104 protein-coding genes, 1 tRNA gene and 2 pseudogenes (1 of these 107 only partly in view) are annotated in these 94,850 nt (G+C 69.2%); 43 read left to right on the top strand and 64 right to left on the bottom strand.

Features of this window, described 5'->3' with window-relative positions; translation table 11 throughout:
- Nucleotides 1–91, bottom strand: the 5' end (the start) of a protein-coding gene (gene purS, locus M1L36_RS15040; protein WP_250874558.1) for a phosphoribosylformylglycinamidine synthase subunit PurS. 161 nt of this gene lie to the left of the window's left edge; 91 of the gene's 252 nt are visible here — the first part of the coding sequence; the start codon lies at nt 89–91; the stop codon falls past the left edge of the window.
- 182 nt (nt 92–273) lie between these two features.
- Between purS and M1L36_RS15045 the strand changes: the two are divergent.
- Nucleotides 274–1,233 (top strand): annotated as a pseudogene (locus M1L36_RS15045) (formyltetrahydrofolate deformylase).
- Here M1L36_RS15045 and M1L36_RS15050 read toward each other — a convergent pair.
- Together M1L36_RS15050 and M1L36_RS15055 are read right to left on the bottom strand one after the other, a co-directional pair.
- Nucleotides 1,230–2,492 carry an outer membrane protein assembly factor BamB family protein gene (locus M1L36_RS15050; RefSeq protein WP_250874559.1) on the bottom strand — a complete coding sequence of 421 codons (1,263 nt, stop codon included), beginning with the start codon at nt 2,490–2,492 and terminating at the stop codon, nt 1,230–1,232. The pseudogene M1L36_RS15045 and the gene M1L36_RS15050 overlap by 4 nt on opposite strands.
- Before the next feature lie 40 nt (nt 2,493–2,532).
- Complete coding sequence (locus M1L36_RS15055; protein ID WP_250874560.1) at nt 2,533–3,558, bottom strand: phosphoribosylaminoimidazolesuccinocarboxamide synthase; 1,026 nt, start codon at nt 3,556–3,558, stop codon at nt 2,533–2,535.
- A gap of 166 nt (nt 3,559–3,724) precedes the next feature.
- Between M1L36_RS15055 and cofH the strand changes: the two genes are divergently transcribed.
- Entirely contained in the window at nt 3,725–5,107 is a 1,383-nt protein-coding gene (gene cofH, locus M1L36_RS15060) for a 7,8-didemethyl-8-hydroxy-5-deazariboflavin synthase subunit CofH (protein WP_250874561.1), read from the top strand.
- Nucleotides 5,108–5,138: 31 nt separating this feature from the next.
- Here the strand turns inward: cofH and M1L36_RS15065 are convergent, their stop codons facing one another.
- The 9 genes from M1L36_RS15065 to M1L36_RS15105 form a co-directional block, all read right to left on the bottom strand.
- Nucleotides 5,139–6,209 (bottom strand): WD40/YVTN/BNR-like repeat-containing protein, encoded by a 1,071-nt coding sequence (locus M1L36_RS15065; RefSeq protein WP_250874562.1) that lies wholly within the window; start codon nt 6,207–6,209, stop codon nt 5,139–5,141.
- Nucleotides 6,210–6,440: 231 nt separating this feature from the next.
- Nucleotides 6,441–7,538 (bottom strand): CNNM domain-containing protein, encoded by a 1,098-nt coding sequence (locus tag M1L36_RS15070; RefSeq protein ID WP_250874563.1) that lies wholly within the window; start codon nt 7,536–7,538, stop codon nt 6,441–6,443.
- 97 nt (nt 7,539–7,635) lie between these two features.
- Nucleotides 7,636–8,739 carry a 7,8-didemethyl-8-hydroxy-5-deazariboflavin synthase subunit CofG gene (gene cofG, locus M1L36_RS15075; RefSeq protein WP_250874564.1) on the bottom strand — a complete coding sequence of 368 codons (1,104 nt, stop codon included), beginning with the start codon at nt 8,737–8,739 and terminating at the stop codon, nt 7,636–7,638.
- A gap of 85 nt (nt 8,740–8,824) precedes the next feature.
- Nucleotides 8,825–9,463 carry a 2-phospho-L-lactate guanylyltransferase gene (cofC, locus tag M1L36_RS15080; RefSeq protein WP_250874565.1) on the bottom strand — a complete coding sequence of 213 codons (639 nt, stop codon included), beginning with the start codon at nt 9,461–9,463 and terminating at the stop codon, nt 8,825–8,827.
- A gap of 51 nt (nt 9,464–9,514) precedes the next feature.
- Entirely contained in the window at nt 9,515–10,300 is a 786-nt protein-coding gene (locus M1L36_RS15085) for a GNAT family N-acetyltransferase (protein WP_250874566.1), read from the bottom strand.
- Between the two features lie 85 nt (nt 10,301–10,385).
- On the bottom strand, nt 10,386–11,564 hold the full coding sequence (locus tag M1L36_RS15090) for a tubulin/FtsZ family protein (RefSeq protein WP_250874567.1): 1,179 nt from the start codon (nt 11,562–11,564) through the stop codon (nt 10,386–10,388).
- Between the two features lie 161 nt (nt 11,565–11,725).
- Nucleotides 11,726–12,631, bottom strand: coding sequence for a complex I NDUFA9 subunit family protein (locus tag M1L36_RS15095; protein WP_250874568.1), 906 nt, complete (start codon nt 12,629–12,631; stop codon nt 11,726–11,728).
- 135 nt (nt 12,632–12,766) lie between these two features.
- Nucleotides 12,767–12,973, bottom strand: coding sequence for a hypothetical protein (locus tag M1L36_RS15100; RefSeq protein ID WP_250874569.1), 207 nt, complete (start codon nt 12,971–12,973; stop codon nt 12,767–12,769).
- An 81-nt stretch (nt 12,974–13,054) separates the two neighbouring features.
- Complete coding sequence (locus M1L36_RS15105; RefSeq protein ID WP_250874570.1) at nt 13,055–13,510, bottom strand: DUF7979 domain-containing protein; 456 nt, start codon at nt 13,508–13,510, stop codon at nt 13,055–13,057.
- A 118-nt stretch (nt 13,511–13,628) separates the two neighbouring features.
- Between M1L36_RS15105 and tmk the strand changes: the two genes are divergently transcribed.
- Nucleotides 13,629–14,222: a dTMP kinase gene (gene tmk / locus M1L36_RS15110; protein WP_250874571.1), complete on the top strand. Its 594-nt coding sequence runs from the start codon at nt 13,629–13,631 to the stop codon at nt 14,220–14,222.
- A 28-nt stretch (nt 14,223–14,250) separates the two neighbouring features.
- Here the strand turns inward: tmk and M1L36_RS15115 are convergent, their stop codons facing one another.
- Nucleotides 14,251–14,589 carry a DUF7991 family protein gene (locus tag M1L36_RS15115; RefSeq protein ID WP_250874572.1) on the bottom strand — a complete coding sequence of 113 codons (339 nt, stop codon included), beginning with the start codon at nt 14,587–14,589 and terminating at the stop codon, nt 14,251–14,253.
- A gap of 137 nt (nt 14,590–14,726) precedes the next feature.
- On the opposite strand from M1L36_RS15115, the gene pdhA reads away from it, so the two are divergent.
- Nucleotides 14,727–15,743: a pyruvate dehydrogenase (acetyl-transferring) E1 component subunit alpha gene (gene pdhA, locus M1L36_RS15120; RefSeq protein ID WP_250874573.1), complete on the top strand. Its 1,017-nt coding sequence runs from the start codon at nt 14,727–14,729 to the stop codon at nt 15,741–15,743.
- 40 nt (nt 15,744–15,783) lie between these two features.
- Here pdhA and M1L36_RS15125 read toward each other — a convergent pair whose 3' ends face one another.
- The gene (locus M1L36_RS15125; RefSeq protein ID WP_250874574.1) at nt 15,784–16,101 is read right to left on the bottom strand and encodes a DUF7967 family protein; all 318 of its coding nucleotides are present in this window, start codon (nt 16,099–16,101) and stop codon (nt 15,784–15,786) included.
- A 77-nt stretch (nt 16,102–16,178) separates the two neighbouring features.
- On the opposite strand from M1L36_RS15125, the gene M1L36_RS15130 reads away from it, so the two are divergent.
- Nucleotides 16,179–16,856, top strand: coding sequence for a potassium channel family protein (locus M1L36_RS15130; RefSeq protein WP_250874575.1), 678 nt, complete (start codon nt 16,179–16,181; stop codon nt 16,854–16,856).
- Nucleotides 16,857–16,910: 54 nt separating this feature from the next.
- Here the strand turns inward: M1L36_RS15130 and M1L36_RS15135 are convergent, their stop codons facing one another.
- Together M1L36_RS15135 and M1L36_RS15140 are read right to left on the bottom strand one after the other, a co-directional pair.
- Nucleotides 16,911–17,048 (bottom strand): hypothetical protein, encoded by a 138-nt coding sequence (locus tag M1L36_RS15135; RefSeq protein ID WP_250874576.1) that lies wholly within the window; start codon nt 17,046–17,048, stop codon nt 16,911–16,913.
- Nucleotides 17,049–17,120: 72 nt separating this feature from the next.
- Entirely contained in the window at nt 17,121–17,630 is a 510-nt protein-coding gene (locus M1L36_RS15140) for a DUF5813 family protein (protein WP_250874577.1), read from the bottom strand.
- A gap of 215 nt (nt 17,631–17,845) precedes the next feature.
- On the opposite strand from M1L36_RS15140, the gene M1L36_RS15145 reads away from it, so the two are divergent.
- From M1L36_RS15145 to M1L36_RS15160, 4 genes are all read left to right on the top strand, one after another.
- On the top strand, nt 17,846–18,886 hold the full coding sequence (locus M1L36_RS15145; protein ID WP_250874578.1) for a hypothetical protein: 1,041 nt from the start codon (nt 17,846–17,848) through the stop codon (nt 18,884–18,886).
- Nucleotides 18,883–19,161, top strand: coding sequence for a hypothetical protein (locus M1L36_RS15150; protein ID WP_250874579.1), 279 nt, complete (start codon nt 18,883–18,885; stop codon nt 19,159–19,161). The genes M1L36_RS15145 and M1L36_RS15150 overlap by 4 nt, the downstream gene beginning before the upstream one ends.
- Nucleotides 19,162–19,378: 217 nt before the next feature.
- Complete coding sequence (locus tag M1L36_RS15155; protein WP_250874580.1) at nt 19,379–19,783, top strand: carboxymuconolactone decarboxylase family protein; 405 nt, start codon at nt 19,379–19,381, stop codon at nt 19,781–19,783.
- 180 nt (nt 19,784–19,963) lie between these two features.
- Complete coding sequence (locus tag M1L36_RS15160) at nt 19,964–20,203, top strand: hypothetical protein (RefSeq protein WP_250874581.1); 240 nt, start codon at nt 19,964–19,966, stop codon at nt 20,201–20,203.
- A 227-nt stretch (nt 20,204–20,430) separates the two neighbouring features.
- Here M1L36_RS15160 and M1L36_RS15165 read toward each other — a convergent pair.
- Both M1L36_RS15165 and M1L36_RS15170 read right to left on the bottom strand, forming a co-directional pair.
- Nucleotides 20,431–20,515: transfer RNA gene (locus tag M1L36_RS15165), tRNA-Leu, on the bottom strand.
- 40 nt (nt 20,516–20,555) lie between these two features.
- Nucleotides 20,556–20,906 (bottom strand): ferredoxin, encoded by a 351-nt coding sequence (locus M1L36_RS15170; protein WP_250874582.1) that lies wholly within the window; start codon nt 20,904–20,906, stop codon nt 20,556–20,558.
- 81 nt (nt 20,907–20,987) lie between these two features.
- Between M1L36_RS15170 and M1L36_RS15175 the strand changes: the two genes are divergently transcribed.
- Nucleotides 20,988–21,194 carry a DUF4177 domain-containing protein gene (locus tag M1L36_RS15175; protein WP_250874583.1) on the top strand — a complete coding sequence of 69 codons (207 nt, stop codon included), beginning with the start codon at nt 20,988–20,990 and terminating at the stop codon, nt 21,192–21,194.
- Nucleotides 21,195–21,200: 6 nt separating this feature from the next.
- Nucleotides 21,201–21,680, top strand: a complete 480-nt coding sequence (locus M1L36_RS15180; RefSeq protein WP_250874584.1) for an SRPBCC family protein — start codon at nt 21,201–21,203, stop codon at nt 21,678–21,680.
- Between the two features lie 5 nt (nt 21,681–21,685).
- Here M1L36_RS15180 and M1L36_RS15185 read toward each other — a convergent pair whose 3' ends face one another.
- Nucleotides 21,686–22,204: a peptidylprolyl isomerase gene (locus M1L36_RS15185; RefSeq protein WP_250874585.1), complete on the bottom strand. Its 519-nt coding sequence runs from the start codon at nt 22,202–22,204 to the stop codon at nt 21,686–21,688.
- A gap of 61 nt (nt 22,205–22,265) precedes the next feature.
- Nucleotides 22,266–22,649: a hypothetical protein gene (locus M1L36_RS15190; protein ID WP_250874586.1), complete on the bottom strand. Its 384-nt coding sequence runs from the start codon at nt 22,647–22,649 to the stop codon at nt 22,266–22,268.
- Nucleotides 22,650–22,750: 101 nt separating this feature from the next.
- On the opposite strand from M1L36_RS15190, the gene M1L36_RS15195 reads away from it, so the two are divergent.
- Nucleotides 22,751–23,707, top strand: coding sequence for a succinylglutamate desuccinylase/aspartoacylase family protein (locus tag M1L36_RS15195; RefSeq protein ID WP_250874587.1), 957 nt, complete (start codon nt 22,751–22,753; stop codon nt 23,705–23,707).
- 28 nt (nt 23,708–23,735) lie between these two features.
- Here the strand turns inward: M1L36_RS15195 and M1L36_RS15200 are convergent, their stop codons facing one another.
- A complete protein-coding gene (locus M1L36_RS15200) occupies nt 23,736–24,800 on the bottom strand; it encodes an anthranilate phosphoribosyltransferase (protein WP_250874588.1) in 1,065 nt (354 codons plus the stop codon).
- 120 nt (nt 24,801–24,920) lie between these two features.
- Nucleotides 24,921–25,211, bottom strand: coding sequence for a hypothetical protein (locus M1L36_RS15205; protein ID WP_250874589.1), 291 nt, complete (start codon nt 25,209–25,211; stop codon nt 24,921–24,923).
- 128 nt (nt 25,212–25,339) lie between these two features.
- On the opposite strand from M1L36_RS15205, the gene M1L36_RS15210 reads away from it, so the two are divergent.
- Nucleotides 25,340–25,912 (top strand): GNAT family N-acetyltransferase, encoded by a 573-nt coding sequence (locus tag M1L36_RS15210; protein WP_250874590.1) that lies wholly within the window; start codon nt 25,340–25,342, stop codon nt 25,910–25,912.
- A gap of 81 nt (nt 25,913–25,993) precedes the next feature.
- Here M1L36_RS15210 and M1L36_RS15215 read toward each other — a convergent pair whose 3' ends face one another.
- Together M1L36_RS15215 and M1L36_RS15220 are read right to left on the bottom strand one after the other, a co-directional pair.
- Nucleotides 25,994–26,497, bottom strand: coding sequence for a PH domain-containing protein (locus M1L36_RS15215; protein ID WP_250874591.1), 504 nt, complete (start codon nt 26,495–26,497; stop codon nt 25,994–25,996).
- A 74-nt stretch (nt 26,498–26,571) separates the two neighbouring features.
- On the bottom strand, nt 26,572–27,447 hold the full coding sequence (locus tag M1L36_RS15220) for an SDR family NAD(P)-dependent oxidoreductase (RefSeq protein WP_250874592.1): 876 nt from the start codon (nt 27,445–27,447) through the stop codon (nt 26,572–26,574).
- A 132-nt stretch (nt 27,448–27,579) separates the two neighbouring features.
- Between M1L36_RS15220 and ahbB (M1L36_RS15225) the strand changes: the two genes are divergently transcribed.
- The gene (gene ahbB / locus M1L36_RS15225; protein WP_250874593.1) at nt 27,580–28,620 is read left to right on the top strand and encodes a siroheme decarboxylase subunit beta; all 1,041 of its coding nucleotides are present in this window, start codon (nt 27,580–27,582) and stop codon (nt 28,618–28,620) included.
- Nucleotides 28,621–28,721: 101 nt separating this feature from the next.
- A complete protein-coding gene (locus M1L36_RS15230; RefSeq protein ID WP_250874594.1) occupies nt 28,722–29,057 on the top strand; it encodes a DUF8070 family membrane protein in 336 nt (111 codons plus the stop codon).
- Nucleotides 29,058–29,295: 238 nt separating this feature from the next.
- Here the strand turns inward: M1L36_RS15230 and M1L36_RS15235 are convergent, their stop codons facing one another.
- The gene (locus M1L36_RS15235) at nt 29,296–29,556 is read right to left on the bottom strand and encodes a DUF8006 family protein (RefSeq protein ID WP_250874595.1); all 261 of its coding nucleotides are present in this window, start codon (nt 29,554–29,556) and stop codon (nt 29,296–29,298) included.
- Between the two features lie 30 nt (nt 29,557–29,586).
- On the bottom strand, nt 29,587–29,862 hold the full coding sequence (locus tag M1L36_RS15240) for a DUF7996 family protein (RefSeq protein ID WP_250874596.1): 276 nt from the start codon (nt 29,860–29,862) through the stop codon (nt 29,587–29,589).
- Nucleotides 29,863–29,987: 125 nt separating this feature from the next.
- Here M1L36_RS15240 and M1L36_RS15245 point away from each other — a divergent pair, with 125 nt between their 5' ends.
- Entirely contained in the window at nt 29,988–30,851 is an 864-nt protein-coding gene (locus tag M1L36_RS15245; RefSeq protein WP_250874597.1) for an EamA family transporter, read from the top strand.
- 1 nt (nt 30,852) lies between these two features.
- On the opposite strand, the gene M1L36_RS15250 is transcribed toward M1L36_RS15245, so the two are convergent.
- The 5 genes from M1L36_RS15250 to M1L36_RS15270 all read right to left on the bottom strand — a co-directional run bounded on the left by M1L36_RS15250 (nt 30,853) and on the right by M1L36_RS15270 (nt 38,358).
- Nucleotides 30,853–33,174, bottom strand: a complete 2,322-nt coding sequence (locus M1L36_RS15250) for a DEAD/DEAH box helicase (protein WP_250874598.1) — start codon at nt 33,172–33,174, stop codon at nt 30,853–30,855.
- Nucleotides 33,175–33,195: 21 nt separating this feature from the next.
- Nucleotides 33,196–34,581, bottom strand: a complete 1,386-nt coding sequence (locus M1L36_RS15255; RefSeq protein WP_250874599.1) for a ribonuclease H-like domain-containing protein — start codon at nt 34,579–34,581, stop codon at nt 33,196–33,198.
- Between the two features lie 91 nt (nt 34,582–34,672).
- Complete coding sequence (locus M1L36_RS15260; protein ID WP_250874600.1) at nt 34,673–35,743, bottom strand: DUF7537 family lipoprotein; 1,071 nt, start codon at nt 35,741–35,743, stop codon at nt 34,673–34,675.
- A gap of 176 nt (nt 35,744–35,919) precedes the next feature.
- Entirely contained in the window at nt 35,920–36,732 is an 813-nt protein-coding gene (locus M1L36_RS15265; RefSeq protein WP_250874601.1) for a DUF7537 family lipoprotein, read from the bottom strand.
- A 69-nt stretch (nt 36,733–36,801) separates the two neighbouring features.
- Nucleotides 36,802–38,358 (bottom strand): succinic semialdehyde dehydrogenase, encoded by a 1,557-nt coding sequence (locus tag M1L36_RS15270; RefSeq protein WP_250874602.1) that lies wholly within the window; start codon nt 38,356–38,358, stop codon nt 36,802–36,804.
- 173 nt (nt 38,359–38,531) lie between these two features.
- On the opposite strand from M1L36_RS15270, the gene M1L36_RS15275 reads away from it, so the two are divergent.
- Complete coding sequence (locus M1L36_RS15275) at nt 38,532–39,149, top strand: cyclase family protein (RefSeq protein ID WP_250874603.1); 618 nt, start codon at nt 38,532–38,534, stop codon at nt 39,147–39,149.
- A gap of 72 nt (nt 39,150–39,221) precedes the next feature.
- On the opposite strand, the gene M1L36_RS15280 is transcribed toward M1L36_RS15275, so the two are convergent.
- Nucleotides 39,222–39,665, bottom strand: coding sequence for an ester cyclase (locus tag M1L36_RS15280; RefSeq protein ID WP_250874604.1), 444 nt, complete (start codon nt 39,663–39,665; stop codon nt 39,222–39,224).
- Nucleotides 39,666–39,958: 293 nt separating this feature from the next.
- Between M1L36_RS15280 and M1L36_RS15285 the strand changes: the two genes are divergently transcribed.
- Together M1L36_RS15285 and M1L36_RS15290 are read left to right on the top strand one after the other, a co-directional pair.
- Nucleotides 39,959–41,218, top strand: coding sequence for a serine hydrolase domain-containing protein (locus M1L36_RS15285; protein WP_250874605.1), 1,260 nt, complete (start codon nt 39,959–39,961; stop codon nt 41,216–41,218).
- Nucleotides 41,219–41,543: 325 nt separating this feature from the next.
- Nucleotides 41,544–44,108: an ATP-dependent DNA helicase gene (locus M1L36_RS15290; RefSeq protein ID WP_250874606.1), complete on the top strand. Its 2,565-nt coding sequence runs from the start codon at nt 41,544–41,546 to the stop codon at nt 44,106–44,108.
- Between the two features lie 51 nt (nt 44,109–44,159).
- Here the strand turns inward: M1L36_RS15290 and M1L36_RS15295 are convergent, their stop codons facing one another.
- Entirely contained in the window at nt 44,160–44,570 is a 411-nt protein-coding gene (locus M1L36_RS15295; RefSeq protein ID WP_250874607.1) for an acyl-CoA thioesterase, read from the bottom strand.
- A 174-nt stretch (nt 44,571–44,744) separates the two neighbouring features.
- On the opposite strand from M1L36_RS15295, the gene M1L36_RS15300 reads away from it, so the two are divergent.
- Both M1L36_RS15300 and M1L36_RS15305 read left to right on the top strand, forming a co-directional pair.
- Nucleotides 44,745–45,524 carry an ABC transporter ATP-binding protein gene (locus tag M1L36_RS15300; protein WP_250874608.1) on the top strand — a complete coding sequence of 260 codons (780 nt, stop codon included), beginning with the start codon at nt 44,745–44,747 and terminating at the stop codon, nt 45,522–45,524.
- A complete protein-coding gene (locus tag M1L36_RS15305; RefSeq protein ID WP_250874609.1) occupies nt 45,521–47,116 on the top strand; it encodes a hypothetical protein in 1,596 nt (531 codons plus the stop codon). Before M1L36_RS15300 ends, M1L36_RS15305 begins: the two co-directional genes overlap by 4 nt.
- Before the next feature lie 21 nt (nt 47,117–47,137).
- Here M1L36_RS15305 and M1L36_RS15310 read toward each other — a convergent pair whose 3' ends face one another.
- The 4 genes from M1L36_RS15310 to M1L36_RS15325 all read right to left on the bottom strand — a co-directional run bounded on the left by M1L36_RS15310 (nt 47,138) and on the right by M1L36_RS15325 (nt 50,858).
- On the bottom strand, nt 47,138–47,698 hold the full coding sequence (locus M1L36_RS15310; protein ID WP_250874610.1) for a 5' nucleotidase, NT5C type: 561 nt from the start codon (nt 47,696–47,698) through the stop codon (nt 47,138–47,140).
- A gap of 76 nt (nt 47,699–47,774) precedes the next feature.
- Nucleotides 47,775–48,656, bottom strand: a complete 882-nt coding sequence (locus M1L36_RS15315; protein ID WP_250874611.1) for a lipase family protein — start codon at nt 48,654–48,656, stop codon at nt 47,775–47,777.
- An 89-nt stretch (nt 48,657–48,745) separates the two neighbouring features.
- Complete coding sequence (locus M1L36_RS15320) at nt 48,746–50,377, bottom strand: FAD-binding oxidoreductase (RefSeq protein ID WP_250874612.1); 1,632 nt, start codon at nt 50,375–50,377, stop codon at nt 48,746–48,748.
- Nucleotides 50,378–50,432: 55 nt separating this feature from the next.
- Nucleotides 50,433–50,858 carry a GIY-YIG nuclease family protein gene (locus tag M1L36_RS15325; RefSeq protein WP_250874613.1) on the bottom strand — a complete coding sequence of 142 codons (426 nt, stop codon included), beginning with the start codon at nt 50,856–50,858 and terminating at the stop codon, nt 50,433–50,435.
- Nucleotides 50,859–50,967: 109 nt separating this feature from the next.
- On the opposite strand from M1L36_RS15325, the gene M1L36_RS21445 reads away from it, so the two are divergent.
- Both M1L36_RS21445 and M1L36_RS15330 read left to right on the top strand, forming a co-directional pair.
- Nucleotides 50,968–51,090, top strand: coding sequence for a hypothetical protein (locus M1L36_RS21445; RefSeq protein WP_305794553.1), 123 nt, complete (start codon nt 50,968–50,970; stop codon nt 51,088–51,090).
- Between the two features lie 77 nt (nt 51,091–51,167).
- Entirely contained in the window at nt 51,168–51,320 is a 153-nt protein-coding gene (locus tag M1L36_RS15330; protein WP_250874614.1) for a DUF7557 family protein, read from the top strand.
- A 60-nt stretch (nt 51,321–51,380) separates the two neighbouring features.
- Here the strand turns inward: M1L36_RS15330 and msrB are convergent, their stop codons facing one another.
- The 4 genes from msrB to M1L36_RS15350 all read right to left on the bottom strand — a co-directional run bounded on the left by msrB (nt 51,381) and on the right by M1L36_RS15350 (nt 54,214).
- Nucleotides 51,381–51,791 (bottom strand): peptide-methionine (R)-S-oxide reductase MsrB, encoded by a 411-nt coding sequence (gene msrB, locus M1L36_RS15335; RefSeq protein WP_250874615.1) that lies wholly within the window; start codon nt 51,789–51,791, stop codon nt 51,381–51,383.
- Between the two features lie 70 nt (nt 51,792–51,861).
- On the bottom strand, nt 51,862–53,283 hold the full coding sequence (locus M1L36_RS15340; RefSeq protein WP_250874616.1) for an RtcB family protein: 1,422 nt from the start codon (nt 53,281–53,283) through the stop codon (nt 51,862–51,864).
- A 77-nt stretch (nt 53,284–53,360) separates the two neighbouring features.
- Nucleotides 53,361–53,768: an archease gene (locus M1L36_RS15345; protein ID WP_250874617.1), complete on the bottom strand. Its 408-nt coding sequence runs from the start codon at nt 53,766–53,768 to the stop codon at nt 53,361–53,363.
- A complete protein-coding gene (locus M1L36_RS15350; protein ID WP_250874618.1) occupies nt 53,768–54,214 on the bottom strand; it encodes a pyridoxamine 5'-phosphate oxidase family protein in 447 nt (148 codons plus the stop codon). The genes M1L36_RS15345 and M1L36_RS15350 overlap by 1 nt, the downstream gene beginning before the upstream one ends.
- A 286-nt stretch (nt 54,215–54,500) precedes the next feature.
- Here M1L36_RS15350 and M1L36_RS15355 point away from each other — a divergent pair, with 286 nt between their 5' ends.
- Complete coding sequence (locus M1L36_RS15355; RefSeq protein WP_250874619.1) at nt 54,501–55,682, top strand: hypothetical protein; 1,182 nt, start codon at nt 54,501–54,503, stop codon at nt 55,680–55,682.
- Between the two features lie 424 nt (nt 55,683–56,106).
- On the opposite strand, the gene M1L36_RS15360 is transcribed toward M1L36_RS15355, so the two are convergent.
- Nucleotides 56,107–56,244, bottom strand: a complete 138-nt coding sequence (locus tag M1L36_RS15360; protein WP_250874620.1) for a hypothetical protein — start codon at nt 56,242–56,244, stop codon at nt 56,107–56,109.
- 242 nt (nt 56,245–56,486) lie between these two features.
- Between M1L36_RS15360 and M1L36_RS15365 the strand changes: the two genes are divergently transcribed.
- Genes M1L36_RS15365 through M1L36_RS15375 form a run of 3 tightly spaced genes read left to right on the top strand, consistent with a single transcriptional unit; the run spans nt 56,487 to nt 59,522 of the window.
- Complete coding sequence (locus M1L36_RS15365; RefSeq protein ID WP_250874621.1) at nt 56,487–57,386, top strand: hypothetical protein; 900 nt, start codon at nt 56,487–56,489, stop codon at nt 57,384–57,386.
- Entirely contained in the window at nt 57,367–57,879 is a 513-nt protein-coding gene (locus M1L36_RS15370; RefSeq protein ID WP_250874622.1) for a gluconate 2-dehydrogenase subunit 3 family protein, read from the top strand. The genes M1L36_RS15365 and M1L36_RS15370 overlap by 20 nt, the downstream gene beginning before the upstream one ends.
- Nucleotides 57,876–59,522, top strand: coding sequence for a GMC family oxidoreductase (locus M1L36_RS15375; RefSeq protein WP_250874623.1), 1,647 nt, complete (start codon nt 57,876–57,878; stop codon nt 59,520–59,522). Before M1L36_RS15370 ends, M1L36_RS15375 begins: the two co-directional genes overlap by 4 nt.
- 45 nt (nt 59,523–59,567) lie before the next feature.
- On the opposite strand, the gene M1L36_RS15380 is transcribed toward M1L36_RS15375, so the two are convergent.
- From M1L36_RS15380 to M1L36_RS15410, 7 genes are all read right to left on the bottom strand, one after another.
- On the bottom strand, nt 59,568–60,674 hold the full coding sequence (locus M1L36_RS15380; protein WP_250874624.1) for a deoxyhypusine synthase: 1,107 nt from the start codon (nt 60,672–60,674) through the stop codon (nt 59,568–59,570).
- A 53-nt stretch (nt 60,675–60,727) separates the two neighbouring features.
- Complete coding sequence (locus M1L36_RS15385) at nt 60,728–61,114, bottom strand: hypothetical protein (RefSeq protein WP_250874625.1); 387 nt, start codon at nt 61,112–61,114, stop codon at nt 60,728–60,730.
- Nucleotides 61,115–61,173: 59 nt separating this feature from the next.
- Complete coding sequence (locus M1L36_RS15390; protein WP_250874626.1) at nt 61,174–61,929, bottom strand: Nif3-like dinuclear metal center hexameric protein; 756 nt, start codon at nt 61,927–61,929, stop codon at nt 61,174–61,176.
- A 236-nt stretch (nt 61,930–62,165) separates the two neighbouring features.
- On the bottom strand, nt 62,166–63,038 hold the full coding sequence (gene speB / locus M1L36_RS15395; RefSeq protein WP_250874627.1) for an agmatinase: 873 nt from the start codon (nt 63,036–63,038) through the stop codon (nt 62,166–62,168).
- Between the two features lie 5 nt (nt 63,039–63,043).
- Nucleotides 63,044–63,418 (bottom strand): translation initiation factor IF-5A, encoded by a 375-nt coding sequence (locus M1L36_RS15400; protein WP_250874628.1) that lies wholly within the window; start codon nt 63,416–63,418, stop codon nt 63,044–63,046.
- Nucleotides 63,419–63,574: 156 nt separating this feature from the next.
- Nucleotides 63,575–63,955 carry a DUF7344 domain-containing protein gene (locus tag M1L36_RS15405; RefSeq protein WP_250874629.1) on the bottom strand — a complete coding sequence of 127 codons (381 nt, stop codon included), beginning with the start codon at nt 63,953–63,955 and terminating at the stop codon, nt 63,575–63,577.
- 153 nt (nt 63,956–64,108) lie between these two features.
- The gene (locus M1L36_RS15410; protein ID WP_250874630.1) at nt 64,109–65,167 is read right to left on the bottom strand and encodes an aminotransferase class I/II-fold pyridoxal phosphate-dependent enzyme; all 1,059 of its coding nucleotides are present in this window, start codon (nt 65,165–65,167) and stop codon (nt 64,109–64,111) included.
- 114 nt (nt 65,168–65,281) lie between these two features.
- Between M1L36_RS15410 and M1L36_RS15415 the strand changes: the two genes are divergently transcribed.
- Nucleotides 65,282–66,148 carry a class I SAM-dependent methyltransferase gene (locus M1L36_RS15415; protein ID WP_250874631.1) on the top strand — a complete coding sequence of 289 codons (867 nt, stop codon included), beginning with the start codon at nt 65,282–65,284 and terminating at the stop codon, nt 66,146–66,148.
- Nucleotides 66,149–66,176: 28 nt separating this feature from the next.
- Here M1L36_RS15415 and M1L36_RS15420 read toward each other — a convergent pair whose 3' ends face one another.
- From M1L36_RS15420 to M1L36_RS15430, 3 genes are all read right to left on the bottom strand, one after another.
- The gene (locus tag M1L36_RS15420) at nt 66,177–67,994 is read right to left on the bottom strand and encodes an ABC1 kinase family protein (RefSeq protein WP_250874632.1); all 1,818 of its coding nucleotides are present in this window, start codon (nt 67,992–67,994) and stop codon (nt 66,177–66,179) included.
- A 104-nt stretch (nt 67,995–68,098) separates the two neighbouring features.
- A complete protein-coding gene (locus M1L36_RS15425; RefSeq protein ID WP_250874633.1) occupies nt 68,099–68,455 on the bottom strand; it encodes an Hsp20/alpha crystallin family protein in 357 nt (118 codons plus the stop codon).
- Between the two features lie 115 nt (nt 68,456–68,570).
- Nucleotides 68,571–70,493, bottom strand: coding sequence for a bifunctional metallophosphatase/5'-nucleotidase (locus M1L36_RS15430; protein WP_250874634.1), 1,923 nt, complete (start codon nt 70,491–70,493; stop codon nt 68,571–68,573).
- Between the two features lie 167 nt (nt 70,494–70,660).
- On the opposite strand from M1L36_RS15430, the gene M1L36_RS15435 reads away from it, so the two are divergent.
- Nucleotides 70,661–71,911 (top strand): molybdopterin molybdotransferase MoeA, encoded by a 1,251-nt coding sequence (locus tag M1L36_RS15435; protein WP_250874635.1) that lies wholly within the window; start codon nt 70,661–70,663, stop codon nt 71,909–71,911.
- Nucleotides 71,908–73,836, top strand: a complete 1,929-nt coding sequence (locus M1L36_RS15440) for a molybdopterin biosynthesis protein (RefSeq protein WP_250874636.1) — start codon at nt 71,908–71,910, stop codon at nt 73,834–73,836. Before M1L36_RS15435 ends, M1L36_RS15440 begins: the two co-directional genes overlap by 4 nt.
- Nucleotides 73,837–73,902: 66 nt before the next feature.
- On the opposite strand, the gene M1L36_RS15445 is transcribed toward M1L36_RS15440, so the two are convergent.
- The 3 genes from M1L36_RS15445 to M1L36_RS15455 are packed head-to-tail and all read right to left on the bottom strand — an operon-like array spanning nt 73,903 to nt 75,295.
- Nucleotides 73,903–74,598: an HAD family hydrolase gene (locus tag M1L36_RS15445; RefSeq protein ID WP_250874637.1), complete on the bottom strand. Its 696-nt coding sequence runs from the start codon at nt 74,596–74,598 to the stop codon at nt 73,903–73,905.
- Nucleotides 74,599–74,626: 28 nt separating this feature from the next.
- A complete protein-coding gene (gene lwrS / locus M1L36_RS15450; RefSeq protein WP_250874638.1) occupies nt 74,627–75,019 on the bottom strand; it encodes an LWR-salt protein in 393 nt (130 codons plus the stop codon).
- The gene (locus M1L36_RS15455; protein WP_250874639.1) at nt 75,020–75,295 is read right to left on the bottom strand and encodes a 4a-hydroxytetrahydrobiopterin dehydratase; all 276 of its coding nucleotides are present in this window, start codon (nt 75,293–75,295) and stop codon (nt 75,020–75,022) included.
- 74 nt (nt 75,296–75,369) lie between these two features.
- Between M1L36_RS15455 and M1L36_RS15460 the strand changes: the two genes are divergently transcribed.
- Nucleotides 75,370–76,071 (top strand): SDR family NAD(P)-dependent oxidoreductase, encoded by a 702-nt coding sequence (locus M1L36_RS15460; protein WP_250874640.1) that lies wholly within the window; start codon nt 75,370–75,372, stop codon nt 76,069–76,071.
- Nucleotides 76,072–76,314: 243 nt separating this feature from the next.
- Here the strand turns inward: M1L36_RS15460 and M1L36_RS15465 are convergent, their stop codons facing one another.
- Nucleotides 76,315–77,898 (bottom strand): sodium:solute symporter family protein, encoded by a 1,584-nt coding sequence (locus M1L36_RS15465; RefSeq protein WP_250874641.1) that lies wholly within the window; start codon nt 77,896–77,898, stop codon nt 76,315–76,317.
- Nucleotides 77,895–78,143 carry a DUF3311 domain-containing protein gene (locus M1L36_RS15470; protein ID WP_379820471.1) on the bottom strand — a complete coding sequence of 83 codons (249 nt, stop codon included), beginning with the start codon at nt 78,141–78,143 and terminating at the stop codon, nt 77,895–77,897. Before M1L36_RS15470 ends, M1L36_RS15465 begins: the two co-directional genes overlap by 4 nt.
- A 260-nt stretch (nt 78,144–78,403) precedes the next feature.
- Here M1L36_RS15470 and dnaG point away from each other — a divergent pair, with 260 nt between their 5' ends.
- Entirely contained in the window at nt 78,404–79,867 is a 1,464-nt protein-coding gene (gene dnaG / locus M1L36_RS15475; protein ID WP_250874643.1) for a DNA primase DnaG, read from the top strand.
- Between the two features lie 68 nt (nt 79,868–79,935).
- Here the strand turns inward: dnaG and M1L36_RS15480 are convergent, their stop codons facing one another.
- Entirely contained in the window at nt 79,936–81,030 is a 1,095-nt protein-coding gene (locus tag M1L36_RS15480; protein ID WP_250874644.1) for an FAD-binding oxidoreductase, read from the bottom strand.
- An 89-nt stretch (nt 81,031–81,119) separates the two neighbouring features.
- Entirely contained in the window at nt 81,120–82,490 is a 1,371-nt protein-coding gene (locus M1L36_RS15485) for a DUF92 domain-containing protein (RefSeq protein ID WP_250874645.1), read from the bottom strand.
- 99 nt (nt 82,491–82,589) lie between these two features.
- On the opposite strand from M1L36_RS15485, the gene M1L36_RS15490 reads away from it, so the two are divergent.
- On the top strand, nt 82,590–83,198 hold the full coding sequence (locus tag M1L36_RS15490) for an undecaprenyl diphosphate synthase family protein (protein ID WP_250874646.1): 609 nt from the start codon (nt 82,590–82,592) through the stop codon (nt 83,196–83,198).
- Between the two features lie 11 nt (nt 83,199–83,209).
- Here M1L36_RS15490 and uppS read toward each other — a convergent pair whose 3' ends face one another.
- Nucleotides 83,210–84,121 carry a polyprenyl diphosphate synthase gene (uppS, locus tag M1L36_RS15495; protein WP_250874647.1) on the bottom strand — a complete coding sequence of 304 codons (912 nt, stop codon included), beginning with the start codon at nt 84,119–84,121 and terminating at the stop codon, nt 83,210–83,212.
- Between the two features lie 97 nt (nt 84,122–84,218).
- On the opposite strand from uppS, the gene M1L36_RS15500 reads away from it, so the two are divergent.
- The 4 genes from M1L36_RS15500 to M1L36_RS15515 all read left to right on the top strand — a co-directional run bounded on the left by M1L36_RS15500 (nt 84,219) and on the right by M1L36_RS15515 (nt 85,586).
- Nucleotides 84,219–84,413, top strand: a complete 195-nt coding sequence (locus M1L36_RS15500) for a cold-shock protein (RefSeq protein ID WP_250874648.1) — start codon at nt 84,219–84,221, stop codon at nt 84,411–84,413.
- 2 nt (nt 84,414–84,415) lie between these two features.
- Nucleotides 84,416–84,610 (top strand): cold-shock protein, encoded by a 195-nt coding sequence (locus M1L36_RS15505; protein WP_250874649.1) that lies wholly within the window; start codon nt 84,416–84,418, stop codon nt 84,608–84,610.
- Between the two features lie 126 nt (nt 84,611–84,736).
- Nucleotides 84,737–85,135: a DUF5778 family protein gene (locus M1L36_RS15510; protein WP_250874650.1), complete on the top strand. Its 399-nt coding sequence runs from the start codon at nt 84,737–84,739 to the stop codon at nt 85,133–85,135.
- Nucleotides 85,136–85,268: 133 nt separating this feature from the next.
- The gene (locus M1L36_RS15515; RefSeq protein ID WP_250874651.1) at nt 85,269–85,586 is read left to right on the top strand and encodes an ArsR/SmtB family transcription factor; all 318 of its coding nucleotides are present in this window, start codon (nt 85,269–85,271) and stop codon (nt 85,584–85,586) included.
- Nucleotides 85,587–85,643: 57 nt separating this feature from the next.
- On the opposite strand, the gene M1L36_RS15520 is transcribed toward M1L36_RS15515, so the two are convergent.
- The gene (locus M1L36_RS15520; protein WP_250874652.1) at nt 85,644–85,802 is read right to left on the bottom strand and encodes a hypothetical protein; all 159 of its coding nucleotides are present in this window, start codon (nt 85,800–85,802) and stop codon (nt 85,644–85,646) included.
- A gap of 126 nt (nt 85,803–85,928) precedes the next feature.
- Here M1L36_RS15520 and ahbB (M1L36_RS15525) point away from each other — a divergent pair, with 126 nt between their 5' ends.
- The 6 genes from ahbB (M1L36_RS15525) to M1L36_RS15550 all read left to right on the top strand — a co-directional run bounded on the left by ahbB (M1L36_RS15525) (nt 85,929) and on the right by M1L36_RS15550 (nt 92,673).
- On the top strand, nt 85,929–86,987 hold the full coding sequence (gene ahbB / locus M1L36_RS15525) for a siroheme decarboxylase subunit beta (protein WP_250874653.1): 1,059 nt from the start codon (nt 85,929–85,931) through the stop codon (nt 86,985–86,987).
- A 3-nt stretch (nt 86,988–86,990) separates the two neighbouring features.
- Entirely contained in the window at nt 86,991–87,629 is a 639-nt protein-coding gene (locus M1L36_RS15530; protein WP_250874654.1) for a precorrin-2 dehydrogenase/sirohydrochlorin ferrochelatase family protein, read from the top strand.
- Nucleotides 87,626–88,975, top strand: a complete 1,350-nt coding sequence (gene hemA, locus M1L36_RS15535) for a glutamyl-tRNA reductase (RefSeq protein WP_250874655.1) — start codon at nt 87,626–87,628, stop codon at nt 88,973–88,975. The genes M1L36_RS15530 and hemA overlap by 4 nt, the downstream gene beginning before the upstream one ends.
- A gap of 171 nt (nt 88,976–89,146) precedes the next feature.
- On the top strand, nt 89,147–90,154 hold the full coding sequence (locus tag M1L36_RS15540; protein ID WP_250874656.1) for a sodium:phosphate symporter: 1,008 nt from the start codon (nt 89,147–89,149) through the stop codon (nt 90,152–90,154).
- Nucleotides 90,155–90,253: 99 nt separating this feature from the next.
- Nucleotides 90,254–91,300 (top strand): methyltransferase, encoded by a 1,047-nt coding sequence (locus M1L36_RS15545; protein ID WP_250874657.1) that lies wholly within the window; start codon nt 90,254–90,256, stop codon nt 91,298–91,300.
- Between the two features lie 107 nt (nt 91,301–91,407).
- On the top strand, nt 91,408–92,673 hold the full coding sequence (locus M1L36_RS15550; protein WP_250874658.1) for a DNA double-strand break repair nuclease NurA: 1,266 nt from the start codon (nt 91,408–91,410) through the stop codon (nt 92,671–92,673).
- Nucleotides 92,674–92,886: 213 nt separating this feature from the next.
- Here the strand turns inward: M1L36_RS15550 and M1L36_RS15555 are convergent, their stop codons facing one another.
- The 3 genes and pseudogenes from M1L36_RS15555 to M1L36_RS15565 form a co-directional block, all read right to left on the bottom strand.
- The gene (locus M1L36_RS15555) at nt 92,887–93,228 is read right to left on the bottom strand and encodes a DUF7113 family protein (RefSeq protein WP_250874659.1); all 342 of its coding nucleotides are present in this window, start codon (nt 93,226–93,228) and stop codon (nt 92,887–92,889) included.
- Between the two features lie 123 nt (nt 93,229–93,351).
- Nucleotides 93,352–94,122 (bottom strand): inositol monophosphatase family protein, encoded by a 771-nt coding sequence (locus M1L36_RS15560; RefSeq protein WP_250874660.1) that lies wholly within the window; start codon nt 94,120–94,122, stop codon nt 93,352–93,354.
- Between the two features lie 78 nt (nt 94,123–94,200).
- Nucleotides 94,201–94,850 (bottom strand): annotated as a pseudogene (locus M1L36_RS15565) (glycosyl hydrolase); the annotation flags it as partial.

Consider the following 94,850-nt stretch of genomic DNA (forward strand, 5'->3'; position numbering starts at 1 on the left):
GGCGTTCGAGCGCGCGCTTGGTCGTCTCGGCCTCCGGGTCGAGGACGCCCTGCTTGAGTCGAACGGTCACCGTGGCCGTGTACGCGGTCATCGGTCGTGTAGGCGTGGTCGTGCACGAAAACGCTTGTGGGTTCGATTGGGTATGCACGGTCGTGGTGGCTCGTCGCGGGGGACCCGACGGCAGCGTTGCACCGAGCGTCGCGCTTTTGCTCGCCGATTGCGAGGGGGTGGCATGGAACGACCCGAGCCACGACGAACCGAGCGGTGGCGACGATGACCGGCCGCCTCGCGCAGGTCACCGTCGTCGGCGACGACAAGAAGGGTATCATCGCCCGCGTCACGACGCTGCTGTTCGAACGCGGCGTCAACGTCGAGGACCTCGACCAGGCGGTCCAGGAGGGCGTCTTCCGGATGACGCTCCACGTCGACACGAGCGACATGGTCGTCAAGGAGGAGACGCTCCGGGAGGCGCTGTCCGACCTCGGCGACGAACTCGGCCAGGACATCTCGGTGCGGTTCCCCGGCGACCGCGAGACCGACCGCATCGCCGTCCTCGTCACGAAGGAGTCACACTGTCTGGAGGCGCTCGTCGAGGCCCGGAAGTCGGGGACGCTCGACGCGGAACTCTCGGTGGTCGTCGGCAACCGCGACCACCTCGCGCCGGTCGCCGAGGACGCCGGCATCCCGTTCTACGACGTCGGTGACGGGTCGGGGACGCCCGACGAGGAGTGGTTGCTGGACATCCTCGACGAGCACGACGTGGACCTCGTCGTGCTCGCGCGCTACATGCGCATCCTCGGCCCGAACGTCGTGTTCCGCTACGAGGACCGCATCATCAACGTCCACCCCTCCCTGCTCCCCGCGTTCCCCGGCGCGGAGGCGTACCGGCAGGCCCGCGAGGAGGGCGTCCGCGTCGCGGGCGTCACCGCCCACTACGTGACGACGGACCTCGACCAGGGACCCATCGTCACCTAGCGCGTGTTCGACGTGCCCGACGGGGCGGCCGTCGAGGACATCGAGGCGCGCGGCCAACCGCTCGAAGCGGAGGCGCTCGTCGAGGCGGTCCGCCTCCACCTCGACGACGCGCTGTCGGTGTACCACGGCCGAACCCACCTCCGCGAGGAGACCGACGACGAGGCGTACCAACTCGGTCTCTCGACGGAGGCGCAGGCGGCGAACCCGACCGAACCGGTCGACCGGGGTGTGCCGGAAACGCCCGAGGCGGACGACTAGCCGAGGACGAACAGGCTGCCGCGGTCGCCGACTTCGTCCGTCCACTGCCCGGCCCAGTACAGTCGGCCGTCGACGGCGGCCAGCGGCGTCTCGACGGTCGAGCGCAGTTCGTGCGACCGACGGTGTTCGCCCGTCGCTCGGTCGAGCGCGTACAGCGTCGCTCCGCGGTGGCCGAAGTGGTCGCCCGTGTACAGCGTGTCGCCGACGACGACGGGCGGGGTGTGACACGGTCGGTCGTCGAAGCGCCACTGGACGTCGCCGCTGCGCGCGTCGAGTGCCACCACCACCTCGTCGTTCGACCCGGTGACGTAGGCCGTCTCCCCGTCGGTCGCGGGTGGAACGTACGACTCGCCACGGAGGTCGTGGTGCCACGCCTGCTCCCCGTCGGGTGTCACGGCGTGCAGTCCCGTCGTCGTCCCGACCGCGAGGACGACACCGTCGGCGACGACCGGTGGCGCGTAGCTCTCGCCGAGGACGTCGTACGTCCACAGCGCCGACCGGTCGGTGCGGTCGAACGCCCGGAGTCGCCCCTCGTCGTTGGCCCCGTACGTCACGTAGAGGCGGTCGTCGGTGACGGCCACCCCGGACGGTGAACTCGCAGCCCCGTCCTCGGCGTGGGCCTCCCAGCGGTGCTCTCCGGTGACGGCGTCGAGGGCGAGGACGCTGTCGTCCCCGAACGGGAGGAACACCGTCTCGTCGACGACGGTCGGAGCCAGCCACCTGCCGCTCGACCCCTCACCGTAGTGCCAGTGGACCTCCCCGCTCTGTCGGTCCAGTGCGTAGGTTCCGCCGTGGTAGCTCACGAACGCCGTCTCGCCGACGATGGTGGCCGGCCCGTGCGCCCGCAGGACGTCCGCCGACCAGACGGGTCCCTGTGGTCTGGAGAACTCGGAGCGATACTCGTAGCCGACGGTCCGGAACTGCTCCTCGCCGCTGGTGGTCTCGCCGGGGTGGCGGTACTGGCCGAAGACGACGGAGCCGTTGGCGACCGCGGGTGCGTCGAACCCGCCGAGGTCGACCCGCCCGAACGAGGCGTCGTGGACGTCGCTCGCGACGGGCGTCCCGTCGAGGGCGGCGCTGGTGTTCCCCGTGTCGGCGGTGACGGTCGGCCACCCGTGGGTCGGGCCGAGCGTCGCGTCGTCGTAGTGGTCGTGCGCGGTGAGCGCGCTGTCGAGTGCGTCGACGGCACAGCCCGCGAGCGCACTCGCGCCGGCCGCGCCGAGCGCACCGAGGACCGCTCTCCTGGAGGGTGGAGACATGTCCGAACGGTCGTCGCCGTCGTGAAAAGCCCTCCGAGACCTACAGGTCGCGGACCGCCGCCACCGCCGCGCTCATCTCGGGGGCGTCGAACAGGTCCCGACCGAGGTACCGGTTCGCGCCGGCGCGGTACAGGTCGCTGGCGACCTGGACGGCGCTCGAATCGAGCGGCTCGGGGTCGCGCTCACAGAGGTCGCGCCAGTCGGCGACGTCCTGCGCTTTGGCCTCGCGCTTGGCCGTCTCGACGGCGGCGACCCACTCCCCCTGGGTCCGCTTGTGGTACTGGCGGACGACCTCCTTCGAGACCTGCTGGCCCTCGAACGCGAAGCGGTTCTCGTCGAAGGTGCCGACCACGTCGGCGACGCGGACCTCCCCCTCGAAGAACAGACACTCTATCTTGCCGTCCTCGTGGGTGAACCCGCGCTCCTCCGCACGCTCGGTGACGACCTCGTTGACCTCGCGAGCGACCGATTCGAGGTCGTCGACGCTCGCCTCGCCCGCGATGGCGTCGGCTTCCTCCCGGTCGAGGTAGCGGTCGGACTCCTCGTACTTCGTCGAGAACTCGACGAGCGGGTCCGGGAGCGCGACGGCGTCGTCGGGCCACTCGCGACCCTCCAGGCCGACCTGTTCGGGCGTGTAGCGCGTCCGGAGGCTGGACCCTTCGGGGACGCTGTTGCGGAAGACGATCTCGAGCGGGACGAGGTAGTTCTCGCCCGCGGCGTCGTGGTAGGCGTCGTAGTCGTAGTCGCGCCCCTCGTGCGGGAGGTCGGGCACCTGCGTCAGGTCGATGGCCATCTCGCGCGGCGGTTCCTCCACCTCGGCGAGCGCGACCGGTTCGTCCCCGTCTTCGGGGACCACGCCGCGGTAGTGCGTCGGGACGCCGGCGTCGGCGAGCAGTTCGAAGTTCTTCGCGCCCATCGCACAGAGCGCCTGGCCCTTCCCCGGTATCGCGTCGGGCATCTGCCCCCAGTCGAACACGGAGTAGGCGTCGGTGAACACGAACGACCCGCGGCCGAGTTCGTCGCTCCTCGCGGTCTCCTCGACCCGGAACTCCTTGACGCTCGTCATGGACGTGGGTGGACGAGCGCGAACCAAAGGGGTTTCTATGCACGGTCGTGCCGAGCCCCGGCCGCTCGGGTAGTGGTGAGGAACGGGCGAGCGGCCGGTGGCGGGAGACGGCGACGTTGGCCGGTAGCCGGTGGGGTTTTACCGTTCGCCGGACCAGTGCCAACGAATGGAACGGGTGTCGACGAACGTGCCACGCGGGCGATTCGAGTTCGCCCAGCGCCCAGAGACGGACCAGTCCTTCGAGAACGCGCTGGCGAAAGCGCGGGCCGGCGACCGACTCACCGTCGACGACGGTGTCGAACTGCTGACGACGGGCACCGCGTTCGACGGCATCGACCCGCGTCGGAAGGAACTCGTCCTCGAGGCCGCCGACCAGCGCCGCGCGGAGGTGGTCGGCGAGGAGGTGACGTTCGTCGCCAACCTCAACAACAACGTCACGACGGCCTGCAACACCGGCTGTCTGTTCTGTAACTTCAAGGACCCCGCCGGCGAGTTCGAACGGGGACAGGTGCCCGACGGCGGCGTCGCCCACACCGACCGCGGGTTCACGAAGACGCCCGCCGACTCCCGGCGCATCGTGACGGACGCGCTCGAACGGGGTATCTACGAGGTGACCTCCGTCTCGGGGCTCCACCCCGCGCTGGCCCTAGACGACGACCACCGCGAGGCGCTCGACGCGCAGGGCGGGCCGAACTACAAACCCGCCAGCATGTACGCCACTGACCCCGGGACGTACGTCGAGCAACTGGAGGCGATGGCCGTCGACGGCGTCCACCTCCACTCGATGACGCCCGAGGAGGCCGCCCACGCCCGGCGTGGGACCGACAGATCGTACGAACAGGTGTACCGCCGCCTGAAGCGGGCGGGACTCGACTCGGTGCCCGGCACGGCCGCCGAGATTCTGGTCGACGAGGTCCGCGACGTCATCTGCCCGCAGAAGATCGACACCGGCGAGTGGGTCGCGGCGATGGAGGCGGCCGCCGCGGTGGGGCTGGACGTGACCGCGACCATCATGTACGGCCACGTCGAGAACGAAGCGCACCGAATCCAGCACCTCGACGTGGTCCGGGAGTTCCAGGACCGCACCGGCGCGATAACGGAGTTCGTCCCGCTGTCGTTCGTCCACCACGACACCCCGCTCGTCGAGAAGGGGATGGTCTCGACGGGGGCGACCCAGGCCGAAGACGAACTGCTGATGGCGGTCTCGCGGCTCTACCTCGACAACGTCGAGAACCTCCAGTCGTCGTGGGTGAAGTTCGGCGACGAACTCGGTCTGAAGATGCTCTCGTGCGGTGCGAACGACTTCATGGGGACCATCCTCTCCGAGGAGATAACCAAACGCGCGGGCGGGGAGTTCGGCGAGTTCCGCTCCGTGCGGGAGTACGTCGAGATGATAACGGCCGTCGGGCGGGTCCCCGCCGAGCGCTCGACGGACTACCGCCAGCGCCGCGTCGTCGACCCCGAGGAGGGACCGTTCGGACCGACACTCGGCCCGAACGCCGACGGGACGCCGCTGGTCGACCGGTCGGCGGTGCCCGCCGACGACTGAGACCGGGAACGAACCCTCGGTCGGTGCGGGTTCAGGCGAACTCGATGACGCCTTCTGCGTACTCCTTGACCCCGAGGCTCGCACTGGAGAGCGACGCCGTCGAAGTGTCCGTCGAGGACTCGCGCTCGACGATGACGCCGCCACCGCCGACGGCCACGTCGTAGGTGTCGCCGTGGGCGACGCCGAACAGCTTCGTCTCGACGGGCGTCTGCATCGCCTTCCACTGGCCCGTCGAGATGCGTTCGTAGGTCTTCCCGCCGTCGCCGGCGGCGTAGCCGTAGTCGGTGCCACGGTCGATGCCGCGGATGGCCGTGCGGTCGTCGTCGACGACGTGGGGCGTCCAGCGGAACCCGTCGTAGCGGTAGATGATACCGTTGCCACCGGCGACGTTGACGTCCTTCGGGCCGACGCTAGCGATGTCGTAGAACGCCGTGCCTGCGAAGTCGATGCCGACGCGGTCCCACGTCGACCCGCCGTCGGTCGTCTCGCTGACGAGTTGGCTCGTCGAGGCGACGTGACCCTTCTCGCGTTCGTAGAAGTCGATACCGGGAATCGTCGACCCGCCGCCGGGCTTGATGACGTCGTTGTACTTCACCGCACCGCTCGACTGGCGGACGCCGACGAGCAGTTCGCCCGAACCGTTGACGAAGTAGAGTCGTTCGTCCTCGCCGGCGGTGCCGACGACCGCACAGTCCTCCCACGTCGACGTCTTGCCCTTCGGCGCGGAGTAGTTCGTCAGCGTCTGCGTGTCCACGCGGTACTCGCCGATGACGCCCGAGCCACCGACGAACCAGATTGCCTTCCCGTCGTCGGTGACGTCGACGCCCGTCAGCGGACGGCTCCGCGCCTGTGGACCGTAGTTGACGATGCGCTCCCAGCCGTCCGACCGGCGGATGACGACGTCGCCGCCCCCACCGACCGCCACCGGCCCCTCGACGGTGTCGACGGCGTCGTTGAGCGACTTCGTGGTCGGACTCGTCGCCTCGACCCACCCGCCGTCCGTGCTGTCCTGTGCGGCGACGCTGGGGACGCCCACCACGCCCGCCGTCGTCGCGCCTGCAAGCTTGAGGAAACCCCGCCGACCCGTGTTCGCTCCTTTCATACTGTGTCACTCGACAGTTCGTGCTACTACTATTCGTAAATTGCACACTACCTGAATAGAAATATTATCTCGCGACGGAGTCGACCGTTGTCCCGTCGACGGGCCACACGGGACCATTCACAACCGAACACGTCGTCGGTAGACGGCGGTTAACGGGTGTCAGACACTTACTACGGCGGTCGTCGTCGGAACCGGTACGTGCTCGTCGACGTCGCAGCCGTCGGGGGCGGCTCAGGTCGTCGGCCGCTCCTCGACGGGGTCGGTCGGGTCCGCGAGTTCGCCGGTGACCGCCTCCATCGCGTCCGTCGCGGTCAGCAGGCCGACCACCTCGCCGTCCTCGACGACGAGTGCGAGTTCCTGGTTCTCGTCCTGGAAGACGTCGAGCGCCTCGCTGATGCTCGTCTCGGGGTCGAACGTCAGGGGCGGGGCCGCGAGGTCGGCGAACGTCCGCTCGCCGTCGCGGAGTTCGTCGAAGTGGCGAGTCACCACCGGGATGTAGACGATGCCCTCGAACTCTTCGAGGGAGTCGCCGACGAGCGGGAACCGCGTGTGGGGGTTGTCTTCGAGGACCTCGAGGTTCGTCTCGACGTCCTTCGTCGTCGAGAGCGCCGCGATAGCGTCGCGCGGGACCATCTCGGTGCGGACGGTGAGACGGTCGATGTCGAGGGCGGCCTGGATCTCCTCCTGGCGTTCCTCGGGCATGTCGACGTCGTCGAGCATCTCGTCCAGGTTCCGGCGCAGGTCCGCCCGCGACTCGATGACGTCGGCCTCGGCTTCGAGCCACGCGCCGGTCATCTCGACGCCCATCAGCTTGAGCGTCCCCTTCGCGACCCAGTCGCCGAGCGTGATGAGCGGCGAGATGAGGTAGTGGAACCAGTACAGCGGCGTCGCACCGTAGCGACACACCTGCCGCGAGCGCTCGACGCCGAGGTACGTCGGCGTCTGCTCGCCGTGGGTGAGGTGGAGCAGGTTGATGATACCGAACGCGATGAGCGACCCGGCACCGACCGAGGCGAGCGCACTGTCCTCGAACAGCGGTTCGAACAGCGCGGCGAGGGCGGGTTCGGCGACGATACCGACCGCGATGCTCGACGCGGTGATACCAACCTGACACGTCGTCAGGTAGATTTCGAGTTCGTTCGTCATCTCCCAGGCGCGTTCGAGTTTGGGGTTCCCACCGACGAACTCCTCTTCGGAGAACTGACGCGCACGGGTCAGAGCGAACTCGATGGCGACGAAGAAGCCGTTGGCGAGGATGAGGAGGACCCCCGCGAACAGGCGGAGACCGACCTCCGCGCCGGACGCTTGCAAGGCTTGGGCTGCGGTCATCCCGATGAACTACCCGGAGAGACTCTAAAAAACTGGTGCCACCGGGACTCTCCGGACCGTTTCGGTCGGCCCCTCGACAGCTTCACTCGAAGGGGAATCAGTCGCTCAACACGGCCCGGTAGCGCTCGCCCGCCGCCGTCGGTGCGTCGAGTTCCGCACGGACGCGCTCGGAGAGCCACGGGCGGTCGTTCGCCCCCGACCCGTCCAGGAAGCGTTCGTACACCGGCAGTCGTTCGCACAACGGGACCGCCGCGTCCTCGGCGATGGCCTCCAGTTCGCGCAGCGCGGGCCACGCGTAGTCCGGGTTGATGTGGTCGTCGGTCACCGGTGAGACGCCCCCGAGGTCGTCGACGCCGCAGTCGAGCACCTCGCGGACGGGCGCGAGGTTCGGTGGCACCTGTACGCTCACCGCTTCGGGCAAGGCGACGCGGGCCATCGCCACCACGCGACGCAGCGTCTCGACGCCCGGCGTCTCCCCGCGCCAGCGCTCGTTGGTCGCGACCGGTTGGACGATGACCTCCTGGACGTGGTCGTAGCGTTCGTGCAGTTCCCGTATCGCCAACAGCGACTCCGCCCGGTCGTGCCACGTCTCGCCGATGCCGACGAGGACGCCCGTCGTGAACGGGACGCCGAGCTCGCCGGCGGTGCGGATGGTCGCGAGGCGCTGGCCGGGGGACTTCGCGCGCGGACCGCCGTGGGCTTGGACGTCGGCGGTCGTCTCCAGCATCACGCCCATCGAGGCGTTCAGGTCCGCGACGTGCGCCATCTGTTCGCGGGTCTGGTCGCCGGGGTTCGAGTGGGGCAGTAGGCCCTCGTCCAGGGCTATCTCACAGGCCTCGCGCAGGTACTCGTGGATGGAGTCGTGGCCCCAGTCGGCCAACTGGTCGTGAACCGCCGTGTAGCGGTCGTCGGGGTCGTCCCCGAACGTGAACAGCGCCTCCGTACAACCGGCGTCCGAACCGCGTCGACAGACGTCCCGGACCTCCTCGGGCGACAACAACGACGCCTGTCCGGGGACGTCGTAGTACGTGCAGTAGGTGCAGGTGTAGCGACACGCCGTCGTCAGCGGGACGAACACGTTCCGTGCGAACGTCAGTTCGGGAGCGGGTCCCACGTCGTCGGGCGTCACCGCCAGCAGTCGCTCGGTGTCCTCGGGGTCGATAGCGAGGTCCACGTCGTACTCGGCAGCGCCCGGAATCACTGTCCGAGGTCGTCCCCCGCACAGCAAAAAACTGTCTCATGGCGGCTCTCCACGGCCCGTCGAGAGTGGTCGTCGGGTCGACGGCTCACTCGCGGCGTTCGACGGTCACGCGCCCGTCGCCGGTCGCCAGCGAGAACCGTTCGGCGAGGAACCGCCGCGTCCGCCCGTTCTCGGAGGCGTGCAGCAGGACCTCCACGAGGTCCGCCGGGGCGTCGACGTCCGTCCCGAGTCGGTAGGAGTCGACCGTCCGTGGGGTCACGCCGACGTCCGCACAGATTCGCCGATGGTCCCGGTAGGACGCGCCGTGGTAGTCCGTTCGGAACTCGGGGTGACGAGCGACGAACGCGTTCGTCCCGCCGCCACGACCCGGGGCGAACACGACCGCTCCGTCGGTCGTGAACAGGTCGGAGAGCGCCGCAGGCGTCGCCAGCGCGAGGTCGCCCATCACCACGGCGACGGGGCTGTCGCGCTCGACACGGTCGCAGAGGACGGCGTTCACCGCCACCGAGAGCGGACGGTCGTCGACCTCGACGCTCGCGCTCGCGCCGTCCGGGATGTCGAACGGTTCGGTCGCGAGGACGGTCGGGTCGTGGCCGGCCCCGGCGACGGCGTCGAGCACGTCCGCGAGCATCGCCCGCGAGAGCGTCTCGCGCTCCGCTGGCGAGCAGACGGGTGCGAGTCGCGTCTTCGGGTCGCTCACGCGGTACGGGACGACGACGTGCATCTACCCGGAGTGTCGCGGCGAGCGGGTTCAGCGTGGCGGTTCGTCACCGACTCACAGGTAGCCGTCGTCGTACTGCTCGCTCCCGTCGGGTCTGTGTTCGTTCCCGCAGTCCTGGCACGCGAGTCGTTCCATCCCGTCCATGGCCGTCTCGGTCCCGCCGCAGTTGCTACAGAAGAAGCCGTGCTGTTCGCCGGTGTCGTCGACGTAGGTCGCGAAGAACGGTGCTTTCGTCCCCGAGCGTCGCTCGTCTCGGTCGACGCGGACCTCGGTTCCGTCGTCGTTCGTCACGTCGTCGTCGGGGAACTCGACGGCCTCCTCGCTGCCGGGCGTGTCGTCGTCGCCGTCCACCACGTCACTCCGGTCCGCGTCCCGCGAGTAGACGTGTTCGGTCAGGTTCTCTCCGCCGTACTCGACTTCGCGTTCCTCGACACGCTCGAAGGAGAAGCGTTCGAAGAACGCCTCCCCCTCCTGGTTCGACGCGAGTGCGAGCGCCCGCACCTGGGTGTCGTCGCGCTCCAGTTCCTCGATGGCCGCCTCCAGGAGTGCCGTCGCGTGGCCCTTCCCCCGGTGCTCGGGGTCGACGAACAGCCAGTCGACGTTGCCGTAGCCGTCGCGCCGCCCACCTTTGACCACGGCGACGACCGTTCCCTCGTCTTCACGGACGAACAGGACGCTGTCGGCGTCCTCGAGCCACGTGTCGAGACGCTCCGGTCCGAACTGGTCCTCGACGACGGCGTCGAGTTCCCGAGGACTCAGTGAGTACGACGCGGTCATCGCGCTCTCGGCGACCGTCCGGATGCGGTCGGTGTCCGCGGTCTCCGCTGGTCGTGGTGACATGACGCGACCCGCTACGGGCGCACGTCGCAAATGGAGAAAGCCTGCACAGTCAACCGCGTCGCCCGCCGCCCGCGCAGCACCGAACTCAGAACAGCGGCTCGAGTTCGTCCTGCCCGTCGTTGACGAGGTTGTCGAGGTTGTGGTCGCTCTCGTCGCGGATCTCGTCGATGTTGTCCTGTGCCTCGATGGCGACCTGCTGGAGCTGTTTGATGCGCGCACAGTCGGTGACGCCCGACAGCAGGACGATGCTGGAGACCTCGCCCGCGCTCCGGAGCGGGTAGTCTCCACCGCGGACCTCCATGCTGCCGGTCTGCTCCTCCATCCACTTCCGGCCGCGCTCGATGCCCTTCCGGTTGAGGTACTTCGAGGGGCCGGCCATGACGAGCAGGCCGCGCTCCACACCGTTGACCTCACAGGGCAGGGTCAGGCGACCGAGCGTCGCCTTCCGGACCAGCGACGTGACGCGGTTGGTCGTCTGAGCGGCGTCGAGACTGTCGTCGCCGCCACCGTTGCCGCGGAACCGCGAGAGCAGGCCGGTGTCCTCGCGCTCGATGGTCTCGCTCGCGTAGCCGACCGTCGAGACGCCGCCACCCGAGAGCGTGTTGATTATCTCGGAGGAGTCGACGACGCTCTCTGCGACCTCGCCGCCGTGTTCGACCTCGCCCGCACCGAACAGCAGGCCGAAGCGGTCGACGATCTCCTGATTGATGGCGTCGTAGCCGCCCTGCATCGACTCGCCGGCGTTGCGCCAGTTGTCGTTGTCGAACACGAGCAGGTTGTCCGTCTCGCGGACGAACGTCTGGAACGAGCGCGCGGCGTTGAGCGTGTAGATGCCACCCTCGTCGCTGCTCGGCAGGACGCCCAGCGCGTAGACGGGTTCGGTGTAGATGCGCTTGAGGTGACGCGCGACGACCGGGCCACCACCGGAGCCGGAGCCACCGCCCATCCCGGCGATGATGAGGAACGCGTCGACTTCGTGGGCCGGCACGTCGTCCATCGCGCTCATGACCTCGTCGATGTCCTCCTCGGCGACCTCCGCGCCGAGTTCGTTGTCCGCGCCGACGCCGTGGCCCTTCACCCGGGATTGGCCCACGAGCACGCGGTTCTCCTCGGGGACGTGCTGTAGCCCCATCAGGTCCGCCTTCGCCGTGTTGACTGCGAGCGCAGCCCGAACGATGTTCGAGCCGTGACGCTGGTCGTACTCGAGGAACTTGTCGAGTATCTTCCCACCAGCTTGCCCGTAGCCTATCATTGCCAGCTTCATTTTGCCGGAGAAAACGGGACTGCGGGTATAACTCTTGTTACTAGAATAGTAGCGTGAGTAGACCTATTCGCGGACTGTAACGACCGCCCTCCCCCGGTTTCGACGGGAGATAAGCGGTGGTTAACCAGGGGGGCGACTGGCTGCCAAGGTTCGACGGCCGGTCAGGGTTCGGCGGTCGCCTCGTCGGTCAGGCCGAGGTACTCCCCGAGGGTCGTCAGGTCGTCCTCGGCGTAGCCGAACGCCGCGACGTCGTTGTCGTCGACGGTGTTGTCGATGCGTAGCGACCGCGCCTGGTCGCGACCCATCGGGCCGCCGACCGCACCGAGCATCCCGAGGCCGACGTCTGCGAGCGCCATCGGGATGGGGATGGCCCGGAACGAGTGGCCGTCGGCGCGGTGGGCCATCTCGGCGACCTCCGCGAGCGTCAGCACCTGCGGGCCGCCGACCTCGTAGACGTTCCCGACGTGGTCGTCGTCCTCGACACAGTCCGCGAGCATCGGCACGAAGTCGCCGAGCCAGATGGGCTGGAACCGCGTGTCGCCACCGCCCGGTAGCGGCGCGGCCGGCCGTGGCGCGAGTTTCTTCGTGAACGGGACGAACTCGCCGCCGTCGCCGAAGATGACCGACGGTCGCGTGATGACGTACTCCAGACCCGACTCCCGGACGACCCGCTCGGCCTGCCCCTTCGAGGCGATGTAGGCCGTGTCGCCGTCGGGGTCGGCCCCGAGCGCGCTCTGCTGGACGAGTTTCGGGACGTCGTGTTCCTGCGCGGCCTTCACGACGTTCTCGGTGCCGCCGAGGTGGACCTCGAAGTGGCGGTCGTACCCCCCGCTCGGTCGGAACAGCGGCGAGAGTGCGACGAGGTTGACGACGACGTCCTGGTCCTCGAACGCCCCCTCGATGGAGTCGTACGCCTCGACGTTGCCCATCACGGACTCGACGCCGTCCGGGATGTCGTCGTCGTCCGGCGAGCGCGACATCGCCGTGACGTCGTGGCCGCGCTCGTTCAACTCCCGGCAGAGTGCCGTTCCGACGAAGCCCGTGCCGCCGACTACGAGGACTCGCATACGCTAACTTTCGTGCCACTGCACCGTAAACCTAGCTCGGCCGGCAGGATAGACCGTCACTGGACGCACCGGCGAACGCTTCGGCGTCCCACGGTCGCCGTCCCGTGGGGTCCCCGACCGTGTGAGTCGCCCGGTTCAGGCGCGTCGGCTGCCGGTCTCGTCGAGTCGCGGGAGGACGGTCCCCGCGGCCAGCATCGTCACGCCGACGAACGCGACGAACACCCCCGCCAGAATCGCCACGACGTCCACGCTCGCGAGGACGTAGCCGTAACTGCCGACGAGGACTCCACAGGCGATAGCGAGGACACCGACGACCTGGAGCAGTCGTTCGAGTGTGGGCATACACCCACGGAGTCGGAGAGGAGTAAACCACTTGCGGCCTCCCGTATCGTCGGCGACAGGAGTAACGGGTGCCTAAGTCGCTCACTCGACGAACTGCTGGACCGAACCGGCGAGGAGGGCGAGAATCCCGACGGCCGACCCGGCGGCCCCGAGCAGCATCGGCACCGTGCCCGTATCCGAACAGTCGGAGGCGAACTGGGATACCTCGTAGCGCGTCCCCTCGTAGACGACGACACCACTCGCGAGTGTCCCGGGTCCGTCCTCGTACACGTCGCTCGTGGCGGAGTCGCCACTGGAGCGACGGAGGTCCGCGAGCGTCTCGTCGAACCGTCGTTGCTGACGGTCCGTTAGCTCCTCGTACCGGCGGGTCTCGCCGAACTCGCTCGTCTCGTTCGCACCGAGTCGTTCGAGGGTGAACCCGACGCCGAACTCGCAGTCGTCGGTCTCGACGAGCACGAACCCGCTCGCGCCGACGAACAGGCCGACCACGAGGACGACCGCACCGAACCGTCTGACGACCGCGGCGATGGAGGGCACGGCCGAACTGTCTCGTCTCACGATAAGTGCTTTCGGGAGCGGTGGCTCCCCGTCGGCGTCCGTCCCGTCGGGCACGACCAATCACCGAACTTACGTCGGCCGCCGGGAAAGCCGAGGTATGCTCATTACGCTGGAGGGCATCGACGGCTCCGGCAAGACCACCGCCTGGGAGGCGCTCCACGACGTCTACCCCGATGCGGTGTTCACGCACGAACCGACCGACTCCTGGTACGGCGAGGCCGTCCGGAAGTCGCTCGGCACCGACGACGCCGACCCCATCGCCGAACTGTTCCTCTACACCGCCGACCACGCCGACCACCTCTCGCGCGTGGTCGAACCCGCGCTCGACGACGGCGACCTCGTCGTCTCGGACCGCTACTCCGACTCGCGGTACGCCTACCAGGGCGCGAGTCTCGCGGGTGAGGTCAAACGCCCGATGGAGTACGTCCGCGGCGTCCACCAGCCGTTCACGCGGCCGCCAGACGCGACGCTCTACTTCGACGTCTCGCCGCAGGTCGGCGCGGAGCGTGCCGGTGCGACCGACAAGTTCGAGACGGCGGGCTACCTCGCGGCCGTCCAGCAGAACTACGAGCAACTCGTCGAGTACCAGCCGGAGCGGTTCGTCCGTATCGACGCCGAACAGTCGCCCGAAGCCGTCCTGACCGACGTCGAGGAGGCGTTCGAGCGCATCCTCGCGGCGGGCGAGCGGTAGTCGGAACCGCCGTCGTTCGGCGGGCGACTCAGCGCCGCGGGGAGTTCTCGCGAGCGTAGTCGGTGGGCAGTTCGACCTCCTCGGGGCTGGGCATCCAGAGATAGTCGAACGCGATGCCGAACGTCATCGGCAGGAGGAACGCCACCGCGACGAACGCCGCTCGACTCTCCCCGAGAACCGGCGGCGTGACGGCTCCGAGGAGGAGCGCCGGGACGAACAGCGCGACCGGCGTGAGCAACAGCGAGTAGACGACCGGTCCCCAGCGGGTGTCGAGGCGGACCCGGAAGAACCGCGTCAGCAGGGCGGCGATGGCGGTGTTGAGGCCGACGAGGACCAACAACAGCACGACGCCGACGAGCGAAGCCATACCGACACTACGGGTGCGGGGCACTTCGGGATGTCGCATCCGGGCGTCTCGGTGGTGGGTGGTGAGCGCCTCGGCCGGGGGGACTCGTGTCACGACCACACCGCAACCACTTTCGTATCCTCGCGTCACGTCGGCGTATGCACCAGGTCATCGGCGAGCGCCCGTTCTCGGAGACGGGCTTCGAGGAGGGCGAGGCGTGGGCGCTCCTGCGAGACATGGTCCGCGCCCGACGGTTCGACGAACGCGCACTCGCGCTCCAGCGTCGCGGTTGGATGTCCGGCTACCCACCGTTCGAGGGTCAGGAGGCCTCACAGGTCGGGGCGGCCCACGCCATGCGCGACGGCGACTGGCTGGTCCCGACGTACCGCTCGAACGCGATGCAACTCGCCCACGGCGTCCCGATGAGCGACATCCTCGCGTTCCGACGGGGCCACGCCGAGTACGCTTCGGACCACGATTTGAACGTCCTCCCGCAGGCGGTTCCCATCGCCTCCCAGATACCCCACGCGGCGGGGCTGGGGATGGCCCGGAACTACCGCGAGGAGGAGTCGGCGACGCTCTGTTACTTCGGTGACGGCGCGACCAGCGAGGGGGACTTCCACGAGGGCGTCAACTTCGCGGGCGTGTTCGACGCCCCCGTCGTCTTCTTCTGTGAGAACAACCACTGGGCCATCTCGACCCCGCGGAACAAGCAGACCGCCAGCGAGTCCATCGCCGTCAAGGCCGAGGCGTACGGCATCGAGGGCGTGCAGGTCGACGGGATGGACCCGCTCGCGGTTCGGAAGGTCGTCTCGGCGGCGCTCGACGTCGCCCGCGACGGGACGCCCGTCCTCGTCGAGAGCCTCACCTACCGCAAGGGCCCACACACGACCAGCGACGACCCCTCGCAGTACCGCGACGACGACTCCGACCTCCCCGAGTGGCGCACCGGCGACCCCATCGAACGCTACGTCGAGTACCTCGCGGACGCGGGACTCGTCACCGACGAGGAACTCGATGACCTGCGCGAGCAGGCTACCGAGGAGGTCGGCGACGCCGTCGACCACGTCGAGGAGACCGAGACGAGCGACCCCGACGACGTGTTCGACCACGTCTACGAGGAGCTACCGCCCGAACTCGAACGTCAGCGCGAGTTCGTCCGCTCGCGCAACTGACTCCACCCGAAGACGACGTCCTCGCCCACGGCGCCCTCCCTCAGATGGGGTCGTCGGGGTCGTGGCGCTCGCGCATTCGAGCGACCTCCCCGGCGTACTGTTCGCGGGTCTCGGCGTCGGTGACCGTCCCGAGGTTCCCCGGGGAGACGTCGAGTGCCGCCGTCGTCTCCCGGTCGTCGCCCGTGAAACTCGTCAACGCCCGTTCCTTCCGGAAGTCGCGCTCGCCGTCGGGCGTCGCGTAGGTGAGGACGATGAGGTTCTGTTCGTCGTCCGAGTACGTCCGTTCGACCAGCCAGACCCGGACGGTGTCGGTGCTCGCGGTCCGATCTCGCTCCGTGGTCGCTCCCGAGTCACCCATAGCGCTCGATAGGCGTGGCGAGGGTAAAATTTCGCCGGCGGGGATACAGTTATAGCGGGGGGACCGCATGAACAATCATGCGCTTTGTTATCGTGGGTGCTGGACGCGTCGGTCGCCGGACGGCGCGCGTGTTGACGCAGGAGGGACACGACGTCACCGTCGTCGAACTCGACGAGGGGCGGTCAGAGCGCGCCCCGACCGAGGAGTTCGAGGTGGTCGAGGGCGACGGGTCGAGCGAGAGCGACCTGCTCGCGGTCGGCGTCGAGGACGCCGACGGCATCGCCGCCCTCTCGGGTGACGTGACGGTGAACCTCGTCGCGTGCATGATCGGAAAGGCGCACGACTGTCGGACCGTCCTCCGGGTCGACGACGACTACCGCGAGTACGTCCTGGCGAAGTACGCCAGCGACGTCGACGAGGTCATCTACCCCGAACGACTCGGCGCGATAGCCGCGAAGAACGCGCTGATGGGCGGCACCGTCCGCGCCATCGCCGACGTCGCCCAGAACATCCAACTGGTCGAACTCACCGTCACCGAGGAGTCGCCGATGCGTGGCTACACGCTCTCGGAACTCGAACTCCCGGCGAACGCGAAACTGCTCGGCTTCGGCAAGGAGGGCGGGTCGGTCAGCCTCCCGAACGACGACGAGTCGCTCGAACTCGGCGACCGCGTGGTCGTCATCGCGGACTTCGAGGTGCTGTCGGACGTCCACCAGATCATCGTCGGCCAGTCGGCCACGCCGGTGACCGCCTGAGTCGGCGTCGTCTCGTTCTCTCGACTCTTCTTCGGAGTCGCCATCAGTCGTTCGTCAGTCCCTGACTATCGAGGCGAACGTCGCGCCGACGAGCGAGACGACCCCGACACCGACCGCGAGCAGGCAGTACACTACCATATTCAGGGTCTCTCTCCGTCCGACGTCTGCGATAACGTCCGCGGCGACGACCACCAGAATGAGGAACAGCAGCAGGTCTCTCGGGAACTCGATACGTCTGCCGAAAGTCCGACACTCGTGAACGTTTCACAGCGGCATCGGCCCACTGCCACCGTCCTCTCCCTGGCGCGCGCGCGAGAGCATCTCGGAGACGGGCGGTCGATAGGTGAACCCCGGGACGACGCCCTCCATGTACGTCCCCTCGACGTACTCGGCCATCGCCTTCGCCACGTCGGGGGCACGCCCGGCGTTCCCGAACGTGAACGCGAACGTCGCGACGGCCTCCTCGCCGTCGGTCCGCACGTCGAGGTCCTCGACGTCGACGGAGTCGCGGACCGCACCCGGCGCGTCCTCCAGTCGGAGTTCGAACGTCTCGAACCATCCTTCCTGGAGGCTGGGGCCGACGTCCTCCTCGACGGCGGCGTCGAGGGTCGGCACCCGGACGGTCAGCGTGTACCGCAGCGCCCAGTCGTCGGTCTCGTTCGCGGTGACGCGACCGCCGAACGCCGTCATCTCCAGGTCGTAGCCCTCGTCGCTCGCGCTGAACGCGTCGTGGTCGTCGAACGCCCGCCGTGCTTTCTCCGGGAGGTCGCTCATCACCTCCGTGTAGGCCGCTGCGACGGAAAAGGACACCGCGACGAAGCGCACGGCCACTCCCCGACCGGTCGAGTTCCACGGTCGTCGTCGACTTCACCGAACTGTCGAACTGCTGGGGACTCGTGAGGTCGGCACTTCGAAAGCACACGAGTTCGAGCATCGTGGCCGGACTCCTCGACGAAGTGCTTAACTCCTCTCTTGTTCACTGGAATGATATGTCACTCGAAACGACCGACGCACAGTCGAACCGACTCGCTCCCGGACCGCTGGGCCTCGGTGGTCGCCGACTCGACTACGTGTCGCTCGCGCTGTCGTTCGTCGCGATGACGGGGCTGATACTCGACATCCGGAAGCACAGCGATGGGTTCAGCTTCGCCGAGGAGGGCTTCTTCACTCCCGAACACACCGTGTTCTACGGCGGGTTCCTCGCCGTCCTCGGTCTTATGCTCGTCGTCGTCTACGGTCGGCGGACCAGCGGCGGTCTCTCGTGGGTCGACGCGGTTCCACCGGGCTACGGCGTCGGTATCTTCGGACTGCTGCTGTTCGCGCTGGGCGGTCCCGGCGACTTCGTCTGGCACACGCTGTACGGGGTCGAGAACGGCGACGAGGCGCTCGTGAGTCCGACCCACCTCCTGCTCGTCTGTGGGGGCGCGCTGTTCGTCAGTTCGCCCATCCGTGCGGCGTGGCGCCGCGAGACCCCGGCCACCTGGGCGGCGACGCTCCCCGTCCTCGCCGCGACGGGGCTGTTCGCGACCGTCCCGCTGGCGTTCACGATGTACGCCAACCCCGCGTTCCTCGGGGCGGGGCTCCAGCCGGCGATCGGACAGGGTCTGGGCGGGTTCGTCGTCCACGCGACCATCCTCGCCGCACTCGTGGTCCCGCTCGCACGCCGCTTCACGTTCCCGCTCGGCGGGTACACCGTGACGTTCGCCCTCGTCGGCGTCGCCATCGGCTATCTGGCACAGCCGTCGGTCCTCGCCCCGTACCTCGCTGCGGGTGTCGTCGCCGACGTCCTCACCGCTAGACTCGACGCGGGTCGGGACAGCCGAGGGCTTCGGCTGGTCGCCGTCGCCGTCCCGACCGTCTGGGCGCTCACGTACTTCCTCGTCGTCGAGGCGCTCGGTACCATCGTGTGGACGGTCCACGTCTGGACGGGTGCCATCGCGCTCTCGGCGCTCGCCGGTCTCTGTCTCTCGTTCGTCGTCGTCCCCTCTCCCCACGCCCCGCCGTCGACTCGCTCGGGTGACGAGGTGTGACCTCGCGGCCGTCTCGGGTGGCCGCGTCGGTCGTCCTCGCGGTCCTCGTGTGCTCGCTGGTCGCGTCGCCGGTGGCCGCCCACGGGTCGGCCGGCCACTCCCCCGCCGAACAGCTCCCGTACGTCCTCGCGACGCTCGGCGGTATCGGACTCGTCGTCGGAGGTGCCCTCGGCGACCACACCGCGGTCCTCGCCTCGGCGCGACGAGCCGACGTCGCGGTGTTCGGCGGTGTCGCACTCACGGTCGCCGGCGTCGTCGGCTACGCGACGCTCTGACCCCGACTGTTCCGACTCCTCGCTCCCGACTCCCCCGACCGCCGTCCGGTCGCCGTCCACGGAACTCTTTCCGTCGAACACGTGACCGACCAACGACAGTTCTCGTCCGGTTCGACACCATGAGTTAGTGTCATGTCGCCCGAGAAACGACACGGGATTGGAGACGGGCCGCGGGTCGCCGGTCGCGCCCGTGCGGTCCGTACTTCGAGGAGAAACTATGGTATCCAACGAGACCCAACGAGAGATCGAGGAGTATCTCGGCCAGGTTCCGAGTTGGCTCGACGCCCTCTCGGAACCCGCCGCCGACCACAGTTGGGGCGTCGTCCGCGACCTCGAACTCGGCGAGACCGACCTGCCGAACCGGGAGAAGGCGCTCGTCGCGGTCGGCGCGGCGGCCGCGATGAACTGCCCGTACTGCATCCACTTCCACGGCGAGGAGGCGAGACTCGAAGGCGTGTCCGACGAGGGCCTGTCCGAGGCCGCCAACGTCGCCGCCAACGTCCGATACTTCTCGACCATCCTCCACGGCGCGGAGGTCGACCTCGACGACTTCAGACGCGAGACCAGCGAAATCGTCCAGCACATCGAAGACCAGCAGGCCGCCGCCGCCGGTGACGACTGACCCGTCATCGCGGCCTCGATTTTTACACGACACAGCCGGTTCGACTGCCACGCCCGGTGCGGCCGGCCCCGTCCGGCCGAGCGCTTATGGACTCCCCGACTGTCCGAGACCGACACGGACGGCGGACGCTCACAGCCGACGGTACGACCCCGCCGAGCGTCCGTCGCGACCGGTGTTCCAATGGCATGGCAAGACCTCGCGTTCGCGGTCGGTTCGATGATCGGTATCTTCGCACTCCTCCCCACGCTCCGCGACCAGACGGCGCTCGTCCCTCGCCGGACGTCGGTCGTGTCGGTCCTGCTGGGCGGTCTCTACACGGTGACGTTCGTCAGTCTCGGGATGTGGCTCTCGGCCGTCGGGTCGGTCGCGACCGCGACCGTCTGGTTCGCCATCGCCTCGTGGCGGAGCACCGAATCCTGACGACGCGTGTGCGGGAGGAGAGATTCGAACCACGGTCGCTCACCCCGTTCGCTCCCTGCTTCGAATCTCATGGTGCCGATTCTCCACACTCACGTCCGTTCGTGTGGAAGAATGCGGGAGGAGGGATTCGAACTGAGGTCGAACGTGCTCGCGTCGCTGCGCGCGCCCTCCCGAGTTCGAACCCTCTCCGTCCACTGCCGTCGCTCACTGTCGTTCGCGACAGGTAGTGCGGGAGGAGGGATTCGAACCCACGAACACCTGAGTGAGCGGATCTTAAGTCCGCCGCCTTTGGCCAAACTCGGCCACTCCCGCCTACCCGAGCGTGCGAGAGCGAGCGAAAAGGCCGTTGCGATTACCAGTCGACACTGAGTGTCCCGTCGCCCTCCGGGTTCGGTGCAATCTCCTCGTTCGTCCGGCGGTCGACGACGTGGATGACGCCACGGTCCTTCTTCGCCGGACAGACCTCGGCGGCGCGGACGTTGTGGTCCAACTCGTCCTCGTCGAAGAAGTACGTCAACGGGCGGGCGATACCCGTCGAGATGTCCATCTCCCAGTTCGCGGAGACCTCGGCGCACTTCCCGGCGGCGATGCATTTGTTCGCCTCGAAGATGATCTTGTAGGGCTTCTCCTCGACGGGCGGAGCGTCGGCTTCCCCGATGGTACTCGGGTCGATGGGGGCGTCGGCGTCTTCCTCGACACTCATGGGCGAGGGTTCGTCAGCGGGCGGTTTGGGACTGTCGATACCCGCCCCAAAGCATACGTCGGGCGACGGTGAGCACCGGGTATGCGATTCGAGTACAAGATAGTCGACACGTCCGGCGGTGGACTCCTCTCGCGCGGTGACGGCCTCCCGTCGGAGGTCGACCTGAACGACCTCGGCGAGCAGGGCTGGGAACTGACGACCTCGTTCGTCGGGTCGAAGCGGAGTCTCGGCGGTCGACCCAAGAGCACGACCGACGCGCTCGTCTTCAAACGACGAATCGAGGAGTAGCCGAGCGTGCCGACCATCGCCCTCCGAACCGTGGTGGACGCCCCGCCAGACCGTGTGTTCGACCTCGCACGCTCCGTCGAGATGCACACGGAGTCGATGGCCGCGAGCGACGAACGGGCAGTCGCGGGTGTCACCGAAGGTCTCCTCGACGCAGGCGACCGGGTCACGTGGCGCGCGCGGCACTTCGGCGTGCCGTTCGAGTTGACTGTCGAACTCACCGCGTTCGACCGCCCGCGACACTTCCGCGACGAGCAGGTCGCCGGGCCGTTCGAGGCGATGTGCCACGACCACTACTTCGAGGCCATCGAGTCCGATGGGGAGACACCTCGAACACGGATGCGCGACGAGTTCTGCTTCCGGTCACCGCTGGGGCCGCTCGGTACGCTGGCAGACCGTGCCGTCCTCGAACGGTACGTGACACGACTGCTCACCGAGCGGAACGTCCTCCTCAAGCGTGTCGCAGAAAACGGAGATGTGAACGAGTAGCTTCGTTACCGGCGAATCTGGACGGACTCGACGACGACGTCCTCGGTCGGCTTGTCGTTGGCGTCGGTGTCCATCGAGCCGATCTCGCGGACGACCTCCATCCCGTCGACGACCTCGCCGAACACCGAGTGGCGACCGTCGAGGTGGGGCGTCGCGTCGAGCGTGATGAAGAACTGCGAGCCGTTGGTGTTCGGCCCGGCGTTCGCCATCGAGAGCGTCCCCTCGCTGTCGTGGGTCAGGTCGTCGTGGAACTCGTCGTCGAACTGGTAGCCGGGGCCGCCGCGACCGGTTCCCTCGGGGTCACCGCCCTGGATCATGAACCCCTCGATGACGCGGTGGAAGACGGTGCCCTCGTACAGCGAGTCGGTCCGGGTCTCGCCGGTCTCCGGGTCCTGCCACTCCTGTGCACCGGTTGCGAGGCCGGTGAAGTTCTCGACCGTTCGCGGCGCGCGGTCCTCGTACAGTTCGAGTTCGATGTCGCCCTTGTTCGTCTTCAGAATCGCGTGGGGGTTGTCGTCGGCCATGGCCCTGCCACGAACGGGGTACAAAAAAGCGTGCCGATGGTCCGGTCGGCGTCCGCGACTCTCAGACGCCGGGGACGCCCAGTGCCTCGGCCGTGACGATGCCCAGCAGCGCCAGCAGGTAGACGACGACCACCGTCGCCGCCCACGCGACCAGCGCGATTGCGGCGGCAGACCCCCACCCGCCGGGGTACCGACTGTTGATGACCCACAGGTACGCGACGAACGCGAGTAGCGCACCGAGGAACGGAATCCACCCGACCAACAGCGCCACGACGAACCACACCAGCGACCCGATGAGCGCCGTGATGATAGCGTACGTGTAGTCGCCGTAGTCGGTGACGACCCGTCCGGCGATGTAGATGCCGAGCGCTCCCACGACGAGGCTCACGAGGAACCCGATGATCGACCCGACGAACCCCTCCGCCTGGATGAGTACGGCGTCCATGCCACGACTGACACGTCGCTATCACTTTGGTAAGCGCCGCTTGCAGGCTTGCACACGCCACCGCCCGCAGGTACAAGCCGACCGCGCCCGACCGAGTCGACATGCACAGGAGCGACCGCGTCACGCTGGCGCGGCTTCCCTCTGGCGTCCGCGTCGAGACGACGGTCCACACCTACGGCGACGGTGACGGGCCGACGCTGTACGTTCAGGCCGCCCAGCACGGCCGCGAGGTCAACGGGAGCGCCGTCCTCCGACGGTTCCACGAGCGCGTCGACGCCGAGCGCCTCGCGGGGCGCATCGTGGCCGTCCCCGTCGCGGACCCGCTGACGTTCGACCACGTCTCGTACACGACGCCCGAGCGCCTGGACTCGGTCAACGCCAACATGAACCGCGTCTGGCCGGGCGACGAGGCGGGGTCGCTCCACGAGCGCATGGCCGCGACGCTCTGGGCGTACGCCAGCGAGGCCGACGCCGTCGTCGACCTCCACACCGGCGGCCCGGACATGCTCACCCACGTCGTGTTCAAGGAGGGCGACGCCGCCTCTCGCGACCTGGCCGAGGCGTTCGGGACTGGACTGTTGCTGAGCGAACCCGCCGGCGACGACGCCGAGGCCGCCTGGACCGACCGGAACTTCGACGGGAAGTTCCGGGTCGCCGCCAGCGACGCGGGCATCCCCGCCATCACGCCCGAACTCGCCCACAACAAGGAGTTGGTCGAGTCGGCCATCGAGACGGGCGTCGAGGGACTGTTCGACGTCTGTCGTTCGCTGGGGCTGCTGGCGGGTGAACCGACACCGACCGAGCAGACCGTGGCGCGCAACCACCTCGGGAGCGTCACCGCCGTCGACTCGGGGCTGTTCCGGCCGCACCCCGAACGCGCCGTCGGGCAGGCGGTCGGTGCGGGCGACCCGCTGGGGACGGTGTACGACCCGGCGAGCTACGAGGTGCTCCAGGAGGCGACGGTCGGGGACGACGGTATCCTCTACGCGCTGACCCGCGAGGCGACGGTCACGGCCGGCCAGGCGCTCGGGAACGTCGCGCTCGTTCGCGAGGAGTAGGGGCGTCGGACCCCGCGCGACGCAGAACTCAGAACCCGCGCAGGGCGTCGAGTGTCTCGGCGGCCGCGCCGGAGTCGACGACCTCGCGGGCGACGGCGAGTCCTTCGTCGAGGTCCGCACAGTCGCCGCGCGCGAAGATGCGGAACGCGCCGTTGAGCGCGATGGCGTCGGCGAAGTCGCCGTCGCGCTCGCCGGCCAGCACCTCCTCGGTGATGCGCGCGGAGTCGCGGGCCACGTCCTCGACACCCAGGTCCTCGCTCTCGAAGTCCATGCCGTACTCGGGGGTCTCGATTGTGAAGTCGTCCATCTCGCCGTCCTCGCCGACCGCCACCGTGGTCGACCCGGGCCGGATGTCGTCGTACCCCTCCATCCCCTGGAACATGACGACGCGGCCGATGTCGTAGCGCTCGCTCGCCGCGAACGTGTCGATGATGCGTTTGGCGTACGGGAGGTGGTAGAAGCTGCCGAGGTGGACGTCGGCGTCGGCGGGGTTCGCCAGCGTCTCGATGGTGTTGACGAACGTGCGGACGCCCATCTGGTCGCGTCGGTCGGCGAGGTTCGCGACGGCCGCGTTGAAGTTCGGCTGGTAGTAGAAGCCGAAACCCACCTCGTCGGTCATCGCCGCGGACTGCTCGGGCGTGAGGTCCGTCCGGACGCCCAGTTCGTCGAGGACGTGTTTGTACGCGTCCTGCTTCTGCGTGGGCACGCGGTCGCCGGAGTGGGCGACGACGGGCGTGCCCGCCGCGGCGGCGACGAGGCCCGCGCCGACACCCAGAATCGCGGTCCGGCCCTTCCCGTCGTAGTTCGCTCCGCAGTCGACGGGGTCGCAGTCGGGGGCGGCGAACGCGACGGACTCCTCGGCCATCACGTCGACGAACGCCGCCAGTTCTTCGGGCGTGTTGCGCTTCCAGCGGTTTGCGAGCCAGAACGCCCCGAGCGTCGTCGGGTCGGGTTCACCCGCGAGGATGCGGCCGAACGCCTCCCGTGCCTGCTCGCGCGTCATGTCGTCGGCGGACTTGTGGCCCGTCCCGACGACCTCCGTCATCAGCCGTTTCAGCGGCCACTCGCCGAACTCCGGGGTCGCTTTCGCCATAGCCGACGCTCGGGTCGCCGGCGTCGAAAACGTTACCGTTCGCTCCGTCGGTCGCGCCTCGCCGACCCTTCCGTCGACGTCTCGACGCGGCACTCGCCTCTCACCTTCCACGCTCCGCTTTCAGGCGTCGAGGAACACCCGTTCGAGCGCGAGCACGCCCACCGCGACGGCGACGAGGCCGACGACGAGCAGACCCACCTGGACGCTCGGGTCGGGCGTGCTCGTCACACACCCGTCGTACCCCGCGCCCTGCGAACAGAGTCGCGTCGGGACGGCGAGGCCGAGCAGCAGCGCGACGGCCCCAGCGAGGACGGCGGCCGTCGCGACGGCCAGTCGGTCGCCGGCCCGTCGTCGCCGTTCCAGCCGTCGCCACGCCGCCTCCAGTTCCCGGCGGTCGGTCCCCGGCTCCATGACACGTCACCGTGGTACGTGCTACCGTAAGTCGGTGTCGCAGCTCGGAACCCATCGCGTCGCGTCTCCGAACCGGGCGGGGTCGCCGCCTGCACAACGGTGATACGGCCGGCAGGCGTGCTAGCGGTATGGAGCTCCTGTCGCTCGTTCCGAACACACCCGCCTTCGACGGGGCCGTCGACTGCTACCGGCGGATCTGGGACCGCGACGGGACGGTCGCGTTCCGCAAGCACGCGGAGTTCCCGGGCTACCGCGGGTTCGTCGCCGTCGAGGACGGTGCGGTCGTCGGCTACGTCTACGGCTACACGAGCGAACCGGGCCAGTACTACCACGAGGCGCTTCGCGCGGTGCTCCCGCCCTCGACGTACGCCCGCTGGCTCGACGACTGCTTCGAACTCGTCGAACTCGGCGTCGCCCCGGAGGCGCGCGGCCGCGGTCTCGGCGGCCGCCTCCACGACTGCCTCTTGCAGGGACTCCCCCACGCCACGAGCGTGCTCACGACGGGCGTCGACAACGAGGCCGCCCGCGAACTCTACGAGCGTCGCGACTGGGAGGCGGTGTTCGAACCGTTCGACCCCGAGGGTGGCGAACCGATGGTCGTCTACGGGCGAGCGCTCGACGCCACCGACGACGCTCTCGACGGTCCCGCCGTCGACCCGGGAGGCGCGGAGAAGCGCAGGGTCACCCGGACCGAGCGCTGACGGCCACCTGTCGAGGGTCGTCGACACGAAGTGAGTCGCCGCGAGACACCGTCTCGGCCATCAGAGACCAGCGAGCGCTGGTCAGCGGTGGCCGGCGGTTCGCGCCGACACCCGGTCGAGTTGCTCGGTGAGCAGACCGCTGACCTGCTGGGGGTTCGAGACGCCCTCGAAGGTGATCTCGGTCCCGCCGGTCCCGGCGGTGTCGACGTGGACGTCACCGAACGAGAGGACACGCTCGAACAGCGACTGCTCGAAGGAGGTGTTCTGGATGCGGTCGAGGCGGAGGCTCGTCACCTGTCGGGAGAACAGCCCCGTCTTGCGGTACACCTCGTTGGTCGTGATGACGTAGCGCGTCGAGCGGTGCCGGAGGTAGGCGGCCGCCATCAACACCATCCCGATGGGGAGCAACAGCCACGCCAGGTCCCGGTAGACGAAGTCGGTCGGGAGCAACGCGTAGGCGGCGATACCGACGACGGCGACGACGAGACCTCCCACCAGCGACCCCGTCGCGAGCAGGAGGCTCGGACTGCCCGACCAGACCACCTCCTCGCTCTCGCCGAGGGTCACCCACTCCGGAGCGGACATGCCTCCGCGTACGACGCCCTCCGGTATGGCTCTTTCCGGGGTGGTCGCCGCGGTCGCCCGCGCCGACGAACCGCTCAGGACCAGTCGGGGTCGAGGTCGAGCAGGCGAGCGCTCTCGTCCCACAGACGGCGGCGGAGGGCGTCGTTGCCGACTCGCGAGTCGGGCGGTTCGACCTCGCGACCGACCAGGTACGCCCCGGACTCGGTCGTCAGTTCCGGTGCCCCCGCGGCGAAGACGAGGTCCTCGCCCGCCTGCTCGACCGACCGGCCGACCCCCACCAGTCCCGCCACGCGGACGGCGAGACCGAACGCGCCGCTCGTCTCGCGGTAGAGTCCGCTCGTCGGGACGAACCCCGGGTGGTACGCGAGGGTCGTCACGTCGTCGGGGAGCCGTGTCGCCAGTTCGGTGCTGAACAGCACGTTCGCCAGTTTCGAGCGGGCGTACGCCCCGAGCGCGTCGTACTCCTCGGCGAGCGTCGGGTCGTCGAGACGCAACTCGCCCCGACGGTGGACTCGCGAGGAGGTGACGACGACCCGCGAGGGCACGCCGGCGTCGAGTAGCCCCGACAGTTCGTGGGTCAGTAGGTACGGCGAGAGGTGGTTGACGAGGAACACGCGTTCGACGGGACCGCCCGGTAGTTCGACGACCTCGCGTTCGGGGAGCGACAGCGCGGCGTTGAGCGCCAGCACGTCCACCCGGTCGTAGCGGTCGGCCACCTCCCCGGCTAGCGCCCGGACGGCGTCGGGGTCGCCGAGGTCCGCCCGGACGAAGACGCCGTCGCCGCCACGCTCGCGGACCGTCTCCAGTGTCGCCACGCCGCGCTCGCGGTCCCGCCCGACGAGCACGACCTCCGCGCCCAGCTCGCCGAACCGCGCGGCCGCGGCCCGACCGACGCCACTCGTTCCACCGGTCAGCACGACGACGGCGTCGTCCAGCGTCTTCCACTCCATGCCCCGACCGACGTGGCGGGAGAGGAAAGAACTAGCTCGTGACAGCTCACCGAGCCAGGGCGTCGTCACGGCCGCCGGGGCCGCCCAGACGGGACCGAAACCCCCACTTTCGCCTGCTCCCTAGCACACCCGATGAACGCTCCCCGTGGTGACTGGCGCGCCGACCTCGACGACGTGGACGCGGCGCTCGTCGACGGCTACCAGAGCGGCTTCCCGGTCGAGCCACGACCGTTCCGGGCGGTGGCGGCCGACCTCGGTATCGAGGAGGACGAGGCGCTCGCACGAGTGAAGCGCCTCCGCGAACGCGGCGTCTTCCGGCGGTTCGGGGCGGTGCTCAACCCGCCGGTCATCGGGTCGTCGACGCTCGCGGCGGTCAACGCCCCCGACGAGCGCTTCGAGGCCGTCGCCGAGATAATCAACGGCTACCGGCAGGTCAACCACAACTACCGGCGCTCGCACCACTGGAACATGTGGTTCGTCGTCACCGCCGCCTCCCGCGAGACCCGCGACGCCATCCTCGCCGACATCGAGGAGCGCACCGGACTCGACGTACTGAACCTCCCGATGCTCACCGACTACTACATCGACCTGGAGTTCCCGGTCGTCAACGCCGACCGGTTCGCCCGGGAGTCCCTCGACGCGACCGAAGTCAGCGCTACCCGCATCTCCGAGTCCGCGACGGCGGACCTGAGCGCTCTGGACCGTCGACTGCTCCTGGAGATCCAGGACGGGTTCCCGCTCACGCGCACCCCGTACGCCGACGTCGCCGCGGCCGTCGACGCCACCACCGAGGAGGTCGTCGCCGCCATCGAGCGCCTCCGCGAGGACGGCTGTATCAAGCGAATCGGCTGTATCGTCAACCACGTCGTCACCGGCTTCGACGCCAACTGCATGGTCGTCTGGAACGTCCCCGACGACGAACTCGACGTCCGCGGTGAGCGCGCCGGTCGCCTGCCGTACGTCACGCTCTGTTACCACCGCCCGCGACGCCCCGAGCAGGGCTGGGAGTACAACCTGTTCACGATGATCCACGGCCGCGAGCAGGACGCCGTCGACGAGAAGATCGACGAACTCGCCGGCGAGTACCTCCCGTTCGAGCACGAACGCCTCTACTCGACGGAGACGCTGAAACAGACGGGCGCACAGTACGAGGAACTGGTCGGCGAGGAGTGAGCCGAGTGGGTTAGGCGGACGTGTGTCGGGGCGTTTCGTTCCGATGGCGGGCACAAAGAAATATCACGCTGGCGACACAGCGTTCGTCACGACCGACACAGATGAACCTCAAGCCCCTCCTGAAACCGTTCCTCCTGTTCACGTGCCTCCTCGCACTCCTCACCGTCGGCGCAGTGTACGTCGCGACGCACTCCGGGCTGTACATGCTCGTTCTGGTCGGCTGTGGCGTGACGCTCGTCGCGCTCGGCAGCGGCGCAGCGGGACAGACGAACTCCGGGATACGCGCCGAAGAGACGGAGATGATGGCCGACGGCGGGGGGTTCTGGCCCGACGCCATCACGGCCGGCTCGCTCCGCCTCTCCCTCCTGTTCTACGGCCTCGGTGTCGTCCTGTGGAGCGTCGTCGTACTGGCCGCGTTGGGCGACACGCTCGTCTGAGCGGTCCGTCGCCCTCTCGCCCCTCCAACTGGACCGTTACTCGTCGTGGACTCGCCGAACGGGCCTCACGACACCAGCGAGTCGCTCGACGTGGGAGAGATCCGTGGCGCGAGAGAACGGACGGGACCGGTCTAGTGGCCCCCGGCGAGCGGTTCTCACGAGACCGTCGGTCGCTGAGAGGATTGGACGCCGTCGGGAGTCGCTGGGCGACCCCGACACGCGGAGAAACGGTGGTACGTTAGCGACTCGCGACGACGAGCATCGGGCCGACGAACACCAGCGCGATACCCACGGCACGCCAGAGGAACTCGTTGTTCATCAGCGAGAGCGGTGTGAGGATGAACAGCAGACCGAACGCGGCGATGTGGGCACCGGTAATCGTCTTACTCTTCAACGGCAGCGTCGCCAGCAGTCCCAGGGCGAACAGCGCCAGGAACACCTGCCCCATGTGGTACTGACTCAGAAACGAGTCGATGACCTGGAGTGGGAGCGCGAACATCGTTGGTACTCCATCGGATTAGTTCGGGTTTCAAGCTTCCGTCTCCGCCCCGAAGTCGATGGGGCGCAAGACGACGTACCAGAAGGCGACGACCGCCGACCCGAAGCCGAGTGCGAACACCAGCGCGCCGATGCCGGGCGCGCCCGCCTGCGTCAGGAGATTGTCCGCGAGACCGGGCACTGCGACGCCCAGTGCGGCGATGACGATACCCGCTTTCGCCCGTTCGGTGAACACCGTGCTGCCGTCGTCGGAGTCGGTGGCCTCCTCGGTCCGGGCACTCGCCGCGGTCTCGCCTCGCTCTGCCATGGTCGAGTTAGTACCTCGGTGCTCCTGAACCCAACGGTCCGCCGTCGCCGTCGCGCTCCGTGTCAACCCCACACGAACCCCGTGCGAACCGACCGACCTATCCGCGCTCGCCGCCGCCTTCGACCGTGAACGTCGGACTGCTCGCTGCGCTCGCCGCCGCCCTCCTCTACGGCTGTTATCTCGCCGGCTACAAGCACTTCTTCGGCGACTACCCCGCGCTCGCGTACCTGTTGGTCGTGAACGGGGCGGCCGTCGTCTGGTACCTGCCGGTCGCCGCACCCCACCTCCCGAAGCTGTCGAGCGTCGGTCTCGACGTGCTTGCAGCGTTGCTCGGGACCGCCGCGTTGACGGGTCTCGCCATCGCGGGGCTGTTCGAGGCGCTCCGTCGTGGCGACGTCTCGTACGTCACGCCGCTGAACAAGCTGGTTCCGCTGTTCGTGCTCCCACTCGAACTGGTGATCTTCTCGGCGGACCTCTCGGCGCTCCAGATGGGTGGCGTCGTCCTCGCGACGGCGGGCATCTACGCCGCCAACTACGAGTCCGGCAGTCTCGTCGACCCGTTCAGACGGGCGCTGTCGTACCGCCCCGCCCAACTGGCGCTGGCGAGCGCCCTCACCTTCGCCGTGGTCGACACCGGCAAGCGACTGCTCCTCCGGGAACTCGCGCTGCCGACGCCGCTGGTCGTCTGGGTGTCGCTCGTCGGCATCACCGTCGTCGTCGCGCCGCTCGGCCTCCGCCAGCGCGAGCAGCTACCGCGGCGAATCGCGCCAGCCCTCTTCGGCGTCGGGGCGTTCATCGCGCTCGGCAACCACCTCATCGCGCTCGGGTTCACCGAACTGCACGCGAGCGTCGCCTCCGCCATCGTCAACGCGCAGGCCGTCGTCGCCGTCCTGCTGGGCGGTCTCGTCCTCGAAGAGGGGGCGTTCGGCCAGCGACTCGGCGCGGGCCTCCTCACCGTCCTCGGCGTCGCGTTCGTCGCGCTGGGGTGACTCAGTCGTCCGTTTCGGTCGGGTCGTCGACGGACTCGGCTCCGCTCAACACCGTCCCCAGCAGGTCCACCGCGCCGTCAGTGTGGAGCGGACTGTTGCCGGAACCACACTGCGAGTCCATCACACAGCCCGGACAGCCCTCGGTCCCCTCACAACCGCACGACTCGACGACGGTGCGGGTGTTCGCCGCGACGCGCTCGAACCGGTCGTACAGTTTGCGCGAGAAGCCCAGTCCGCCCTCGACGCCGTCGTAGACGAAGATGCCCGGCGAGTCGAGTTCGGGGTGGGTGAGCGCCGACAGGCCACCGAGGTTCGACTTGTCGAGCGTACACTCCAGCGGCGCGAGTTTGATGATGCCGTGTTCGGCGGCGTGCTGCGCGCCCTGGAACGCGACGTCCGGCGAGTCGACGCCGTGGCGCTGGCCGAGACGGGCGCGTTCGGACTCGGGCACCGCGAGCCAGAGCGCCTGCGTCCGCATCGACAGCGGCGAGAGACCGGTCGGCTGTGGCGCGCCCAGACTCTCGCCGGTCGCGATGGACTTGCGGGTGTAGGTGTCGTAGTGGACGGTCACGTCCGCGCTCCCCCAGTGGAGCGTGTAGTCGCCGAACGCGCGCGAGCGCTCCGAATCGAGGTTCCCGATGCGCGTCGCGTGGTTCGTCTGAGTGTAGTAGTCCACGTCGACGGGTTCGAGGTCGATTCGTGGCTGGTGGCCCTCCTCCTCGAAGCCGACGACCTCGAACTGCTGGCCGCGATGCAGCGTCACCGCGCCGGGGTGATACTCGCGGTACGCCCGCGCCCGTCCGACGGGTTCCAGCGCGGCGTCGACGTCGTCGGGCGTCCGAATCACGAACTCGTCGCCGCCGCTGGCGTACATCGACACGCTCGATTGGGGGCGGTCCCGTCGGTCGTAGATGACACCGGTGTCGAGGGTCCCCGTCAGATACCCCGCCTTGCGCCACATCTCGACCGCCGGTGCGAGGCGCTCGCCGAACCAGCGCTCGTCGTCGTGGGTCAGGGGCAACTCGTGGGCCGCACAGAGCAGGTGGCGAGCGAAGACGGCGTTGTTCGAGCGGTCGACGACCGCATCTTCGACCACGTCCTCGCCCAGCACGTAGCCCGGGTTGGCGAACACGTAGTTGTCGATGGCGTCCGCGCGCCCGACGAGCACCGACAGCGCGTCGCCCGTCCCCCGCCCCGAGCGGCCGAGTTGCTGCCAGAACGACTGGCGACTCCCAGGGTAGCCAGAGAGGAGCGTCGCCTCGACGCTCCCGATGTCGATGCCGAGTTCCAGCGCGGAGGTCGTGACCACGCCGTCGAGCGAGCCGTCCTTGAGACCCCGTTCGGTCGCCCTCCGGTCGCGTTTCGTGTGGCCCGCGTTGTACGACTCGATACGCAGGCGACCCATGTTGTGGCGCGTCGCCGCCCGCTTCGCCCGCTCGCGGTTCAACTCGGTCATCCGTCGGGAGCCGACGAACGCGAGCGTCTGGGTGCCGTTCGTTCCGAGGTGGGCGAGCAGGTCGGCGGCTTCGGCGCTCGCAGACCGGCGCGCCTCGCCCTCGCCGGGCGGTCGCCAGAACGCGATTTCGCGTCGTCCCCGGGGGGAGCCGTCGTCGTCGACGACCGTCACGTCGCCGTCGACGAGGGTCTTCGCGTGTTCGGCGGGGTTGCCGATGGTCGCCGACGTCAGGACGAGCGAGGGGTCGGCGTCGTAGTGCTCCAGCACGCGCCGGAGTCGCCTGACGACCCACGAGACGTGCATCCCGTGGACGCCGGAGTAGGCGTGTGCCTCGTCGATGGCGAGCGTCGCGCAGTCGCCGAACACGCGCGCCCACTGGCTGTGCTGGGGGAGGTAGGCGTTCACCCCCGAGAAGTTCGTGACGACCACGTCCGCGGTCCGGCGGACGTCGCGCTTCGCCTCGCTCGCGGTGTCGCCGTCGTAGACGCGCACCGAGATGTCGAGACCGAGCGTGTCGTACAACTCGGAGAGCGCGCGTCGCTGGTCACGCGAGAGCGCCTTCGTCGGGCAGAGCAGGAGCGCGGTCGAGTCGGGGTCCCGGAGGTGCTGTCGGGCGATTTCCAGGGCGTAGACGAGCGTCTTCCCGCTGGCGGTGCTCGTCGTCACGCAGACGTCCTCGCCGCGAGCGAGCGCGTCCAGCGCGGTCGCCTGGTGGCTGTAGAGGTCGTGGGGCATCGACGCGGCGAGGTCCGGTCCGAGCACGTCGCTCGCGGGGACGGTCACCGCGTCACGAGCCTCCTGGACGAACACGTCCCGGAGCTGGCCGCCGTAGTCGGGGAACGTCGCGCGGAGGCGGTCGGCGTTCATCGTGGTGGCTCCGTCATCGGTTCAGAACTCCGAGAGCGACCCCTGTCGGGTGTCGCCGGTCTCGTCGGTGGTCCGGTCGGCGATGCTCGACGCTACGCGGTCGGTCGCCGCGACGGCGTCGAACACGTGGGCGAGCATCCGCACGTCGTCCTCGCAGTACGCCCGGTGGCGCTCCCAGTCGGGTTCGGGGCCGCCGTCCATCCACGCCCGGTAGCGACGAGCCGTCTCCGCGCCCGTGAGGCCGGTGTCGTGGCCCTCGTAGCCGAGCGCGCTCGCGACCGCCTCCAGCTTGTTCGTCCGGCCCGGTAGGACGGCGTTCTCCTCGTCGCGCGCCCAGGCGAGCAGGTCGCACTTCGTGTTCTGTCGCCACACCTCCTGCCGGTCGGGGTGGGTGGCGGCGACGTGGTCGTCGAGGACGGGGAAGTCGAACCCCCACCCGTTCCACGCGACGAGCGTCCCGTCGACGCCCGCCAGCCAGTCGAGGAACGCGCCGAGCATCCCACTCGCCTCCTCGGGGTCGCGCGCGAGGAACGACCGGTAGTCGCCGCGGAACAGCACGCCGACCTGCCAGACGACGCTCGGTCGGAGCCCGTCGGTCTCGATGTCCAGAAAGACGGGGTCGGCCGGGAGCGGTGCGTCGCCCGTTCGCAGCACCTCGCCGCGTTCGAGCGCCTGCGCCGAGCGAACGACGGTCCGTGCGCTCGCGCGACCGAACCCTTCCAGCGTCGCGAGTTCGTGGGGTGGCGTCGCCGCCAGCGACGCGCGGTCGTACCCTGCACGTGCAAGGGTCGTCGCTCGACTGTCACCGACGCCGGACAGTGCGCGCAGTCCGAGTCTGTCGGTCCGAATCTCCTCGACGGCGACGGTGCCGTCGGCGTGGAGCGAGAGCACGGGGGCGGCCGGCGCACCCTGCGTCTCGACCGGTGCGAGTCCCTGGACGTCGAGGCCGCCCCACTCGCGGCGGTAGTCCGCGGGGACGCTCGCGGCGAGGTGGACGAACGCGGCGTCGCCGTCTGTCCCCGTCGTTCCGAGCGCCTCCCGGTAGGCCGTCGCGCCGTCGAGTCGGGTGTCGAGTTCCATCGGGTCCGTCTCGACGGCGAGCAGCTCGGTGGCGAGGTAGGCGGTCGACTCGCCCGCCTCCTCGCGGGCGACGTCGGCGACCCGCCGGACCTCGTCGAGCGTCGCGCAGGTGCCGAGCGTCACGTCGCCGAACGCGTGGATTTCGCCCTCGGGTGTGAGGATGGGCACCTCGCTCTCGGGCGGGCGAAATCGGCCCGGAGCGTACACTCGCTCGGGGACTAGGACGGCGTCGGGGGCGGCCGCGGCGTGGAGGTCGGCGAGTTCGCTCGGAGAGAGACGGCCCGCGAGTCGCGAGGGCAACGCGAGCACCGTCGCCGGTCGAGGCATCGACCGAGAGGAGGGGACGGACGCACAAGAAACGCGCGACCGGGTGGGGCTCCAGTCGCGATACGGCGGGGCGTGCTGCTACCGGCCGTTGCTACACCGCGGCGGTACCGGTCTGGTTGCCCGCGCTCTCCCCACCCGCCTGCTGTCGGGCCGCCGGGAGCCAGTCGGGGGCCTCGACACTCGTCTCGCCGACGTCCCGGACCTCGTAGCTCCGCGCGAGCGTCGTCGTCCGGCCGCCGATGTCGACGGTCAGCGTGTAGGCGAAGCGCTCGACGACGCCGGACTCGCTCACGACGAGCGTCGCCTCGTACGCCGAGACGTTCGGGTCGAACGCCGGCGAGTCCGTGGCGTCGCTCGCGTTCTCGCCGGGGGCGGCACCGCCCGCCTCGCTCCCGTTCTGTCGGAACAGGGCGTCGGTGTCGAGCGCCTCCGGACCGCTCGCGGTGTAGGTCGTCGCGCCCTCGGTGTCGGTGGCCGACTCGGTCCACGTCGTCGCGTCGACGACGTCGAACGCGCCCTGGAGGGTGACGAACTGGTCGGCCGAGGCGGCGAACGCCGCACCGCCCTGCGAACCGTTCAGCACCTCGTACTGCGGGTCACCGCCGGGGCCGGCGACCCGGAGATAGGTGGTGTCGTCGGCGGTGTACAGTTCGACGGACTGCTCCGTCGAGTCGTCCGCCGCGGAGGCGTTCGCGCTCGCCGTCGCGTTCGAAGCGTTCCCGACGAGCGAGCGTTCGGAGTCGCTCCGCTGGTAGTTGGTGTCGTTCGCGAGGTCGAGTCGCGCCGTGGTCGTCACGGACGACCGGACCTGGTCGGTCTCGGTCGTCGCGTCGACGACGACCGTCACCGACCCCGCCTCGCGGATGGTCCGCTCGTGTCGGGCCGCGAGTGCGGTAGCGTCGACCGTCCCGTTCTCCGTGGTCCCGTTCTCCGTGGACCCGTTCGCGCCGACGCTCGCCTCGGTCGTCCCGGTCGCGTCGCCACCGTCCACGGTGTCGTTCTGTCCGGTCGTGGCCGATCCACCGCTCGTGCCCCCGGTCACGGTGCCGGCTCCGTCGACCGTCTCCCCGTCGGTCGTCGCGTTCGACCCCGGCCCCGCGCCGCAGCCGGCGAGCACCAGCGTGAGACACAGCAGTACCGTCGCAGGTCGTGACAGCGCCATACTGCCGACGGCTTCACACATCAGAACGTTGTCACTGCGGGTTGCCAGGGGCAAGGTCGAGAACGTCGCCGAACGCGGACCAGTCGTCTCTCGTGACGCTCGACCACCTCGTCGAATGAAAACTGGCGAGAACCGATACAAAGTCGCTCCGGTCGGACAGTCGGTGGTCCGCCCGCTCAGGCGCTCGACGCGTTTCGCGCGCGGTCGAGCCAGTCCGGTCGCTCGACGCTGGTGTCGTCGAGGTCGCTCACGCCGACGCTCGACCGACTCTTCACCGAGCGACCGGCGAGGTCGATGGTGGTCTCGGTGGTGAACGAGCGGACGGTCCCGTCGCTCGTGACGAGCAGGACCGCGTCGAAGTCGGCGACGTTGGCCGCGGACTCCGGCGCGCCGGAGCGAGCGAGGAGCGCCGAGTGCTCGACGGCCGCCGAACCGTTGGCGACGTACCGCGTGAGGGTCTCGCCGTCGACCGTCTCGGTCCCGTCCTGTGTCCAGTTCGTCGCGTCGACGACGGCCCACTGTTGCGCCAGGGTCGCGCTGGCGACGATGTCGCTCGACAGGTTCGTCGGCCGGGAGTCGTACTGCGTCTCGCCGCCCGCCTGTTGCTGGGCGTACGCGGTGCCGTCGGTGATGAAGACAGAGACGTTCGACCGACTCGGCGTCCCGAGCACGGACCCGTTGGTCCGCGAGACGTAGCGGTACTCGTCGTCGGTGACGTCGACCCACGCGGTCAGCGTCGTGTCGACGGTGTACGACCCGTTCGACTCTTGGCCCAGGTTCGTCGTCCCGGAGGAGTTCGCGTGGTAGGTGAACGAGTCGGCCGCCTCGACGTTCTCGGTGTGGTCTGCCTGGAGCGCGCTCGCGTTCAACGGTTCGTCGGGGGAGGTGTACGCCTCGCTACTGCCGCCGCCGAGTCCGGGGACGGCCGAACAGCCGGCGAGCACCAGCGTGGCACACAGTAAGAGGGCGAGTGTCGGGGACTTCCTCATGCGCCTCCCGGTCTGGGGAGGCGAGGAAAAACGGTTGCGGTCGGTCGATTCCTCGTGGGTGGTCTCGGCTCAGAACCGCCGGCGGAGTTTCACCACCGCCGACAGCGCCGTGGTGTACCACTCCCCGGGCACCCACGACGGCGGCGCGACGGGGCCGACTCGCGAGACGGCGACGGTCTGCTGGTCGGTGTACTTCCGGATGCCCTCCGGCCCGTGGCGACGACCGAGACCGGACTGCTTCATCCCGCCCATCGGCGCGTCGGTCGCACCCAGCGTCGTGATATACGGGTCGTTGACGCTCACCGTCCCGGCGTCGAGGCGCTCGGCGACCGCCCGGCCGCGGTCGTGGCTCTCGGTGAACACGCAGGCGTTGAGACCGTAGTCGGTGTCGTTGGCGCGCTCGATGGCCTCGCGGGTCGAGCCGACGGGGTAGACGGCGACGACCGGGCCGAACGTCTCCTCGCGGAAGCAGTCCATCTCGGGGGTGACGTCGGTGAGGACGGTCGGCTCGAAGGCGTAGGGGCCGACGTCGGGGCGGTGTTGCCCGCCGGTGCGGACGGTCGCACCCTTCTCGCGGGCGTCCTCGACGTGTGCCCGAACGCGCTCCAGTTGCTCGCCGGAGGCGAGCGAGCCGACGTCCGTGTCGAGGTCACTGCCGCTCCCGAGCGTGAGCGCCTCGGTGGCGACGACGAGGCGGTCGACGAACGTCTCGTACAACGAGTCGTGGACGTAGGTGCGCTCGGGGGCGACGCACAGCTGCCCGGCGTTCGGGAAACAGCCAGCGATGGCCCCGCGAACGGCCGTCCCGAGGTCGGCGTCCTCGAGCACCAGCATCGGGTTCTTCCCGCCGAGTTCGAGCGAGCACGGGACGAGGTTGCGCCCGGCCTGCTCGGCGACGAGGCGACCGGTCTCGACGCTGCCGGTGAACCCGACGTAGTCACTGCCCGCGACGAGCGACTCGCCCAGCTCCGCCCCGTCGCCGGTGACGACCTGACAGACGTCCGGTGGGAGGCCGGCCTCCCGCAGCAGTTCGACCGCGCGGAGCGCGACGAACGGTGTGTGCTCGTCGGGTTTGAGGACGACGCCGTTGCCCGCGAGCAGCGCGGGGATGGCGTCGGAGACGGAGAGCGTGAGCGGGTAGTTCCAGGGGGAGACGATGGTGACGACCCCGCGCGGGTGGTAGTTCACGCGAGTCGGCGAGAGGAGACCGAACGCCCCTTCGCGTCTCTCGGGGGCGAGCAGGTCGCCGGCGTCGCCGTAGTACTCGCAGTGGGAGACGACGTCGAGCAGTTCCTCGAAGCCGGTCCGGCGGGCCTTCCCGCCTTCGAGTTGGAGCAGGTCGAGGAACTCCTCGCGGGCGTCCCAGAGCAGGTCGCCGAAGCGCTCGACGACGGCGGCGCGCTCCTCGAAGGACCGGTCGGCCCACTCGTGGTGGGCAGTGCGGGCGCGACGCACCGCGAGGTCGGCGTCCGCGGCGGTGCACGCCGGGACCGTGCCGAGGGGGTCGCCGGTGAACGGTGCCTCCACGACGAGACGGTCCCGGTCGCCGTCGCCACGGGTGGCGACCGTCGCGAGTCGGTCGAGTCGCTCGTCGTCCGCCCGGGGTTCGGTGTCGGGTCGAGCCATACCGAGACAGCGGGCGCGACCCGCATACCACTGCCGCCCGGAGCCGTCGGCCGTCGCCTAGTTTCTTGTAGCTGGACATTCATTGATACCTCAACGTCGGACGACTCCGTCGTCGGTCGGGGGCCAGTGGCGACTCCGTCCGACCCGTCTCACCGCTTCGCCACCAGTTCACCATGACCCTCTACGACCTCTCGCACCCTATCGGACCGGGGATGCCGACGTATCCTGGCGACCCGGTCGTCGAGACGTACCCGAACGCGACCCACGAAGAGGAGGGGTTCAGCCTCACCGCGTTCGGTCTCAGCACCCACACGGGGACACACATCGACGCGCCCGTTCACGTCGAACCCGACGGGAAGGCGCTCGACGAGTTCCCCATCGAACGGTTCCACTACGACGCGCGACTCGTCCCGTGTGACGCCGAGTCGAACGAACAGATCACGCCCGAGGACCTCCCCGACGCCTCCGACGACGCCGACCTCTACGTGTTCGCGACGGGGTGGAGCGAGCGCTGGGGCGACATCTCGTACTTCGAGCACCCGCACCTCAGCCCCGACTGTGCGAAGGTCTGTGCCGAACGTGGCGTCGACGTCGCCGTCGACTGCCCGAGCGTCGACCCCATCGGCGGCGACCTGCTCGCCCACCACGAACTGTTCCGCGAGAGTCGCCTCGTCGTCGAGAACGTTCGGAACCTCGCCCCACTCCCCGAACGGTTCACGGTCCACGCCTACCCGCTCCCGCTAGCCGACGCCGACGGCGCGCCCGCCCGCGTCGTCGCCGAAGTGGAGTGACGCGCGTCCGGTTCGGACGCTCGAGGGTTACGCCTCGCTCTCACCGTCACCTCCACGCTCGCCGCCGCCTCCTCACGCCTCCAGCGGGAGGTCGACGCCGAGTTGCCGCAGGAACTCGCCCATCTCGACCATCGAGACGGCCTCGACGATTTTCCCGTCGCGGACCCGTCGCTGGTGGAACCCGTCGACGCTGATACGGTTGCCCGTCGGTTCGATACCCCGAAACTCGCCGTCGTGGGTGCCGTACAGCGTGACGTGGGCGGTGACGGTGTCGTCGTCGACGACCTCGCTGTTGATGTCGACGTTCAGGTCGGGGAACGCCGTGCTCCACTCCTCGTAGATGTCCTTGATGTCCCGTCGGCTGGCGACCGGTTCGTCCGACCCCGTTCGTCGAATGCCGACGACCACGTCCTCGGCGTAGAGGTCGTCGACCACGTCGACGTTCCCACGCTCGAACAGTTCGGTAATCTCGTAACGGACCAGTTCCTTGGTGCTGAAGCCCTCTGTCGATGTCATCGTGTCCTCCCGGTACGTGTCGTTGGTCAGGGGACGAAATAGCTACTCGGGTCGACGAGATGGGGGGTTCGGAGAAGTGGTGGCTCGATGTCCAGTATCGACACACGAAACGTTCGTTTCGTCGTCTCCACTGCTGATTCAGCTGTTAGACAGAGAGCGAGGGTCTACCAGAGGAAGGCCCAAGCTCCCACATTTTTCCGGTTTGACCGTGCTGCATACAGGGCGCGAGTCGGTCAATCGCCCAGACGATTGTCGACTCCACGGTTATGCTTTCAGAGGACGTCTCTGATGGTATGGCAAACGTTAGCGTGCCATCCGCGGGCGCCGTGACAATCCACGGCACTGTCGAGTCTGGGTTCGAGCCTGTCCGTGAAGTGTTCGCTGAGAACTTTCACGACCGCAACGAGTTGGGGGCGGCGGTTGCCGTCTACTCTCGTGGCGAACTCGTCGTCGACCTCTGGGGTGGCTACCGGGACACCGACCACGAGCATCCGTGGCAGGCCGACACGATGGTCCTCGTGGCCTCGGGGACGAAGGGGATGACGGCGGCGGCCGTCGCTGTCGCGCTCTCGCGGGGGTTGTTCGCACTCGACGACCGCATCGCCGACCACTGGCCAGCGTTCGCCCAGCACGGGAAGGGTGCGGTCACGGTCCGACAGTTGCTGAGTCACCAGGCAGGGCTCGCGACGCTCGACGGGCGCCTTTCGCCGGAGCAGATCGCCGACACGGAGTTCCTCTCGGACCTGCTCGCGAGCGAGAAACTCGACTGGGTGCCCGGCACCCGCCACGGCTACCACGCGTTCACACTGGGCTGGTACGCGAGCGAACTGCTCCGACACACCGACGGACGGACGCTGGGCCAGTTCTTCGCCGAGGAGGTGGCCGAGCCGCTCGGCCTGGAGTTCTACATCGGGCTTCCCGAGAGGATTCCACCCGACCGCGTGGCGGACCTCGACGCGTTCGGGTATCTGGATATGCTCTTGAACCTCCGGACACTGTCGCCGCGGTTCGTCCTGTCGTTCTTCAACCCGTGGTCGGTGACGAGTCGGGCGCTGAACGTGCTCGATACCCGGCGTCCGGCCGACCTGAACAGTCCGGCGTTCCGTGCGGTGGAGATTCCCTCGGGCAACGGCATCGGGACCGCCCGCGCGATGGCACGGCTGTACGGTGAACTCGCGACGGGCGGCGAGGCGCTGGGTCTCGACCAGGACGTGTTCGCGGAACTGACCGCCACCCCGTCGCCGCCGTCAGGTGACCGGCGGGACGTCGTCATCCGCATGGAGACGGCGTACGCGATGGGGTATTCGAAACCGTCGCCCGACTTCCGGTTCGGGACTTCAGATGCCTCGTTCGGTACTCCCGGCGCCGGCGGCTCGTTCGGGTTCGCGGACCCCGACGTGGAACTGGGCTTTGCCTACACACCCAACCGATTGGGCCTCCACCTGAAGGACGACCCTCGGGAGGTGGCACTCAGGGAAGCCGTCTACGAGTGCATCGAACGCCGGAGTTCGGAGACGGATTCACCTCGTACCCGACTCTATCGTCCCGAATAGTTCGATAACGCCGCGAATACAGGGTTCCGACAGATTGCCGTCGCCTACCTGGCTCTTGCGTTACTCGTGATGGTCGCGGCCGGGGTGCGAAGTGTATACCCTGTGTGCAGCAGGCCGGTAAGTGGTATGCACCCAATCTGGCAGAAGTCGTGTCGTTAGACTCGCGGCACGTGTCTAACAGTTCCGGCAATCGGTGTACTAGCGATCTGCCGCGGGGGAATCGTCCTCACTCTCACCAGACTCACGGACCGTGGGTGTCGGTCGAACGGCACCCAGACCGACCGGGTTCCGACGGTTTATCACCCAGGAGGGGCCACTCCGTGACGTGACCGACACCCCCCGAACCGTCGCCCGCGACTCGCTCGATTCGGCGTGGAGCGACTGGTTCCCGTTCGACCCGTACCCGCAGCAAGCCGACGGGGTCGAACGCGCGCTGGACGCGATGCGCGACGGGGGCTTTCTCGCCCTCGAAGGGGCCTGTGGGACCGGCAAGACGCTCATCGCGCTCGCCGCCGGTCTACAGGCCATCGACGAGGACGTCGCCGAACGGGTGTTCGCCGTCACGCCCGTCAAACAGCAACTCAAGCAGTTCCTCGCGGAGGTCCGGGCCATCAACGCGGGTCGGGACGGCGACCCCCCCGTCGACGGACTGGTCGTCGTCGGCAAGCGCGACCTGCTCCCGTACGCCCGGACCGACGCCCTCCCCGGCGAGAAGGGGACACACGACGCCGCCAGCGACCTCCGGGAGGCGACGGTGAGTCTCGTCCACCGCGAGTCGACGCAGGCGCTCGACGTCTCGCCCGGTGCCCTCGACGGCCGTATCAACGTCTGTGCGGCGAGCGACTGCGACACCCTGTCGTACTCCGAGCCGCGATGTCCGGACCACCGCGAGGAGCGCGACGAGGAGGCCCCGTGGTACGACCCCGTCCGCGCCGAGGCGCTCTGCTCGCTCGTCGAGTCGATGGGTGGCGACCCACTGGAGACGGCGGGCGTCACCGCGCCGTACCCCGCGAAACCGCCGCACACCCGGGACGTCCTCGACATCTACGACTCGGAGGAGCTACCGGCTGGCGAGGCGGGCTACTTCGACCCGTTCTTCGCCCGCTTCCTCGCCGACGAGGGCTGGCCCGGCGTCGACTTCTCGGCGGGCGAGCACAACGTCCTCGACCCGGAGGCGCTCGTCGCCGCCGCCGTCCGTCGCGGGACCTGCCCCCACGAGTGCCTCGCGGCGCTGATGCCCGAGGCGGACGTGCTCGTGGGCAACTACAACCACGCGTTCGACCCCATCACGCGCCAGTTGACCGCCGAGAAGGCGGGCGTCCTCGACGGCGACACCCTCCTCGTCGTCGACGAGGCCCACATGCTCGAAGAGCGCGTGCGAGACTTACTGTCCGAGACCTGTTCGCTCCACGCGCTGCGGACGGCCCACCGCGACCTGGCGCTGGCCCGCGAGTACCTCTCGGGCAACGGCGGCGAACCGGGTGCTGACTCGGGTGCTCACCAGCGCCACGCCCGCCAGACGCTCGCGGAGTTCGACAGCGTCGACGAGCGCGACCTGGCGTTCACCCAGTCGGTCCTGGAGTGGGCCGCGGCGACCGTCGACGACGAGGTGAGCGCGTTCCTCGACGAGGAGTTCGCCGACTGGTCCCGGCAGTTCGCCGAGGGGTCGCTGCCCGACGAGGACCACGAGATACCGCTCCGTGACCCCGAAGCCGTCGAGACCGACCGGTTCACCGACCGGGCGCTGTCGGAGTTCCCCGACGACGTCTGGACCCGCGTGCGGGACGCCTGCTACGTCGCGGGGCAGGTCCACGAGAACGACGGCCAGACCGACCGAACGCCGACGGCCCCGACCGTCGGACGGTTCTTCCACCAGTGGGGGCTCCTCGACCACGGGACGTACTTCCGGGAACTCGAACTCGAGTACTCAGAGAAGGCAGTCACCGACACGACGCTTCCGGAGTGGGCGGGTGCGTTCAACGCCTCGCTCGTACTGTTCAACTGCATCCCCCGGGACCCGCTGGCCCGCGTGCTCGACGACCTCGCCGGTGGCGTGCTGATGAGCGCGACGCTCGAACCGTTCGACGTGTTCGAACGCGTCAGCGGCCTCGAACTGCTCGACGAGGGCGACGAGGACGCCGACCGACCGCCGAGGCGGGTCGAGGACGCCACCTACGGCCTCGCGTTCCCGCCGGAGAACCGCGCGTCGTGGGTGCTCGACCTCCCGGCGTTCACCTACCGGAACCGCGGCCCGCCGGTGACGGAGTACGAGGAGATGACCCGCACCCGACAGGGCTACGCGAGCGCACTCGTCACCGCGGCGCGCTCTCACGGCAACACGCTGGTGTGTATGCCCTCCTACCGCGAGGCGGAGTGGGCCGTCGAGTACCTCCGCGAGCGCATCGACGACCCCGTGCTCCGGGACCGCTCCTCCGAGTCCTCGGAGACCGACGCGATGCTCGGGCGGTTCTTCCAGGGCGACGACACCGACCGCGTGCTCGTGACGAGCGCTCGCGGCACCGTCACGGAGGGCGTCGACTACCACGGCGAACGACTCCACTGTGTCGTCGTCGTGGGCGTCCCGTACGCCAACACCTCGACCCCGCGGATGGGCGCGGTGATGAACGCCTACGACCGCGAGTTCGAGCAGGGGAGCGGGTTCGACACCGCCGTCCAGGTGCCCGCCGTCCGCAAGTCGAGACAGGCGTTCGGGCGCGTCATCCGCGGTCCCGACGAGGTCGGGGTCCGACTGCTGTTCGACCGCCGGTACCTCCGGGACGCTCCACGGTCGGTCAACCACGTCCTCGGAGAGACCGAACGCGAGGAGTTCAGCGCGGTGAGTCCGGACATGCTGGACCTCGCGCTCCAGCAGTTCTGGACGAGCAGGTAGGCGGGTGACGTGTCGGTGCGCGCCGGCGACGAGCGCGGACACCGACGCGTCTCAGTTCTCGGCCTCGAACGCTTCGATAGCCTCGCGCCACGAGTCCGGGAGCGGCCGGGACGACCCGTCCTCGTCCACGGAGACGATGATGCAGGTCCCCTCGGCGGCGACCCGGTCGCCGACCGTGATTCGGTGCTCGAAGGTGAGACTCGACCCGCCGAGGTCGGTGACGCTCGTGCCGACGGTGACCTCGCCGTCCTCGTGGAGGATGGGTGCCCGGTAGTCGATCTCGATGCGGGCGATGACCATCTCGCCGTCGCCGATGCCGACGCCGACGTCGGCGAGACCGTCGAAGTACTCCGAGCGCGCCTGTTCGAGGTACGAGGCGTAGACGGCGTTGTTGACGTGGTTGAGCGTGTCGAGGTCGCGATACCGGACCGTGATGGTCGTTTCGACCGCGTAGTCGCGCATGGTTGGTCGGCGCGGGCGACGAGCAAGGCGGTTGTGGTGTGCGCTCGTCGCGTGTGGTCTGTCGGCCCGCCCGACAGACTCGCCCGCTCGTCGGGCAGCACCGCCGCCGAGCGCGTGTTCCGCGTCGGAGAAGACTCGCGCAGTATTTTATACGTGGACCCGCAGTCTCCACCCATGACGTCCCCGTTCGCCATCGAATCGACCGACCTCTCGAAGCGCTACGACGACGAGATAGCCGTCGAGGGGCTGGACCTCGCGGTCCGTCACGGTAGCGTCTACGGCTTTCTCGGCCCGAACGGTGCCGGGAAGACCACGACCATCCGGATGCTGACCACCCTCCTCAGACCGACCGGTGGCGAGGCGAAGATCGACGGCGTCTCCATCGCCGACCGGGACGCCGTCCGCGAGCGCATCGGCTACCTCCCCGAGACGCCGCCGCTGTACCCCGAACTCACCGGTCGCGAACAGCTCCAGTACGTCGCGGGACTGCGCGACCTCCCGGACGCCGAGGCGACCGAGCGTATCGAGTCGCTCCTCGACCGATTCGACCTCGACGAGGACGCCGACAAACGCGTCTCGACGTACTCGAAGGGGATGAAACAGAAGACGGGCATCATCCAGGCCATCCTCCACCGGCCGAAGGTCGTCTTCCTCGACGAACCGACCTCGGGGCTGGACCCGCGGGCCGCCCGCACCGTCCGCGAGGTCATCGCCGACCTCGCCGCCGAGGACACGACGGTGTTCCTCTCGACGCACATCCTCCCGGTCGTCGACGAACTCGCCGACACCGTCGGCGTGCTGTTCGACGGCGACCTCGTCGCCGAAGGACCGCCCCAGAAGCTGAAACAGCGCGCCGAGACGGGCGACGAGCGCTCGCTGGAGGACGTGTTCCTCGAAGTGACCCAGGAGGCCGACCTCCCGTCGAACGGGGCGACACGGACCGAGGCCCGATGAGCGTCGGTCACGCCGTCCTCGTCGCGCGGATGGAGTTGACCCACCGCTGGCGCAAGACGACCGGCCGCACGTCGCAGGTACTCGCCATCGGCGTCGGCGTCCTGTTCGGTGCGCTGATGGTGTTCGGCGTCTCGACGGCCGCGTTCTACATCGGCGAAGGCATCGCCAGCGGCGAGATTACGGGTGCCGTCGACACCGCCAGGCTCGCCGCCGCGGTCGTCCCGTTGTTCGTCACGCTGATGACCGCCCTCCGGGTCGTCCAGACCTCCGGGTCGCTCACGGCCGCCGACGGGATGTTGACGACGGTGTCCCACCGCGAGGCGGTCGGCGGCGTCGTCCTCACCGAACTCGCGGTCATCGGGAGCATCGCGACCCTCCCGGTGCTCGCCGTCTCGGGAACCTTCGCACTCGGCGTCGGCGACCCGCTGACGTTCCCGTTCGTCCTCACCGCGCTCGCCCTGCTCGTCTTGCTCGGGGCGCTGCTCGGGTTCGCCGTCGGTCTCGGCGTCCGGAACCTCATCGCGCGCTCGGAGTGGCTGGCCCGCTACAAGACGGCCATCGGCGTGCTGTTGTTCCTGCTGTACTTCGTCGCCGTCAGCAGCGCGGAGACCGGGTCGGCCGTCCTCCCGCTCGTCGACGCCATCGGGGCGTCACCGCTGGGGTGGTTCGCCGACCTCGCGCTGTACCGGACCGACGCGAACGCCGCGACGCTGCCCGCGGTCGGCGCGGTCGTCATCGCCGTCGTCGCCGTCCCCGCGGTCGCCACCCTCGCCAGTCGTCTCGCCGCCGCGCTCTGGTACTCCTCGCCGGTCCAACCCGAGGAGGCCGCCCGCGAGGCCTCCCAGATGGACGCCGTCGCCGGCGTCCCCCGACCGATGGCCCGCATCGCTCGCAAGTCGTGGATTCGCGCCCGCCGCGGCCCGATTCGACTCGTCTACGTCGCCTACCCGCTGTTCTTGCTGTTCCCGTTCCTGCAGGCGGCGTTCGTCTCCGGGTCCGTCCCGACCGCACTGCCGCCGCTGTTGGTGTTCTACGGCGCGTGGGCCTCCGGTGCGGCGTTCTCGCTCAACCCAATCGGCGACGAGGGGCCGGTGTTGCCGGTGACGCTCGCGACGCCCGTCTCCGGGCGGATGTTCGTCGGCGGTCTCTGTCTCGCCGGCCTCGTCATCGGCGTCCCCGTCACGCTCGCTCTCGCCCTCGTGACCGGCGTGCTCAGCGGTCTCGGCGAGTTGGCGCTGGTAACGGTGGCCCTGACGGCCGTCGCACTCCCGGTCGCCGCCGCGGGCATCGCCGTCGGCGCTGGCGTGCTGTTCCCACGGATGGAGGAGGTCGAGGTGATGCGCGGCGTCGAGACGACCGCCCCCAGTCTGTTCGCGTTCGGCCTCTACTCGCTCGTGCTCGCGGTCACCGGCATCCCGGCGACCGTCGTCGCCGACCCGACGGTCCGCGGGTTCGCCGTCGACGTCCTCGGCTACAGCGAGAGCGTGACCATCGCCAGCGGTCTGGCGGTGACGCTCCTGCTCGCCGGTGTCGCGGCCACGGTGGGGTACACCTTCGCCGTCCGGTCGTTCGACGACTACTACCTGGGGTAGAACGAGGGGGCCGCGGTCGCTTCAGACGAGGCGCTCGACGAACCCGTCCCACGTCTCGACGACGAGCGCGCCGTCACAGGCCGCGGGGTCGCTGTACGGTTGTCGGAACAGCGCGCCCGCCTTCCCGGCGTCGAGCGCGTTCCCGACGTTTCGGTGGTAGTCGTCGACGAGCGCGTGGCCCGGCAGGTCGCCCTTGTTCCGGGGGACGTCGTCCTCGTAGCCGTCGTAGGGGATGTCGTGGTCGGCCAGCCACTCGCGGGTTACGTCGTGGGTCTCGGCGGGGCGGTGAGTCGCGATGTGGACCTCGTAGCCCGCCGCCTGCAGACGTTCCATCCCGCGGGCAGCGCCGGGCAGCGGGTCCATCCCGAGCAGGAACCACTCGGGGTGGTCGGCCATCGCGGCGTCGATGAGTTCGCCGACGTGCATCCCCACCTCGGGGACGTGGTACTGCCACTCGGTGACGCGTTCGGGGTCGAGCGTCACGTCGTGTTCGCGCTCGACGTACTCGACGAGTCGCGGCATGTTGTCACAGAGCGTCCCGTCGACGTCGACGAGGATGCGCGCTCCGTCGGGGAGGTTCATACCCCCGAGCAGGTCCAGAGCGAAAAGTACCCGTCGTTGTCGGGACAGGGTGTCGGACCACGCCGTCGAGGCCGCCTCAGAACCGGGGGACGACCTCGCTCAGACAGCCGTCGTCCTCGTAGTAGTACGAGTAGTGGTCGGGGACGTAGTCGACGTTGACGTCCTCGTAGTTCGACGGTGGGGTGCCCTCACAGCCCTCCTCACCCACTGCGGAGTCGAACTCGGCGGTGGTGTAGAGGCCGTTCAACACGCTGTCGTCGGACTTCCAGAAGTTCGCGACCGACCCGACCGACCGTTCGAGGGCGGGGCCGTACTCGCCGTCGGTGGCGACGCTGTCGTTGTCGGCCGCGCCACCGAGCAGGCTCACGGAGGCGAGCGCGTCCGACAGCCCCCACGCGTCGAGGGTCTTGACCGCCTCCAGGACGACGCGCGCGCCCAGCGAGTGGGCGACGAACCGGACGGCGGTGTCGGGGTACTGCTGGCGGACGTTGTAGACGAACGCCGCGAGTTTGTGCCCGTTGCGTTCGGCGATCTCGGTGGCGTTCCACCACTGGGTCACGCCCGTGTCGGCGTCGTAGAGGTAGCCGACGCCCGGGGAGTCGTAGCCCTCGATACCGAGGTTCGTCACGCCGGTGTAACAGGTGTCGAGACCGCCCTGCTCGTCGTTGAGCCAGCCGTGGACGAACACGAGCAGTTCGTCCCCCCCGAACACGCCCGAGAAGTCGCCGGCGGTGTCGTAGTCGGTCGCCGAGTAGCCGTCTTCGAGTCGGACCGAGCCGTACCAGGTGATGTCGAAGTGTCCCCGCGTGGTGACTCGCGGGAAGTCACTCGGGGCGGTCTTCCCGCCGTCGCCACCCTTCCCGCCGGCGAGCGCGGTGCCGCTGAGACCGGCGACCCCGAGGCCGGCCACCGCCGTCGTCGTCAGGTACCGTCGTCGTGACCATTCGTTGTCAGACATTGACTCACCCACTCCGGTCCGGGAGATAAGTGTTTCCAACGTTCGTGATACACCACTACTCCGTTAACGATAGTTCTCTCGAAGCCCGCTCACAGCAACGCTCCGGGGTTCATGATACCCTCGGGGTCGAGCGTGCGTTTCATCGAGCGCAGCGCGTCGAGGTACGAGTCGGGAATCTCGCGGTGGTAGTGCTCGCGGTGGACCCGACCGACGGCGTGGTGGTGGGTGCTGGTCGCGCCGAACGCGTCGAGCGTGTCCGAGGCCGTCTGCTTGATGCGTCGCCACTGTTCGACCTCGTTGCCGGGGTCGGCGGGGGCGAGCAGGGTGTAGTACGGCGCGGGGCCGTCGGGGTAGACGTGGGTGAACCGACAGGAGAGGAAGCCAGCGCCGCACTCCTCGCGCATCGCCTCGGTCACACGCCGCCGGACGGTCTCGTGGAGGTCGGGGAACCGGTCCCACGTCACCGCCGTCTCGAACGTGTCCACGAGGACGCCGACGCTCACCAGCGTGTTGAACCGGTAGGGGGCCTCGAAGAACGAGTTGCGCCACTCGCCCGCGGCGTCCGAGCGGTCGGCCGCGTCGCCCTCGTCGTCCGCGCCTCCCCCGTCTTCGCCGCCGGTGGCGGTGTCGGGTCCCTCGTGAGTCGGGTCGTCCCACTCCCCGCCGTGGTCGCCGCAGATGGCCAGTGCGCGCTCTAACTGCTCGTCGGTCGGGCCGTCGAGCGACTCGAAGCCGAGCAACAGCAGCGAGGACCCGTCGTCGGCCAGTTCGTTCAACATCGCCTCGTAGGGGCCGAGCAACCGGCAGTTCGCCGGCGAGTGCCGTGCCTGCACGACCTCGCGGGTCGCCTCGACGCCGTCCCAGAAGTCGTCGAAGCGCACCGTCGCCTTCGAGCGGTGCTCGGGCCGGGGTTGAACGCGCACCCACCCCTCCGTGATGACGCCGAACGCGCCCTCGCTCCCGAGGAGGAAGCGATTCGGGTCCGGTCCCGCCCCCGACGCCGGGAGGCGTCGGGTCTCCAGCGGACCGACGGGCGTCTCCGCCCGGACGGACTCGACGAAGTCGTCGATGTGGGTGTAGCGGGTCGCGAAGTGCCCGCCGGCGCGGGTCGCCACCCACCCGCCGAACGTCGAGAACTCGTAGGACTGGGGGTAGTGGCGCAGTTGGAGGCCCTCCTCGGCGAGTTGAGCGTTCAGGTCGGGGCCGGTGATGCCCGCCTGGACACGCGCCGCCCGCGAGGTGTGGTCGACGTCGAGTACCCGGTCCAACTCACGCGTGTCGAGCGAGACGACGCCGGCGTAACCCGGCCCGTGACACTCGACGCCACCGACGACGCTCGTCCCCCCGCCGAACGGGACGACGGCGACCCGTTCGTCGCTCGCCCACAGCAGGAGGTCGGGAATCTGTGACGCCTCCTCGGGCCGAGCGACGGCGTCCGGTGCGGGGTCGTACTCGCCGTAGAACCCCCGTACGAGGTCGGGGTACCCCTTCCCGTAGGTGTGGCGGGCGCGCACCTCCGGGTCGGTCGTGCAGAAGTGGAACGGCGGGTCGACCCGCGGGTCGGGGAGGTCGAGGTCGTCGTCGGGCATCGGGAGGAGGGGTCGTTCGGGGAACCCCAGCATCGTCTCGACGCGGGCCTTCGTCTCGCGGCGCTCCGCGTCGGTCGGTTCCCGGTCGGCGTGGCCCCACCCCCAGCGACTCAGGTCGGCATCCGGTGACATGGCCCACCCTGTGTGGCCGACGACAAAACACTGTGGGCGCAGCGGGCGGGTCGTCTCAGCTCTCGCGAACCGCTCCGTGGGCGGTCTCGACGCATCGCCGAAGCGACTCACCGTCGGCCGGCCCGAACAGGTGTGTCCGGCAGTCACAGTCCGACGCGCCGAGACCCGGTACCGACGGGACCTGCTCGTCGAGCGTCGCCGCGACGGCGCACTCGGCGTCGACGTCGGCGCTCGTCACGACGGACGCGACGGTGCTCGCCGGGTGACCGAGCAGGTAGTCGACGTGCCAGTGACGGGTCCCGCGCTCGCCACGCGCCAGTTCGCGGTGGCGCTCGACGCGCGAGAACCCCCCCGGTCCGAACGCCGTGCCGACGTAGGCGTAGGTACCGGCGGGTAGCGAGCGCTCGCCCGCTGCACCGAACGTCACGGTCGCGTCCGCTCCCAGCGAGACGACGAGCGTGTAGGTCCCTTCCCCGTCCATGTCCCGCGATTCGACCGCCGACGCGAAAAGCGTCGTGACCGTCGCCCTCACGTGACGGCGAAACGACTTTGTCTGCGCGGTATGTTACCCTCGAACGAGGTGGCAAACCATGCCGGTACCCGTCTACCCATCGGACGAACCGGAGGAGGAGGAGGAAGTCCCCGACGGCGAACTCCCGACGTTCCCGTTGTGGTGTCCGAACGGCCGCTTCGTGGTCGTTCCGGGCCACTGACTCCGCCGGGCGAGCGCGGTGACGCGACCCCGCGGGAGCCCCCGCTGTTTACGTACGTCCGAGCGCTACGGTAGCCCATGCCACAGATAGCACTCAGCGAGGAGACGGTCCGACGACTCGACGGCCTCCGCACGGAGGGCGAGAGCTACGACGACGTCGTCTCGGAACTGGTCAGCATCTACGAGGCCGAAGAACGGTCGATGGCGACCGGTCCCGACGAGTCGGGGTGAGCCGTCGGCGGTTCGCCGTCGGCCGTCGTCGAAGACGTGACGGACCCGCCGCGTCGACCATCACTCGTCTTCGTCGAAGTCGAGTGCGACGGAGTTGATGCAGAAGCGCTTGCCCGTCGGGTTCGGCCCGTCGTCGAAGACGTGGCCGAGGTGGCCGCCGCAGTTCGCACAGACGACCTCGGTCCGGACCATCCCGTGAGACGTGTCCTGCCGGAGTTCGACGCTGCCCTCGGCGGCGTCGTAGAAGCTCGGCCAGCCGGAGCCCTCGCCGTCGAACTTCGTCCCGGAGTCGAACAGTTCGGTTCCACAGCCAGCACAGACGTAGGTGCCCTCGTCGTCCTTCCCGATGAACTCGCCGGTGAACTTCGCCTCGGTGCCCTGCTCGCGGAGGACGCGGTACTCCTCCTCGGTGAGCACCTCGCGCCACTCCTCGTCGGTCTCGGGCAGGTCGTAGGTCTCTGTGTCGCTCATACTACCGGTAGGCGTTCGAGGCGTATCAATCCGTGGCGGGCGTGGCGGGGGTCGACCCCGCATCTACGGTTTATCCCTTGACGTTGCAGACCGGCCGCATCCGCGCGACCTTCGTCCCGATACCGAGTGCGTCGCTCACCCGAACCACCTCGTCGACGTCCTTGTACGCGCCGGGCGCTTCCTCGGCGACGGTCGCACCTGAACGAGCCTTGACGTAGACGCCCTCGGAGCGCAAGCGCTGTTGGAGGTCTCCCGCGGTGTACTCTCTCTTCGCCTGTGTCCGCGATTTGAGTCGCCCCGCGCCGTGGGCCGTCGACCCGAACGTGAGTTCCATCGAGCGCTCGCCACCGGCGAGCACGTACGAGTGGGTGCCCATGCTCCCCGGCAGGAGGACGGGTTGACCGACGTCGCGGTACGCTTCGGGGACGTCGGGGTGGCCCGCCGGGAACGCGCGGGTCGCACCCTTGCGGTGGACGAGCACCTCGACGTCCTCCCCGTCGACGGTGTGGGTCTCCTCCTTGGCGACGTTGTGGCAGACGTCGTAGACGAGGTCGACGGCGTCGGTGTCGAACAGGTCGGCGACCGCCTCACGGACCGCTTGGGTCATCGCCTGCCGGTTCGCCCACGCGAAGTTCGCGGCGGCGTACATCGCCCCGAGGTAGTCCTCGGCGACGGGGTCGCCAAGCGGTGCGTAGACGAGTTGCCGGTCCGGAAGCGAGTCGACGAGGTCCGGGTACGTCCGCTCGAACCGGCGGATGTACTCCTGACACACCTGGTGGCCCAGTCCGCGGGACCCGGAGTGGATCATGACGACGACCTGCCCCTCCCGAAGACCGAACGCGTCGGCGGTGGCGGCGTCGTACAGGTCGGTGACGCGCTGGACCTCGAGGAAGTGGTTGCCCGACCCGAGCGACCCGACCTGGTTCACGCCACGCCGTTTCGCGTCCTCGGGGACCGCGTCGGGGTCGCCCGGGAGTCGGCCGCTCTCCTCGCAGTGGTCGAGGTCGGCCTGCCGGGCGTGGCCCGCGTCGCGCATCCACTCCATCCCGACGGCGAGGATGCCCTCCAGGTCGTCGCGGTCGGTCCGGACGTACCCTCCTCTCCCGAGGCCACACGGCACGAGGTCGTAGAGGCGGTCGACGAGCGCCTGTTCGTGGCCCCGCACGTCGTCGTAGTCGAGGTCGGTTCGGAGGACCCGGACGCCGCAGTTGATGTCGAACCCGATGCCGCCCGGCGAGACGACGCCGCCGTCCATCGCCACCGCCGCGACGCCGCCGATGGGGAAGCCGTAACCGAGGTGACCGTCGGGGAGGACGACGCTGTACTTCTGGATGCCCGGGAGCGTCGCGACGTTGCTGCCCTGCTCCAGCGTTCGCCCCTCCTCGCGCATCTTCTCCAGGAGGGGTTCGCTGGCGAACACCCGGGTGGGGACACGCATCTCGCCCTCGCGAGCGATCTCGTGGACGTTCTCGGTGAGTTCGGTGAGGTGCATACGCGACCGTTTCCCGCCGACCGAGAAAAGCGAGCGCACCCGTCGGGTCGTGGGGATGTCGGTCGGGGTCGTCGCTCTCAGACGTCGAGGGTCGCTTCGAGCACCCACCCGTCGTCACCCTCCTCGACACGCATCTCGCTGTACGTCGGGCTCTTGACGTCGAACAACGGTTCCTCGATGGGGGCGACGAGCAACGTCGCGTCGAGCGCGTAGCCGTCGGCGGTCGTCGAGACGGTGCAGTCGGCGGCGTCGACGACCGCGACCCCCTCCAGTTCCTGGAGCAAGACGAGGTCGGCGAGGAAGTCGAACAGGAGCGCCTCGCGGTCCTCGCTCTCGACGTGGACTTCGCGGCGAGAGTCGGCGGCCTCACCTCCCTCGGCGATGGCAGCGAACGCGCGTACCGCTTCGACGAACGCGTCGTCCAGCGATGGCCCCCTCGCTCGGAACCGAGCGTCCGCGGGGTGTGAGAGGAGTTCGTACCCCATCAGACGTGCTCGCCGGTCCGCCGCCCCGTCACTCGCTCGGCGACGAGTTCGTACACCACGACCGTCACGTCTTGAATCGCCTCGTCGAACACGCGGAGGTCGCTGAACGCCCCGCCGACGGCCGTCGCGTCGAACGCCTCCCGTTCGTCCGGGGAGAGTCTGCGAAGGGACCCCTCGACGACGATGCTCCACGAGTCGCCGTCGTCGACGTCGTAGCAGAGGAAACACGCCTCGTCGGTCGCTTCGAGGAACGCCATTTTCTTCGAGTGGCCGTCGTCGCTCAACCGGAGATAGAACGCACCGTCGTCGTACGCGTACGACACCGGGAGCGCGTAGGCGTCGCCGCCGTCGGCGAGCGCGAGGACCCCGGCAGTCCCCGCCTGGAGCCGTTCTGTGACTTCCTCGTCGCTCATCCCGATGGTGTAGGTGTACCCGATGTGCTCCATGCTCTGCGTTGGACGCGCGACGACATAGAACGTGCATCCGTTCGGCACCGTCGGGCGGGCGACGTGAGTTCTCTATCTGTGTAAGAATAGTGGTACGATGGCGTGGAACGCTCGGTGCGTAGGTAGTGTCTATGTGGGGTATGTCGTGGATATGGCGCTTGAGGATGGAATATCAGGGTGTCGAACACCGCGAACAATATCGCCTTCGGATTTTCGGTAAGTCTCTGCTTAGAGAACCGTCGGAACCGGATAACGAAGGGGGACAGCGTGGTCGAGCGAACTGAAGATGAACACAACCACGAACCGAACACTCGCAGCCGTGTTCGCCGTCTTGCTGGTCTGCTCGGCCGGTGTCGGCGCGGCGGCCGTCGTCGCACCGGCCGGGACGGCCGCGGGTGCCGACTACCAACTCGAACTGCCCACCGACCCGCACTGGAACACCTCCGTCGACGACGCACCCACCTCGTTCCCGGTCACCGTCACCAACGAGGGTGACACACCGGGCAACCAGACCGTCGAGGTCACGTTCGACATGGACCGCGACGGCGAGTACGAGACGACGCTCGTCTCCGAGACCGTCGAACTCGCGCCCGGCGAGTCGACGGTGGTTTTCTTCAGCCACGAGTTCGAGCACGAGAGCCTCGGCGAGTACCACTTCCAGGTCACCTCCGAGGACGACACCGTCGCGAGCTCCGTCGTCAACTACTGCGCCATCGGTCTGCACGACGTCACGGCCGTCGACGACGCCGTGAGCGCCGAGCGCGGCGAGACGGTCACGGTCAACGCGACGGTCGACCGCACCGCGTCGTTCGCCTCGAACCAGACGGTCGCGTTCATGCTCGACAGCGACGACGACGGCCGACTCGAACAGTTCGACGCGACGAGCGTCGCCCTCGACGGCCAACTCGGCGAGAACGACACCGTCGACAGCGAGACGGTCGCCTTCGACGTCGACACCTCCGGTCTCGACCCCGGCGTCTACGAGTACACCGTGCTCGTCGGCGACGAGGGGATGACCGGAACGCTGACCGTCGAGACCGTCCACTACCAGGTCGACCTCGTCGTCGGCCAGCCCGAAGAGACGCTCGGCGAGACGACCGAGGACTTCTACAGTCCCGACGGTCGTCTCGTCAGCTACCTCCACGGCACCCCCGGCGTGGGGGCGACGAACTCGACGACCGCCGGGTCGCTGAACGCGACGTACGGCGACGCCTTCGAGTCGAGCGCCATCGTCGTCGCCGACGACGGCGAGACCGCGAACGTGACCGTCACGGTCGCCGAGAACGAGTCGCTCACCCTCTCGCTGGTCAGCTACGAGGTGCTCGACGTCGACGCCGGCTTCGAGTGGACGACGCTGCAGACGTTGGCCGACGCCGAGACGCGGACCCTCGACGGCGGCACCTACACGTTCACCGTCGACCTGCCGACCGACGCCGAGACGACCGACTCGACGACCGCTACGAACTGAGATTCGTCTCGTCCGTCGACTGGACTGGCCGCTCCATCGTGGGGTTCGAAAAAAATTCGTGCTCGTGTCGGGCCGTGCAGCCACGACGCGCGAACTCAGGGGAACGGGCGCTCACGCGTGGGCCACACGTCGTGACACGAGCACGGGCCGAATGCTGACTCGAACGACCCGGAGCATGAACGGGACCGTTCGCCGTCTTCCACCTGCATCGACCGGGGTCAGAGCGTGCCCCATCGACCTGCTACGACCGCACCTCTATTAAATTCGTTGACACTTCTAGCGCGCTGGCACACTCACCGACTTCACAACACAAGGCTCGACGCCACGCGACGGGTGCGAGCGGGGACGGTGTCGTCGCTACGAACGGCGAGTCGGGGACGGCCGTGGCGCGAGACTCGAAACGCTGAGTCGTTCACACCGGCGCTCAGTGGACCACCGGGTCGCGATACCGTCCGAGGAACCGCTTGCAGTCGGGACAGTGGACGACGACGAACCCGTGGCGCTCGTGGCGGACCAGCGCCGCGGTCTCGTGGTCGACCTCGCATGTCGGACAGAACGGCATACATAGTTAAATGGTAGCACGCGACAATACAGGTTGCGGGTAGTGGTCACTGATTCGACGTCGACGGTCGACTTCCCATGCCGGTGGCCGCTCTCCGTCCTCTTCGAGACGGTCGACCGGCGAGCGCCGCCGCCGTGCGCCCGGCCGTTAAGAGACTGCTACCACCGATTACCGACCCGTTCAGCCGGACAAACGACGGTTATCTCACATGTTACTACGCCGAACTGTCTCGAACGAGACGTATGGACGCTCGTCGGCCCCCGAACGCTCGTCGGTCTCCCGTCCGGTCCGACCGGGACGCGTGGTCACTAGTCGCCGTCGCCGCCGCGACGGCGCTCCTCGGAACTGTCGTCGGCGCGCTCGTCGGGGTGCCCTCCTTCCCGACGGCGCTCGCGCCGACGCTCGGCATCGCCCTCGGGCCGGTCGGCGTCTGGGGCGTCCTCGCCGGGAGCCTCCTGCGGACGCTCGCTGCGGGCACACCGACCGTCGCCGGGCTGTTGGCTCCGCTCACCGACGGCCTCGTCGCGTACCTCGCGTTCCGTGCGTGGGGTCGGCGGCGGATGGTGACGAGTACCGACTGGCCCGGACTGGGTGACGTCGCGACGCTCGCGCTCGTCGGTGGTACGACCGTCGCCTTCGGTACTGCCCTCAGAACGTGGCTGGGGACGCTCCTCGCCGGCCAGTCGGCGACGGCGCTCGTCCCGGTCGCACTGTCGTGGCAGGTCCTCCCCGCGACCCTCCTCGCGCTACCAGCGGCACTCGTCCTCGCTCGCTCCGAGGGCGTCGGCTTCGTGCGAGCGTCGCGACCGGTCGGCGTGGGGACCCCTCGACTCCTCGCGGCGTCGGTCCTCTCGGGTGGTTGGCTCGGTGCGATGTTCACCCAGGCCGTGCTGTGGCGGGACGTCGTCTCGCTACCCCACGCCGGCGAGCAACTGGCGGCCAGACTTCCCACAGCCGTCGCCGGGCCGGTCTCGCTCGCGGTCGGTCCTCGTGCGGCGCTCGTCCACGTCGCCGTGGGCGTCGCGACGCTCGCCGTGCTCGCGGCCATCGTCCGGGGTGGGCGTGCGCCAACCCCGCGTGGCTGGGGTATAAGTGAGTCCAGCGCCGAACATGTCTTCGAAGATGAAATTATCGAGACGTGATGCACTCGTCGCGCTCGGCGCGATGGGTGTGGGGGCGGGGGGTGTCGGGGTGCTCCGGGAGCGGGCCGCCGAGAGCGAGGAGGCGATGACCGACGTCCTCCTCGCGGCCGCGGAGGTGGTCTACCCCAGCGCAGTCACGCCGACTCGGGAGTTCGTCTCCGCGTACGCCGTCGGCCGCCGCCGGTTCGACGCCGACGCGGAACGGTTCGAACGCGCGGTCGCCGACCTCGACCGTCGGGCACGCCACGACACCGGCCAGTCGTTCGCCTCGTTGTCACTGGCCCGCCGTCGCGACGTGTTCCGGTCGCTGGGGGCGGACCGCGCCCACGCCAACCACGGGGGGACGACCGCCGAGCGGGTCCGCTACTACGTCGTCGACGACCTGCTGTACGCGCTGTTCGCGAGTCCGACCGGCGGCGAACTCGTCGGCTGTGAGAACCCACCCGGACATCCCGGCGGGACCGACGCCTACCAGCGAGGACCGGAGGCGTGAGCGACCACACCGAGGTGTGTGTCGTCGGGGCCGGCCCCGCCGGGTCGCTGCTGGCCGCCCGACTCGCGGCACGCGGTCGGGACGTGGTGGTGCTCGACGCCGGCCCACGGTTCGACCGCGCCGAGGACCTCCAGCGCGTCGAGCGGGAGTTGCGCCCCTCCCACAGTCGCCCGGACGTGTGGGAGATGGACCAGGACCCGTCGCGAGACGGCGTCCGCGACAGCTACAGCACCACCGGGGAGATCGACTACAAACTCAACCGGGCGCGCGTGAAGGGCGTCGGTGGGACCACGCTCCACTGGGGGGCGATGACGCCACGACTCCACGAACAGGACTTCGAGATGGCCTCGCGTCACGGCATCGGCGTCGACTGGCCCATCGACTACGGGACCCTCGAACCGTTCTACTGCGACGCCGAACGCGAGATGAGCGTTTCGGGTGCGCCCAACCCCTACGCCGGTCCGCGCAGCGAACCGTACCCGCTCCCCGCGTTCGACCCGAGTCACTCCGACGGCATCGTCCGCGAGGCGTTCGCCGAGCACGGCGCACCGCTCCACGCCTGCCCACGGGCCATCAACTCCGAGCAGAACGACGGGCGGAGCGCCTGCATGGGCTACGGCACCTGCCAGCCGGTCTGTCCCTCGGGCGCGAAGTACAGTGCCGACGTCCACGCCGACCGTGCCGAGAAAGTGGGCGCTCGCATCGTCGACCGCGCGCCCGTCGTCCGTCTCGACCACGACGAGTCGGGCGACCGCGTCGTCGCCGCCGTCTACGAACGCGACGGTGAACGGCGACGCGTCAGCGCCGACGTGTTCGTCCTCGCGGCGGGTGCCGTCGAGATTCCTCGCCTCCTCCTGCTCTCTACCTCCCAACGCTACCCCGACGGTCTCGCGAACACCTCCGGGGCGGTCGGGCGGTACTTCATGGAACACCCCGGTATCAAGGTGGTCGGCGAGTTCGACGAACCGACACGTCAGCACCTCGTCGGCTACGAGACATCCGTCTCCGAGGCGTTCTACGACCACGACGACGGGCCGGCGGGGACGATGATCGTCCAGCCGTACAACGACGCCGGCGAGTACCCCGTCGCGGCGGCGCTCTCCTCGCGGCCGCTGTCCGGTCGCCTCGCCGACGGCGACGTGACCGCCCCGTTCGCGAGCGACGAGTGGGGCGACGCCCTGCTCGACGACGTCCGTGAGCGCACCGAGGGGTTCATCGCGCTCAAAGCGTGGGTCGAACAGCTTCCCGAGTGGGAGAACCGCGTCGCGCTCGACCGCTCGCGGACCGACGACCGGGGCCACCCGGTGCCGGACCTCCAGTTCTCGGTCGGCGAGCACGCGAGCGCGTCGCTCCGCCGCGCCGAGTCGTTCCTCTACGACGTGCTGGAGTCCGCTGGCGCGACCGAGGTGAAGACGGTCGTCGGCCCCGACGAACCGTGGTTCGCGTTCCACCACCTCGGGACGACCCGGATGGGGACCGACCCCGAGTCGAGCGTCGTGAACGCGCAGTTGCGGACTCACGACCTCGACAACTGCTACGTCGCCTCCTCGTCGGTGTTCCCGACGGGCGGCGCGGCGAACCCGACGCTCACCATCGCCGCGCTGTCGCTACGTCTCGCCGACCACCTCGACGGGACGCTGTAGAGACCGACGGACGCACGCTGTGCTCCGGTCTCCGGCCCGCTCGACTCACCCCTCCAGTCGCTCGTACGCCGCCGCCACGAGCAACGGGAGGAACACCGTCGCGTCGCCCTGAACGGTGACGTTGCGGGCGTCCTTCTCCAGTTTCCCCCACGAGCGCGCCTCGTCGAGCGTCGCCCCCGAGAGGCCGCCGGTCGACGGCGAGTCCATCGTTATCTGGACGGCGTAGTCGTACGACCCCGGCGTGACGAGCATCGTCTGGAGGGTGAAGTTCTTCGGGACGCCCCCGCCGACGAGCAGACAGCCCGCGCGCTCGGCGTCGAACGCGAGGTCCGTCAGCGGCGTCATGTCCGTCAGCGCATCCAGCGTGAACGCCGAGGTCTGGGAGTACATCCACGCCTGCAGACCCAGTACCGAGTCCTGGACGGCGGGGCAGTAGATGGGGACGTCACACTCGTAGGCCGCCGCCGCGACGCCGGCGTCCTCCTCGACACCCTCGCGCTCGTTGACCTCGCTGTTGGCGCGGCCGAGTTCGTGACAGAGCCGTTCGATGCCGACGGTCCCCTCCTCTTCGAGCACGGGGAACACCTCTTCGCGTAGGTGACCCTCGAACGCCGCGAAGTGCTCCTGTGGGAGGTAGACGTTGTAGATGCGGTCGACCTCCTCGTCGCGGAGCTGTTCGTCGTGGTCGCGGGCGGTCTTGCCCTCCTGGTGCTCGTTTCCGTGGTGGTGCTTCCCGCCGATGGCCTCGATGGCGTCGTGGGTGAGGTTCGCGCCCGTCGTCACCAACGCGTCGACGTGGCCGTCGCGAATCAGGTCCGAGACGACCCGTCGCATCCCCGTCGGGACCATCGCGCCGGCGAGCGAGAGGAAGACCGTGCAGTCGTCGTCGGCCAGCATCTCGGCGTAGACGTCCGCGGCGTCGTGGACCGCCGCCGCGCCGATGCCCGCGTGGCCGTACTGCTCGACCAGGTCGCCGACGCTCATCCCCGCGTGGACCTGCGCGTGGCCGATGGGGTCGTGGGAGAACTCCTCGCGCTCCGGGTCGGGGTGGTGGTGTGCGTGGTCCGTGTCGTCGTCCCCGGCGTCCTCGCGCTCGTGGCCGTGGCCCTCGTCGTGACCGTGGCCCGTCTCGTCGTCGTGGCCGTCGCTCATACGCGGAGTGTGCGGGAGGAGGACTTGAACGCTGGGAACCGCGGTCGTCCGGGTTACTTCAGCCGGTCGACCCGGATGATGGTGCCGTCGTGGTCGAAGTAGTACGCGCCCCCGTCACGGTAGTAGGGGAACTCGCCCATCGCCGTGGTGAGGTTTCCCGCGCTCCCGCCGCGGACCGTCAGACTGGCGTACCCCTTGTCGCTCTCGAGCGCTTTCGTGAACAGCGGTTCGAGCGCGCTGGCGTTCCCGAGGTCGTCGGTGTCGATGACCGTCGCGCTCTCGGGGGCCTCCGAGACGACGTTGGCGTTGTACGTGACCTCCTCGGCGCGGTTGATGTTGAGTGCGCTCCCCAGGTCCCCGATTCCCATACAGCCCGACGTGACCGTCAGACACGCGAGTACGACCCCGACGGCGAGCCGGGTGTTCCTACTGGTCGACATGAGCGTTGCTGACGGCGGACTGCCGTATATCTAAGCACCCGTTACAACGGAGGTAGCGGCTACAGCCCGGTCGGATGGTCGACGAAAGCGGTGGCTAACCCCCACGAATCGCAGAGGTCCGCCAGCGAGCGGACCCCGAACGTCTCCGTCGCGTAGTGGCCCGCCAGGAAGACGTGGATGCCCGCCTCCCGGGCCTCGTGGTACACCTGCTGTTTGCCCTCGCCGGTGACGAGCGCGTCGACGCCCTTCTCGCGGGCCTCGCCGAGCCAGTCCGCGCCGCTGCCGGTGACGACGGCGACGTCCTCGATGCGGTCGGGTCCGAAGTCCAGGTGCTGCACGCCGTCGTTGTCGAGGGCGGTGAGCGAGTCGCGCAGTCGTCGGGGACTAATGGGTTTGCGCTCGCCACGAACCCCGATGTGTTCGCCGCCCAGTTCACCGAACGGTTCGCGGTTACGCAGGTCGAGGTTGGTCGCGAGGCCCGCTGCGTTGCCGAGTTCGGGGTGGGCGTCGAGCGGGAGGTGCGAGACGTACAGCGCGCAGTCCCCGCGAATCAGCGGCGCGATGCGGTCGTAGTCCATCCCGGTGACGCGGTCGAGACCGCCCCAGACGAGACCGTGGTGGGCGAGCAGTACGTCCGCGTCCAGTGCGACGGCCTCCTCGATTGTCGCGACGGCGGCGTCGACGGCGACGGCGACGCGCTCGACGGCCGCGTCGTCCGGCCCCACCTGCAACCCGTTGGGACTGGCGTCGAGGTCGGCGAACGCGTCGGTTCGTAGTTCGTCGTCGAGTCGCCGGCAGAGCGTCGCGAGTTTCATGCAGGCACGTGCGGCCCACACGGTTATGAAGGTCGCCGGAGTACCGGGTGACTGCCTGCAAAGGCGCGAGCGACACGAGGTGACACCTGATGGGAAAACTCTCTAAGGCGTTCCGAGTGTGGCGACGACTACCACGCCGAACGAAACGGCGCATCACGCGCAAAGCACGGCGAATCGTCAGCCGGGGCCGGTAGGCCCAGACGCTCGTTTCTCGTCCCTCGACCGCCGAGCGACGGCTACGGTTCTCGCTCAGCGTCGACCGACTCGTCCTCTGCATCGGCCGTGCCGTCCCCGGCAGCGGCGTGTGCGAACACGAACGCGCGCAGGAGTTTGCCTGCCAGCGTCGCGGCCTGCCCGTCGTCGCGGTCGTTGACCTCCACGACGTCGAAACCGAGCGCGCGGGGAGCGACCGCACGGACGACGCGGTGCATCTCGCGACTCGTCAGGCCGAACGGCTCCATCGTCCCCGTCCCGGGCGCGAACGCGGGGTCCGCACCGTCGATGTCGACGCTCAGGTACGCCTGCCCGTCGAAGTCGGGCGTCCAGTCGGCCACCTCGCTCGGCGGCACGACGGTCACGTCGGGCTCGCTCGCGCGCTCCCACTCGGCCTCGCTACCGGTCCGTGCGCCGAGAATCACGGCGCGGTCGGCGTGGTCCAGCACGTGCCGCGTGACCGTCGCGTGGCTCAACGGGTTGCCGTCGTACTCCTCGCGCAGGTCGAGGTGGGCGTCGAGACAGACGAACGTGAGGTCGTCGGGAGAGTCGTCTCGCTCGGTCACCGCCTCGACGCCCGCACGGGTGACGGTGTGCTCGCCGCCGACGAGCAGCGGCGTCGCCCCGTCGGCGAGGACGTCCGTGAGGGTGCCACGGAGGAACTGGAGGTAGTCGCCCGCGTCGTCCCACGCGTGGACGTCGCCGGCGTCGTGGACCGACAGGTCGGTGAAGCGACTGTCGGTGTGGTGGTCGTAGTCGTCGAAGGTCCGTGAGAAGCGTCGGACGCGGTCCGGACCGAACCGCGTGCCGGGTTGGAACGTCGTCGAGACGTCGAGGGGAGCGCCGACGACGACGTACCGGGCGGCGGTACGGTCGGCACGGGCCCCTGGAAACATCGACCTCAGACGACCTTCCGCTGGTCTTCGTACTGCAGGTACTCCAGCTCGTCGTCCGAGGACGGGTCGAAGTCGTCGGGGACGCGCATCGTGATGGTCTCGTACGTCTCGAGGTCCATCACCTGCATGTCGTTGCCGTCGACGCTGATGACCTGACCCTGCTTCCGGTCGATGATGGGGACCCAGATCTTCGCGTCGACAGGCTGGGTGAAGTTGCGCTTCTTCGAGTCGAAGACGCCCTTCCCCTCGACGCGAGCCTTCGCGCTGCCGTGTTTCCCCGGCTTGGCGGTGCTGTAGGAGTTGATGACACACGGCGTGTCCTCGATCATGACGTAGCTGCCCTCCTGAAGGTCGCGGACCTCGTTCTGCTGTTTCGCCATACTCGGCGTATCAACCCCGGCTTGATAAACAATTTGAACCGCCGCGCACGTCGGTTCCCGGTCACGGGGCGTCGGTCGGGGTGCGGTCGTAGTATCGGTCTGCCGTCGGCGCTCGGTCGAGGTGGTCGTCGTCGCGCGGCGGTCACCGCGCAGCGGTCACTGCAACTCGACGCCCGTCACCGAGAGGAGTTCCCGGACGAACGGGGCGTCCTCGGCGAGTTTCGCCGTCCCCTCCTCGCGGTCGTAGGTGACGACGCCCGCGTCGGCGAGCGTCGGGAGGTGGACGTGGCGGAGCGCGACGGCCGTGGAGGTCAGGTCGTCGGCGTCGGGGTGGCCCCCGGCTTTCGTCGCGGCGACGAACCGCGCGAGTTCGTCGACGCCGATCTGGCCCTCGCGGTCGAGGTAGTAACAGATGTACCGTCGTTCGTGGTCGGCGAGCACGCGAAGCGTCTCGTCGATGGACTCCTCACGGACGTTCGTGGTGAGTATCTCGTCGTTCGGTGCGGCCTCTGGGCCGCCTGGTGGTGAGTCGGACATCCTCTCGTGTGACGGGGCTGGTTCGACGACCCGCGTCGGTCGTGACTGCCGCCGGAGTCGTCTGGAGGCGACACTACCGACGGGTATAGTTACGCTTGACATAGGGCCTCTAAGGCCAAACCCTTTGTGTCGTAACGCCCGCTTGCAGCCGACCTACGCGAGGACCGAATCCACGCGTTCCAGACCGTCTCGAAGCCGTTCCGTCGGGAGACCGAACCCGATGCGGAACCGGTCGGGGTGACCGAACGTCTCGCCGGGAGCCAGCACGACCCCGGCCTCCTCCACGACGCGCGCGCAGAACTGCTCGCCCGAGTCGAACCCGTCGGGGACGGTGACGAACCCGTTGACGCCGACGGGGTCGTACCACGAGAGGTCGTGGCGTTCGACCCACTCGCGGGTGACGTCGCGGTTCTCGGCCGCGACGGCGCGGTTCTCCGCGAGGATTGCCTCGCGGTCGGCGAGCGCCTGCGCCGCGAGGTGCTGGCCGAACTGCCCCGGCGAGATTGTGGTGTAGTCCTTCCAGTTCCAGGCCGCGTCGACCACCTCGGGGGGGCCGGCGAGCCAACCGAACCGCAGGCCGGCGAGGCCGTAGGCTTTCGTCACGCTGGAGGTCGAGACGCCGTACTCGCCCATGCTCGCCACGGGGGGCAGGGGGTCCTCGGCGAGCAGGCGATACACCTCGTCACACAGCAGGTAGGCGTCGGCGTCGGCCGCGAGGTCGTACACCGCCCGGACGGTCTCCTCGGGCAGGTACCGACCCGTCGGGTTGTTCGGGTTGTTGAGGACGACCAGCGACGTCTCGGGTCGGATGGCGTCGGCGACGGCGTCCACGTCGAGGTCCCACGTCGGCGGTTCGAGGTCGACGGTCGTCACCTCGCCGAACGCCTCGGGGACCGACCGAAGCGACTGGTAGGTCGGCGTCACGACGACCGCGTGGTCCTCGGGACCGACGAGACCGAGGAAGACGAGCAGGTTCGCCTCCTGGGCCCCGCAGGTACAACACACCTCGTCGGGCGAGCGGTCGTACTGCTCGGCGACGGTCGCGCGGAGGTCGGGGTCGCCGTTCGTCGGGATGACGTAGCCCAGTTCGCCGACGTCCGTGTCGAAGCGGTCGGCGTCGAGACTCCGGATGCCGCTCTCGGCGAGCATGACCTCGGCGTCGTGTTCGTACCGGGCGAACCACCGCTCCAGCGAGAACGGTTCGATGTCCATACCCAGCGAACCCGTGGGGTCGGCATAAGGGTAGTCGCCGGTGCAATCGACGCACCGCCCTTCGTGTCGGCGAGCGGATAAAACGTCTTGTCTCGTGGGGGTGAACACGCTCTCATGCACATCCCGACCCCCGAGGACTTCCACGCGCTCGACCGGTGGGGGCTCGTCGCGGACCCGATGGCCGCGATAGCGGACTACTCCGAGGCACGCGCCGAGCGCCGCGAGCAGAACGAACGCCACCGTCGCGCCCGCGACGCTCACGCGGAGAACACGGCCGAGGAACTCCTCGCCGACCCACAGGCGTACCTTCGCTTGCTGTCGCGGCCCATCGACCGGACGAAGTGGGCGTACCTCAAGCGCCGGAAGGCGTGGTTCCACCCGCCAATCGGGTGGGGACGGTTCGCCGCCCCCGGCACCGCCCGCGTCCTCGACCTCGGCTGTGGCGACGGCGACCAGACCCAGCGCGTCGCCGAGTTCGTCGCCGGGCGTTGGCTCGAAACCGACTTCGACGGGTTCCCGATGGAGATAGTGGGCGTCGACTGTAACGAGTCGCGCGTCGAGAACGCCCGCCGACACGCGACCTCGCCACACCCGAAGATAACGCTCCGGTTCGAACATGGCGACGCGGTCGACGGTCTCGACTACGGCGACGACTTCTTCGACTACACGCTGGCGACGGGGCTGTTCGAAGTGCTCGGTGACGACGACGCGAGCGCCGTCCTCGACGAGACCGGCCGTCTCACCGCCGCGGGGGTGTACGTCCGGGACCTCCTCGACGAGTACCCCGGTCTCCACCCGCGGCCGGACCTCCCGGAGCGCCTCGCCGCACGGGGGTTCGACGCCGTCGAGCGCCACCGCGTCTTCGAGGAACCGTTTGTCGAGGAGGGGACGACCGACCCGCTCGCGGTCTGGCCGATGAACCGCCACCAGGTCGTGTTCGCCGAGACGAGCGACCCGACGCCGCCCGAGGCGCGCTACTGAGCGGTCGAGACGGCTTCAGGGGGCAGACTCACTCTCGTCCCGTCGTGGTCGAGTCGCTCGTCCGCTCCGTGTCGCTCTCGTTCGCCGCGCTGCCCGGCCCACCGAACATCCCGCCCGCTCCGCCCGCGCCACCCGCCGTACCCGTCTCGCCGCTGGAGGGGCCCATCGCGCCGTCGAGACCGCCGCGGGCGTCGGCGTCGCGTTCGCGCATGCTCTGGCGGGTGAACTGCGGTCGCGCCCGGATTCCGCTGTCGTCGCGGAACGAGAGGTAGAGGACCACGAGCGCACCGGCCGCGAACAGTCCGGAGACCGCGGCGGCCTCGACGGTCGAGAACGCGTACAGCAGCCCCGTCGTCAGCGTCGTCGCCGTCAGAAACAGGCCGACGATGAGTCGTCTCGCCAACTGCTCCATCACGCGGTCGGAGTCGTCGAGTCGGGTCTGCACCGAGAGGTTCTCGCGGTTGACCGCGTCGAGCGCGGACTCCAGTTTCGGCGGCACCCGGACACTCGACTGGACGGCCTGGTTGACGTCGTCGAGACGGTCTTCGAGGAACTGCTGGACGCCGGCCTCGATGTACCCCTCGGACTGCAGGTAGTCGGTCGCCACGTCGATGAAGTCGAAGTTCGGGTCGAGCGTCACGCAGACGCCCTCGACGACCGTCGCCACCCGGAGGACGAGCGCCAGGTTCGGCGGCAGGCGCAACGGGAACTCGTAGATGGTGTCCTCGACCTGCTCGATGATCTGCTGGACGCGGTACTGCTCGATGTCCTCGCCGCGGGCGTCGGCGATGGCGAGTTCCATCACGTCGGCCATCGTCTCGCGGTCGGCCTCCGGCGAGAGCGTCCCCATCTCGATGAGCGCGTCGAGGATGGCGTCGATGTTCTGCTGGGCGATGGCCCCGTAGAACTCGACGATCTTGTCCTGGATGTACGGGTCGACACGGCCGCTCATCCCGAAGTCGTAGAACACGAGCGTGCCGTCCGCCTGGACCGCGAGGTTGCCGGGGTGGGGGTCGGCGTGGAACACGCCGTCGTCGACGATCATCTGGAGGTAGACGCGCTGGAGGGTCTCCGCGAGACGGGTCCGGTCGACGCCCAACTCGTCGAGGTCGTCGACGTTCGAAATCTTCGTCCCGTCGACGAACTCCATCGTCAGCACCCGGCCGGTCGAGCGCTCGTCGACGACGGCGGGAATCTTGATGGCCGACTGGTCGGCGAAGTTCGCCTTGATCTCCTTCAGCATCGTCGCCTCCCGTTCGTAGTCCATCTCCTGGCGGATGACCGTCGCGAACTCGTCGGCGAGCGTCTCCAGGGAGAACGACTGGGCGGTGTCGACGAACCGCATCAGGATGGGCAGGGAGAACTTGATGACGCGCAGGTCGGCGTTGACGAGGTCCTCGACGTCCGGTCGGCGGACCTTGACGGCGACGCGCCGGCCCTCGTACTCCGCGAGGTACACCTGGCCGAGACTCGCACCGCTGATGGCCTTGGGGTCGAACGCCTCGAACGCGTCGTCGACGGGGCCGAGTTCCTCGGTGACGACGGTCCGGGCCTCCTCCCAGGGTGCTGCGGGAACCTCGTCCTGGAGGGTGGAGAACTCCTCGATGTACTCCGGTGGGAGGACGTCCGGGCGCGTCGAGAGCAGTTGTCCGAGTTTGATGAACGTCGGGCCGAGCGTGAGCATCGACTCCAGCAGGCGTTTCGCGCGCCGACGACGCGTCTCGCTCGACACCTGCCGTGGGCTGCCGACGACGAAGAACCGTTTGCGGTCGCGGGCGTACGCCAGCAACAGCGGGAGGAACTGGTAGGCGACGACGAAGAACCGGCGGTAGGCGGAGACCGCCATCTACGGCCTCCGGCGGGTGACGGTGCGTGGCGGCCCGGTCCGGTGGGTGGCGACTGACAGTCCCCGACCGGGTGGGGTGGGCCGCACGGCGTGGCGACGGCCGGTCACTTCTCGGTGATGGGAACGGTCTCGTCCGTGGTCGTCTCGCGTTTGGGGAGGCGCAGTTCGAGGACGCCGCGGTCCATCGACCCCTCCGCACCCTGGCCGGTCGCGTCCGGCGGCAGGAGCAGCGTCGCGTCGAGGAACAGCGAGCGCTCCTCGCTGACGTAGCGGAACGCCTCGGGGAGGTCCTTCTCGCGCTGGGCCTCGATGCGGAGGCGACCGTTCTCGACACGTGCCTCGACCGTCTCGGCGCTCGCGCCCGGCAGGTCGACGACGACGAGGTACGCGTCGTCCGACTCCAGCATGTCGGCGAACACCGCGTCGGGGAGGTCCCGCAACGCGTCACGCAGGGCAGACATACCAGAAGGTACTCCCGCCGGAGCGAAAAAGCCCCCGGTGAGAGGGGTTCGCACGGTGGCTCCGTGGCGGTCGCTCGCCCGGCGAGCGCGAAAAATCGGAGCGGTCGCGTCGTCGTTACGCTGCCGCCTGCCCGTTCGACTGAGCGCGGTCGAACGTCCAGACCGTCACGTCGGCGTTGAGGCGGGCGTACTCGAAGTAGACGAACTCGTCGGTCGTCGAGTCGTAGCCACCGTAGAGCTGGAGTTCGGTGGTACGCCCCGAGGTCAGCGAGCGTACGTCGCCGTCGTCGAAGCGGACGACGACCGCGTCGTCAGTCGAGACGACGTGTTCGGCTGCGACGGACTCGCCCTGCCCGTTGACGAGCGTGTACGTCCCGTTCACACCGTCGAAGCCGTCGGGCGCGTCGAGTCGGAAGACGGCCTTCCCGTTGCCGTCGCTGACCATCAACTCGGTGCCGACATGTGCGTCGACGCGCTGCATCCGGCCTTCGACCTGCGGGTCGAGGGTGCCCTGCTCGCTCATGTAGTCGACGACGGTCGTCGCGACGAGCTTCCCGGTGTCGTTCAGGACGGGTTCGTCGGCGAGCGGGTAGCTGCTGCCCCCGGCGGCCATGTAGTCGTTCACCGCGAGGCTGTACGTCGCGTCCTCGTCGAGACGCTCACCGCCGACGTAGACGTCGGTGATGCGCTCGTGGGCGTCCTCGTGGGGGACCCACTCGAACTGGACACCGGAGACCTGCTGGCTGATCTCCTCGCCGTACTGCTGGCCGGTCTCACTCTCGAGCGTGACGATCTGGCTGGCGAGCGTCGCCTTCAACTCCGCGCCGGTGACCTCGACCGTCGTCACCGTGTTCGGGAACGGTAGCGTGTTGAACACGTCACCGCCCGTGATGGGTCCGGGACCGTACACCGAGTTCGAGCGGATGCCGCCGGCGTTCGTGATGGCGACGTCCGCGCCCGTCTCCCAGCGCATCGCGTCGGTGACGAGGTTGCCGTAGTTCGACTCCTCGTGGTAGTTCGTCGCGAAGCGAGCGTCGAGGGCGACCTCGCTCTCGGCGACGACCGAGTCGAGGCTGACCTCGCCGCGATACTCCTCGATGATACGGGCGGCCTCCTCGTCGCTCTCGACGGAGGCGTTCTGCACGTCGATGAGGCGACCGTTCCACGCCGTCACGTCGTTGGCGTCGGTGTCGACCGTGAGGTTGAGTTCGCCGAGGTACTCGGCGCGAGCCTCACCCTCCGTGATGATGGTGCCGGAGGTCACGTTCGGCGGGTAGTGTATCTCGTCGTCACCGACCGCGATGACGTCGATGGCACCGTCGTCGGCCTCTGCGAGCTTCTTCGCGTCCGGGACGCCCGTGTGAGCGAGCGCGACGACCACGTCGACACCCTTCTCCTCTTTGAGCATCTCGGCGGTTCGCGGGCCGTCCACGGTGTAGTCTTCGAGCGTGATGCCCTCGGCGGCGAAGTCGACGTTCGTCTTGCCGTAGGTCGCGCCGTAGTCGAGCAGGCCGATGAAGCCGACCGTCACGTCACCGCGCTCGACTATCTCGTAGTCCTTCGTGCCGTCGAACGCCTTGCCCGTCTCGTTGTCGACGAGGTTCGTCGCGAGCCACGGGAACTCGGAGTCGTTCGTCACGTTCGAAATCGCGTCGAGACCGAAGTCGAACTCGTGGTTCCCGATGACGTCGGCGGCGGGGTCGACGCGGTTGAGCACCTCGGTCGGTGCGCGCCACTGGCTCACCGGCGAGAGCGCGTGGGGGCTGACCTGGTCGCCCGCGCCGGCTACCACGACGGGGTTGCCGTGGGCGGCGCGACGCTGTTCGACGAGCGTCACCATCTTGGGGAGCGTGGAGTTCTCCGCGCCCGCCGTCTGGATGTCGTTGTACGTCAGCAGCGTCAGCGTCGTCGAGTTGTTCTCGGCGGCCGTCACCGGGCCGTCGGCTGTCGTGTCGGCTATCGTCCCTGCCGTCGCTCCCGCGGGCACCCCAGCGAGAACGAGACAACACACCATCGCGAACGTCAGTACACGTCGCATCACTTGAACGCGCCGCGTGGCGCGATTTATGCTTAACTAAATGAAAATTGTGTGGGAATGTAAGCCACAGGAGACCCCGGGACGCCGCCATGACGAGGTGGCCGGCGGGTGTCGTAGAGCGCGTGCCGGTCACGGGTGCTTTTGCCCCCGCCCGCGAACGGGAGCGTATGACCGACGTGAGCGACGCGGGGTTCAAATCCGTCACACGGGTCGCCGAGGCGCGGCGGCGACTCCTCGACGTGACGACCCCCCACAGCAGAACGGAACGACTCGCGCTCGACGAGGCGACGGGGCGCGCACTGGCGAGCGAGGTGACCGCGGCGGCGAACGTCCCCCACTACCGCCGAGCGGCGATGGACGGGTGGGCCGTCCGCGCCGCGGACACGTTCGGTGCGGGCGAACGCTCGCCCGCCGTCCTCCGAGGAGAGGCGGTCGGCACCGACAGCGTCTCTCCGGAGTCCGCCGTTCGGGTCCACACCGGCAGCGCGCTCCCCGACGGCGCGAACGCCGTCGTGATGGTCGAGGATACCGACCGCTTCGGCGACGACGTCGAGGTGTTCGACGCCGTCGCGGAGGGCGAGAACGTCGCCCCCGTCGGCGAGGACGTCGGCGAGGGGCAGCACCTCTACGACGCCGGCCACCGCCTCCGACCGTCGGACCTCGGCCTCCTGCGTTCGACGGGCGTCGAGACCGTCGCCGTGTTCGACCGGCCGGACGTCGCCGTGATTCCCACGGGCGAGGAGCTAGTCGACGCCGACCCCGCCCCCGGCGAGGTCATCGAGACGAACGGACTGACCGTCTCGGAACTCGTCGAGCAGTGGGGCGGCACCGCTCGCTACCGCGACGTCGTCACCGACGACGAGGACGCGCTCGCGGCGGCCATCGACCGCGACCTCGACGCGGACGTCGTCGTCACGACCGGCGGCTCGTCGGTCGGCGAGCGCGACCTCATCCCCGAGGTCGTCGACGACCTGGGCGAGACGTTCGTCCACGGCGTCGCGCTCAAACCCGGCCACCCGTGTGCGCTCGGCGTCGTCGAGGACACGCCCGTCGTGATGCTGCCGGGCTACCCCGTCGCGTGCATCATCAACGCCGTCCAGTTCCTCCGGCCCGTCCTCAGACACGTCGGGCACCTCCCGCAGACGCCCCACGCGACGCGTCGGGCGCGACTGGACCGGAAGATACGGAGCGAACCCGGGGTTCGGACGTACGTCCGGGTGCGGGTGGAGCGGCGGGACGCTGCGGATGGCGAGGACACGGCTCGGGACGAACTGGTCGCCACGCCCACCCGCGCGAGCGGGTCGGGCGTCCTCTCGTCGGTCGCACTCTCGGACGGGTGGGTCGTCGTCCCCGAGTCCCGCGAGGGCGTCCCGGCGGGCGAAACGGTGACGGTCGAACAGTGGGAGTTCTACCCATGAGAAAGGAGTTCCGCGACCTCGCACCACCCGAGGCGGCCCACGAGGCCATCGCCTGGCTCGACCTCGCGGGCGACACCGAGTCCGTCCCGCTCCGGGAGGCCCGCGGGCGCGTCCTCGCCGGCCGAGTGGACGCCGCCCTCGACGTCCCCGGGTTCGACCGCGCCAGCGTCGACGGTTACGCCCTCCGCGCTCACGACACGTTCGGTGCGGACGAGGTCGACCCCGCCGTCTTCGACCTCGTCGGCGTCGGCGACGCGGGCAGTCGCCCGGACGTGACCGTCGGCGGCGGCGAGTGCGTCGAGATATCGACGGGCGCGGTCGTTCCCGACGGCGCGAACGCCGTCGTGATGGTCGAACGGACCGACCGCGTCGGGGGCGAGGACGACGACGCTCGAATCGAGGTTCGCACGAGCGCCGCGCCGGGCGACCGCATCATGTTCGCCGGCACGGACGTCGCCGCCGGCGAACGGGCGCTCGGTCCCGGGACGCGCCTCACCGCCCGCGAAATCGGCCTGCTGTCGGCGCTCGGCGTCGACGAGGTTCCAGTCCGGGCGGCCCCTCGTGTCGGCATCGTCTCGACGGGCGACGAACTCGTCCGCCCCGGCGAGCCACTGGACGCCGCGGCGGGCCAGATATACGACGTGAACAGCTACACAGTCGCCACGGGCGTCGAGGAGGCCGGCGGCGAGGCCGTCCTCTACCCCCACGCCGGCGACGACTACGAAGCGATGGAGGACCTGCTCCGGCAGGCCGCCGAGGAGTGTGACCTCGTGCTCTCCTCGGGGTCGACGAGCGCGAGCGCGGTCGACGTCATCTACCGCGTCGTCGAGGAGCAAGGCGACCTCCTGCTCCACGGCGTCGCCGTCAAACCGGGGAAACCGATGCTCGTCGGTCGCCTCGACGGGAGTGCGTACGTCGGTCTCCCGGGCTACCCGGTGAGCGCGCTGACCATCTTCCGGACGTTCGTCGCCCCCGCCATCCGCCGTGCGGCGGGCCTCCCCGAACCGCAGGCCGCGACCGTCTCGGGCCGGATGGCGAGCGAGGAACGGTACGCCGAGGGCAGACTCCGTCTGATGCCGGTCGGACTGGTCGAGGCCGGTCCGGACGAACGGCTCGACGGCACCGACGTCGGCGGCGACACGCTCGTCTACCCCGTCGACAAGGGGTCGGGCGCGACGACGAGTCTCGTCGAGGCCGACGGTCTCGTCGAGATGCACCCCGACACCGAACGACTGGACGCGGGCGAAGCGGTCGACGTTCGGCTGTTCTCCCCCGACGTGCGCGTCCCGACCGTCGTCGGCGTCGGCGAGGACGACCCCGCGCTCTCGCGCCTGCTCGACCGTCTCGACGCGCCGCGGTACCTCGCGCTGGGGAGCCGTGAGGGGCTCCGACGCCTCCGGAACGGCGTCCCCGACCTCGCGGTGACGACGACGGGCGGCGACACCCAGTTCCCGACCGTCGAGGTCGGCGCGTGGAGTCGCGAGTGGGGGCTGGTCGTCCCCGACGGGAACCCCGACGACGTGACCGGCCTCGCGGACCTCGTCGACCGCGACCTCCGGTTCGCCAATCGGACCCCCTCGTCGGGCCTGCGGACGACCCTCGCCGAGGCGCTCGCCGACCTCGCCGAGGAACGCGGCGAGACGCGCCACGACCTCGTCTCGGCCATCGACGGCTTCGAGGCGGGGCGGCGCGCCCACGAGAGTCCGCCGCGAGCGGTGCTCGCGGGCCACGCCGACGTGGCACTGGGTCTCCGCGCGACGGCGGACGCGCTCGGTCTCGCGTTCGTGGGCGTGGGCGAGGAGACGGTCCGCGTGCTCGGCAACCCCGAACGCGCGGAGAAGTCGGGTGTCGAGGCGTTCGCCGCGCGGGTCGGTGCGATGGACGACCTGCTCGCCGACCTCCCGGGGTACGGCCGGCCGGAGTGAGGGCCGAACCGCGGCCGTCTGCACGGCTCTCGGGACGTGAGCGGTCGTGCGGGGCGGTCGCGCCGGTCAGTCGGAGGCGAACTCCGGTTCGACCCCGGTATCGCCGCCGACGCGCCGCAGTTCGGTGAGGCGCATCACGCGACGGTCGCCGAGGACACACGACCCACGGCGGTCGTGGCCGTGACGCTCGACGTGGATGCCGTCGAGACCGGCGTTCCACGCCGCGCCGACGTCCTGCGGCCCGTCGCCCACGAGGACGCCGCGTTCCGCGCCGCTCGCGAGACCGCGGCCGACGCCGAGGTTCGACATCGCGAGGCGGACGGGTGCGGGGTCGGGTTTCCAGCCCAGTTCGTCGTCACAGCAGACGACGGTGTCGAACCAGTCGGCGATGTCGAGCGTTTCGAGCGCCGCGTCCGCGAGGTACTGCTGGGAGTGGGTGACGAGACCGACCGGTCGGTCGACCGTCGCGACGAACGCCGCCGCGTCCTCGTAGACGAACGAGTGCTCGGCGCGAGCGATGGGGTCCTCGACGGCGTGGAACACCGTCCAGAACTCGCGGGGTTCGTGACCCCACTGTCGGAGGAGCGCGTCGCGCGACCCACCGAGGCCGTGCCAGAGCAGCTCCGATTCGCGCTCGGTGAACGACCGACCCATGCGGTCGCCCACCTCGTCCATCACGCTGTAGACGTAGCCCGGTTCGACGTCGATGAGCGTCCCGTCGAGGTCGAGCAGCCAGAAGTCGTAGTCGGTGGAGGGTGCCATTCAGGACACAGAGGTACGCTACCCAGTGTCAAGTGTCTTCCGGGCGGACGTGGATGGAACTGCCGAGGTAGTTCGTCTTCACACGCTCGACGGTCTCCGCGTTCCCGAACGTCCCCGTCTCGGCGGCGAGTTCGGCGGCGATGGCCTCGTCGAACGCGTCGAGGTACGCACGGTCGGTCCGCAACTCCCGGAACTCGACCGAGTCGACGGGGACGCCGAGGGCCAGTTCCATCTGCTCGCGGAGACGCGAGGGGTCGTTGGCCGCACCGCGCCAGCAGTTGTCGCGGAAGAACAGCCACCCGGACTCGCCGGGCGCGACGGCGTCCCGTTCGACCGTCGTCTCGAAGGCGGCCGGCGAGGCGCGAACGCCGGCTTCGGAATCGAGACGGAATCGGACACGGAAGACGTACGCTGCGTCCATCTACAGCAGGTCGTCGAACCGCTCGGCGAGGTCGAGGTCCTTCTCGGTGATGCCGCCCTCCTCGTGGCTCGTCAGGCGCACCTCGACCTCCCCGTAGCCGATGGTCATCTCGGGGTGGTGGAAGGCGTCCTGTGCGACGCCCCCCGCGCCCGCGGCGAAGCCGACGCCCGCCAGGTACGAGTCGAACTCGTACGTGCGGACGATCTCGTCACCGTCGCGCTCCCAGTCGTCGGGGAGTCGCTCCGCGATCTCGTCGTCGGACAGTGTCTCGGCCATGCTGGCCCGGACGCGCGCCGGGCGGATAAGTGTGGGCGCGGGAGCGTTTTGCCCACTGGGCGACTATCACTCACATGGAAGCGGACGTCGACCTGTACGACTCGCTGTCGGGACAGGTCGTTCTCGTGACGGGGGCGACGCGCGGTATCGGGGCCGAGGTCGCCGCCCAACTGGCCGAGCGCGGCGCGACGGTGTACGCCGGTGCGCGGGACGTCGACGACGTCGAGGAGGCCGCGCTGTTCCCGGTCCACCTCGACGTGACCAACGAACGGACGCTGGAGAACGCCGTCGGGCGTATCGAGAGCGAGACGGGCCGACTGGACGTCCTCGTCAACAACGCCGGTGTGTACGGGCCGGGCGGCCCGCTCCACCGGATATCGACGGACGGTATCGACCGGACGATGGACACGAACCTCCGTGGGCCGATGCTCCTGACGAAACACGCCCTCCCGCTGTTGCTGGAACGGGAGGGGGGGCGTGTCGTAAACGTCTCCTCGGGGGCGGGCCAGTTCGCCGGCGGGATGAGTACCGGTCGTGCGCCGTACGCCGTCTCGAAGGCGGGACTGAACGCGCTGACGGCGTACCTCGACGCCGAGTACGGCCCCGACCTCGTCGCGAACGCGGTCTGTCCGGGCTGGGTCCGGACCGACATGGGCGGGCCGGGCGCGACCCGAAGCGTGACCGAGGGCGCGGCGACGTCGGTCTGGTTGGCGCGGTTCCGCCCCGGCAGTCCGGGGGGAAAGCTGTGGCGCGACGAGGCGGTCGTCGACTGGTAGTGTCGCGACCGCCTCGTGACGGTTCGCAGCGACCTGCGGCGACTCGCGGGCGTGGCTACCGAGCAGTGGGGCGAGCAGGCGACTCGACGCGGTCACGTGTGGATGAGTCGCTCACCGCTCCTGCTCCGAGCGGGCCGAGGCGTCGCCTCGCGGTCCCACACGCGTCGGTGGCTATCGCACGGTGGGGCTGGTCGCGGTTTTCTATAAGGAGGTTCGCGCCGATTCGACGGTGGTGTGGGGTGCTCAGTCCGCGCGCAGTCCCTCGAAGTAGACCGCCTGCTCCTCTTCGGGGGCGGGCGCGGTGACGAGGCTGACACCGACGACGAGGACGAGCGAGAGCGCCATTCCCGCGATCTGGGGCGTCCAGCCGAGGTAGTACGTCGCGCCGAGGACGCCGAGCGTGACATCGGTGCCGGCTGCCACGCCGGGGACACTCGTCCCCGGAAGGAGCGTCAGAGCGACGTGCGCGAGGTAGAACACCTGCGCGCCGACGAGCGCGACGAGCATCCCCGCCCGCGTCGTCCGTCGCCAGTACAGCGCGACCAGCACGGGCAGGGTGAGCTGTGCGAACCCGCCGAAGGCGGTGTCACCGATGACGAACAGCGTCTGGTTGGTGAACAGCGAGGCGACGAACGAGCCGAGCGCGAAGACGACGACCCCGCCCCGCGCGAGCAGCGCTTCGCGGTCGGGACGACCGAAGACGGGGCGGTAGACGTCCCGCGTGAGGTACGACGCGCCCGAGAGGAGCATCGAGTCGCTCGAACTCATCATCGCCGCGATGGCCCCGGCGATGACGAGCGCGGCGAACCAGACGGGCGTGTACTCGTTGAGCATGATGGGGACGACGTTCGCGCCGTCGGGCACCGCGACGCCGAGGCCCTTGGCCCACGCGCCGAGCATGAACGCGGGAACGAACAGCAGGAGCACGAGCACGGGCCAGAGCGCGAACGTGCGCTTGAGGACGGTCTTGGAGGAGGCCGCGAAGAAGCGCTGGTTGATCTGGGGGAACATCGCCACGCCGAAGGCGATGCTCACGGCCGTCGAGATGACGTACTGCGGGGTGTAGAGACCCCCGCCGAGTGCGAGGAACTCGCCGTCGGTCGCCGCGAGCGCGTCGGTCGCGGCGCGAGCGCCGCCGACGTCCCAGAGGACCCACCCGACGGCCGCCCACGTGACGAGCAGCATGAACGCCCCCTGGAGCGTGTCGGTCCAGGCGACGCCGCGCATCCCGCTGATGCCGACGTAGACAATCATGAACAGGGTGATGCCGCCCGCGCCGACCCAGTAGGGAATCGCGCCGTCGGTGAGCGTTTCCAGAGCGATGCCCGCGCCGCGTTGCTGGAGCATCACGTACGGGAACAGCCAGAACAGGCCGATGGCGGCGACCAGCACGCGCAGGCCCCGCGAGCCGAAACGGTCGCCGAGCATCTCCCCGAGGGTGACGTAGCCGTGCGCGCGGCCGACGAGCCACTGCTTGTAGCCCAGGACGTACCAGAGGATGGCGAAGAGGATGCCGTCCATCAGTCCCATGACGAGAATCCACTCGGGACCGGCGCTGTAGGCGATGTTCGGCCCGGCGAAGAACGTGAACGCCGACAGGAGCGTCGCGAACGTCGTGAACAGGAGGACGACGGTCCCGAGCGTCCGCGAGGCGAGGTAGTAGTCCTCCGCGGTGTCGTTCGAGAGGCGGTAGGCGACGACGCCCACCGCCAGGGCGAGCACGAGGTAGACGCCGATGACGCCCACCTGGACGCCCGTCCGGGACTGGAGCGGGAGCGCGGCCGTCGACCCTGCGGCGAGGCCGACGAGGCTCGCGACGGCGGTCATACGCGCTCACCCGGTGTGGGCTCCGTGTGACCGGCCTCCTCGGGCGACTCGATGCCGACACCCCACGCTCGGTGGGCGAACAGCGCGAACACGCCCGAGGCGAGGACCATCCAGCCGACGTGCCACCAGAGCCACAGCGGGAGACCGGCGACGACCGTCGCGTCGCGCCAGAGGAACCACGGGACGGCGAACACGACCAGCACTGCCATCGCGACGACCCACAGGAGGCGTTCGGTTCGACGAATCATGATGGGCCAGCTATGGGACGACCCCACCTAAAGATTGCTGAAATGCCACCGATACGGCGAATCGAAGAGTATTCTTCTTCAATCGTCGTCGGCCGTGGGGCCGACCGAGAGCTGTCGACTCGCCGACAGACGGAGGGGTCGGGCCTTCGACCGGCCGTTGAGCGAAAACGTGGCTTTATACGGCGGCCGCTACCTATTTATACCGTACCACGTCCACGCGTGGGCATCACCATCCAGCCCTCACGGGCACTCACACCATGCACGACACAGCCAAATACCTCATCCACGCCGACATCACCGCCGAGGGGGTGGTCGAACGGTCGGACGTCGTCGGAGCCATCTTCGGGCAGACCGAGGGGTTGCTCGGCGACGACCTCGACCTGCGCGACCTACAGGACTCCTCGAAGGTGGGCCGTATCGACGTCTCCGTCGACTCACAGAACGGCCAGTCGTTCGGCACTGTCACCATCGCCAGCGGTCTCGACCAGGTCGAGACGGCCATCCTCGGGGCGTCGCTGGAGACCATCGAACGCGTCGGCCCCTGTCGCGCGACCATCTCCATCGACCGCATCGAGGACGTCCGGGCCGCCAAACGCCGCTCCATCGTCGAGCGCTCGAAGGAACTGCTCGGCGAGGCGTTCGACGGGTCGATGCTCACCAGCGAGGAGCTGGTCGAGGAGGTCCGCCGGGCCATCCGCGTCGAGGACATCACCACCTACGAGGACCTCCCCGCCGGTCCGCGCGTCCACGACTCCGACGCCATCATCGTCGTCGAGGGTCGTGCGGACGTGTTGACGCTCCTCCGCTACGGCGTGAAGAACGCCATCGCCGTCGAGGGCACGAACGTCCCCGACGCCGTCGCCGACCTCACCCGCGAGCGCATCGTCACGACGTTCCTCGACGGTGACCGCGGTGGCGACCTCATCCTGAAGGAGCTCGCGCAGGTCGGCGAGGTCGACTACGTCGCCGTCGCCCCCGACGGGCAGAGCGTCGAGGACCTCGGGCGCGCTGAAGTGATGCGTGCGCTCCGTCAGAAGGTCCCTTACGACTCCTTCGAGGGGAACGCCTCGGGGTCGGCCGACGACGAGGTGCCGACCGACGTGGCGTCACCGCGGGAGGGACAGAGCGTCTCCGACGGTGGGAGCCACGCCACGCCGACGCGGACGGCCAGCGCGGCGACCGTGACGACCGACGCCCCGACGAAGACCGCGGCACCGGTGGTCACCACCGGCGAGGCCGAGTCGGCCGTCGAGACCGCCGACACCCCTGCCCCCGCCGAGTCGGGCGACGACGTCGGCGCGACCGAACCCGCCGAACCGGTCGACACCGGCGCGGAGGGGACGACCGAAAGCAGCGCGACCACCGACGAGACGACCAGCGACGGTACGACCGGCGACAGCGAGCCCCCGGCGGTTCCGGAGACGCTCCGGGGGCACGTCCGGGCGGTCGTCACCGACGGAACGGAGACGGTCCGCCTGCTCGACGAGGAGATGGGCGTCCTCGACGACGCCCCCGCGGACGAGGCGTTCGACGTCCTCCGCGAGGCCGAGTCGGTGCCGTTCGCGGTCGTCCTCGACGCCGAGCTCCCCCAGCGAGTGCTCGACGTCTGTGCCCAGCGCGGCGTCGAGAACGTCGTCGCCCGTTCGCTCGGGGAGTTCGTCAAACGCCCAGCAAGCGTCCGGGTCCGCACCGCCGAACGACTGCTCGCCCGCGAGTACTGACCGCCGCGGTCCGCAGGTCTGCGGTCCGCCGTCCCCTCTAAGCCACCGTCATCCGACCCGTCGCCCGACTATCCGAACCCTTCGACGTGGACGTGTAGCTCCGGCACGCCGATGGCCTCTGCCACGTCGACGAGGCCGTACGCCATCGCGCTCACGCCACAGGCGTACGCCTCGATGTTCGAGGGGTCGATGCGCGCGTCGACGTCGTACACCGGTTCCTCGTCGGCGCTCGACGCCAGCGAGTCGCCCACGTCGTCGGGGACGACGCCGTCTTCGAGGTACTTCATCAGCGTGTGCTGGACGTAGGCGGTCTCGCCGTCCCAGTCCGAGAGGTACGTCTCGCGCGAGCACGTCGGGACGAAGTGGAAGTTCTCGTGGGCTTCGTCGAGCGCGCTGAACGCGTCGAAGTACGGGATGTCGTCGCGCCACGACGACCCGAGGAACAGCCAGACGTCGCGCTGGTGGCCGTCGCCAGAACGCCGTGCGTTCTGGCTGCCTGCCGAGGTCTCCTCGGCACCGTCGACCACGTCGAACCCCTCCTCGAACGTGTAGTGAATCATCGAGTAGAACGGGGCCGCGCCGGTGCCCGTCGCGAGGAACACCATGTCCCGCTGGCTCGGTTCGTCGAGGACGAAGTCGCCGTTCGGGCCGCGAATCTCGACCTCCTCGTCGGACTCGATGCCCTGACACAGCTTCGGGGTGAGGTGGCCGTCGGGGACGTGTCGAACGCAGAGCGCCACGTCGTCGTCGTTGGGCGAACTGGCGATGGAGTACGGCCGGGCGACGTCGTCGTATCGGAGCGTGAGGTACTGCCCGGGCGCGAACTCGAAGGCGACGTCCGGGTCGAAGCGAATCTCGACGAGCATCGGGTAGGGGCGTTCGTCGCGCTCTTGGAGCGAGTCGAGTTTCGTCGCGAGTGTACTGTCGGGCGAGGGGTCGAGGGCGTCACGAACCTGCCGCCAGTCGATGGGGTCGGGACCCCACGCCCCCGACGCCAGCAGGTCGTCCTCGTTGTGCGCGTCCAGCAGCGTCTCGACGGCGTCGGCCACCTCGTCGTGGCGCTGCTCGTCCATCGCGGTCACGGTCGTCACGACGGCCTCGTCGGCGACCAACGGCAACTCCTCGGCGGCCGCCTCGATGGCGTCGTGCTGCTTGACCTCCATGGACCGTCTGCGCCCGCTCACCGGATAAGCGTATACCGCGCTCGCGACGTACCCCGGGTCGCGGTCCGCGGTCGGACTCGGCAACCGGTTCAGAGCGGCACGAGACCGAGTCCCCACGCGAGTGCGGCCGCGACGACGCCCGCGACGGTGGTCGCGACGAAGTTGACGCCCTTGTTGTCGAGCAGCGTCCCCTCGATGGTCGCCCCGAGCACCGAGTCGACGACCATCCCGCAGACACCCGCGAGGACGACGACGCCCGTCGCGGTCGGCGAGAGCGAGAACGCCACGAAGGCGATGAGACCGACGACACCGGCCCCGACGAGGCCGGCGACCCCGCCCTGCCAGGTGACGCCGCCGTCGGTGCCCGGTGGGACCGTCCGGAACGTCGTGATGAGCCGCGGGTCGTCGTAGAGGCCGCCGATCTCCGAGGAGAGGGTGTCGCTCATCGCGGCGGCGATGGACCCGGCGAACGCGAACAGGAAGACGTCCTGCGGGACGCCGGTGTGGGTGGAGGTCGCCCAGCCGAGCAGGGCGACCAGCGCGGCCGCGGAGTTGGCGATGACGTTGCCGCTCCCGCGTGCACCCTCGTTCTCCTCGGCGATGCCGCGGTCGAGTTTCTCGTCGTAGCGGAACTTCGTCGACAGGCCGCCGATGGCGAAAAAGGAGATGAGGACGGCGAACCAGCCGTAGCTGCCGAGGACGACCGAGAGGAACGCGAGGAGAGTGCCGGTGAGCATCCCGGTGATGGAGGCAGTCTCCAGCGCGTACGAGACGTACCCCAGCGCGATGGAGATGACGATAGCACCGACGACCTGCGTCGCGGTGAGTTCGAGCGGTAGGTCGGCGAACAGCCAGAGGACGAGCGCCGTCGTCGTCATCACCAGCGGGTCGTCGCGGTCGAACAGCATCGATCGCAGCAGCGCGGCGAGCATCGCGCCGCTGGCGGCGAGGAACACCGCCTGCGAGGGGTCGAACGACACGTCCCGGAGCGCGGCGGTGGCGAGTTGTGCGAGCGTCCCCGCGCCGAACGCGGCGAACGCGAACGCGCTCACCGCGAGAAACCGGTTGCTCGACAGTTCGAGTGCGCCCTTCTCGGCGAACGACCCCCACGCCAGTAGGACGACGCTGGCGACGTACACCGAGAGCGGGAGGGTGAAGTTGACGGCGACGAACGCGAGCGCACTGGCGGCGAGCGCGAACCCGACCAGCCCGTACAGTCGGCCCTCCTCGAAGTCTGCGGGGCGAGCCAGCCACTCGAAGAGGGCGCTGTCCTCGGGGACGGCGAACGCGCCGAGCGCGACGAGCGCGAACGGCGCGGCGGCGACGGCCGACACGAGCGGCGTGTTCGAGTCCACGGCGGGCACGCCGGCCTGCTCGGCGAGCACTGGCGCGAGCGGGGCTACCAGCGCGAGCACCGAGACGAGCGCGAACAGACCCGCTCGTCGGACCGTCTGAGACACGTCGAACGGTTCCGCGGACGATTACTTAACAGGTCCGGACGGGTCGCGCGACGCGGTCGGTCTCGCAGGTCTTACGTCCCCACACGACGAGCGACGAGCGTGGGACTGTACGACCGTTACCTCGCCGCTCGCGTCCGCCGGGACGACGCCGCGCTCCCGGCGACTATCGCGCTGGTCATCACCGAGCGCGACCTGCTCGAACAGGACGCCTACCGGACGCTCGAACGCTTCCTCGACCTGGCGTTCGAGATGGGCGCAGAGCGCGTGATGGTGTACGTCAGCGTGCTCGACGAGGCGGCGGTCCCGACGCTCCGACGGACGCTCGCGGACCTCGACTCCCCCCGTCCGCTCGCGGTTCGCGGTCCCGACGACGCCGAACGCGCCGACACGCCCGTCCAGGTCTCCATCGGCCTCGGCGGGCGCGAGGAGTTCGCGAACGCCGTCCGAAACGTCGCTCGCGCCGTCGAACGCGGCGACGTCACCAGCGACGAGGTCGACGAGTCGACCATCGAGGGCGAACTCGTCTTCCCGACCGCGCCCGACCTCGTCATCAAGACCGGAGCCGAACGGCTCTCCGACTTCATGATCTGGCAGTCCGTCTACTCCGAACTGTACTTCACCGACGTCAACTGGCGGGACTTCCGCGAACGCGACTACCTGCGGGCGCTGCGGGACTACCAGGACAGACAGCGGCGGTTTGGCCGGTAGGCCGACGCTCGTCAGTCCGCCGAGAGCGGCTCCACGTCGTCCAACTCGTCCAGGTCGGCCTGTGGAATCTCGCCGACCTTCTCCGTCAGCCGTGAGACGACGGCGCGGTCCGCGCCGACGGCCTGCAGCAGTGCCAGCGCCCGGTCGGTACGGGTCCGTCGCCAGGACTTCTGGCGCGACTGGTAGGTCCGGATGGCGCGCAGCAGGTCGACTCGCGAGAACTCCGGCCAGTACGGCGCACAGAAGAAGACGGCGGCCTCGTTGCCGTTGGCGTGCCACGGCAGGAAGTTCGAGGTCCGCTCGTCGCCGCCGGTGCGGATGATGAGGTCGACCGCTCGCGCGCGTCGTTCGGTGAGTCGGTCCTCGATGGTCTCGACGTCGATGTCCTCGGGCGCACGGTCGCCGGCCTCCACGTCCGCACACAGGTCGCGGGCGGCGTTGAGCAGTTCCGCGCGGCCGCCGTACGCGAGCGCGACGTTGAGATACTGGTCGTCGTAGTCGGCGGTGCGTCGCTCGGCGTAGTCGACGGCGTCGATGACGCGCTGTGGGAGCAGGTCGAGTTGGCCGATGGCGCGGATGCGGACCTGCTCGTCGTGGACCTCGTCGTCGTCGGCGAACTCGTACAGCTTGTTCTCGATGAGGTCGAACAGCTCCTCGCGTTCTTCGGGCGGGCGGTTGAGGTTCTCGGTGGAGAAGGTGTACAGCGTCAACTCCTCGATTCCCAGTTCGGAACACCACGAGAGCACCGATTCGGCGGTGCGAGCGCCAGCGCGGTGGCCCGCCGCGGTGCCCTCCCCCTTTCCGCGAGCGTATCGGCGGTTCCCGTCCTGGATGACCGCGACGTGGGTCGGAACGCCGTCGACCTCCCGTTCGAGTACCCGTTCGTAGAGTCGACGTGCTAGCCGACGGACCCGCCGTACCATGCGCGAGGGGAGTTGGGGTTGGCGTATGAGTCTTTTGAACCCGAACTGACGAGTGGCTCGGAGGGTTTTAGTACGGTGACGACAAGGGACAGTTGCAATGGCGACCGGTACGGTTGACTTCTTCAACGACACGGGCGGTTACGGCTTCATCAAGACCGAAGACTCCGACGAGGACGTCTTCTTCCACATGGAGGACATCGGCGGTCCTGACCTCGAGGAGGGGCAGGAGGTCGAGTTCGACATCGAACAGGCCGACAAAGGCCCCCGCGCGACGAACTTGGAGCGTCTCTAACGATGGCGAAAGGTAAAGTCGACTTCTTCAACGACACGGGCGGCTACGGCTTCATCGACACCGAGGACGCGGACGAGGACGTCTTCTTCCACATGGAGGACGTCGGCGGTCCCGACCTCGAAGAGGGCCAGGAGGTCGAGTTCGACATCGAACAGGCCGACAAAGGCCCCCGCGCGACCAACGTCACCCGCCTGTAAGACGCACTTCACACGAAACGACGATTCTCGGTATTTTCACTCCGCCCAGCGGCGGTGCTCCAGTTCGAGACGGCCACGCCGACCCGCAACCGTGAGAGGTAACACCGTCGACGGTGAGGTGCGAGTATGGAAACCGTCGACAGGGACCTCTACGAGCGCACGAAGGCGCTGCTCGAACCCGGCGACATCCAGTTGAACGGCGTCATCGTCCACACCGACATGGGCGACGACGACGAGGCGCGACTCCACCAGGCGACGCTGGACGCCGGCGACGTCATCGCCGAGGAGTCCGGGAAGGGCGAGTGGTACGTCTTCTCGGGCAACGACGACTCGCGGTTCGGCCTCAACCAGCACCAGGGGCTCACCATCGCCGAGGACGAGTTCGTCTGGGAGTGCCAGCAGTTGCTCCGCGAGGGGACGTTCAAGGTCGTGTTCTACTACGAGGCCGACGCCGACCAGTCGGCCGTCGTCGCCGGTATCGAGGACCTCGGCTTCCGCGTGACGAGCGTCGAAGGCGAGGAGTAACGGCAAAATCACCCGACGGAAGGGTTCCGGGATGCACAGTTTATTGTCGGTGGCACTCCGACCCGTCGTCGCGGTCACGAGGTGAAGTTCCGTGAGCCAACGTCGGGAACGTGACAGTAGTCGTGGAGTATCGTTGCTAAGCCAGTCGACCGAGCAGTCTCAGTCGAGCGACCTCGACGAGACGTTCGCGCTGTTGAGCGACCACTACCGGCGGGCGACCGTCGCGTGGCTCTGCGAGGCGGACGGCCCGGTGGCCGTCGAGGAGCTCGCTGCGGGCATCGGCCCGACGGTCGACGCCGGCGAACGGCGAGTCGTCTCGTCGCTGACGCACAACCACCTTCCACGTCTGGCCGACGCCGGCGCGGTGGAGTACCACCGTGACACCGGCGTCGTGAGGACGACAGCCGACACCGAACGGCTGGCGGAGCTGCTCGGCGCGGTCGCCGGGTGACGGCTCCGCGACCTCGTGCCCACGGTCCGCTGTTCGTGCCCGTCGCCGACCGGCCGGTCAGTCGTGGTCCGGACAGCGCCCCCGATACTCCGACTGGTCGGCCGGTCCGACGACGCCGTCGATAGCCAGGTCCGACCAGCCGTCGGCGCGTGCGGCGTGTTCGTCGTCGTACATCTCGCTCGTCGAACAGCGTTCACAGGAGACGAAGACGCTCATGGCCCTCGATAGCTCCTCGCGCTATATCAACGTCCCGTCCCTTCGGGTGCGGTTCCGTCCGTTCGGCGACCGAGTCTCCGCCCGGCGAACGCGGTTCTTATCACCCGGTGGACCCGAGGACGCACAATGAGTTCGGCCGCGCAGTTGGACCGACTGGACCGGGCCGTCATCAACGCCTTCCAGGGCGGCTTTCCGGTCTGTGAACGGCCGTTCGACCCCGCCAGCGAAGCGCTCCGTGACCGTGGCGTCGACGTGACCGCAGAGGAACTGCTCGAACGCGTCCAGCACCTCGACGAGGAGGGCGTCCTGACCCGGTTCGGGGCACTCGTGAACGCCGAGGCCATCGGCGGGACGGCGACGCTCGTCGCGATGCACGCCCCGCCCGACCGCTTCGACGAGGTCGCAGAACTGGTCAACGCCCACCGCGAGGTCGCGCACAACTACGAACGCGAACACCCCCACCTCAACATGTGGTTCGTCGTCAGCGTCGCCGAGGAGGGAGAGGTCGAGCGCGTGCTCGCCGACATCGAGACCGAGACGGGTCAGGAGACGTACAACATGCCCAAGGAGCGGGAGTTCCGCGTCGAGGCGAAGTTCCTGCTCGACGGCCCCATCCCCGACGGCGACGTCGACCTGTCACATCTCGGCCCCGACGTGACGCCCACCGACCGGACGACGCTCACGCCCGCGGAACGCGACCTCGTCCTGGAGATTCAGGGTGGTCTGCCCGTCACCGCGACGCCGTACGCCGACGTCGCGGCGGCCGTCGGCCAGGACACCGAGTGGGTCGTCAGCACCATCAAGCGGTTCGACCAGGAGGGGAAGGTGCGGCGCGTCGGCGTCATCCCCAACCACTACGCGCTGGGGTACACCGAGAACGGGATGACCGTCTGGAACGTCCCCGACGACCTCGTCGCGGAGGTCGGTCCCGCCGTCGCCTCCCTGGAGTTCGTCACGCACTGCTACCAGCGCCCGCGCCACGAACCGGTGTGGTCGTACAACTTCTTCGCGATGACCCACGGTCGCAGCGAGGCCGAGAGCCAGGACCGAATCGAGCAGGTCCGCGAGCGGATGAGCGAGTTCTGGGACGTCGACGACGAGGACTGGGACTCGCTGTTCTCGACGCGCATCCTGAAGAAGACGGGCATCCGGATGGCCGAACGCGCCGACGCGAACACGGAGTAGCCCGTGTTGCCGCTCCTCCACGACCTCGCGGACGAGTCGGTGCTGGTGTTCGGCGGGGGCCGGGTCGGTGCCCGCCGGGCGCGGACGTTCGCCGTCGAGAGCGACGTCGTCGTCGTCAGTCCCGCGTTCGCCGACCGGTCGTTCGGCGACGCACGACGCGTGCGCGCCGAACCGTCCCCGGACGACGTGGCGGCGTGGGTCGAGCGTGTCGCCCCCGTGCTCGTCGTCGCCGCGACCGACGACACGGCGGTCAACGCGGCGGTCGAGCGCGCTGCCGCCGAACGCGGACTACTCTACAACCGTGCCGACCGCGCCGGCGAGCGCGCTCCCGGCCACGTGGCGGTCCCCTCCATCGTGCGCGACGGCGAGGTCGTCGTCGGTCTCTCGACGGGCGTGCCCGCGTTGACGAAGGTGCTGCGCCAGCGGGTCGAACGCGAGGTCCAGGGGGCCGGCGAACTCGCCGTCCTCACGGCCGAACTCCGGCGATACCTCCGGGACCAGTACCCGCCTGAACAGCGTCGCGAGGCGCTGCGGGCGGTGGTCCGCTCGGAACGGGTTTGGAAGGCTTTAGGTGATGGAGTCGCTAACCCCAGACAGATAGTGGACGAAATCGCCTCCGACGCCCTGGGTGAGTCGCCGTGACGACCGCGAGTGTCATCTCCGGCGTCAGCGTCGCCCACCAGCGCGCCGACCTCGACGCCATCGACGCCGCGGCCGACGAGGACGTCCGCACGCTCGTCGCCTCGCTACTGGAGATTCCGGAGGTCGACGAGGCGTTCGCGCTCCAGACGTGCAACCGCGTCGAGGCGTACGTCGTCACGGACGACGAGGCCGACGGCCGCGCGGCGGTCGCCGGCGTCGTCGAGGACGTCGTCCCCGATGCGGTCGTGCCCATGGACCACGAGACGAGCCTCCGTCACCTCATGCGGGTGGCCTGCGGTCTCGAATCGCTCGTCGTCGGGGAAGACCAGATTCTCGGTCAGTTGCGGGACGCCTACCTCGCCGCGCGCGCGGCCGGTGGTGTCGGCCCCGTCCTCGAAGAGGCGCTCACCAAGGCCATCCACGTCGGCGAGCGCGCTCGCACCGAGACGGCCATCAACGAGGGCGTCGTCTCGCTTGGCAGCGCCGCCGTCCGCCTCGCACGGACGGACTTCGACGGCGACCTCGCCGACGCGACGGCGCTCGTCGTCGGGACCGGCGAGATGGGCACCCTCGCCGCCCGTTCGCTCGCCGAACACGTCGACCACGTCGTCGTCGCCAACCGGACGCTCGACAACGCCGAGCACGTCGCCCGCGCGCTCGACGACGTCCGGACCAGCGTCGTCGGACTCGGGGCGCTCGCTCCCGCGCTCGAGGCCGCCGACGTCGTCGTCTCGGCGACCGGTGCCCCCGAGAGCGTCATCGACACACAGCTCCTCGCGACGGCTGGCGAGACGTACCTCATCGACCTCGCGCGCCCCCGCGACGTCGCTCCCGGCGTCGACGCGCTGGAGGCGGTGACGGTCGTCGACCTCGACGCCATCGAGGACGTCACCGACGCCACCGCCGAGCAGCGCGCCCGGGCCGCCCGCGAGGTCGAGGCGATGATCGACCGCGAGTTCGAGAACCTGCTGGTCCAGTACAAACGCAAGCGCGCCGACGAGGCCATCGGCGCGATGTACGAGGGTGCCGAACGCATCAAAGGTCGCGAACTCGCCACCGCGTTCTCCCGACTGGAGGCCGCCGAGAGCGACGAGGAGCGCCGCGAGGTCGTCGAGTCGCTCGCCGACGCGCTCGTGGGCCAACTGCTCGCCGCACCGACGCGGAGTCTCCGTGACGCCGCCGAACGCGACGACTGGTCGACCATCCACACCGCGCTCCGCCTGTTCGACCCGAGCGGCGACGCCGGGTCGACCCCTCCGCTCCCGCCGAACGCCAGTCCCGAGGACATCCCCGAGGCGGTCCGCGACGGGATGCCTCGCGCCGTCCTCGAACAGCTCGACGACTGAGCCGTCGACTCCGCGACGAGGTCGCAACGAGACCGCCACGAGACTCCTCGACGAAACCTGTTTGCTACCCGACAGCGTAGCGCTCGACGGTGAGCGTCTATCCTCGACGGCCGTGACTCGACACTCTCGGAGACACTCGTCAGTGGTCGTGCGGTTCGGGTTCTGGTCGTGGTGGGACTGTTCCTGGTCTCGGTCCGACTCCTGGCGGCTTCGACCGCGGCGCTGGCACCGGTCGTCCGGGCGGGGTTCGAGGGCGTCGTCGTCACGGACCTGGACGCGCTCGGAATCGGGTGGCTCGGGGCCTACCTCCTCGCCAACGGGTCGGTCGTCGCGGCCGTCTCGCTGTCGCTGTTCGACGCCGCCCTCGTCGACGCCGGGCAACTGTTCATGCTGGTCGTCGGGTCTCGCCTCGGTGCCGCCGCGGTCGTGGTGCTCGTCGGGGCGGCCGACTACACTCACGACCCCGAGTCGACCCTCCGGGAGTCGACGCGGTTGGGGTTGTTGACGTTCGTCGTCAGCCACTCCATCTACCTCCCCGTGGCGCTGGTGGGACTGGTCGTCCTCCCGTGGCTCACACCGTACCTCTCCACGACCGCGGCGGGGGCCACGAGCGTCGGCGGCGTCCCGGACGTGGTCGCGCCGCTGACCGACCGCGTCGTCGGGGCTGTCGGACCGACGGTCGGTCTGCTGGTCGCCTTCGGGGGGTTGCTGGTGAGTCTGTGGCTGTTCGACCGTCTCCTCGACGACCTCGACACCGACCGCCTCCGGGAGCGCTACCTCTCGCGGCTGGAGAACCGATGGCTCTCGTTCGGACTCGGCGTGGTCGTGACCGGCCTCACGACGAGCGTCGCGTTCTCGCTGGGGGTCGTCGTCCCGCTGTACAACCGCGGCCACGTCCAGCGCGAGGAGGTCGTCCCGTACGTCCTCGGGGCCAACGTCGGGACGCTCGTCGACACGCTCGTCGTCGCCGTGGCGCTGGGGACGCCGGCGGGGGTGTCGACCGTCCTCGTCGTGCTGGTGGTCGGTCTCGTCGTGACCGCGCTGGCCCTGGCCGCCTACGCACCGTACTGCGAGGTGGTCGACGGGGTCCAGCGACGCGTCCTCGCTAGCCCCGCGTCGTTCGTCGCGTTCCTCGGGTCGCTGCTGGTCGCGCCCGCCGTGCTGGTGGTGGGCTGGTGAGCCGCTCGGTCGACGATACGGTTATCAGTTGACACGTCCTCTCTCCGCTCGATTCTCGCGAATCGGTGAGGACCAGATGACTCGACCCGAGGTGGACTGATGCCCGTCGTACCGAACACGCTCGAACGCCTCGCGATGTTGCGCCTCAACCGTGCGCCCGGTCCCGTCCTCGACATGGTCGCCGCCGGAGCGTTCCGCGCCGCGACCACCGCATACGAACACGGTGTGTTCGCGGAACTCCGCGATGGTCCGCGGACCGCGTTCGACCTGGCGCAGACGCTCGACGCCCACGAGGACGGGTTGCGACCGCTGCTCGACTTCCTCGTCACGACGGGCTACCTCGACCGTGACGGCATCTACTACGAGAACTCGACGATGACGACCCGCTGGCTCACCGACGCGCCCGCGAGCACCGACGTCGGGCCGTGGCTCGCGATGTGGGAGACGGTCGTGTTCCCGTTCTGGACGACGGCGCTCGACGACGTCCTCGCGACGGGTGAACCCGACCGGACGCTCTACGAGACGCTGACCGAGGACCCCGAGGCGGCGAGCGCGGTCCAGCGGGGGTTCGTCGCCACCGCCGAACTCGCACTCGACGGGGTCCTCGACGCGGTGGCGGTGCCCGAGGGGGCGACCCGCCTGCTCGACGTCGGGGGCGGCCACGGTCGGTACGCCGCGGCGTTCGTCGCCACGACGCCGACGCTCACCGCCACGGTGTTCGACCGCCCCGAGGCCGCGGCCGTCGCCCGGGAGGTGGCCGCGGCCAACGCCGTCGGCGACCGCGTCCGCTTCGAGGCGGGCGACTACTTCGCCGACGACCTGGGGAGCGACTACGACCTGGCGCTGGTGTTCAACGTGCTCCACGCCCACGACCCCGAGGAGAACCGCCGTCTGCTCGCGCGGGTCCACGACGCCCTCGGTTCCGGCGGCCGCATCGCCGTGCTCGACCAGTTCGCGAGCGAGGCGCGGACCCCGGCGTGGGAGGCGGCGCTGGCGTTCCTAAACCTCAACTACCACATCACCATCGGCGCGGGCATCCCGGACGAGGCGACGGTCCCCGAGTGGCTGACCGACGCCGGGTTCCGGGCGGTTCGTCGCGAGTCGGTGGGACCCGGAATCGCGGTGTTCGTCGCAGAGCGGGACTGACCGCTCGTCGCTTCGCGGCGCGTCTCGTTGCTTCGCGCCGTCGCCGAGACGAGCGCCCGACGCCCGCGCCACGATGCCTTTTTGCCGACACGCTCGCGTCTACGGGTATGACACTCGACCCGGTGCACTTCGAGGGCATCACGCGCCTCGCCGGGCGCATCCGGCAGGACGTGGACGCGAGCGACCACCGGGCGTTCGCACAGCAGGTGTGGGAGGAGTGGCTCGACCCGCTCCGGGCCGACGGAGACGTGTTACTCGAACCGCTCGACGAGCACCGCCGACGGATGATGCCCGTCGACGAGGCGGCGCTCCAGCCCGACCGTTTCGAGACTCGCCACGGGCTCGACTCGGGCACCATCAACCCGACGACGTTCAAGAACGGCGTCGTCCTCGACGTGGCCCAGGCGGCGATGAGCGCGGTCCCCTCCGACCTCGACCTCCACCGCGGGCGGACGACGGTGATGACCGTCCACACGAACGACGCGATGGCCGACCTCAACGGCGACTGGACGATGTTCGACGAGGGCTACACCCGCGGGCGGGTGCTCCACGCGCCACGCGTCGACCGCTACGAGACCGCGGTCGTCCACGACCTCGCGCTGTTCCTCGCCGAGAGTTCCCACGCGCTCGACAACGCCGACATCGTCTCGGACCTGCTCGTGATGGACGGCCCGGTGTACCCGAAGGGCCTGCTCAACTGGGCGAACCGCGAACCCGAACTCCGCGACCTGCTCGCCGAGGACGAACGCCCCCGCGACGTCATCGAGAACTACATCCGCCTCGTCGAGCGGTTCGCCGAGCGCGACGTGCCGCTCTGTGGCTTCGTCAAGACGCCCATCACCCGCGCCATCACGCGGACCGTCCGCGACCAGCGCGGGAACGCGCCGTGGGTCAACGACGCCGCGTTCTTCTCGCAGGTGCTCGAACGCCGCGAGCGCGTCGCCGGCGAGGACGGCCCCGAGTACGACCGCGTCACCGACGCGCTCACCTTCACGAGTTGGTTCGTCTCCCGTGGCGGGGCCGACCACGCCATGTCGACGCTCGGCGACGCGTTCGGCATCGACCGTCGCCTCCCGCCCGAAGCCTACGAGGTGACGTTCTGTGTGCTCTACGACCCCAGAACCGACGTGGTGTACCGTCTCGAAGCGCCCGCCGCCTTCACCGCCGACGAGGACCAGCGTGAGGCCATCCTGATGCAGGCGCTCAAGGGCGTCGCCGTCGAACGCGGCCCGCCGATGGCCGTCGCCAAAGCGGACGGCCTCGCCCAGATCGGTCGTGCGGAGACCGACGCGCTCCGAGGGGCGCTCGAACGCGCGTTCGACACCGAGGCCGACACCACCTACGACGACGAGCGGTGGGGTCTGCTGGACTGAACGACGACTCGGGACAGAGACCACGCCCGACCGAGCGATCCAAGGATGGGACCGAAGCCGCTCTCGGGGCGGAGACGCGGACGGCTGAGCACCGTAGGTGAGCGAGAACAGCGAGCGAACCGAGGAGCGCGCCAGCCGCATCGGTTCGTGAGAGTGGGGGCTTTCGAGGCGTTCTCGGCTACTACCTCACCGGAGAAACCGAAACCAGCGACGTCAGCGAGCGCCGGGCTGGGTCTTCGTCATCTCGATCTCCACGTCGGCCTCCCGGACGCCGATGCGTGCGAACTGGGTGCGGATGTGGTCCTCGGCGGCCTCGACGCCCTGGTCGCGGGTCTCGAACCCGCGGGGCATCGGCGACTCGAAGGCGATCTGCACCTCCTCGCCGTCGATGGTCTGGGGTTGACCGCCGCTCTCGACCTCGTAGAACTCGTCGCAGACCCACACGTAGGGCGCGTCCTCGTCGGGCGCACCCTTGAAGTCGGGGGCACGCTCGCCGCGTTCGTAGAGCGTCCCGGTGAGGGTCGTCCCCCCGGCGTGCCCGCGAATAAGTAACATTACGTCTGATACGGTGTCACGTCGGAAAAGGCTGTTCAGACGCGGACGACGGGCGTCAGACGGTAATTCGGTCGTTCGTGACTGTCCCGGTGAGCGATGGTCACGCTGCCCCCGGTCGGGCACTCACACGACGGCCAGTCGTTCGGCGAGAGCGTCGGCGAGTGACCCGCTGGCGGCGAACACGCCGAGGTCCCGTGTGTCGTCGCGTCGGACGTGCGCACCGGCTTCGTTCGCCAGCAGTTCGCCGGCGTGTTGTTCCTCCTCGTCGGGGGCGAACGTCACCATCGCGTCGATGCGACCGCGCGCGAGCAGGCCCCAGTGGACGGTCGGACTCCACGAGGAGAACACGCGCTTGGAGGAATCGGCTAGCGTGTCTCGGAGCGCGTCGGCCTCGGCCAGTCGGCCGTCGCGTTTCACGTCGTGACCGATGACGAACCCGACGGTCGCCGTCTCCAGCGACCGGTCGCTCTCGCAGTCGACGGGCGTCCCGTCGTAGCGCGTTCCCACGCCGCGGCGAGCGAGGTAGTGGTCGTCGGCGACGGGCGCGTAGACGCTGGCGAGGACCGGGCCGTCGGCGTCGAGGACGGCGACGCTCGCCGCGAACGACGGCATCCCGGCGACGTAGTTGTTCGTCCCGTCGAGCGGGTCGACCACCCAGCGGTACTCCGACGTCTCACCGGCACGCTCGCCGCGTTCCTCGGCGTAGACCGTGTGGTCGGGGAACGACGACTCGACGACCGAGAGCATCCGCTCTTCGCTGGCGCGGTCGGCGGCGGCCTTCACGTCGTGGGCGTCGAACTCGCCGTCGGCGTCGTTCGCTCGGAACCGTTCGCGGAGCAGTCGGCCGCCGGCGAACGTCGCCCGGACGGCCGTGTCTTCGATGGCGGGGAGCACGTCTCGTCGTGTCTGTGGGCGAGCATGACCGTTTCGATGGACGGCGGTGCGCCGTCGGTCGTCGGTCGTCCGGCGCGGCTACCGCGCGAGCGTCGTCGGCCGGTGGACCTCGCGGCGCTGTGGGAGGGCGTCGAACCGCTCGGTCGGGACGGAGAGGATCTCGCCGTGTCGACGGGCGGTGTTGTACGGGTTGACGAGCAGAGCGTCGTCGGCCACGCTCAGGAAGGCGTACGCGCCGGCGGTCGGAAGGGCCGAGTGGACCTCCCCGAGTGTCCGCCGGCGGTCGAACGCGAACAGTTCGTACCACTCCTCGAACCCGCTCGCCGCGGCGGCGGCGAGGACGCGGACCGTTCGACTCGCGGTGTTGCGTCGCATCGATGACGGCGCGGTGCTGTCGATACCCGCCTCCGCGGCCGTCGAGACGACGACCCACTCCTCGTCGGTGTCGGTGAGCGTCTTCGCGTAGAACACCGGGGCGTCGGTGACGCCGACGCGGTCGGCGGTCGGGCCTGCTTCCTCGGGGTCGGCCCCGTCCGGTCCGGCCGCGTCGATGCGCTCGCGGGGGAGACGGAAGAGGTCGACGCCGTCGACGTACGCCGAGTCGACGCCCCAGAGCACCGCCGACTCGGTGAACGCGGGTTCGACCGCGCGCCACTCCTGGCCCCCACGGCCGACGGGCGTGAACGCGCCGTCGTCGTCGAACCGGCCGACGGCACACTGGCCGTCGG

Origin of the sequence: Halomarina rubra (genome assembly GCF_023699475.1) — an archaeon.
GTDB lineage: Archaea > Halobacteriota > Halobacteria > Halobacteriales > Haloarculaceae > Halomarina > Halomarina rubra.

What these genes read in the sequence shown, in the direction of transcription:
- M1L36_RS15505 (WP_250874649.1), top strand. Translation starts at nt 84,416, where the DNA reads ATGGCGAAAGGTAAAGTCGACTTCTTCAACGACACGGGCGGCTACGGC.
- M1L36_RS15175 (WP_250874583.1), top strand. Translation starts at nt 20,988, where the DNA reads ATGCGATTCGAGTACAAGATAGTCGACACGTCCGGCGGTGGACTCCTC.
- M1L36_RS15210 (WP_250874590.1), top strand. Translation starts at nt 25,340, where the DNA reads ATGGAGCTCCTGTCGCTCGTTCCGAACACACCCGCCTTCGACGGGGCC.
- M1L36_RS15050 (WP_250874559.1), bottom strand. Translation starts at nt 2,492, where the DNA reads ATGTCTCCACCCTCCAGGAGAGCGGTCCTCGGTGCGCTCGGCGCGGCC.
- M1L36_RS15065 (WP_250874562.1), bottom strand. Translation starts at nt 6,209, where the DNA reads ATGAAAGGAGCGAACACGGGTCGGCGGGGTTTCCTCAAGCTTGCAGGC.
- M1L36_RS15555 (WP_250874659.1), bottom strand. Translation starts at nt 93,228, where the DNA reads ATGTTACTTATTCGCGGGCACGCCGGGGGGACGACCCTCACCGGGACG.
- M1L36_RS15115 (WP_250874572.1), bottom strand. Translation starts at nt 14,589, where the DNA reads ATGGCTTCGCTCGTCGGCGTCGTGCTGTTGTTGGTCCTCGTCGGCCTC.
- M1L36_RS15550 (WP_250874658.1), top strand. Translation starts at nt 91,408, where the DNA reads ATGACACTCGACCCGGTGCACTTCGAGGGCATCACGCGCCTCGCCGGG.
- M1L36_RS15350 (WP_250874618.1), bottom strand. Translation starts at nt 54,214, where the DNA reads ATGGAGCACATCGGGTACACCTACACCATCGGGATGAGCGACGAGGAA.
- M1L36_RS15320 (WP_250874612.1), bottom strand. Translation starts at nt 50,377, where the DNA reads ATGTCACCGGATGCCGACCTGAGTCGCTGGGGGTGGGGCCACGCCGAC.
- M1L36_RS15340 (WP_250874616.1), bottom strand. Translation starts at nt 53,283, where the DNA reads ATGCACCTCACCGAACTCACCGAGAACGTCCACGAGATCGCTCGCGAG.
- M1L36_RS15240 (WP_250874596.1), bottom strand. Translation starts at nt 29,862, where the DNA reads ATGGCAGAGCGAGGCGAGACCGCGGCGAGTGCCCGGACCGAGGAGGCC.
- M1L36_RS15220 (WP_250874592.1), bottom strand. Translation starts at nt 27,447, where the DNA reads ATGGAGTGGAAGACGCTGGACGACGCCGTCGTCGTGCTGACCGGTGGA.
- dnaG (WP_250874643.1), top strand. Translation starts at nt 78,404, where the DNA reads ATGCACGACACAGCCAAATACCTCATCCACGCCGACATCACCGCCGAG.
- M1L36_RS15070 (WP_250874563.1), bottom strand. Translation starts at nt 7,538, where the DNA reads ATGACCGCAGCCCAAGCCTTGCAAGCGTCCGGCGCGGAGGTCGGTCTC.
- M1L36_RS15545 (WP_250874657.1), top strand. Translation starts at nt 90,254, where the DNA reads ATGCCCGTCGTACCGAACACGCTCGAACGCCTCGCGATGTTGCGCCTC.
- M1L36_RS15185 (WP_250874585.1), bottom strand. Translation starts at nt 22,204, where the DNA reads ATGGCCGACGACAACCCCCACGCGATTCTGAAGACGAACAAGGGCGAC.
- M1L36_RS15465 (WP_250874641.1), bottom strand. Translation starts at nt 77,898, where the DNA reads ATGACCGCCGTCGCGAGCCTCGTCGGCCTCGCCGCAGGGTCGACGGCC.
- M1L36_RS15270 (WP_250874602.1), bottom strand. Translation starts at nt 38,358, where the DNA reads ATGGCTCGACCCGACACCGAACCCCGGGCGGACGACGAGCGACTCGAC.
- M1L36_RS15380 (WP_250874624.1), bottom strand. Translation starts at nt 60,674, where the DNA reads ATGAGCGACGGCCACGACGACGAGACGGGCCACGGTCACGACGAGGGC.
- M1L36_RS15385 (WP_250874625.1), bottom strand. Translation starts at nt 61,114, where the DNA reads ATGTCGACCAGTAGGAACACCCGGCTCGCCGTCGGGGTCGTACTCGCG.
- M1L36_RS15295 (WP_250874607.1), bottom strand. Translation starts at nt 44,570, where the DNA reads ATGCGCGACTACGCGGTCGAAACGACCATCACGGTCCGGTATCGCGAC.
- M1L36_RS15370 (WP_250874622.1), top strand. Translation starts at nt 57,367, where the DNA reads ATGAAATTATCGAGACGTGATGCACTCGTCGCGCTCGGCGCGATGGGT.
- M1L36_RS15445 (WP_250874637.1), bottom strand. Translation starts at nt 74,598, where the DNA reads ATGGCACCCTCCACCGACTACGACTTCTGGCTGCTCGACCTCGACGGG.
- M1L36_RS15500 (WP_250874648.1), top strand. Translation starts at nt 84,219, where the DNA reads ATGGCGACCGGTACGGTTGACTTCTTCAACGACACGGGCGGTTACGGC.
- M1L36_RS15200 (WP_250874588.1), bottom strand. Translation starts at nt 24,800, where the DNA reads ATGGCGAAAGCGACCCCGGAGTTCGGCGAGTGGCCGCTGAAACGGCTG.
- M1L36_RS15315 (WP_250874611.1), bottom strand. Translation starts at nt 48,656, where the DNA reads ATGTCTGACAACGAATGGTCACGACGACGGTACCTGACGACGACGGCG.
- msrB (WP_250874615.1), bottom strand. Translation starts at nt 51,791, where the DNA reads ATGAGCGACACAGAGACCTACGACCTGCCCGAGACCGACGAGGAGTGG.
- M1L36_RS15520 (WP_250874652.1), bottom strand. Translation starts at nt 85,802, where the DNA reads ATGAGCGTCTTCGTCTCCTGTGAACGCTGTTCGACGAGCGAGATGTAC.
- M1L36_RS15405 (WP_250874629.1), bottom strand. Translation starts at nt 63,955, where the DNA reads ATGTCCGACTCACCACCAGGCGGCCCAGAGGCCGCACCGAACGACGAG.
- M1L36_RS15365 (WP_250874621.1), top strand. Translation starts at nt 56,487, where the DNA reads ATGGACGCTCGTCGGCCCCCGAACGCTCGTCGGTCTCCCGTCCGGTCC.
- M1L36_RS15260 (WP_250874600.1), bottom strand. Translation starts at nt 35,743, where the DNA reads ATGGCGCTGTCACGACCTGCGACGGTACTGCTGTGTCTCACGCTGGTG.
- M1L36_RS15310 (WP_250874610.1), bottom strand. Translation starts at nt 47,698, where the DNA reads ATGAACCTCCCCGACGGAGCGCGCATCCTCGTCGACGTCGACGGGACG.
- M1L36_RS15215 (WP_250874591.1), bottom strand. Translation starts at nt 26,497, where the DNA reads ATGTCCGCTCCGGAGTGGGTGACCCTCGGCGAGAGCGAGGAGGTGGTC.
- M1L36_RS15130 (WP_250874575.1), top strand. Translation starts at nt 16,179, where the DNA reads ATGCGCTTTGTTATCGTGGGTGCTGGACGCGTCGGTCGCCGGACGGCG.
- M1L36_RS15300 (WP_250874608.1), top strand. Translation starts at nt 44,745, where the DNA reads ATGACGTCCCCGTTCGCCATCGAATCGACCGACCTCTCGAAGCGCTAC.
- cofH (WP_250874561.1), top strand. Translation starts at nt 3,725, where the DNA reads ATGGAACGGGTGTCGACGAACGTGCCACGCGGGCGATTCGAGTTCGCC.
- pdhA (WP_250874573.1), top strand. Translation starts at nt 14,727, where the DNA reads ATGCACCAGGTCATCGGCGAGCGCCCGTTCTCGGAGACGGGCTTCGAG.
- M1L36_RS15355 (WP_250874619.1), top strand. Translation starts at nt 54,501, where the DNA reads ATGAACACAACCACGAACCGAACACTCGCAGCCGTGTTCGCCGTCTTG.
- M1L36_RS15230 (WP_250874594.1), top strand. Translation starts at nt 28,722, where the DNA reads ATGAACCTCAAGCCCCTCCTGAAACCGTTCCTCCTGTTCACGTGCCTC.
- M1L36_RS15195 (WP_250874587.1), top strand. Translation starts at nt 22,751, where the DNA reads ATGCACAGGAGCGACCGCGTCACGCTGGCGCGGCTTCCCTCTGGCGTC.
- M1L36_RS15360 (WP_250874620.1), bottom strand. Translation starts at nt 56,244, where the DNA reads ATGCCGTTCTGTCCGACATGCGAGGTCGACCACGAGACCGCGGCGCTG.
- M1L36_RS15140 (WP_250874577.1), bottom strand. Translation starts at nt 17,630, where the DNA reads ATGAGCGACCTCCCGGAGAAAGCACGGCGGGCGTTCGACGACCACGAC.
- M1L36_RS15390 (WP_250874626.1), bottom strand. Translation starts at nt 61,929, where the DNA reads ATGAAACTCGCGACGCTCTGCCGGCGACTCGACGACGAACTACGAACC.
- M1L36_RS15160 (WP_250874581.1), top strand. Translation starts at nt 19,964, where the DNA reads ATGGCATGGCAAGACCTCGCGTTCGCGGTCGGTTCGATGATCGGTATC.
- M1L36_RS15455 (WP_250874639.1), bottom strand. Translation starts at nt 75,295, where the DNA reads ATGGCCGAGACACTGTCCGACGACGAGATCGCGGAGCGACTCCCCGAC.
- M1L36_RS15510 (WP_250874650.1), top strand. Translation starts at nt 84,737, where the DNA reads ATGGAAACCGTCGACAGGGACCTCTACGAGCGCACGAAGGCGCTGCTC.
- tmk (WP_250874571.1), top strand. Translation starts at nt 13,629, where the DNA reads ATGCTCATTACGCTGGAGGGCATCGACGGCTCCGGCAAGACCACCGCC.
- M1L36_RS15410 (WP_250874630.1), bottom strand. Translation starts at nt 65,167, where the DNA reads ATGGACATCGAACCGTTCTCGCTGGAGCGGTGGTTCGCCCGGTACGAA.
- M1L36_RS21445 (WP_305794553.1), top strand. Translation starts at nt 50,968, where the DNA reads ATGCCGGTACCCGTCTACCCATCGGACGAACCGGAGGAGGAGGAGGAA.
- M1L36_RS15480 (WP_250874644.1), bottom strand. Translation starts at nt 81,030, where the DNA reads ATGGAGGTCAAGCAGCACGACGCCATCGAGGCGGCCGCCGAGGAGTTG.
- M1L36_RS15305 (WP_250874609.1), top strand. Translation starts at nt 45,521, where the DNA reads ATGAGCGTCGGTCACGCCGTCCTCGTCGCGCGGATGGAGTTGACCCAC.
- ahbB (WP_250874653.1), top strand. Translation starts at nt 85,929, where the DNA reads ATGAGTTCGGCCGCGCAGTTGGACCGACTGGACCGGGCCGTCATCAAC.
- M1L36_RS15345 (WP_250874617.1), bottom strand. Translation starts at nt 53,768, where the DNA reads ATGGGGTACGAACTCCTCTCACACCCCGCGGACGCTCGGTTCCGAGCG.
- M1L36_RS15235 (WP_250874595.1), bottom strand. Translation starts at nt 29,556, where the DNA reads ATGTTCGCGCTCCCACTCCAGGTCATCGACTCGTTTCTGAGTCAGTAC.
- M1L36_RS15255 (WP_250874599.1), bottom strand. Translation starts at nt 34,581, where the DNA reads ATGCCTCGACCGGCGACGGTGCTCGCGTTGCCCTCGCGACTCGCGGGC.
- M1L36_RS15250 (WP_250874598.1), bottom strand. Translation starts at nt 33,174, where the DNA reads ATGAACGCCGACCGCCTCCGCGCGACGTTCCCCGACTACGGCGGCCAG.
- M1L36_RS15280 (WP_250874604.1), bottom strand. Translation starts at nt 39,665, where the DNA reads ATGACATCGACAGAGGGCTTCAGCACCAAGGAACTGGTCCGTTACGAG.
- M1L36_RS15435 (WP_250874635.1), top strand. Translation starts at nt 70,661, where the DNA reads ATGACCGACGTGAGCGACGCGGGGTTCAAATCCGTCACACGGGTCGCC.
- uppS (WP_250874647.1), bottom strand. Translation starts at nt 84,121, where the DNA reads ATGGTACGGCGGGTCCGTCGGCTAGCACGTCGACTCTACGAACGGGTA.
- M1L36_RS15400 (WP_250874628.1), bottom strand. Translation starts at nt 63,418, where the DNA reads ATGGCGAAACAGCAGAACGAGGTCCGCGACCTTCAGGAGGGCAGCTAC.
- M1L36_RS15190 (WP_250874586.1), bottom strand. Translation starts at nt 22,649, where the DNA reads ATGGACGCCGTACTCATCCAGGCGGAGGGGTTCGTCGGGTCGATCATC.
- M1L36_RS15460 (WP_250874640.1), top strand. Translation starts at nt 75,370, where the DNA reads ATGGAAGCGGACGTCGACCTGTACGACTCGCTGTCGGGACAGGTCGTT.
- ahbB (WP_250874593.1), top strand. Translation starts at nt 27,580, where the DNA reads ATGAACGCTCCCCGTGGTGACTGGCGCGCCGACCTCGACGACGTGGAC.
- speB (WP_250874627.1), bottom strand. Translation starts at nt 63,038, where the DNA reads ATGTTTCCAGGGGCCCGTGCCGACCGTACCGCCGCCCGGTACGTCGTC.
- cofC (WP_250874565.1), bottom strand. Translation starts at nt 9,463, where the DNA reads ATGCACGTCGTCGTCCCGTACCGCGTGAGCGACCCGAAGACGCGACTC.
- M1L36_RS15090 (WP_250874567.1), bottom strand. Translation starts at nt 11,564, where the DNA reads ATGAAGCTGGCAATGATAGGCTACGGGCAAGCTGGTGGGAAGATACTC.
- M1L36_RS15055 (WP_250874560.1), bottom strand. Translation starts at nt 3,558, where the DNA reads ATGACGAGCGTCAAGGAGTTCCGGGTCGAGGAGACCGCGAGGAGCGAC.
- M1L36_RS15170 (WP_250874582.1), bottom strand. Translation starts at nt 20,906, where the DNA reads ATGAGTGTCGAGGAAGACGCCGACGCCCCCATCGACCCGAGTACCATC.
- M1L36_RS15095 (WP_250874568.1), bottom strand. Translation starts at nt 12,631, where the DNA reads ATGCGAGTCCTCGTAGTCGGCGGCACGGGCTTCGTCGGAACGGCACTC.
- M1L36_RS15285 (WP_250874605.1), top strand. Translation starts at nt 39,959, where the DNA reads ATGGCAAACGTTAGCGTGCCATCCGCGGGCGCCGTGACAATCCACGGC.
- M1L36_RS15330 (WP_250874614.1), top strand. Translation starts at nt 51,168, where the DNA reads ATGCCACAGATAGCACTCAGCGAGGAGACGGTCCGACGACTCGACGGC.
- M1L36_RS15275 (WP_250874603.1), top strand. Translation starts at nt 38,532, where the DNA reads ATGACCCTCTACGACCTCTCGCACCCTATCGGACCGGGGATGCCGACG.
- M1L36_RS15415 (WP_250874631.1), top strand. Translation starts at nt 65,282, where the DNA reads ATGCACATCCCGACCCCCGAGGACTTCCACGCGCTCGACCGGTGGGGG.
- M1L36_RS15265 (WP_250874601.1), bottom strand. Translation starts at nt 36,732, where the DNA reads ATGAGGAAGTCCCCGACACTCGCCCTCTTACTGTGTGCCACGCTGGTG.
- M1L36_RS15100 (WP_250874569.1), bottom strand. Translation starts at nt 12,973, where the DNA reads ATGCCCACACTCGAACGACTGCTCCAGGTCGTCGGTGTCCTCGCTATC.
- M1L36_RS15155 (WP_250874580.1), top strand. Translation starts at nt 19,379, where the DNA reads ATGGTATCCAACGAGACCCAACGAGAGATCGAGGAGTATCTCGGCCAG.
- M1L36_RS15325 (WP_250874613.1), bottom strand. Translation starts at nt 50,858, where the DNA reads ATGGACGGGGAAGGGACCTACACGCTCGTCGTCTCGCTGGGAGCGGAC.
- M1L36_RS15440 (WP_250874636.1), top strand. Translation starts at nt 71,908, where the DNA reads ATGAGAAAGGAGTTCCGCGACCTCGCACCACCCGAGGCGGCCCACGAG.
- lwrS (WP_250874638.1), bottom strand. Translation starts at nt 75,019, where the DNA reads ATGGACGCAGCGTACGTCTTCCGTGTCCGATTCCGTCTCGATTCCGAA.
- M1L36_RS15125 (WP_250874574.1), bottom strand. Translation starts at nt 16,101, where the DNA reads ATGGGTGACTCGGGAGCGACCACGGAGCGAGATCGGACCGCGAGCACC.
- M1L36_RS15425 (WP_250874633.1), bottom strand. Translation starts at nt 68,455, where the DNA reads ATGTCTGCCCTGCGTGACGCGTTGCGGGACCTCCCCGACGCGGTGTTC.
- M1L36_RS15085 (WP_250874566.1), bottom strand. Translation starts at nt 10,300, where the DNA reads ATGTCACCACGACCAGCGGAGACCGCGGACACCGACCGCATCCGGACG.
- M1L36_RS15430 (WP_250874634.1), bottom strand. Translation starts at nt 70,493, where the DNA reads ATGCGACGTGTACTGACGTTCGCGATGGTGTGTTGTCTCGTTCTCGCT.
- M1L36_RS15205 (WP_250874589.1), bottom strand. Translation starts at nt 25,211, where the DNA reads ATGGAGCCGGGGACCGACCGCCGGGAACTGGAGGCGGCGTGGCGACGG.
- M1L36_RS15145 (WP_250874578.1), top strand. Translation starts at nt 17,846, where the DNA reads ATGTCACTCGAAACGACCGACGCACAGTCGAACCGACTCGCTCCCGGA.
- M1L36_RS15420 (WP_250874632.1), bottom strand. Translation starts at nt 67,994, where the DNA reads ATGGCGGTCTCCGCCTACCGCCGGTTCTTCGTCGTCGCCTACCAGTTC.